Source organism: Arsenicicoccus piscis, assembly GCF_022568835.1.
Classification (GTDB): Bacteria; Actinomycetota; Actinomycetes; order Actinomycetales; family Dermatophilaceae; genus Arsenicicoccus; species Arsenicicoccus piscis.
In genome coordinates, this window is sequence record NZ_JAKZHV010000011.1 from 1 (window position 1) to 114544 (window position 114544).

A 114544-nucleotide genomic window follows, 5' to 3' on the forward strand; every position below is an offset into this window, starting at 1 on the left:
CACGCCGGTCGCCAAGACCGCCCCTCAGGTTGCGATCAACGACATCGGAACGAAGACTTCCTCGCCGCCATCGACGAGACCATCAAGTACTTCAACGACGGAGACATCGTCTCGGGTGTCATCGTCAAGGTCGACCGGGACAAGGTCCTGCTCGACATCGGCTACAAGACCGAGGGTGTCATCCCCTCGAAGCTGTCCATCAAGCACGACGTCGACCCGTCCGAGGTCGTTTCCGTGGGCGATGAGGTCGAGGCCCTGGTCCTACCAGAAGGAGGACAAGGAGGGTCGGCTGATCCTGTCCAAGAAGCGCGCCGAGTACGAGCGCGCCTGGGGCGCCGTCGAGCGCATCAAGGAGGAGGACGGCGTCGTCACCGGCACCGTCATCGAGGTCGTCAAGGGTGGCCTCATCCTCGACATCGGGCTGCGCCGGCTTCCTGCCCGCCTCCCTGGTGGAGATGAGTCGCGTCCGTGACCTGCAGCCCTACGTGGGCAAGGAGATCTGGTGAGGACCAGCAGGTCCTCGTCCGCCCGCTCGGCGCCGGAGCTGACGAATGCCACGACGGCGCCCGGGTCGTAGCCCTCGACCCACGTCAGCGACCCGACGCCCAGGTCCAGCCGACGCCGCTCGTGCAGCAGCGTGCGGTAGAGCTCGAGCGTCGAATCCTCCACTCCCGCCTGCTGATCCACCGCGAGTCCGGCGTAGACCGGGGGCTGCGGGAGCCAGGTCTGCTCACCCGGGCCGAAGCCGAAGGTCGCACCCGCGGCCGTCCACGGCATCGGCACACGGCACCCGTCGCGGCCGATCGCCGGTGAGTCCGATCCCTTGGTCCGGTGGTGCGCCGGGTCCTGGCGGAAGTGGTCCGGCATGGTCGTGTGGTCGGGGAGGCCGAGCTCCTCGCCGTAGTAGACGTAGGCCGACCCGGGCAGCGCGAGCATGAGCGCCGTTGCGGCTCGGGCCCGCCGGAGCCCGAGCTCGGCGTCCGGCTGCGGGCTGTCGGCGTCGATGCCGTTCATCCGCTCGGTGCCGACGGGGAAGCCGAGCCGCGACGCGTGCCGCACCACGTCATGGTTGGACAGCACCCAGGTGGCGGGCGCGCCCACGGAGTCGACGGCGGTCAGGGTGTGGTCGACGACGCCGCGCAGCGAGCGGGCGTCCCAGTCGGCGTCGAGGAAGGCGAAGTTGAACGCCTGGTGCATCTCGTCGTCGCGGACGTAGCGGACGAGCCGCTTCACCGGCTCTACCCACGCCTCGGCGCACAGGATCTTGTCCTGGTCGGGGTCCGCGTCCGGGTTGTAGGAGTTGAGCACCTCGCGCCAGCCGCGGTAGATCTCGTGCACACCGTCCTGGTCCCAGAACGGTCCGTTCGGCTCGTCGGGACGCGCCGGGTGGCCGGAGGGCTCGCCCGAGTCCTCGTCGACGCCGCCGATCATGTCGGTCTCGGCGTCCCAGTCGGGGAAGTCCTGGTCCTTGACCAGGCCGTGCGCGACGTCGACCCGGAAGCCGTCGACGCCGCGGTCGAGCCAGAAGCGCAGGATGTCGTGGAACTCGGCGCGCACCTGCGGGTGCTCCCAGTTCAGGTCGGGCTGCTTGGAGTCGAACAGGTTGAGGTACCACTGCCCGGGCGTGCCGTCCGGCTCGGTGACGCGCGTCCACGCGGAGCCGCCGAAGACGGAGCGCCAGTTGGTGGGCGGCTCGTCGCCGTCCGCACCGAGGCCGTCCTTGAAGAGGTAGCGCTCGCGCTCGGCGCTGCCGGGGCCGGCGGCGAGCGCGGCCTGGAACCAGACGTGCTCGTCGGACGTGTGGTTGGGGACCAGGTCGATGATGACGCGTAGCCCGATCTCCTTGGCCGCCAAGATCATTCGCTCCGCGTCCGCCAGCGACCCGAAGATGGGGTCGATGTCGCGGTAGTCGGCGACGTCGTAGCCCGCGTCGGCCATGGGGGAGGTGTAGAACGGCGACAGCCACAGCGCGTCGACGCCGAGGTCGCGCAGGTAGGGGAGTCGGTCGATGACGCCGGGGAGGTCACCCACGCCGTCGCCGTCGCTGTCGGCCCACGACCGTGGATAGACCTGGTAGATCACCGCGTGCCGCCACCACGACGCGGCGTGCGTCTCGGCGCGGTGCGTGGGGTGGTCGGCGAGGCGCAGGGCAGGCAGGACGGAGCCAGGGGTGGGGGAGGTCACCGATCAAGTCTGCCGGGTCGGTGGTGCATTCACCAGGCTGTGCGCCGCGCGGACCAGATAATCCCGCAAGACGAGATCGTGCGCCTCGTCCAGCCCCAGCGCGTCGAGCGAGGCGAGCATGTGCCGCAGCCAGCGGTCGCGCATGTCGGGCGTGACGGCGAACTCCACGTGCCGCATCCGCAGCCGCGGGTGGCCGCGCTCCTCGGAGTAGGTCGTCGGGCCGCCCCAGTACTGCTCGAGGAACATCAGCAGCCGGCGCTCGGCGGGGCCGAGGTCCTCCTCCGGGTAGAGCGCCCGCAGCGGGGGGTCGTCGGCGACACCCTCGTAGAACCCGTGCACGAGACGCACGAACGTCTCGTGCCCCCCGATCTCGTCGTAGAACGTGCTCACCGTCCCGATCCTGCCATCAGTCGCCGCATCAGCTGCTCGTCACCTTGGGCAGGACCTGGGTCTGGGTCAGGCCGGTGAGGGGCAGCTGCGCCAGCCGGATGCCCTCCTTGGACAGCGCGGCCATGACGCGCTCGCGGATCTCGCGGGCGACGGGGACGCTCTCGTTGGGCGCGCACTTGGCCGTGATGCGGACGGTGGCGACGCCGGCGGTGATCGACTCGATGCCGCCCACCTCGGGCTCCTCGAGGAGCTGGTCGTGCCACTCGGGGTCGGCGTCCATGTTCTTGATCGCGCCGCTGATGATCGCGAGGACGCGGTGCATGTTCTCCGAGACGCTGACCGGGATGTCGACGATGGACATCGACCAGCCCTGCGAGCGGTTGGCGACGCGCAGGATCTCGCCGTTGCGTATGTACCACAGGACGCCGTTGAAGTCGCGAATCTTGGTGACCCGCAGGCTGACGTCCTCGACCGTGCCGATGACGTCGCCGGTGTCGATGACGTCACCCACGCCGTACTGGTCCTCGAATATCATGAACATCCCGGACAGGAAGTCCTTGACCAGGCTCTGGGCGCCGAACGCGAGCGCGACACCACCGACGGACGCGGACGCGAGGATCGGGGTGATGTTGATGCCCAGCTGGTCGCCGATCATCAGGATCGCGGTGAGCACGATGACCACGGTGGCGATGCTGCGCAGCACGGCACCGAGGGTGCGCACCCGTTGCTCCTGGCGCTCCAGCGACTGGCTCGGCGTGACCTCCTGCCAGGTCTGGGCCCAGCTGCGCCCGATGAGCCGGGCCTTGCGCCGCAGCACCGGCAGCTCGCTCGTCGGGGTGCGGTCGACCGTGTCGCTGGTCGGCCGTCGCTCCGCTCGCGCGGTGCGCGCAGTCCGCGCCACCAGCCCGGCCACCATGCCGTCGATGAAGCGGTGGACCAGGAAGCGCACGAGGGCCGCGCCGACCACGATCGCGGCGACCGTCAGCGGGCCGCCCTGGAACCACTCCCAGGCGGACTCCCAGGTGAGGGCGTGCGGGCTCGGGGGGGGTGAGGGGCGCGATCCACATGCACCCCATCTTGACGCACGTCCCCGAGTGGAACGTGACAGACTTCACGGCGTGACTGATGCACCCTCGAGCGCCCTGATCGAACTCGCCCGCCTGTGTGGGGTGGCCACCGAGTACTGGGACTGGCAGGGGCGGCACGTGGACGTCCCGAGCAGCACCATCCGCTCCGTCCTCACCGCCCTCGGCCAGCCCGCCAGCACCGAGCCGGAGGTGCAGTCGGCCCTCGCCCGCCTCCGCGACCGGGACTGGCGGCGCACCCTGCCGCCGGTCGTCGTCATGAAGGCCGGTGAGAGCCGCGAGCTGCGGGTGCACGTGCCGCACGGCGCGGGGGTGAGCGTCACGCTCTACCGGGAGGACGGCGTGCGCGAGCAGCTGAGCCAGGTAGAGCGGTGGGTCGAGCCGCGGATGATCGACGGCGCGCAGGTCGGTGAGGCGACCTTCACCCTGCCCAGCGGGCTGCCGCTCGGCTGGCACCGGATCGAGGCGCGCCTGGTCGACCACACCGTCGACACGACCCTCGTGGTCACGCCCGACCGGCTCACCGTCCCCGACAGCATCCGGCAGCGACCGGCGAGCGGCATCATGACCCAGCTCTACGCGGTCCGCTCCCGGCGCAGCTGGGGGATGGGCGACTTCGCCGACCTCGCGGACCTCGGCGCCTGGGCGGCCGCCGACCTCGGCGCCGACTTCGTGCTCGTCAACCCGGTGCACGCGGCCGAACCCGTTGCGCCCGTAGAGCCTTCGCCCTACCTGCCGACCACTCGCCGGTTCATCAGCCCGCTCTACATCCGCGTCGAGGACATCCCCGAGGTGGGCTACATGAGTGCGCAGGAGCGCCAGCTGCTGCAGTGGCACGCCGACGATGCGCGTCGCCTCAACGACGACGACGTCATCGACCGCGACGCCTCGTGGGAGCACAAGGACGCCGCGCTGCGCATCGTCTACCGCCAGCCGCGCCCGCCGCGGCGCGAGCGCGCGCTGGACGCGTTCATCGAGCGCGAGGGCCAGGGTCTGCTCGACTTCGCCACCTGGTGCGCCATCGCGGCCGACCGGCACAGCGCGGGCAGCGCAGAGGGAGAGGACGGTCCGGACGCCGACGTCGCGGACTGGCCGCAGGAGCTGCGCGACCCGGCCGGGCGGGCGGTCGCCGCCAAGCGCGAGGAGCTCGGCGACGAGATCCGCTACTGCTGGCTGCAGTGGATCGCCGACGACCAGCTCGCCGCCGCCCAGCGCGCCTGCCGCGAGGCGGGCATGCGGATCGGGGTCATGCACGACCTGGCCGTCGGCGTGCACCCGACGGGCGCCGACGCGTGGGCGCTGCGCGACGCTCTCGCCCGCGACGTGACGGTGGGGGCGCCGGCCGACCAGTACAACCAGCTCGGCCAGGACTGGTCCCAGCCGCCGTGGCGCCCCGACAGCCTCGCCGAGGCGGGCTACGCGCCCTACCGCGACATGCTGCGCACGGTGCTGCGCTCCGCCGGCGCGCTGCGCGTCGACCACATCATCGGCCTCTTCCGCCTGTGGTGGATTCCCGCTGGTGCCAAGCCTTTTGAGGGCACCTACGTCCGCTACGACCACGACGCGCTCATCGGCATCCTGGCGCTCGAGGCGCACCGCGCCGGCGCGCTGGTGATCGGCGAGGACCTCGGCACGCGGTCGAGCCGTGGGTGCGCGACTACCTCAAGGACCGCGGCATCCTCGGCACCTCGATCCTGTGGTTCGAGAAGGACGCCGACGGTCGTCCGCTGCGTCCCGAGGCCTACCGCACGCTGTGCCTCGCGACGGTGACCACGCACGACCTGCCGCCCACCGCGGGCTACCTCGAGCACGTGCACGTGGACCTGCGCCACGAGCTCGGGCTGCTCACCCGCGACCTGGACGAGGAGGTCGAGTTCGACCGCCAGGAGCAGGCCGAGATGCTCGAGGTGCTGCGTCAGCGCGGCCTGCTGCGCGCCGAGGGCGACGAGGAGGCGACCATCGAGGCGCTGCACAAGTACCTCGCCTGGACCCCGGCGCTGCTGCGCGGGATCTCGGTCTCCGACCTCGCCGGCGACACCCGGATCATCAACCAGCCGGGCACCGACGAGGAGTACCCGAACTGGCGGCTCCCGCTCGCCGGGCACGACGGCACCCCGCTGCTGCTGGACGACCTGGTCACCTCGCCGTGGGCGCGTCGACTGGCCCGCTGCGTCCGCTGACCCGAGCGGGCCAGGCGGCCCGAGCGGCCTGAGTCCGGTTGCGGCTCAGGCCGACTCGCGGTCCCGCGCCTGGGCGCGCAGGGCGCGGGCCACGGCGTCGCGGTGCTCGGCGATCACTCGACGCAGGCTCGCGGGCGCATCCGGGTGCTCGTCGAGCCAGCCCTGGGTGGCCTCCAGCAGCGCGTCGTCGGCGAGCGTCGCGGGGTAGAACGCGACGGCGATGTCCTCCGCCATGGCGAACGAGTGTCGGGCCCAGGTGTCGCTTCCGGCACCAGCGGGAATCGACCGGCGACGGACGGACCGAGAGGCCGATGATGTGGTCGTCGCGCAGCCGCCGGCGGAGCGCAGCACCGTGCGCAGCAGTCGCGGCGGGCGCAGCCGGCCTCGGCGAGGCTGTCGGGGCGGCACCGGCTGGGCCAGTCCTGGCGAGGCTGGTTGTACTGGCCGGCCGGCGCCACCACCGTCAGCGTCGCGAGCGACCTTGGCGTCGCGCAGCGTCCTCGCGTCGGCGCCCGTCGGGTCGCACGCATCGACGGCCAGGTCGTGCATGACCCCGTCCGCATCCCGCTCGCGGTCAGGCGCGCTGGGCGGCGGCGAGCTGGTCGTCGGCGATGCCCACTGCACCAGCGATGCGGGCGGAGGGTCTCGTCGACCCGAGCTCCTCGCGCTTGGCGGCGAGTCCACCCGGCTCCGGGTGGCCGGGTTGCGCAGCTCCTGCGGCCAGTCCGCGACGTCGGCGTCGCGGAGGTCGCCTCTCCAGCGGTCTGCGAGCCGCGCGTGGCGCGGACTCGCCTTCGTCTTCGCGTCTCGGCCGACGCTCGAGGCGACGACCAGTGATGCCAAGGTCGCCCCCTCGTCCGCCACGAGCTGTTGAGCGTCGACGCACTTGGCGTAGCCGATGCCGTGAAGTTGCCGGCGATGGCGTCCAGGTCGGGGATGTCCAACGGCGACGGGGACCTGGGCGCGAGAGCGAGTCGGCGCGGTAGGCCCACCGACTTCTCCGATCGGTCAGTCTTCTTGAGGTCGAGCGCGCATCTGCGCGTCGACCCGAGGTCAGATGCCGTCGAAGTTCGGCGATGGCGCAGGTGCCGCTCGGCCGAGGTTGCCTCGACGCCCTGTAGAGCGAGCTCGCATGCCGGACCGGTCAGGCCGCGGTAGGGCTCCACGACGACGTGAAGTAGGTCGCAGGCGTACTTCTCGTTGAACGTCGCGCGCGCACGCGCGTTCTCATCGCGCCCAGGTCGGAAGATCCGTCAGAGCCTCGAAGGGAAGCTCGACCAGTCGAACTCCTGCTCGCGTAAGCGAATCCGCGCTTCGCTGGTGGTCGAGGAGCGCCGCGTCGGCGTCGAGGTAGGGCTCGAGCCCTCAGGCCCGGCAGGCGGGTCGCGGTGAGCCGGCAGCTCGCGTCTTCCGCCGAACGCGGTCGATCCGCTCGACGCCTGTGTGGTATTCAGGCGCGCCTGACGGCGATCAGGTCGACGTAGGTCGAAGGGGGCACGCGGGCGAACGCTCGTCGTGGTGGCCATGCCGTCGCCCCTCCGCGGCCGGCACCGGCTCGGTGCGTCGGCGAGCTCAGATACGGAAAGTCCTGCGGTGCGGTGACGTCAGCTCGAACACCGCCTTGTGTCCGGCTGGTCGGAGCACGCCGTCGACGCGGCGCGCGTCGGCGACCTGGAACTGCGAGTGACGTACGACCGCACCCGTCGGCGGCGGGTCGACGGCACCGCAACGAGATCGCATGCGTGTTGGTGAGGCGCCGGTCGCCTCGACGACGACCTCGTTGTGCTCCTGCGTGGTCGGCAGCACGATCCGCGAGCCGTGAAGCACTCGCCGAGACCGTCGCGCTGCCGTTCAGCGTCACGGCGCGCAGACGCGGCGCGCGCGATCAGGAACTCGAGCGTGGTGGGCGCACCCGGCTCGCGGCGCGAACGTCTGGTCGAAGCCGGGCGCCACGTGTTGGTGAGGTCGCCGTCGTCGATAGCTCGACGTCGTCGGGTTGTGCGGCGCGGCCGTCGCGCGCCCTCCCGCGGGTCGGTCGAAGCACTCACAGAGGGGCCCGGGCACGTGCGGTGAGGTTCGGCGGGACCACCCATGCATGCTAGGCCCGACTTGCTCGCCCGCCGCACGCGGCATGATGACGACTGGTACGGCGACAACGCTGCGCATGCGCGCGAGTGGAGCGACGGCCGGCTGCCCCTGGGCCGCCGCCCGCTGGCTGATGGAGGTCGAGGGGTCCGGTCGCGACCGGACCTGGTCGGTGATGAGCCTCGCGGTGCTCAACGCAGGAAGCCGCGACCTCACCCGAGGACTACCGCGACCTGATGGACCGCGGATGACGACCGGTCACCTGCAGCGCGAGCGCCACCGCAGCACGGCGCCGAGGTGCGGTCGAAGCTCTACGACGCCTGGGCCTCCACCCCGGTGGACTCCCGCTGGTCATGAGGTGGGTCCGGCGCGCAGCTGGCGCGCCGACCCGGTCGAGGTCGACGACGCGCTGCGGGCCAGTACCGAGAGGGCCATCGACCTGGTCGGCGACGACAGGGAGCGTACCGCGTCCTGTCTGGACGCGCCGGTTCACCCGCGCCTCGGGCGGGTGCGCGCGTCGCCACTGCGGCGCGGGCTGGTCGATCGACGGTCTACGAGCTGCGGGCGCACGCGCACGTCCTCCCGATCATCGTCCTGGTCCGTTCGACGTGGCGCACGCCCCGTCGGCGAGGGCAGCTCCTTCGAGGAGCCGAGGCACTGGGCGGGCGAGTCGAAGGGCGAGGCCGACGGCGGTCTACGTCCGCGGGCGGCCAAGTGGTGCGCGACGGCGTCCCCGGTCGTCCTCTACGAGATCCGCGCACCGCGATGGCGGCGGTCAAGGGCGTGCTGAGCGCGGGCAGCTGCCGACGAGACCGGCCTACCCGGCGAGCACCAACGTCGCCGTATGCGGATTCTGTCCATCTGCGGAGCCCTCGCGCGGCGCGATGGCCGACCTGTTCGTCGCGTCGAGCACCTCTCGAGGCCGCGCGTCACGTGCGCCGCTCGGCGATCGCTACCGACATCGCCGAGCGACCCCTGAGGACTGGCGATCTACCATGGTGGACTCGGCCGCTCGAGCCGGGGCGTGTTCGAGCAGTACTGGGGCGGCCCGGCTCGCGGCGGCGCATCGTCCGCGGCGGATCCGGACGTGGAGTTCGGCGAGCCGTCATGCGGCGGCCTGCAAGGGCACATGCTCGCCTCGCGCGGTGGCGCAAGGTGGGCTGCGACGCGGCGCTTCACGAGACCGCCCGCCTCGCCCGCGTCGCACTCGACGCCGAGATCCTGTGCATCGGCGCCCGGATGAACTCCGATCGAGGAGGCGAAGGCGATGGCCGACCTGTTCGTCGCGCCCCGCTCGCAGGCCGAGCGTCACGCGCGCCGCCTCGCCATGCTCGATCGCTAGTGGCCCCGGCGAGCTGCCGCCACCTGCCGACGCTGCTCGCTGATCCGCCATGGTGTCTCTGACCGCTCCCTCGACACTGCGCGCCCGGCGCTCGACGCGGGTCGAGTCGCCGTCGCGGGGAGTGATGCGCGCTCGCTGCTCGAGCTTCAACGACTCGCGCTGGATCGGGTCGCCCGGCCTACTGGCAGGTGATGCGCGTGCCGATCCTGGTACGCGTCGTCCTCGCCGCACCAACGCGCCGCGCGCCATCCGCGCCCGGCCGTCTCGGGCAGCGCCGCCCGAGAGCGTGCAGCGTGCTGCTTGCTGCTCGTCGCCGCCCTGTTCCTGCCCCGCAGGACTACCCTGGTCGCCGGCGTCATGGTCAGCGGTCGGTCATCGTCGTCTCGATCGCGGCCCCGAGCTCGACCGGCTGGTGCTGACCGCCTCGAGCGGCCATGCAGAACTGCCGGATCCGTCCCCCTCATGTCCCGGCTGCTGCGCCATGCGCCACCGCCTCGGCGTCGCCGGGGCGCGAGGGCTTCCATGCTGGCCGACGTGCGCGGCGACGGATCGACCAGGACTTCCCTGCCGGCCGACGCGAGACCGGTCGCACGATCGGCCAGGTCAGGACGGCGAACGTCGGCTTCGCCGGCGACTTCCTGGTCGCCCGCACCACGCCGACACCGCGCGAGGTGGCGCTGGTCGACTTCCCGGCGAGGCTCATCCGGGCCGGACAACGCCGGGCGCTGCAAGCTCTGCGCCGAGCGCCTCGGCGGGCTGCTCGGGTCGTGCCCCGCGACGAGAGATGCTCGCCAGAGCGGCCAACCGCTACCTGAACCAGCAGGATCTGGCGCCGACGCCTTCGCCTCCTCGCTGCGCGGCGTCGATCGACCTGCAGTCCGGGACCGACTCGGTGGGCGGGCCCACCCACCTGGGAGGCCGATGATGTGGTGCGCGGCGGCTCGGGCAGCACCTGCGCGCATGCTGACGCGTAGCCCGCGGCCCGCCCGCTCGGCGTGGCGAGAGCGCGACGTTGTACCGCCGCACCAGCGGTGACGTCGTCGCGGCGACGCGTCTCCCGCTCTACACCATGGCGTGGTCACCCGCCAGGACCCGGCCGAGACCCCGATCCGCCGACGGGGCGGAAGGCGCGCTGGGGGTCGCCGAGCGGTCGTCGGTGATCCACTGCAGCCAGCAGGTGCGCCAGCGCGCCGCGCGTCATCGAGTCCTCCCTTGGCCGGCGACCGACCCGCCCGGCCGTCGTCCTGATCTGGCGCGGGTCAACTCGCTGTGCCGGTCGCTGAGGGCGCCCAGATGTGGCTGCCCGCGCTCGGTGCCGGTCGGCCGCCTGCGAAGCGCAGACCCGTCAGCCCTCGGCGAGCGGGAACCTACGCTGAGGCTCACCACCTCCAGCGGCACGTGGGGCCCGACGGCGCCCGGTCAGCACATGGTTCAGCAGGTGCTCGAGGTGACTCCCACGAGGCGTCGCCGTCGATGACCCGTTGAGGCGGTTCGCCTTCTCCGCGCTGCACCGCTCACTGCGCTCGTCGCCGCCGCGCGATGTCCTCGTCGGGCCATCGTCCTGCTCGAGGAACCGGCGGGCGCTCGGCTCCACGCCGCTCTCGTGCTGAAGCGCCTACCGGCTTCTGGATGCTCGTCGAGCACCGCTACGCGGCGCCGCTCGGCGGCGCCGGTCTGCAGCGTCACCGTGCTCGCGAGTGGGCTATCCTGGCGACGTCACCCTGTGGCGCAGCTTGGTGAGCGCGGCACCGGGGCACGATGTCGCCGCTGCCTGTCAGCCCGACCGATCTGTCGCTCCTGGCCGTGCTCCGGCCACTGCGAGCGGACCAGAGCCTGGACGGTGTTCACCGGCACGCGCGGCAGGCGATCCCATGCCAGCCCTCAGCCCGCTGGGCAGGGTGAAGGTCCAAACTAGCTACGCGAGTTCGATTCTCGCTGGAACCCGCTCCACGCGGGTCAGCGTTGACAGCAGCCGTCCGGCCAGCCCGGCGCACGTCATGGCCGCGCACGGTGCTCGCCCGGCACCCGCACGCGTCGCGGCTCAGCACCTGGGTGCTGCCCTTCCTGACGGCCGGCGGTCAGCGTCCGGCGTGCCCGTCGGATGGCTGTCGCGACGCGAGGCCAGGACCTCGACCTGCCGGGCCCAGCCTGCTCGGACCCACGGTGCGCCGTGATCGAAGCGGCGCGCACCGGCTCGCCGTGCCCCCTGCCAGTCGCGCAGGTCGGCCTCGAACGAGTCGACCTGGCGACCGAACGCGTTACGGCGCACCAGCACGTCCAGCCCGCCCAGCGTCTGCTGGGCGCATGTGGAGCGTCCACCGAGCCGGTCCGCGAGCAGGATCAGCCCCGCGCAGGAGCCGTAGACCGGCATCCCGGCCGCGATCCGCTCCCGCAGCGGCTGCTGCAGGTCGAACGCGCGCACCAGCTTGTCCATCGTCGTCGGACTCGCCCGGCAGGACGAGCGCATCGACCTCGGCCAGCTCGCTCGGCCGACGCACCGTCGACACCTCCGCCCCGCAGGCCTGCAGGGCGGGCACGTGCTCGCGCACGTCCCCCTGGACGGCGAGCACGCCGATGCGGGGAAGGGCCTCGGTGACGGGATCGATCGGCTGGGGCACGAGGCGTCAGCATAGTCGCTGCGCCGCCGACGCTAGACTGGTCCGGATCCCGCGGCGGGCGCACCGACCACCGGCGGCGCCCGGACGGGTGCCCGGAGCGTCGGCGCCCGAGCCCCGTGAGCGTCCCACCGAGCGTCAACGAGCAGGAGCACACGCATGAGCGGCCACTCCAAATGGGCCACCACCAAGCACAAGAAGGCAGCCGTCGACGCCAAGCGCGGCAAGCTCTTCGCCAAGCTGATCAAGAACATCGAGGTCGCGTGCCGCAACGGCGGGGCCGACCCTGCCGGCAACCCCACGCTTTACGACGCGGTCCAGAAGGCCAAGAAGAACTCCGTCCCCAACGACAACATCGACCGCGCGCTCAAGCGTGGCTCGGGCGCCGAGGCGGGCGGGGCTGACTGGCAGACGATCATGTACGAGGGCTACGCGCCCAACGGTGTGGCCGTGCTCATCGAGTGCCTCACCGACAACCGCAACCGCGCCGCGACCGAGGTGCGCGTGGCGCTGTCGCGCAACGGCGGCAACCTCGCCGACCCCGGCTCGGTCGCCTACAACTTCTCCCGCAAGGGCGTCGTCGTGGTGCCGAAGACCCAGAAGGACGGCGAGACCACCGAGGACGCGCTGCTCGAGATCGTGCTCGACGCCGGCGCCGAGGAGGTCAACGACCTCGAGGACTCCTTCGAGATCGTCTCTGAGGCAACGGACTTCGTCGCCGTGCGCACCGCGATCCAGGACGCCGGCCTCGACTACGACTCGGCCGAGGCGCAGTTCGTGCCCAACCTCAAGGTCGAGCTGGACGCCGACGGCGCCCGCAAGATGTTCCGCGTCATCGACGCCCTCGAGGACAGCGACGACGTGCAGAACGTCTGGACCAACGGCGACGTCAGCGACGAGATCCTCGCCGAGCTCGACGACGAGGACTGACCGGCGCGCCGCGCTCGGGACTGTCCGAGGGTCGGGCTACAGTGGCGAACAGGTGTTCGTAGGGTCAGGAGGTGGGCGGTGCGCGTCCTCGGCGTCGACCCCGGCCTCACCCGCTGCGGCCTCGGCGTGGTCGAGGGCACCCGCGGCGGCCGGCTGACCATGTTGGGTGTCGGCGTGGTGCGCACCCCCGTGGGTGACGCCACCCCCGAGCGCCTCTACGCGCTGCAGCAGGAGCTCGAGGTGTGGTTGGAGCGCTACCAGCCCGACGCGATCGCCGTCGAGCGGGTCTTCGCCCGCCGCGACGTCGGCACCATCATGGGCACCGCCCAGGCCAGCGCGGTGCCGATGCTGGCGGCCGCCCAGCGCGGGCTGCCGCTGGCGCTGCACACCCCCACCGAGGTCAAGGCCGCGGTGACCGGCAACGGCCGCGCCGACAAGGCGCAGGTCACCCACATGGTGGTGCGGGTGCTGCGGCTCGACCAGGCGCCCAAGCCCGCGGACGCCGCCGACGCCCTCGCCCTCGCCATCTGTCACGTGTGGCGCGGGGGAGCGGCCGACCGGCTCGCCGGTGCCGTCGCGGGCAACCGCCTGCAAGAGCTCGTCCGGGCCGAGGAGCGCGGCCATCGCGCGGCACGCTCGGGCCGGTCGGCGAGCGAGTCGACCGCAGGCGGGACGGCCGGGAACCGGTCGACCGGGCAGAACGCCTGGCAGCGCGCCATCGCCGAACACTCAAGGAGCACCCGTTGATCGCCTCCGTCTCCGGCTCGGTCCGTCACGTCGGTCTTGACAGCGTCGTCGTCGAGGTCGGTGGGGTCGGGCTGCTCGTCCACACCACGCCCGCCACGGCGGCCCAGCAGCACCTCGGTCACGGAGCCGAGCTCGAGACCAGCCTGGTCGTGCGCGAGGACTCGCTCACGCTCTACGGGTTCGCGGACGTGGGGGAGAAGGCGCTGTTCGAGACCGTGCAGAAGGTCTCCGGCGTCGGGCCCCGGCTGGCCCTCGCCATGCTGTCGGTCCACGCGCCCGACGTGCTGCGCGCGGCCATCGCCGCCGGGGACACGACCACCCTGTGCAAGGTCCCCGGCATCGGCAAAAAGGGCGCCGAGCGGATCGTGCTCGAGCTGCGCGACAAGGTCGGTGCGCTGCCTGGCGGGACCTCCGCCGCGACCCCTGCGCCGCAGGCCGGCGACGCCGGCCCGTCCTGGGCGCCCGCGGTCTCCGAGGCCCTGGTCGGTCTCGGCTGGTCCGCGAAGCAGGCCGACGACGCCGTCGCCAAGGTGGCCAAGGACGCCGAGCCCACGGCCGGCACCAGCGCCATGCTCCGCGCCGCCCTGCAGGTGCTCGGCCGATGACCGGTCGCTCTCCGGACGACCCGTTCCTCGGCGAGCGGGCCGAGGGCGTGCTCGACGACGGCTCCTACGAGGCGACGGCGCGCGTGGTCGACGCGGGCAGCGACGCCGACGAGCGCACGGTGGAGGCCGCGCTACGCCCGCGTCGGCTCGCGGAGTTCCCCGGTCAACCACGCGTGCGCGACCAGCTCTCCCTCGTGCTCGAGGCCGCGCGTCGGCGCGACGCGGTGCCCGACCACATCCTGCTGTCCGGCCCGCCCGGCCTCGGCAAGACGACCCTCGCGATGATCGTCGCGGCCGAGCTGGAGCGCCCGATCCGGGTGACGAGCGGACCGGCGATCCAGCACGCCGGCGACCTGGCCGCGATCTTGTCGAGCCTCGCGGAGGGCGAGGTGCTGTTCCTCGACGAGATCCACCGGATGGCACGCGCCGCGGAGGAGATGCTCTACCTCGCCATGGAGGACTTCCGGGTCGACGTCATCGTCGGCAAGGGTCCCGGTGCGACCGCGATCCCGCTGGAGCTGCCGCCGTTCACCGTGGTGGGCGCCACCACGCGATCCGGGCTGCTGCCTGCGCCGCTGCGCGATCGGTTCGGCTTCACCGGTCATCTCGACTACTACAACGCCGTAGACCTCGCGGCGATCCTCACCCGCTCCGCGCGCCTGCTCGCCGTGGAGGCCACGGACGACGGTCTCGCCGAGATCGCCGGCCGCTCGCGCGGCACGCCCCGCATCGCCAACCGGCTGCTGCGCCGGGTGCGCGACTACGCCCAGGTCCACGGCCAGGGTGTCGTAGACCGTGCGGCGGCGCAGGCGGCCCTCGAGCTGTTCGACGTCGACGGCCTCGGGCTCGACCGGCTGGACCGTGGGGTCCTCGAGGCCCTGTGCAAGCGCTTCGGGGGCGGACCGGTCGGTCTGTCCACCCTGGCGGTGGCCGTGGGGGAGGAGGCCGACACCGTCGAGACGGTGGCCGAGCCCTACCTGGTGCGCGAGGGCTTCCTCGTGCGCACCCCGCGCGGCCGGGCGGCCTCGGCGCTGGCCTGGGAGCACCTCGGTCTCACCCCGCCCTCGGGCACGTCCGCACCCACGCTGCCGCTGGACGACGGCGAGGGCCGGTTCGGCTGATCGAGCGGCGCCCCAGGTGCGCCCGCCCGCCAACCTGGGCGTGGTGATTGGGACCTGTCAGACCCCTCCCCTAAACTGCGGCGAAGGTCCGAGGTGCACTTCGGACCCCTCGACTGCAAGGGACCCCACCTGATGTTCGTTTCGGGCCTGCTGCCCATGGCCGACCAGGGCTCCGCCAGCTGGCTGAGCCTGGTCATGTTCGCGCTGCCGCTGCTCCTGGTCTTCTACTTCCTGATGGCCGGCCGCGCCCGGCAGAAGGCTGCGACGGCCCGGAGCCGGGCCGTCGCGGTCGGCGACAAGGTGGTGACCACCTCGGGCCTCTACGGCACGGTGGTCGCGCTCAGCGACTCGATCGCCAGCCTCGAGACCGCCCCGGGCGTCGTCATGGAGTTCGACCGCCGGGCCATCCTCGGCGCCATCGACGACAAGCCCGTGACGGAGCGGTGATGGCCAACCCCCGCACCCGTTCGGCCCGGCGCACCCTCACGACGTTCTTCGTGCTGCTGCTCGCCATGGCGGCGCTGCTCGCGGGCGCCACCCGCTGGAGCGACGCCGAGTGGACCCCCAAGCTCGGTCTCGACCTCGCCGGCGGCACCCAGGTGGTGCTCGAGCCGCAGCTCGCGGGCGGCCAGACGGTCAACGAGGGCCAGATGACCAAAGCCGTCGACATCATGCGCAAGCGCGTCGACGGGTCCGGCATCGCCGAGGCCGAGGTCAGCACCCAGGGCGGCAACAACATCGTCGTCTCGGTGCCGAGCGGCACCCCGCAGGCAGTGCTGGACTCGCTCGAGAAGTCCTCGATGATGCGCTTCCGGCCGGTCCTCGTCACCGCGCCGGGTGCGCCCACGGCCACCCCGAGCGCCGGCGGGGCAGCCTCCCCGACGGCCACCGGCTCGGCGGCCACGCCCGCCAGCACGCCGGCGGCCGCTACCCCGTCCGCCGCCGGGGCCAACTTCCCCGCGGCCGCGCTGCGCTCCCCGGCCGCGACGACCCCGGGGGCGACCGCGACGCCGACCCCCGCAGCCACGCCGGCAGCGACCTCGGCCGCTCCGACGGCACCCGCCGTCACCCCGGGTGCGGCCGTCACCAGCGCACCGGCCGCGACGGCCGCGACCGGCGCCGCCACCCCGTCCGCCAAGCCCACCGACCCGAGCGACCTCGCGTGGGTCACCGACGCGCTGGCCAAGCAGTTCACCGACCTGGACTGCTCCAAGCAGCCCGACTCGGTCGCCGTCGACGACGCCAGCAAGCCGCTGGTCGCCTGCGACGACACCGGGGCCGCCAAGTTCATCCTCGGGCCGACCGAGATCGAGGGCTCGCACATCACCGACGCCCAGGCCGGTCTCGCGACCACCCAGTCGGGCGCCACGACGGGGCAGTACGTCGTCAACATCACCTTCGACCGCGAAGGCGGCCAGCAGTTCTACGACGTCACCAAGCGGCTCAACAGCCTGCCGTCCCCGCGCAACCAGCTCGCGATGGTGCTCGACGGCAAGGTCATCAGCGCCCCCTCGGTCACCCAGGGTGCGATCGCCGGTGGCCGCGCCGAGATCAGCGGCACGTTCAACTCGGTCACGGCTGACGCGCTCGCCCAGCAGCTGAAGTTCGGTGCGCTGCCGCTGTCGTTCACCGTGCAGACCAAGGACACCATCAGCCCCCAGCTCGGCTCCGACCAGCTGCGCCTCGGCCTGCTGGCCGGCGCGATCGGTCTGGTGCTGGTCGTGCTCTACAGCCTCATCCAGTACCGCGTCCTCGGCCTGGTCACGGTCGCCTCGCTGATCATGGCGGCCGCGGTGATCTACCTGTCGATCACGCTGCTCGGCTGGAGCCAGAACTTCCGGCTGTCGATGGCCGGCGTCACCGGTCTGATCCTGTCGATCGGCACCACGGCCGACTCGTTCATCGTCTACTTCGAGAGAGTCCGCGACGAGATCCGCGACGGGCGCAGCACCGCCGCAGCCGTCGAGGCGGGCTGGAAGCGCGCGCGGGGCACCATCTTGATCTCCGACGCGGTCAACCTGCTGGCCGCCGTCGTGCTCTACCTGCTGGCCAGCAGCAACGTGCGCGGATTCGCCTTCACCCTCGGTCTCACGACGGTCATCGACGTCATCATCGTCATGCTGTTCACCCACCCGCTGCTGTCGATCCTCGCGCGCACCAAGTTCTTCGGCGAGGGCCGGCCGTGGTCGGGTCTCGAGCCCGAGCGCCTCGGTGTCGACCGCAACGCGATCCGCTACCGCGGCCGCGGCCGGTTCTCCGCCCCGACGGCGAGCAGCTCCACCTCGGCGCGCGGCACGCGCGGCACGCGGGGTGGGTCCCAGGTAGAGCCGGACGACGAGCCGGTCGGTAGCGCCACCTCGGACACCCCGGCCATCCCCGCCGACGCGGACGCGCCGGTCAACCCGGACGCACAAGCCACCCCCGACGCGCCGGCCGCCGCCGGCACCCGCCGCAGACGCCCCATCCACCCCTCGGCCTCCGGTCGGGACCCGCAGGAAGGGGCCGTGCTGTGAACGGTTTCGCCAAGTTCGGCAACGACCTCTACACCGGTCGGCGCAGCATCGACTTCATGGGCCGGCGCAAGGTGTGGTTCGCGCTGTCCGCGATCGTGCTGGCCATCGCCCTCGCCGGGTTGTTCGTGCGCGGACTCAACCTCGGCCTGGAGTTCACCGGCGGCTCGGAGTTCCGGGTCAGCGGCGTCACCAACCTCAGCGGGTTCGAGGGGCGCGCCAAGGACGTCGTCACCAGGACGTCCAAGACCCAGGAGAACGTCACCGTCACCCAGGTCGGCAGCCAGGGCCTGCGCATCCAGACCGAGAAGCTGGACGACAAGACCACCCAGGCGGTCGCCAACGCGGTCGCCAAGGAGTTCGGCGTCCCCGCGTCGGCCGTCTCCAGCACCTTCGTCGGCCCGTCCTGGGGCCAGTCGGTCACCCAGCAGGCGCTCAAGGCGCTGATCATCTTCTTCCTGCTCGTCGCACTCGTGCTGGCCGTCTACTTCCGCACCTGGAAGATGTCGCTCGCCGCGCTGCTCGCGATGGTGCACGACATGGTCATCACCATCGGGATCTACACCCTCGTCGGGTTCGAGATCACGCCGGCCACGATGATCGGCTTCCTCACCGTCCTCGGCTACTCGCTCTACGACACGGTCGTGGTGTTCGACAAGGTCAAGGAGAACACCCACCTCGCCGAGATCACCGGCCGCCAGAGCTACAGCCAGGCCGCCAACCTCGCGGTCAACCAGACCCTGGTCCGGTCGATCAACACCTCGATGGTCTCGATCATCCCGATCACCGTGGTGCTGCTCTTCGGCCTGTTCGTGATCGGCCCGGGCGTGCTGCTGGACCTCGCGCTGGTGCTGCTCGTCGGCATCCTCGTGGGCGCCTACTCCTCGATCTTCATCGCCTCGCCGATCCTCGCGTGGCTGCGCGAGAGCGAGCCGTCGAGCCAGGCGCTGGCCAAGCGTGCCCGCAAGTTCCAGGAGTCTCGCGGCGGTCGCGCCAACGCCTCCGGCCAGCTGGTCCTGCCGGACGGCGAGCTCGCCGTCGACGTGCCGGTGGTCGAGGGTGCCGCGCCGCGCTCGGTCGCGAGCAGCGGCAGCAGCCGTGGCGGCAGCACGGGCAGCATCGGCAGCACCGGCAGCACCGGTAGCTCGGCCGCCGGCACGGGCTCGCGGGATCGTCGTCCGCTGCACCCGAGCGTCCAGCAGGGTGGCCCGCGCAACCAGCCGCGCCGCACCCCGCGGTCCCAACGATGACCGAGCAGGGCGAGCAGATCTCCGAGCTCGTGGCGCGGCTGATGCGCGACGTGCCGGACTTCCCGCAGCCGGGGGTGCTCTTCAAGGACTTCACCCCGCTGCTGGGCGACGGTGCGGCCCTGCGCCAGGTGGTCGACGACGTCGCCCGCCGGCGTCAGGGCACCGTCGACGTCGTGGTCGGCATGGAGGCGCGCGGCTTCATCTTCGGGGCCGCCGTCGCCTATGCGCTGGGGGTCGGCTTCGTGCCGGTCCGCAAGGCCGGCAAGCTCCCCGCCGGCACGATTCGTGCCGACTACACCCTTGAGTACGCCACGGCCTCGCTCGAGGTGCACCGCGACGCCATCCTGCCGGGGCAGCGCGTCCTGGTCATGGACGACGTGCTCGCGACGGGCGGCACGGCCGAGGCGACCTGCCGGCTGGTCGAGAGCTGTGATGCCGAGGTCGTCGCGATCGAGATCGTCGTCGAGATCGACGCGCTGCGCGGTCGGGACCGGCTCGCCGGTCGAGACGTGCACACCCTCCTGCACGTGTGACGCTCGCGTGCTGCCCGTCGGCGCGTTCCTTTGCGGCGCGAGCACTACCATGTGGCGATGAGCAGCCTGCCTGAGGACTCCATCCGCGTCGACTCGTCGCAGTCGTCGCGGATGCGAGCGCGGCTCGCGCGCTTCGGCGGGCGCACGTCCACCAACCCGCAGATCGAGCCGATCCTGCGCGCCGTGCGGCTCACCCACCCCAAGGCCGACACGTCGGTGATCGAGCGGGCCTACCACGTGGCCGAGCGCTACCACGAGGGACAGCTGCGCAAGAGCGGTGACCCTTACATCACCCACCCGCTCGCGGTGACGACGATCCTCGCCGATCTCGGCACGCCGCCCGCTGTGCTCGTGGCGGCGCTGCTGCACGACACGGTCGAGGACACCGACTACACGCTGGGCGAGCTGCGGGCGGAGTTCGGCGACGAGGTCGCGCAGATGGTCGACGGCGTCACCAAGCTCGACAAGGTGCAGTACGGCGAGGCGGCGCAGGCCGAGACGGTGCGCAAGATGATCGTCGCCATGGCCCGTGACATCCGGGTGCTCGTGATCAAGCTGGCCGACCGGCTGCACAACGCCCGCACCTGGCGCTACACCTCGGCCGCGTCGGCCCAGCGCAAGGCCAAGGAGACCCTCGAGATCTACGCGCCGCTCGCGCACCGGCTCGGCATGAACACCATCAAGTGGGAGCTTGAGGACCTGTCGTTCGCCACGCTCTACCCCAAGGTCTACGAGGAGATCGAGCACCTCGTCGCCGAGCGTGCTCCCGCTCGGGAGGAGTACCTCGCCGGCGTGCGCGAGCTGGTCCTGCACGACCTCGAGGGCGCCCGCATCAAGGCGACCGTGACCGGGCGGCCCAAGCACTACTACAGCGTCTACCAGAAGATGATCGTGCGCGGGAAGGAGTTCGACGAGATCTACGACCTCGTCGGCGTCCGCGTGCTGGTCGAGTCGGTCCGCGACTGCTACGCCGTGCTCGGGGCGATGCACGCGCGCTGGACGCCCGTGCCGGGGCGGTTCAAGGACTACATCGCGACGCCGAAGTTCAACATGTACCAGTCGCTGCACACGACGGTCATCGGCCCTGGCGGCAACCCGGTCGAGATCCAGATCCGCACGCACACCATGCACCGGCGCGCGGAGTACGGCGTCGCGGCCCACTGGAAGTACAAGGAGGACGGGCGCGGCGGTCCCGGCCAGGGCCCGACCGGTGACACCGACCTCAGCTGGCTGCGCAGCCTGATGGACTGGCAGCGCGAGACCGCCGACCCCGGCGAGTTCCTGGACTCGCTGCGGTTCGAGATGGGCTCCGCCGAGGTCTACGTGTTCACCCCGAAGGGGGCCGTCATCGCGCTGCCGGCGGGCTCGACGCCGGTGGACTTCGCCTACGCGGTCCACACGGAGGTCGGTCACCACACCATCGGTGCGCGGGTCAACGGCCGTCTGGTAGCCCTCGAGTCGCGTCTCGAGAACGGCGACGTCGTCGAGGTGCTCACCTCCAAGGCGCCCGACGCCGGTCCCAGCCACGACTGGCTGTCGTTCGTGCAGAGCCCGCGGGCCCGCAACAAGATCCGCGGCTGGTTCTCCAAGGAACGGCGCGAGGAGTCGATCGAGCGCGGCAAGGACGACATCGCCAAGCAGCTGCGCAAGCAAGGCCTGCCCGCGACCCGGGTGGCGAGTCACGAGTCCCTGACCGCGCTGGCGCGCGACCTGCACTACCAGGACATCGACGGGCTCTACGCGGCGGTGGGGTCGCACACGGTGTCGGCCCAGCACGTCGTGCACAAGCTCGTGGCCCAGGTCGGCGGCGAGGAGGGCGTCACCGAGGACGCCGCCGAGCGGGTCACCCCGTCGAGGCGCACCCGCCGGGTCAGCACGACCGACCCTGGCGTGGTCGTCGTCGGCACCGACGACGTGTGGGTCAAGCTCGCCCGCTGCTGCACGCCGGTGCCTGGCGACGAGATCATCGGCTTCGTGACCCGCGGGCACGGGGTGTCCGTGCACGTGCGGCACTGTCCGAATGTCGAGGACCTGCTCACCGAGCCCGAGCGCGTCGTCCCCGTCCAGTGGAACCCGACCGCCAACAGCGTCTTCCTGGTGCAGATCCAGGTCGAGGGGCTCGACCGCAACCGGCTGCTGTCGGACATCACCAAGGTGCTCGCCGACCTGCACATCGGCATCCAGTCCTCGTCCACCGTCACCAACACCAACCGGGTCGCCGTCTTCAAGTTCACCTTCGAGATGGGCGACCCCGGCCACCTCGACCACGTCATGCGCGCCCTGCGCAAGATCGACGGCGTGTTCGAGGTCAGCCGCGTGGGTGGCGCGCGCACCCAGGACCACGAGTGAGCGGCCAGCAGGTCGGTGCGCCGCTGCCCGGCTGGTCGCCGCGGCCGCGGCCCTACCACGCCCAGCTCGCCGGCACGGACGTGCGGGTCGAGCCGCTCACCCCGCAGCACGTCCCCGGGCTGTGGGAGGCGCTCTGCGCCGACGGCGACGCCGAGCGGTGGACCTACATGCCGGCCGGACCGTTCCGCGACCAGAACGAGCTGGCGGGCTACGTGCAGGGGCTGATCGACAACCCGACCAGCGAGGCGCTGGCGATCCGCTCCGCCCAGGACGGCGCGGTCCTCGGCACCGCGTCCTACCTGCGCATCGACCAGGCCAACGGGGTCGTCGAGGTCGGCTCGATCACCTACGGTCCGCGCCTCGCGCGCACCCGCGGCGCCACCGAGGTCATGTGGCTGATGGCCCGCCACGTCTTCGACGACCTCGGCTACCGGCGCTACGAGTGGAAGTGCGACGCGCTCAACGCGCCGTCGCGGCGGGCGGCCGAGCGGCTCGGCTTCCGCTACGAAGGCACCTTCCGCCAGGCCGTGGTCTACAAGGGGCGCAACCGGGACACCGCCTGGTTCGCGATGACCGACGGCGACTGGGCGCAGCTGCGCCCGGGTTACGAGCGCTGGCTGGCCCCCGACAACGTCGACGAGCAGGGCCGGCAGCGCGCCCGGCTCGCCGAGCTGCGCCGCGCCGAGCCCTGACGCTCGAGCCGTGACACTGCCCCCGGACGCTCAGAGCAGGCCGCGCTCGTAGGCGACACGCACGGCGGCCGCGCGGTCGCCGACGCCGAGCTTGGCGTAGGCGTGCACCAGGTGGGTCTTGACGGTTGCCTCGCTGACGAGCAGGTGCTCCGCGGCGCTCCGGTTGGTCCCGCCGCGCGCGATGACCCGCAGGACCTCGGCCTCGCGAGCGGTGAGCTCGGCGTCGACCCGGCGCCCGGTGAGCACGTCGAGAGCCCCCGGCGCCAGGGCGGTGCGGCCGGCGCAGAGGTCGAGGACGGCCTGGACCAGCTCACCGCGGCGCGTGTCCTTGAGCAGATAGCCGTCCGCGCCGGCAGACATGGCCGCGACGATGTCGCGGTCGGTGTCGTAGGTCGTGAGCACGAGGATGCGCGGCCGAGCCCGGTCGCGGTCGCGCAGCTCGCGGATCGCGGTGATCCCGTCACCCCGCGGCATGCGTAGATCCATCAGCACGACGTCGGGACCCGTGCCCCTGGCGGTGAGTGCGGTGACCAGCGCGACGGCCTCGGGTCCGCCGGCGGCCTCGCCCACCACCTCGATCCGATCCTCCCGCGCGAACATGCCACGCAGCCCGTCCCGGACGACGGGGTGGTCGTCGACGATGACGACCCGCAGCGGTCGAGGTGCCTGGCGGTCGGCGTTCATCGAGGCACCGCGGCGCTCACGACGCACCCGCGCCCGGGGGCGCTCTCCAGGGTCAACGTGCCGTTGCACCGCTCGAGCCGGGCGCGCATGCCCGCGATCCCGTGGCCGACGGTCCGGCACCCAGCGGTGGACGCGCCGTCCGGTGGGCCCACCGCTGGTGCGTCCGCTCCCGAGATCAGGAAACCCTGTCCGTCGTCGCGTACGTCCAGTCGGACCTCGTCCGTGGTGAACGTCAACGTCAGCGTCGTCCGGCGGGCGGCGCTGTGCCGGGCGACGTTGGAGAGCGCCTCCTGCGCGATCCGGACGAGCTCGGCGTCGTGCGGGCTGCGGCTGGGCGCTCCTTCGACGACCAGGGTCGCGGCCACGCCCGAGCTCTCGCTCCACCGGCGCACGAGCCCGTGCAGCGCTGTGGGCAGGTCCGCGCCGTCGAGGTGAGGTGACGCCAGCGCCACGACCGCCCGTCGGGCCTCGGCGAGGCTCTCGCGCGCAGCCTGCCCGGCCCGGTCGATGCGCGCCCGGGCGGCGGGGTCGTCGATGTCCACGGCTTCCAGCTGCGTGATGACGCCGAGCAACCCTTGGGCGACGGTGTCGTGGATCTCGCGCGACAGGCGCGCCCGCTCCTCGAGGATGCCCGACTCCCGCGCCTGGGTGACGAGCTGTGTCTGCAACGCTGCGTTCTCGCGCAAGGCGACCTCCAGCTGGTGGACCGTCTCCTCCCGGCGGGTGACGGCCTCCTCGCGGCGGTGCTCGACCAGGGTCATCGTCCCGGACAGCCCGACGTTGATCACGATCAGCAACAGGTAGAGCCACGGGGCACCCCACGCACCACGCCAGCCACCGGCCTGGGACAGGCCGGTTGACATCGCGACCGCCACGACCCCCAGCCACAGCACCGGCCAGCGGAAGACGCGCACGGCGTCGAAGTACCCCACGAATGCGTAGAACCCGTAGAGCGGGTTCAGCGCGCACAGCACCAGGCACGCCAGCGAGTGCAGCGCGAAACCCGGCACCGCGGTGGTCCTCCCGTGCACGCCCCAGCGCTCCCACCACCCACGAAAAAGCATGAGCCCCAAGCCGATCCACACATAGGTCCAGACGGAGAGCTCGGGGTTGAACAGGTCACGCGTGCCGATGCAGAGGACCGTGGCGGCGATGACGAGCGCGACCGGCATCAGCTGCGGCAGGCGCCGGGCAGCCCCCGGTGCCCCGGCCGACCGGGGCAGCCGAGGCACGGGCGGGTGAGCTGCGACGACGCCGGCCATGCGTGCCATCATCCTCCTGGGCGCCGCCGTGTCGACCGTCCTGGTGATCACTCCCACCGGAACGCCCGGGCAGCCAGCACCGCCGGCACGATGATCCAGACCAGCAGCACGCAGACCTGCGCGAGGGCTGGCCAGCTGCCGTGCATCGCCTGCAGCATGGCTGCTGAGGCGGCACCGCTCGGTGTCAGGTCGGCGATGCGGCCCAACAGCTCGGGGAACAGCGTGCGCGGCACCCACATGCCGGCGAAGAACCACAGCACGAAGGTGAGCACCGTGCCGACCCCCGACGCCATCCGCGGGTTCGCCGTCAGCGCGGCGACGATCGACCCGACGCAGAGGAACGCGGCGAGGGCGAGCACCGTCACCAGCATCAGGGCGAAGACGTTTCCGGGGGCGGGTTCCCCAGGACGGTCGGCACCGCGACGAGCACGGCACCGACCACGAGGGCTACTGCACCGAGCGAGACCAGCACCGCACCCAGCAGCACCGCAGGGGAGACCGGCGTGGTCCGCAACCGCTTCAGCACCCCGTCGGCGCGGTACTGGGCGACGACGGTGGGCATGCCCTGGACGGCGAGCAGGCTGGCGGTGAAGAGCACGAGCACCGGCAGGTAGAGCTGGGAGAAGCTCCAGCCGCCGAGGTCCGGCGACGGCTCCCGGGTGGCCGGCACGAGCGCCAGCGCGACGTCGGCGACGAGCGGCACCAGCACGGCCCAGGCCACCAACGCGGGCTCGCGCAGCAGCAACCGCGCCTCGTTGCGGATCATCGCCAGGAGCGGGGACCGGGCTCGGGCGGGGGTGGCGGCGCGGGTCGAGGTGGTCACGAGGACTCCTTCGTGCGGGCCGGCGAGGCCGTGAGCGAGAGGTAGGCGTCGTCGAGGTTCGGGGCCTCGACCCGCAGTCCGCGGACCGCGATGCCGCGCGCGACGAGATGGGTGACGACGGCGCCGACTGCGTCCTCACCCCCAGTGACGGACACCCGATCGCCGTCGACCACGACCTCCGAGATGTCGGGCAGCTCGAGCAGCGCGACCGTCTCCTCGTCCCGCAGTGGCCGCGACGGGGAGAACCGGATCCGCTGCAGACCCCCGGCCGTGCTGGCGAGCGCGTCGGGGGAGCCGAACGCCGTGACCCGGCCGTCGTCGAGGATGGCTACCCGGTCGCACAGGTGCTGCGCCTCCTCCATGAAGTGAGTCACGAGCACGATCGTCAGCCCGTCGCGCCGCAGCTCGGCGAGGAAGTCCCAGATCTCCCGACGCGCGGCCGGGTCCAGCCCGGTCGTCAGCTCGTCGAGGATGGCGATGCGCGGGTTCCCGACGAGGGCGAGGGCGACCGACAGCCGTTGCTGCTGGCCACCGGACAGCACCTCGAAGCGCCGGTCCGCCTGCGCCGAGAGACCGAACCGGTCGAGCAGCTCGTCGGTGTCTCGTGGTGCGGCGTAGAACGACCGGTAGAGGTCGAGCACCTCCCGTGGGGTGGTCTTCCTGGGCAGGCTCGCCTCTTGCAGCTGCATCCCGAGGATCGCCCGTAGACCGGGTGGGTCCTGGTCCGGGTCGAACCCGTCGACGCGCACCTCGCCGGAGTCGCGGCGGCGCAGCCCGCCGAGGCACTCGACGAGGGTCGACTTCCCGGCACCGTTGGGGCCGAGGATGCCCACGATCTCACCGGCGTCGACGTCGAGGTCTACGTGGTCCACGACGGTGCGGCCGGCATAGGACTTGGTCAGGGACGAGACGTGAATGAGGGACATGCCCTCAGCCTCCGCGCCCAGCCCCCGGCCCGGCATCGACCGGGTAGCCACACCGGGCCTCCACCGATCGGTTGACCACTCGCGTCGTTCAGCGGAAGCGAGCGTCAGCCGGCGGCGTCAGCCCTGCGCCTTGTGCACCATCTCCAGGAGCGCCCGCCGCGAGGCGAGCGACTCCTCGGCCGCCTTGATCTTGGCGGTGTCACCGGAGGCCTTGGCCTTCTCGAGGGCCTTGTTCTCCTTCTCGAGAGCCCGCTCGATCTGCTCGGCGAACGCCGACGCGCGGTGGTTGACCTCGGGGTTGGACTTCTTCCAGCGGGCGTCCTCGGCGTCGCGCACGGCCTGCTCGACCTTGCGCAGCGCGCCCTCGACGCGCGCCAGGTCGGCACGCGGCACCTTGCCGGCGTCGTCCCACTTGGCCTGGATGTCACGCAGCGCGGCCTTGGTCTTGTCGAGGTCCTTGACCGGCAGCAGCGCCTGCGCCTGCTTGAGCAGCTCCTCCTTGACGACCAGGTTGGCCGCGAACGCCTCGTCCTCGGCCGCGGCGACCTGGTCCTTGGCGTTGAAGAAGGCGTCCTGAGCGGCCTTGAAGCGCACCCACAGCCGGTCGTCGTCGGGTCGCCCGGCGCGCCCGGCGGCCCGCCACTGGTCCATCAGCCGCTTGTAGGCGGAGGCGGTGGAGTTCCAGTCGGTGCTCGTCTGCAGCGCCTCGGCGTCGGCGACCAGCTGGGTCTTGGTGGCCTTGGCCGACCCCTGGGTCTGCTCCAGCTCGACGAAGTAGACCCGCCGCGCCTTGTCGAAGGAGTTACGGGCCGCGCTGAATCGCTGCCACATGGCGTTCTCGACGTCGCGGTCCAGCCGCGCCGAGGCACGCTGGTGCTTCTTCCACTCGTCCAGCAGCTCGCGGATGCGGGCGCCGCTGGCCTTCCACTGCACCTTCTTGGGGTCCTGCGCGGCGATCTGCTCGGCCTCGGCCACGATGGCCTCGCGCTCGACCCGGGCTGCCTCCTTGGCGACGGCACGGTCCTGCGCCTCGACCTGGCGACGCGCCTCGATCGCCGTGGCGATCGACTCGACCTTGGCGTCGAGCTCGGCGAGGTCGCCGACGACGTTGGCCTCACCGATGTGCTCGCGCAGCTTGGCGAGGTCCTCGGTGCCCTCCTTGGCCGACAGGTTGGTCTGCAGCACCCGCTGGTAGAGCAGCTCGGCCGCGGCCCACATCTCGTCGTACTTGCGCGCGAAGTAGGCCAGCGCCTCCTCCGACGTCGCTCCCGGGTAGGAGCCGACCGGCTTCTCGCCGTCCGGCGTCCGCACGTAGACCGTGCCGTCCTCGTCGACACGGCCGAACGACGCCGCGTTGCTGGGGCCCGTCGCCAGGTGCAGGCCGGGCTGCGCCGGCACCGCGGCGGGGGACCCGTCGGCGGGCTTCGCCGCCATGGGCGGGCGGTGCCCCGCCAGCGCTGCCGGGGACGGCGCGGTCGGGGTCGGGCGCGGCGTCGGAGCGGGAGCGGGAGCGGCAGAGTCTGCGGCCGGCGCCGCCTCGTCGACGGCGGGCGGTGCGGGCTCGACGCTGTCGGGGGTGGGCTGCTGCGGCTGGTTCACGGCTGTGCCTTCTTGTCGGTGACGGAGACCTTGAGGATGCTGATCGGGGTCTTCGGTGGGCCGTCGGCTCCCGCTGAGGAGCCGGCGGCGGCGATGCTGCCCACCATATCCAGTCCTCGGGTCACGGTGCCGAAGATCGAGTATCCACCGCCGCTGGTCGGGAGCGCCGTGTGGTCGTAGACGATGAAGAACTGCGACCCGTTGCTCTTGGGGTCGTTGGTGCGGGCCATGGCGACCGTGCCCTTGGGGTACTGACCGTTCGCCGGGACGTTCTCCAGCCCGAACCCGTAGCCCGGGGTGCCCGTGCCGACGCCCGTCGGGTCTCCGCACTGGAGCACGAAGATGGCCTGGGTGGTGAGCCGGTGGCAGGGGCTCGGGTCGAAGTAGCCCTGCTTGGCCAAGAAGGCGAACGACGCGACGGTCTGCGGGGCCTTGGTGCCGTCGAGCTCGATGACGATGTCACCGCAGTTGGTGGTGAGGGTCGCGACCAGCGTCTTGCCCTTCACGGTCGCCGGGTCGGGCGCGGCGGGGAACTGCTTGGGCTTGGTCTGCGCCGCCGGCGCCGGCGAGCAGTGCAGCCCGCTCGTCGGTGCGCCCGCGGCGTCGGGCACGTTGTCCTCGTCGGACGAGCCGGCAAGGCGGGGGAGGACCAGCACGGCAGCGAGGACGAGGGCGAGGGTCGCAAGGCTGACGAGCAGCACGGTGCGCTGCTGCTTGGCCCGCCGCTGCGCCTGCTCGGCGGCCTTGGCCTGGACTCGGTCGTGACGCCGTCTCGCGCGGGCCCGTTCCTGTTCTCTGGTCACCACGGGGAGTGTAGGCGGTGATACGCGGTGGGGTTCGTCACTGCCACTCGCTAGGCTTCGCGGCGTGCTCCTCATCGGATTCCCAGCCCTGGCGTTCGCGACGAACTGCTACGTCGTCGCGCCCGCTCCCGGCGAGCAGTGCCTCGTGGTCGACCCCGGCATCGGGGTGCTCGACCAGCTGCAGGCGACGCTGCGCGAGCATCGGCTCAAGCCGGCCGCGGTGCTGCTCACCCACGGGCACCTGGACCACGTCTTCTCGGTGACCCCGGTGTGCACCAGTGGCGACGACGGCGAGCTGCCCGCCTACATCCACGGTGACGACCGCTACCGCCTGCACGACCCGGTCGAGCTGCTGGAGCCGCAGCTGCGCGCGGCCCTGCAGGCCCAGTTCCCCGGCCCCTGGCGCGAGCCGTCCGACGTGCAGATGCTGCGCGACCACGAGCACCTCGACCTGGCGGGTCTCGGTGTCGACGTGCTGCATGCGCCTGGGCACACCGAGGGGTCGGCGATGTTCGGCCTGACTGGCGTCCCGGACGGCGTCGCCGTCGACGCGAGCCGCACCATGCTGTCAGGCGACGTGCTGTTCGCCGGGTCGATCGGGCGTACGGACCTGCCCGGTGGCGATCACCAGGCGATGCAGCGCAGCCTGCGCGACGTCGTGCTGCCGCTCGCCGACGACACCCTCGTCCTGCCGGGGCACGGCCCGGCCACGACCATGGCGCGCGAGCGCGCCACCAATCCCTACCTGCAAGGACTGTCCTGATGGCTCAGAAGATCGCCCCGCTCTCCGGCTTCCCGGAGCTGCTGCCCGCCGACCGGGTCGTCGAGCAGCACTTCCTCGACGTCATCCGCGAGACCTTCGAGCTGCACGGGTTCGCCGGCATCGAGACCCGGGCCGTGGAGCCGGTCGAGCGGCTGCTCGGCAAGGGCGGCGACGCCGACAAGGAGATCTACGGCGTGACGCGGCTGGCCGCCGGGGCCGACGAGACGCGCGACGCCGAGCTGGGCCTGCACTTCGACCTCACCGTCCCGTTCGCGCGCTACGTCCTGGAGAACGCCGGCAAGCTCTCCTTCCCGTTCCGCCGCTACCAGATCCAGAAGGTCTGGCGCGGCGAGCGGCCGCAGGAGGGGCGCTACCGCGAGTTCACCCAGGCCGACATCGACATCGTCGACACCGGTGAGCTGCCCGCGCACTACGAGGCCGAGCTGCCGCTGGTCATCGCCGAGGCGTTCAGCCGGCTGCCGGTCGGAGCGTTCCGGATCCAGGTCAACAACCGCAAGATCCCCGAGGGGTTCTACCTCGGGATCGGGCTGACCGACGTCGCCGGCACCCTGCGCATCGTCGACAAGCTCGACAAGATCGGTCCCGAGGCCGTCGCCACGCTGCTCGTCGAGGCCGGGGCGACGCAGCAGCAGGCCGCGCAGTGTCTCGCGCTCGCCGAGATCTCGGCCACCGACACCAGCTTCGCCGACCAGGTGCGCGCCCTCGGGGTCAGCCACCCGACCCTGGACGCCGGCCTGGAGGAGCTCAGCGCCGTCATGGCGACCGGGGTCGCCCACGCCCCGGGCCTGCTCGTCGCCGACCTGCGGGTCGCCCGCGGCCTCGACTACTACACCGGCACGGTCTACGAGACCCAGCTGGTGGGGCACGAGTCCTACGGCTCGATCTGCTCCGGCGGGCGCTACGACGCGCTGGCCTCCGACGGCCGCACGACCTACCCCGGCGTCGGCATCTCGATCGGCGTCTCCCGGCTCGTGCACAAGCTGCTGGCGCTCGGCCTCGTCGAGGGCTCGCGCAGCACCCCCACCTGCGTGCTCGTCGCCCTCACCGCCGACGAGGACCGTCCGGGCGCGATGGCCGTCGCGGCCCAGCTGCGCGCCCGGGGCATCGCGTGCGAGGTAGCCCCCTCGGCAGCGAAGTTCGGCAAGCAGATCCGCTTCGCGGACCGTCGCGGCATCCCGTTCGTCTGGTTCCCCGGCACCGACGGCGGCGCGGATCAGGTCAAGGACATCCGCTCCGGCGAGCAGGTCGACGCCGACGCGGCCACCTGGGCGCCACCCGCCGAGGACCTGCACCCCGGGGTGAAGCGGGCGTCGACCGAGGCGTAGCGCCGGCCCAGGGGTCTACGCGTCCTCCTCGTCCCAGATCCGCACCTTCTTGGGGCGCGGGGCGCGCACGATCCCCTGGCTCTCGCGCCACTCGCGCCGAGCGAAGAACAGCACCAGGCCGTAGCCCGCGACCGCGAACAGCCACCACTGGTAGCCGTACTGGAAGTTGATCCAGCCCTGATCGGTGTCCGGGGGCGCGATGGCGACCAGGCCGGCCTGCCCGGGTTGACTGCTGGTGGCGACCGGCTTGCCGTCCTCGGTGCCGAGCACCAGGACCGCGCGGTTGACCACGCCACCCATGGCGGCCTGTGCGTCGTCAAGGCTGAGCGAGGCGAGCTGACCGGACGGCAGGGTGCGGTCGCGCGACTGCTCACCAGTCTTCAGCCAGCCGACGACCGTGACCTCGCCGGCGGGCGCCTCCGGCACCGGCGGCAGCTGCGCCGCGTCCTGGCCTGCGGGGACGAAGCCGCGGTCGACGACGAGGGTCGTCCCGTCCTCGAGCCGCAGCGGCCAGAGCACCTCGTAGCCGACGACCGAGTCCTGCGTCCGGTTGCGGACGAACTGCCGCTTGGCCTCGTCGTAGCGTCCGGTGACCTGCACGTGCGACCACGCCTGCTGCGGGGTGAGGGTCGCACTCGTCGTCGGGAGCACGGAGCGCAGCGGCACCGGCTCGGCCCCGTAGTTGCGCTCGATCGCGTGCGAGAGCGTCGACTTGCCCTCGTAGCGGCCGTACTGCCAGTTCCCGAGCCACACGCACACGCAGGCGAAGACGGTGGCGAGCGCCAGCAGCCCGAGCCACTTCCTGGTCAGCAGGGTGCGGATCACGCGGGTGCTCCAGCACCCGGGTCGACCGTGGGGGAGGGCTTGGGTGAGAGCTCGAGGGAGGGCGGCGTGGGGGAGCTGGTTCGGGGGTGGAGCCGGCAGAACATAAGGTGGAGCCTATGACTTTCGTGCCCGAACCCCGAGTTCGGCCCGAGCTGAGCGACACCTTCGGTCGCGTGGCCCGGGACCTGCGGGTGTCGGTGACCGACCGGTGCAACCTGCGGTGCACCTACTGCATGCCGGCCGAGGGGCTTCCCTGGCTGCCGCGCCCGGAGATGCTCGACGACGACGAGCTGGTGCGCGTCGTGGGGCTCTTCGTGTCGATGGGCGTCACCCAGGTCCGGCTGACCGGCGGCGAGCCGCTGCTGCGCCGCTCGCTCGTCGACGTGGTGGGTCGCATCGCCGCCCTCGAGCCGCGCCCGCGGATCGCCATGACCACCAACGGCGTGGGCCTCGCCCGCGTCGCCGCGCCGCTCGCGGCTGCCGGGCTGGACCGGGTCAACATCTCGCTCGACACCGTCGACCGGGACACCTTCGCCCAGCTGACCCGCCGCGACCGCTTCGACGACGTCGTCGCAGGTCTGGAGGCCGCCGCTGCCGCGGGCCTGACCCCCGTCAAGGTCAACGCGGTCGCCATGCGCGGCATCAACGACGGTGTCGTCGCCGACCTGCTCGGCTGGTGCCTCGAGCGGGGTTATCACCTGCGCTTCATCGAGCAGATGCCGTTGGACGCCCAGCACGCGTGGGCCCGCGAGCAGATGATCACCGCGACCGAGCTCCACGCCCACCTGGCCGAGCGCTTCGAGCTGACCCCGCACGCCGGGTCCGCGCGCGGGAGTGCGCCCGCCGAGCTCTACGACGTCCTAGAGCCGGCGACCGGACGCACCGGCACGGTGGGGATCATCGCCAGCGTGACCGCGCCGTTCTGCGGCGCCTGCGACCGGGTCCGCCTCACCGCCGACGGCCAGGTGCGCAACTGCCTGTTCGCCCAGGGCGAGGTCGACCTGCGCGGCCCGCTGCGCGACGGCGCGAGCGACGACGACCTGCGCACGCTGATCAACCAGGAGATGTGGCGCAAGGCCGCCGGTCACGGCATCGGCAAGCCGAGCTTCCACCAGCCGGCGCGCCCCATGTCCGCCATCGGCGGCTGACCCTCGCGGGGAGCTAGGACCGATCCTGGTCGTCCGCGGCGTCTGGCTCGTCACCTGAGGCGTTGCCCGGCCGGTCAGCGGGTGAGTCAGCGTGCGGTGCGGCGGTCTCGTCGTCGGCGACCACGACCCACGACTCGATGGCGGGGGTGTCGCCAGGGCCGAGCATCGGCTGCTGCTCGTCGACCTGCTCGATCGTGCCGGTCGACTGGACGTTGACGGCGTTCGCGAGCACCACGGCGACGTAGGGGAGCAGCACGGCTCCGACCAGGAAGACCCACTTCCACCAGCCGGGCACGACGATCATCAGCAGGAAGCACAGGGTGCGGATCGACATCGAGATCAGGTAGCGCCGGGTGCGCGCATCGATGTCGTCGCCGAGCGAGGTGGGTGCGGTCGTCACCGTCGTCACCGGCGGCCGCTCGGGCCTGCCGCTGGTGTGGTGCCGGGCTGAGGACGCGCTCACCGCCTCACTGTAGACCTCGTGGCGACGGTCCTCGTCCTGCCTACCGGCCGGTAGTCGGCTACCGTCGGTGGGTGCATGCCCTGGCGTGCGCCGACCGCGCTACCCGCACCCCCTTGGAGGAGCCCTGATGTCCGACCCGCGCAACGTCCTGGTGACCGGGGGCAACCGGGGCATCGGCCTCGCGATCGCCCAGGCCTTCGCCGCGGCGGGGGACAACGTCGTGGTCACCAACCGCTCCGGCGAGGCGCCCGAGGGTCTGCAGGCGGTCCGCTGCGAGGTCACCGACACGGCGAGCGTGGACCAGGCGTTCACCGAGGCCGAGCAGCTGCTCGGCGGCCCGATCGAGGTGCTGGTCGCCAACGCCGGCATCACCCGCGACACGCTGCTGATGCGGATGAGCGACGAGGACTTCGACCAGGTCATCGACACCAACCTCGCCGGTGCCTTCCGCTGCGCCCGCCGCGCGTCCAAGGGCATGATCAAGCTGCGGCGCGGCCGGATGATCTTCATCTCGAGCGTCGTGGGGCTCTACGGCTCGCCGGGCCAGGCCAACTACGCCTCCAGCAAGTCCGGCCTCGTCGGGCTCGCCCGCTCGATCACCCGCGAGCTGGGCGGGCGCGGCATCACCGCCAACGTCGTCGCGCCCGGGTTCATCGAGACCGACATGACGGCCGCCCTGCCCGACGAGACGGTCGCGGGCTACAAGAAGGCCATCCCGGCCGGTCGGCTGGCCCAGCCGGCCGAGGTCGCGGCTGCGGTGACCTTCCTCGCGTCGCCGGACGCGGGCTACATCTCCGGCGCCGTGATCCCCGTCGACGGCGGCCTCGGCATGGGTCACTGACACCCGCGACCAGCGGCATCCCTCAGCAAGCACACGCTCCTCCCCAAATCCCCTGTCAGCGAAGGAAGTCCCATGGGTCTGCTCGACGGCAAGAAGCTCCTCATCACCGGCGTCCTGATGGACTCCTCGATCGCGTTCCACGTGGCCAAGCTGGCCCAGGAGCAGGGCGCCGAGGTGGTCCTCACGTCCTTCGGGCGCACCATGAAGATCACCCAGACGATCGCGAAGCGGCTGCCGCAGACCCCGCAGGTCCTCGAGCTCGACGTCACCAACGAGGAGCACCTCGAGACCCTCGCCGACCGGGTCAAGGAGGTCGTGCCCCACCTCGACGGCGTGCTGCACTCGATCGGCTTCGCGCCGCAGGGGGCGTTCACCTTCCTCGACGCCACCTGGGAGGACGCCGCCACGGCGCTGCACACCTCGGCCTACTCGCTCAAGGCGCTCGCCGTCGCCTGCGAGCCGATCATGCCCGAGGGCAGCGCGGTCGTCGGCCTCACCTTCGACGCGAAGTTCGCCTGGCCGGTCTACGACTGGATGGGGGTGGCGAAGGCCGCGTTCGAGTCGACCAACCGCTACTGCGCGCGCGACCTCGGCCCCAAGGGGATCCGCTGCAACCTGGTCGCCGCAGGCCCGATCCGCACCACCGCCGCGAAGTCCATCCCCGGCTTCGAGGCGTTCGAGAAGGTCTGGGACGACCGCGCCCCGCTCGGCTGGAACGTCTCCGACCCGGTGCCCGCCGCCAAGGCGTGCGTCGCGCTCATGTCCGACTGGTTCCCGGCCACGACCGGCGAGATCGTGCACGTCGACGGTGGCGTGCACGCCATGGGTCAGTAGTCCCTCGCTTGCCTGACGTGCCCGAGCGTGCGCCCCAGCCCCTGGGCATCGAGACCGTCGAGGTCCGCGTCCTCGACGGGCCGAACCTCTACTTCCCCGGGCCGGCCATCAAGGTCGTCCTGCGCGTCCCGGCGCTGCTCGCTCTGCGCCGGCGCGAGGCGCTCGCGGTGGCCCGCCGGCTCGGCCTGCGTCGCGCCGAGCCGGGTCGGCGCGGGACCACCGAGCGCCAGCAGTTCGCCGGCCGGGTCGTGCGCGGCGCCGTGCGCCGGGTCGGGCAGGCCGCGGGGCTGCGGCGGCTCGCGACCCGCGTACGTCCGGGATCGTCGCTGGACGAGGTGGTCATCGCCTTCCCGTGGCGCCACCGCGAGCGGGGTGTCGCCAGCGGTGAGGCCGTAGAACGAACCCTCCGCGCGCTGCTGTCCGACGACCCGCAGGTGGCCGAGCGGGCGGTCGAGGACTCGGCCGCCTGGGTCGCTGCGCGTGGCCTCGGGGAGGCACCGACGACGATCACGCCGACCATCCCGGTGGCGTCGATCACCGGGACCAACGGCAAGACCACGACCACGCGGCTGGTGGCCCACATCGCGATGACCGCCGGCCTGCGCACCGGCTGGTCGTCGACCTCGGGTGTGCTGGTGCAGGGGGAGGTCGTGCGCGAGGGCGACTACTCCGGGCCGGGTGGGGCGCGGGCGGTGCTGGAGTCGCCGGGCGTGCAGATCGGCATCCTCGAGACGGCACGCGGCGGGATGCTGCTGCGCGGGATGGGGGTTCGTCACAACGACGTCAGCGTGGTCACCAACGTCACCGCCGACCACCTGGGCCTGCAGGGCATCGACACCGTCGACCAGCTGGCCGAGGTCAAGGCGATCGTCACCAAGGTCACCCGACCGACCGGCTGGACCGTCCTCAACGGCGATGACCCGCGCGTCTGGGCCATGCGGGCGGGCACCCGCGGGCGCCTCTGCGCCTTCAGCCTCGACTCCTCCGCCCCGGCGCTGCGCGGTGCCCTCGACGCGGGCGGTCGCGCCGTCACCGTCCTCGACGACGCAGTCGCGGTGCTCGAGCCCGACGGCACGGTCGACCGGCTCGTCGCGCTGACCGACGTCCCGATGACGCTGGCCGGTCTGTCGCGGCACAACACCGCCAACGCGCTGGCCGGTGCCGCCGCCGCGCTCGGCCTTGGGCTCCCGCGTCAGGCGGTGGTCGACGGGCTGCGCACCTTTGCCCCCGACGGCGCCCACAACCCCGGCCGGATGAACGTCTACTCCGTGCCGCCGGCGGCGACCGACAGCGCCGCCGCGACCGTGATCCTCGACATGGCGCACAACGAGGACGGCCTGCGGGCGCTGCTCGACGTGGCCCGGGGGCTGACGGCGCCGGGCGGCCGGCTGCACCTCGGCCTCGGCACCGGCGGGGACCGCACCGACGACATCCTGGCCAACCTCGGGGCGATGGCCGGTGCGGAGGCCGACGTGATCCACCTGGTGCACAAGGACCACTACCTGCGCGATCGCACCCGCGAGGACCTCGAGTCCCACCTGCGACGCGGGCTCTCCCGGTCCGGCGTCGGCGAGGCCGAGGTCTACCCGGACGAGCCGACGGCGCTGGCCGCGGTGCTGCCGCAGCTGCACGACGGCGACGTGCTCGCGCTGATGACCCACGAGTCGTGGGCCGAGCTCGACGGCTGGCTGACCGGGCACGGGGGCTCGCCGGACAGCGCGGCGACCGTGCGGCGCAAGGTCAAGCGGGCCCGCGGGGAGCACGAGGACGAGGAGCTCCTGGCCGGCCTGCGCGCCGAGGCGGCGACCGACCCGGGCGGCGTCCGCGAGCGGCTCGCGACCCTGGTCGAGGCTGCCCCGGCAGACCCGCGACTGGTCTACGAGCTGGCGCTGGTGACCGAGCTCGCCGGCGACCCGTCGACCGCCGCCACGCTCTACGCCCGGGCGCGCGAGCTGGGGCTCGCCGAGCCGCTGCGCCGCGAGGCCGTGCTGCACCAGGGCGCGCTGGCTCTGCGCGCGGGCGACCCGCAGCAGGCGCTCGGGCTGGTCGACGAGATCGACGCGCGCTGGTCGGGCGAGGCGTCCGTGGTGGCCTACCGCGCGCTGGCCCGCCAGGGTGTCGGCGACGCGTCGGGCGCGGTGGCGGACCTCGTCGAGGCGCTGCTGCAGCGCGCGGCCGGCAGCCAGGACGACGCCTTCCGCGCCGACCTGCACGCCGCCGTCGCCGCGCTCAGGCGGTGAAGTCGGCGTCGGCGACCGGCCGGTCGTCCTGGTCGTTGTAGCCGCGCGGGGTCGCCGCCTGGGTGTAGCGCTCGAGCTCGTCCATCACCACCGCGTGCCGGTCCACGCACAGCACCACCAGGTCGCCGCGATCGGCGAGCTTGAGGCTGCGGCGCACCGCCTCGACCTCGTCGGTGACGATCTCGAGCGTCGTGGTCACCGCAGCACCCGCGGCGATGGCGTCCCGGCAGCCCTGCGCCACCAGCTCCGCGGACTCGCCGGCGGGCCGGCCGCGCAGGTTGCCGTCCTCGCGCACCACGATGGTGTCGAAGTACCGAGCCGCGGTCTCGCCGAGCTCGCGCAGGTCCTCGTCCCGCCGGTCGCCCGCGGTGGCGATCATGGCGATGCGCTGCACCCGGCGGTTCGTCTCGGCGCTCTTGCGGTCGCCGTAGCGCGCGGCGAAGTCGCCGAGCATGCGCATGCCCGCGGCGTTGTGGCAGTAGTCCACGACGACCTCGGCGCCCAGCACCGACATGAGGTTCATCCGGCCGGGGGACAGGTAGTAGTTGGTCGTGAACGTGCGTAGACCCTGGCGCACGTCCCGCAGCGGCGCGCCCAGCGCGATCGCGGCGCCGGCGGCGGCCATGGCGTTGGCGACGTTCATCCGGGCCGCACCGCCGAAGGTCGAGGGCAGCAGGTGGGTGAACGCGAGCTGCATGGTCCGCGACCCGTGCCGGACCACGATCATCTCGCCGCGCTCGGTCTCCTCCAGCAGCAGCGCGCGGCCACCGCGGCGGCAGTGGTCGAGCACCATCTGGTGCACCGAGCTGCCCGGCTCGGAGGTCGTGAACCAGATGATCGCGCCGGAGCAGTGCCGCCGCATGGCGCGCACGTGCTCGTCGTCCGCGTTGAGGACGGCGTGGCCGTCGCGCGGGACGGCCTCGACGACCACCCGCTTGACCGCGGCGAGGTCCGCCAGCGTCTCGATGCCGCGCATCCCGAGGTGGTCGGAGGCCACGTTGGTGACGACGGCGACGTCGTTGCGGTCGTAGCCCAGGCCCTCGCGCAGGACGCCGCCGCGAGCGACCTCCATGACCGCGAGCTCTACGCGGGGATTCTGCAGGACCATCCGGGCCGAGCGCGGGCCGGAGGCGTCCGCCTTCTTGACCAGCCGCTCGTCGATGATGATGCCGTCGGTCGAGGTCATGCCGACCTTGGTGCCCATGCCCTTGAAGATGTGCGAGATCATCCGGCTCGTCGTCGTCTTGCCGTTGGTGCCGGTGACGGCGACGATCGGCACCCGCGACGGGGCGCCGGGCGGGAAGAGCAGGTCGATGACCGGCTTGGCGATGAACTGCGGCTCGCCGATCGTCGGGTGCGTGTGCATCCGGAAGCCCGGTGCGGCGTTGACCTCGCAGATCGCGCCACCGGTGTCGCGCACCGGCTGGGTGATGTCGGGACAGATGAAGTCGATGCCGGCGACGTCGAGCCCGACCAGCTGCGCGGCCTCCTCGGCGATGTCGACGTTGTCCTCGTGCGCCTCGAAGGTGCGGTCGATGGAGATGCCTCCGGTCGACATGTTGGCGGTCAGCGCGAGCTTGACCGGCTCGCCCGCCGGCGGCACCGAGTCCATCGAGAAGCCTTGTGCGGCAACGAGTTCGACAGCCGCCTCGTCGACCTTGATGCGGGTGAGGACCTTCTCGTGGCCAACGCCGCGGCGCGGGTCGGCGTTGGTGAGGTCGACCAGCTCGGCGACCGTGCTGACGCCGTCCCCGACCACGTGCGCGGGCACCCGCTCGGCGATCGCCTGCATCTTGCCGCCGATGATGAGACAGCGGTAGTCCTTGCCGGTGATGAACGACTCGACCTGCACGTAGCCCCGCCGCGACTCGCCCCGGGCCACGGCGTAGGCCTCGCGGACGGCGTCGTCGTCGCGCAGGTCCAGGCACACGCCGCGACCGTGGTTGCCGTCCAGCGGCTTGAGGACCACCGGGTGGCCGATCCGCCGCGCCGCCTCCACGGCACCCTCCTCGGTGCGCACGAGCTCGCTCTCGGGGACGGGGAGGCCGGCCGAGCCGAGCAGGCTGTTCGTGAGGTCCTTGTCGCCCGCGATGTCGACGGCGAGCGCGCCGGTGAGGGAGGTCATCGTCGCGCGGAAGCGCTTGGCGTGCACGCCCTGCCCGAGCTGGATCAGCGAGCCGCGGTTGAGTCGCTGCCAGGGGATGCCGCGGCTCACCGCCTCCTCGAGGATGGCGTGGGTCGAGGGGCCGAACGCGGTGCGCTGAGCCGTCAGCAGGAACTCGTCGAGCTTCTGCTGCCAGTCGAATCCGTCTGTGGGAGAGACCAGCTCGTTGACCAGCCGCACGGCGAGCCGGCTCGCGGCGAGGCCGACCGTCTCGTCGAGGTAGCCGATGACGATGTTGTAGCGACCCCGCTCGCCCTTGACCGACCGGGTCTTGCCGCGGCGCAGGTCGTGGCCCGCCTCCTGCTGCAGCTGCAGCATGACGTGCTCGGCGACGTGGCCGAGCCAGGTGCCCTTGCGCATCCGCTGGACGAACCCACCGCGCTCGCCGACGGAGCAGGTGTGCTCGACGAGGCCGGGCAGCAGCTCGAGGAGCCGGTCGGTGAAGCCGGGCAGCCGGTCGGTGGGGAAGTCCTCGAGGGTGCCGAGGTCGACGACCAGGTGGATCGCCTGGTGGTAGGACCAGACGTTGGGTCCGCGATAGACCCGGGTCGATCGGATCGTCAGGTCCGGCTGCGGCTGCGCGGCGTGCTCCATGGGGCTCCTTCGTGAGGCAACCGCCCTACCGTAGCGCCGCCGCCCGTCAGCCGCCCGTCGCGCTGGCCACCGTCGAGCCGTCCGGGTGCTCGTGCTCGACCGCCATGACGTCCCGGTCGGGGTGCTGCTCGCTGAAGCCGATCAGGTCGGCCGCCCCGAGGTCGAAGATCGCACCCTGCGGCAGGGCGTGCACGACCGCGCCGCTGACGAGCAGTGGGGCGTCCTCGGCGGCCTCGTGCGCGTCGGTGACCGCCCGGCGACCGTCGATGACGAAGACCGACCCGGTGCCGAGTACCGTGACGAGCCGGCCGTCGGTGACCTCGGCGGCGGTGTCCTCGTCGATGCCGAGGCCCAGCAGGTTCGGTGAGCCGGCCACCAGGGACAGCAACCGTCCGTAGCGCGTGCGCTGGGCGAAGTGCTGATCGACGATCACCTCGGGCAGCAGCCCGAGGCCGCTGGTCAGCTGGCTGGAGCGCTGGCGCGGGGTGATGCCCTCCTCGCCGAGGGAGATCATGAAGGTGCTCATGATCGAGGCGCCCGCGGAGGTGCCGGCGACCACGGCGCCACGGTCGTGCGCCCGCGTGATGGCGCGACCGAGCGCGGTGCCGACGACGAGCTGGGCCAGCTTGAGCTGGTTGCCTCCGGTGAGGAACACGCCGCTCGCCCGGTCCACGACCGCAGCACCGCTCGACGGGTCCTCGCGGTCGGCCTCGATGCGGCTCGCCACGTCGACCGAGTCGACCGATGCTGCGCCCAGCCGGCGGAACACCGAGCCGTAGACCTCGACGGCCTCGTCGGCGAACGAGCTGGCGGTCGGGATGACGACGATCCGGGCGTCGGTGCCGCCGGCGAGCTCGATGAACCGGCGCAGCACGCTCGCCTCGCCCAGCTTGTCCTCGGCGCCGCCGATGATGAACAGGGAGCGACGGGTGGGTGCGGTGGACATGACCCCGAGGGTACGGAACCTGGCGCGGGAGCGTCCGCAGTGTCTACGGTGTGGCGGCTACCGTGTGGCGCCGTCGGCTTCCTCGATCTCCTCGCGGGTGACGCCGAGCAGGAACAGGACGGCGTCCAGGTAGGGGACGTTGAGCGCGGTGTCGGCCTGCGCGCGCACGGTCGGCTTGGCGTTGAAGGCGACGCCGAGGCCCGCGACGGCGAGCATGTCGAGGTCGTTGGCACCGTCGCCGATCGCGACCGTGCGGCTGAGCGGCAGCCCCTCGGCCTCGGCGAAACGACGCAGTGCGCGGGCCTTCTCGGCGCGGTCGACGACGTCGCCGAGGACGCGGCCGGTGAGCCGGCCGTCGACGACCTCGAGCCGGTTGGCGTGCGCGTGGTCGATGCCGAGCTCGGCGGCGAGCGGCGCCACGACTTCGATGAACCCCCCGGACACGACCGCCACGGTGAAGCCGAGCCGCTTGAGCGTGCGCACCAGGGTCCGCGCGCCGGGGGTGAGCCGGACGGCCGCGCGGACCTCGTCGATGACGGTCTCGGGCAGGCCGGCCAGGGTGGCCACCCGCTCGTGCAGGCTGGCGGTGAAGTCCAGCTCGCCACGCATGGCGCGCTCGGTCACGGCGGCCACCTCGGCCTCGCGACCCGCGTGGTGCGCCAGCAGCTCGATGACCTCGTCCTGGATCAGCGTGGAGTCGACGTCCATCACCACCAGGCGGCGCCCGTGCCGGGCCAGCCCGGCGGGGGAGACGGACACGTCGAAGCCCTCGCTCGCCGCGGCCGCGGCCAGCCTGCTGCGCAGCACCGCCGGGCTGACCCCGGACACCTGGTACTCGACGGTGGTGACCGGTCGACGCGACATCCGGCGCACCCGGTCGGCGTTCGCACCAAGGGTCGAGAAGAGGTCCGTCACGGTGGCCAGGTGCGTGGCGAGCAGCGGAGCGCCGAGCACGGTGACCACCGCCCGCTCGAGCGGCCGGGCCGCCTGGTCGCCCGTCCCGCGGCTCAGCGTGAGGTGGAGGTCGAGGTCTACGGCACGGGCGGTGAGCGCCGCCTCCACCCGGTCGGACGCCTCCGGCGAGAGGCCGCCGAGCAGCACCGCCAGCGTGATGTGGCCACGCACGACCACCTGCTCGACGTCCAGCACCTCGGCGCCCTCGGTGCCCAGCCCGCCGCCACCAACGACGTCACCGGCACCGACCGCCTCGCGCACCGCCGCGAACAGCGCGGCGGACAACCCGGGGCGGTCGGTGCCGGTGACGAGGACCAGCAGGGTGGGCTGCGCGGGGGTGGAGATCACGCGCTCACCGTAGCGAATGGGACTACTTGTCGACGACGACACCCTTGCCGACGACGGTGATGCCCGACTCGGTGACGAAGAAACCGCGCTCGAGATCGGCGTCCTTGTCCACACCGATCATGACCCCGTCACCCACCACGACGTTCTTGTCGAGGATCGCCTTGTGGACGGTCGCGTTGCGGCCGATCACGACGTTGTCGAAGAGGACGCTGCCCTCGGCGAGGGAGAACGAGTGCAGCCGGACCTCCGGACCGAGCACCGACTCGGTGACCTGCGCACCCGAGGCGACGACGCCGGCGCCGATGACCGAGTTGGCGACCTCGGCGGCTCGCCCGGCCATGCCGGTGACGAACTTCGCCGGCGGCAGGGACGGCATGTGCGTGAAGATCGGCCACTCGGAGTTGTAGAGGTTGAAGACGGGGTCGAGGGACACCAGCTCCATGTGCGCGTCGTAGTAGGAGTCGAGCGTGCCGACGTCGCGCCAGTAGCCGTGGTCGCGCTCAGTCTCGCCGGCGACGTGGTTGTTCTTGAAGTCGTAGACATGGGCGTCACCCGCGTCGACGAAGGCCGGCACGATGTCGCCGCCCATGTCGTGCTTGGTGTCCTCGCGCGACTCGTCGAGCTTGAGCGCCTCGATCAGCTTGTCCGTGTCGAAGACGTAGTTGCCCATCGAGGCCAGGATCTCGTCGGGGTTGTCCGGCAGCCCGTCGACCGTCTTCGGCTTCTCGAGAAAGGCGCGGATCGCGGTGTCGCTGCCCGGCTGGACGTCGATGACGCCGAACTGGTCGGCCATCGACTTGGGCTGGCGGATCGCCGCGACGGTGCAGCCGGCCCCGGTGTCGATGTGCTGGGCCACCATCTGGGAGAAGTCCATCCGGTAGATGTTGTCGGCGCCGGTCACGAGGACGATGTCGGGCTGCTCGTCCTGGATCAGGTTGAGGCTCTGGAAGATCGCGTCGGCCGACCCGCGGTACCACTCCTTGCCGATGCGCTGCTGGGCGGGCACGTTGGTGACGTAGTTGCCGAGGAGGGTGGACATCCGCCACGTCTGCGCGACGTGCCGGTCGAGGCTGTGCGACTTGTACTGGGTCAGGACGACGACCTTGAGGTAGCCGGAGTTGACCACGTTGCTCAGCGCGAAGTCGATGAGCCGGTAGTTGCCGGCGAACGGGACCGCCGGCTTGGCCCGGTCTGCGGTGAGGGGCATGAGTCGCTTGCCCTCGCCACCGGCGAGGACGATGGCGAGCACTCGCTTGGAAGCGCGTCGGTTGTACATGTCAGCAACACTATTCGGCGCCACCGCTCGCCACCACAGCAGTGGCGCGTTAGCGTCCTCGCGTGAGAGTAGACATCCTGAGCAAGGAGTACCCCCCGCAGATCTACGGTGGTGCGGGAGTTCACGTCAACGAGCTCGTCCGGGCGCTGCGCGCCCGCGGCGACATCGATGTCCGGGTGCGGTGCTTCGGCGGCCCGCGCGACGAGGCGGGCACCACGGGCTACCGCGATCTGCCCGAGCTGGCCGACGCCAACCCGGCCATCTCCACGATGGGCACCGACCTGCAGATGGCCGGTGACATCGCCGGTGCCGACCTGGTGCACTCGCACACGTGGTACGCCAACTTCGGCGGACACGTCGGCTCGTTGCTCAACGGGATCCCGCACGTCATCAGCGCGCACTCGCTGGAGCCGCTGCGGCCGTGGAAGGCCGAGCAGCTCGGCGGCGGCTACCGACTCTCCTCGTTCGTCGAGCGCTCCGCCTACGAGGGCGCTGCCGCGATCATCGCGGTGAGCGCCGGCATGCGGGCCGACGTCCTGCGCTCCTATCCCTCGGTCGACCCCGACCGGGTCAAGGTCGTGCACAACGGCATCGACTCGACCGACTGGGCCCGCAAGGAGGACCCGGCGGTGCTCGAGCGCCTCGGCGTCTCGTCCGAGCGCCCGTCCGTCGTGTTCGTCGGCCGGATCACCCGCCAGAAGGGCCTGCCCTACCTGCTGCGCGCGGCCGCCAAGCTGCCGCCGGAGGTCCAGCTCGTCCTCGCGGCGGGCGCGCCCGACACCCCCGAGATCAAGGCCGAGGTCGAGGCGCTCATCGACGAGCTGAAGAAGACGCGCGACGGCGTCGTGTGGATCGCCGACATGCTGCCGCGCAACGAGGTCGTCGCGCTGCTGAGCAACGCCACGGTGTTCGCGTGCCCCTCGATCTACGAGCCGCTCGGCATCGTGAATCTCGAGGCGATGGCCTGCGAGGCGGCGGTCGTCGCGACGGCGACCGGCGGCATCCCGGAGGTCGTGGTCGACGGCGAGACCGGCTGGCTGGTCCCGATCGAGCAGGTCGAGGACGGGTCGGGCACGCCCGTCGACCCCGACACGTTCGTCGACGACCTCGCCGCCGCCCTCACCGAGGCGTGCAGCGACCCCGCCCGCGCCCGTGCGTTCGGCCAGGCCGGTCGGCGCCGCGCGGTCGAGCACTTCTCCTGGGCGAGCATCGGCGACAAGACCCTGGAGGTCTACCGCAGCGTGCTCGACTCCTGACCCCAACGGGATCCCACGGGCCCCTGGCCCACCGCCCACCCATCCCCGACAGAAGGTAGATCCCCATGAGCGAGCACGGCGCAATCCCCGACGGACCGTCGATCTATGACGACGACGAGTCCGCACCGGTCCCCATCAAGGTGGCCGCCGTCGCCGCGCTCGGAGGTCTGCTCTTCGGCTACGACTCCGCCGTGATCAACGGCGCGGTGGCGGCCATCGAGCGGCAGTTCCACGTCGACTCAGCCAGCCTGGGCTTCGCGGTCGCCTCGGCCCTGCTCGGTGCCGCCGCCGGTGCCATGACGGCCGGCAACATCGCCGACCGGATGGGCCGGCTCGCGACCATGAAGGTCGCGGCCGTCCTGTTCCTCGTCAGCGCCCTCGTGACCGGGCTCGCCCCGTCCCTGTGGATCGTGGTCCTCGGCCGCATCATCGGTGGTCTCGGCGTCGGTCTGGCCTCGGTGATCGCCCCGGCCTACATCGCGGAGATCTCACCGGCGCACGTCCGTGGCCGGCTCGGGTCGCTGCAGCAGCTGGCCATCGTGCTCGGCATCTTCTTCTCGTTCCTGGTCAACTACGCGATGCAGCGCATGGCCGGGTCGGCGAGCAACACGCTGTGGCTCGGGCTGCCGGCGTGGCGCTGGATGTTCCTGGCCATGGCCGTCCCGGCGCTGGTCTACGGCATCTTGTCGCTGACGATCCCCGAGTCACCGCGCTACCTGATCGCGAAGGGCGAGGACAGCCAGGCGCGCAAGGTGCTGCACGGGCTGCTCGGCTCGCGCGGGCTGGACGAGAAGATCCGGCAGATCCGGATCACCCTCAACAAGGAGACCAAGCCGTCCTGGGCCGACCTACGTGGCCCCGCGATGGGGCTGCTGCCGATCGTCTGGGTCGGCATCTTCTTGTCGGTCTTCCAGCAGTTCGTCGGCATCAACGTGATCTTCTACTACTCCAACATCCTCTGGGAGGCCGTGGGATTCGACGAGTCCCACTCGTTCACGATCTCCCTGATCAGCTCGATCATCAACGTGCTCACCACGCTGATCGCGATCGCCACGGTCGACAAGGTCGGCCGCAAGCCGCTGCTGCTCGTCGGTTCCATCGGCATGACCGTCACGCTCGGCATCATGGCGTTCGTGTTCTCGACCGCCAAGGTCGTCAACGGGGCGCCGGTGCTCGAGGGCTGGCAGGGTCCGGTAGCCCTCGTGGCCGCGAACCTGTTCGTCGTCTCGTTCGGCATGTCCTGGGGCCCGATCGTCTGGGTGCTCCTCGGCGAGACCTTCCCCAACCGCATCCGCGCGGCGGCCCTGTCGCTCGCCGCGGCGGCGCAGTGGGCGGCCAACTGGCTCATCACCGTGTCCTTCCCCGGTCTGAAGGACATCTCGCTGGGGCTCGCCTACGGGTTCTACGCGTTCTGCGCGCTGGCGTCGTTCGTGTTCGTGCTCAAGTGGGTCCGTGAGACCAAGGGCATGGAGCTGGAGGAGATGCACTCCTGAGCGCCGGTCAGGCGCGCAGCTGCAGGGCCGCGACGTTAGTCGCGACCTCCAGGGCCTGGTCGGCCTCCGCCGCCAGCCGGGCCAGCGCGGCTGCGCGCCGCTCGCCGGTCGTGGCGACGAGCGACGGGTCCGGCTCCGTGGCCGCCAGCTCGGCGATGGTGGCCACCGTGCCGGCCAGCGTGAGCAGGTCCAGCGCCGGCGCCGGGATCCCGTCCGGCAGCGCCCAGCGCCCCGAGCGCAGCGCCGAGTCCGCGCGGGTGCGGGCGGACTGCGACCCCCACACCGCGCCGATGTCGTCGAGCACCTCGATCGAGGACAGCACGGTGGCGCGCAACGAGCGCTCGGCGTCGCGCACCGACAGCATCTCGAGCCGGTGCGCCGGCACCGGCTCGCAGTCGTAGACCTCCGCCCGCACCACCGTTCCCCCGTCGCCCGCGGCGACGCCGTGGCCGAACTGCTCGATCCGCGGCACCAGGGCCGCACCGATCGCCGGCACATAGACGCACTCGCCCACCTCGGTGGCGGCCGCGGTCAGCTCCGCCGAACCGCGCGGCAGGCCCGCCGTCCGCCCGGGGGCGGGCAGCGCGACGAGCAGCACCCGCTCGCCGAGGTCCCGCCAGAGGCGCAGCGGGGCGATCACCTCGGTGACGTCGTCGAGGTCGGGGGCGGCCCGCTCGACCGCCTCCTCGAGGGTGCGGGACCCGGGGCCGTGGGAGGCGCCGGCGAGCGCGGCCGTGCCCCACAGGGCCAGTCGCACGCTGTAGGGAAGCTCGGGCACGCCCTCAGGCTACGGCGCAGCGAGTCTCGTTGGGTCGAGGCGCATCCGGTGCCCTAGGGTCGGATCCATGAGCGATGTCCTCGAGTTCGCCGGAGTCACTGTCGTCCGGGGTCACAACACCCTGCTCGACGAGGTCGACTGGGAGATCGAGGAGGGCCAGCGCTGGGTGGTGCTCGGCCCCAACGGAGCGGGCAAGTCCACCCTGCTCAACATCGCCTCCGCCCGGATGCACCCCACTCGCGGTGTGGCGGGGATCCTCGGGGACGTGCTCGGCGCGGTCGACGTCTTCGAGCTGCGGCCGCGCATCGGCTTCGCCTCCGCAGCGATCGCCGAGCGCATCCCGGGGGACGAGCTGGTCCGCGACGTGGTGCTGACCGCGTCCTACGGTCGGATCGGCCGGTGGCGGGAGGACTACGACTCGTTCGACGCCGGTCGGGCCGACGAGCTGCTCGCCGCCCTCGGGGTCGACCACCTCGCGGACCGTCGCTTCGGCACCCTGTCCGAGGGCGAGCGCAAGCGGGTGCAGATCGCCCGCGCCCTGATGACCGACCCCGAGCTGCTGCTGCTCGACGAGCCGGCCGCCGGTCTCGACCTCGGCGGCCGCGAGGACCTCGTCGCGCGGCTGGCCGACCTCGCGGCCGACCTTGCCGCACCCGCGCTGGTCCTCGTCACCCACCACGTCGAGGAGATCCCGCCCGGCTTCACCGACGTGCTGCTGCTGCGCGACGGCAAGGTCGTCGCGGCCGGGCCGATCGAGCTCACCTTGACCGCCAAGAACCTCTCGGCCACGTTCGGCCTGCCACTCGAGCTGGAGCAGCACGGCGAGCGCTACTCCGCCCGGGCGGTCGCACCCGCCCAACCCTGACCCAGCGGCTGCGGGGATCAGCCGTCGGGAACCACCTGAGCGCCCCACTCGTCGCATCAGTAACACACGCGCCAAGCCCACAACGGTGGCACGGCCAACGGTGGCCTAGGAGGTCGGCATGGAATGGTTCGCTGAGAACGGATGGCTGGCCTGGGTCGGGCTGGCCCTGGTCCTCGGAGCCATCGAGGCTGCGAGCGTCGACTTCTTCTTCATCATGTTCGCCGGCGGGTCGCTGGCGGGTGCCGTCGCCGCAGCGCTCGGGGCCGGATTCGCGCTCCAGGTCGTCGTGGCCGTCGTCGTCTCGGTCGGCCTGCTGGCCGGCGTCCGGCCGCTCGTCAAGAAGCGGTTCGCCTCCGCCCACGAGCTGTCGATCGGGGCCGGCTCCTACGTCGGTCGAGATGCCGCGGTGGTCGAGACGGTGACGCCCTCGAGCGGGCGGGTCAAGCTTGCGGGGGAGATCTGGTCGGCGCGCTCGGCGCCCGGGTCGCCCCCCATCGGTCCGGGTCAGCAGGTCCGGGTCATCTCCATCGAAGGGGCCACCGCCGTCGTCGCCGACGCCGAGGGTCTCGAAAGGATCTGAGCCATGCCGACTCTCATCGTCCTGGGACTCTTGGTCGTCTTCGCGGTCGTCATCATCGCCCGGACCATCAAGATCGTCCCCCAGCAGACGGCGCTGATCATCGAGCGTCTCGGTGGCTACTCGCGCACCTTGACCGCAGGCATCCACCTGCTCGTGCCCTTCATCGACAAGGTCCGCGCCAACATCGACCTGCGTGAGCAGGTCGTGAGCTTCCCGCCGCAGCCGGTGATCACCTCCGACAACCTGGTCGTCTCGATCGACACGGTCATCTACTACTCGGTGATCGACGCCAAGTCCGCGGTCTACGAGATCGCCAACTTCATCCAGGGCATCGAGCAGCTCACCGTCACCACCTTGCGCAACGTCATCGGCTCCCTCGACCTCGAGCAGACGCTGACCTCGCGCGACCAGATCAACCAGCAGCTGCGCGGCGTCCTCGACGAGGCCACCGGCAAGTGGGGGATCCGCGTCAACCGGGTCGAGCTCAAGGCCATCGACCCGCCGCACTCGGTGCAGGACTCGATGGAGAAGCAGATGCGGGCCGAGCGTGACCGCCGCGCCGCGATCCTCACCGCCGAGGGTGTCAAGCAGTCGCAGATCCTCACGGCCGAGGGTGAGAAGCAGTCGCAGATCCTGCGCGCCGAGGGTTCGGCGCAAGCCCGCATCCTCGAGGCCCAGGGTCAGGCGCGCGCCATCACCCAGGTCTTCGAGGCCATCCACCGCGGCAAGCCCGACCAGAAGCTGCTGGCCTACCAGTACCTCCAGGTGCTGCCGCAGCTGGCCCGCGGCGACGCCAACAAGCTGTGGGTCATCCCGTCCGAGCTGACCGAGGCCCTCAAGGGCATCGGGTCCGCCCTCGGCGGCAACGACGGCAAGGGTGGCGGCTGGGACGACTCGGAGCCGTGGTCGCCGTCGGACACCCCGCCGGCCGAGGACGTCTTCGCCTCGACGACCCTCCAGGACCCGGCGGAGGCGCTGCGCGAGGCGCGTCAGCAGGCCGAGAGCTCCGAGCGCGAGGCCGAGGGCCACACCAACCCGGTGCGCTCTCGCGGTCACGCGCCGGCACCCGTAGAGCCGGTCGCGCCCGCCACGGCGGCGCAGCCCACGGTCGCGCCCGCGCAGCCCGTGCAGTCCGACGTGGAGTCGCTGCAGCCCGGCGTCGAGCAGACCGACGTCACCACCGAGCTGACCGACCGGCCCGACCAGAGCGAACCGCCCAGGTCCTGACCGCTCGACCGACACCCGGCCCCCTGCCTCTAGGGTGGCCGGGTGTCGTTGTTCGAAGCCCTGGTGATCGTGCTCGCCGGCCTGCTGGCCGGCACCATCAACACCGTCGTCGGCTCCGGCACCCTGATCACCTTCCCGACCCTGCTGTTCTTCGGCTACGCCCCGGTCGCCGCCAACGTTTCGAACACCTGGGGCCTGGTGGCCGCGGCGATCACGGGCGCGTGGGGCTACCGCCGCGAGATCCGCGAGACCCGCCACCAGATCGTCCAGCTGCTGCCGATGTCGATCATCGGCTCGATCATCGGCGCCCTGCTGCTGCTCGCGCTGCCCGCCGCGGCGTTCGACGCGATCGTGCCGGTGCTCATCGCCCTCGCGCTGTTGCTGGTCGTCTTCGGTGGCCGGCTGAACGCGTGGGCGCAGCGCCACCGCGTCGAGGCTGAGACCGGGACCAAGACCGGGGGAGCGGCCACGGGCGCGGTCGGTGGTCCGGCGCTCTCGCGCGGCCGCCGGCTCGCCCTGCTGGGCGGCGTGTTCTTCGGCGGGATCTACGGCGGCTACTTCGGGGCGGCCCAGGGCGTGCTCGTCATGGGGGTCATGAACGTCCTGCTGCCGCTGTCGCTGCAGCACCTCAACGCGATCAAGAACATCCTCACCCCGTGCGCCAACCTGGTCGCGGCGATCGTCTTCTTCTTCGTCGCACGCGACCAGATCAACTGGGCGGTGGCCGGACTCATCGCGCTCGGCGCCTTCGGCGGCGGCTGGGTCGGAGCGCGAGTAGGCCGGTCGCTGTCACCGCAGGCGCTGCGCGCCACCATCGTCGTGATCGGGCTGGTGGCGATCGCCAAGCTCGTCGTCTTTCCCTGACCAGTAGCCTGAGCCGGTGCCGATCGAGATCACCGACCTTCGCGACGAACGGCTCGCGGACTATACCTCCCTCACCGACGTGGCGCTGCGCCGCAAGCTGGAGCCCGAGCGAGGGCTCTACCTCGCCGAGAGCGAGAAGGTGATCCGCCGGGCGCTGGCCGCCGGGCACCGGCCCCGCTCGCTGCTGATGGCGCGGCGCTGGCTGACCGATCTCGCCGACGTCGTCGCGGACGCCGAGCGCGACGACGTGCCCGTCTTCGTCGGGGACGCCGCCGTGGTCGACGAGGTCGCCGGCTTCCACCTGCACCGCGGCGCGATCGCCGCCATGCACCGGCCCGAGCTGCCCTCGGTCGAGTCGGTGATCGCGTGTGCTCGTCGGGTCGTCGTGCTGGAAGACATCGTCGACCACACCAACGTCGGAGCGATCTTCCGGTCCGCCGCGGCCCTCGGCGTCGACGCCGTCCTGGTGACGCCGCGGTGCGCCGACCCGCTCTACCGGCGCGCGATCCGGGTGTCGATGGGCACGGTGTTCCAGGTCCCGTGGACGCGGCTGGGACAGTGGCCTTCGGGGCTGGACACCTTGCGGGACAACGGGTTTCACGTCGCGGCGATGGCGCTGTCCGAACGGTCCATCACCCTAGACGAGCTCGCCGCCGCAGCCGCACGACCGGCTCGCGCTGGTCATGGGCACCGAGGGCGACGGGCTGTCCAGACGGGCCCTCGCCGGCGCGGACACGGTCGTGCGGATCCCGATGGCCGGGGGCGTCGACTCGCTCAACGTCGCCGCGGCCAGCGCCGTCGCGATGTGGGCGCTGCGCTCGGCCTAGCGCAGCCCGAGGTGGTCGCCGAGCAGCGCGAGCGCGTCCGGCATCCACTCGTCCGGCTGGTCCGCGACCCGTCGGCGGAGCTCGGCGAGATCGACCCAGGCGCCCCAGTCGACCTCGCTCGGCTGGTGGCGGATCGGGCCGTCCCAGGTCGTCGTGAACAGGTGAGCCACGTAGCGCGTGGCCTGGTCCTCGAAGAACCCGGTGGCGAGCGGCTCCAGCGGTGCGCCGGTGATGCCCAGCTCCTCGGCGAGCTCGCGCTGGGCGGACGCCAGCGGTTCCTCGCCCGCCTGCAGCACGCCGCCGGCGCACAGGTCGTAGCGCCCCGGGTAGACGTCCTTGGTGGCCGTGCGCCGATGGATGTAGACCCGCCCCGCGGGGTCGCGGACCACGATGCCGGTCGCCGCGTGCAGCAGGTTGCGCCGCCGCACCTGCGAGCGCGGCGCGACGCCGATGACGGTGCCGTCGGGGGCGCAGAGGTCGACGACCTCCTCCGCCGGTCCGGGCACCCACTCGAAGGTCAGCTCGTCGCGGATCGGCACACCGTGCGCGTCGGCTGCGGGGATGTCCTTCCCGTGGGCGACGCGGGAGCGGTCGACGGCGTCGAGGTCGATCCGCGCCAGCCGCATGCCGCGCCGGGTGTAGAACCCGATGGCGCGCACGTTGTTGGCGGTCGTGACCAGGTAGGCGCGGGCACCCCGCTCGACGGCCAGCTCGAAGAACGCGTAGAGCAGGGCGGTCCCGGCGCCCGGTGCGAGGGAGTCGAGCGTGTCGGCTTCGAGCTCGGGCGCCTCGGGGGTGCCGGCGTCGCGCCAGGTCAGCAGCCCGACCGGGGCGCCGTCACGCTCGGCGACGAAGGCCGGCAGCGTGGTCGCGTCGAAGAGGTCGTCGTGCACGGCGATCTGCGACGACCCCCACGCCAGGGTGAGGGTCATCCGGATCCAGCGCCGGTCGCGGTCCGTCGCCGGTCGGACCGTGACCGCCGACGCGACGACCGACTCGACTGACGACTCGCCCGACGAGTCCACCGGCGCCGCCACGAGGGCTACCAGCTCTGGTGCAGCGGGCGGCCCTCGGCGTAGCCGGAGGCGCTCTGGATGCCGACGACCGCGCGCTCCGCGAACTCGGGGATCGTGCGCGCCCCCGCATAGGTGAAGGCGGAGCGCACGCCGGAGATGATCTGGTCGATCAGATCCTCGACGCTCGGGCGCGCCGGGTCGATGAACATGCGCGCGGAGGAGATGCCCTCCTCGAAGAGCGCCTTGCGGGCCTTGTCGAAGCCGGAGTCGGCCGCGGTGCGGTTGCGCACGGCGCGCTTGGAGGCCATCCCGGACGACTCCTTGTAGAGCCGCCCGCTGGGGTCGCGCTGCACGTCACCGGGCGACTCGAAGGTGCCGGCGAACCACGAGCCGATCATCACGTTGCTCGCGCCGGCCGCGAGGGCGAGCGCCACGTCCCGGGGGTGCCGGACCCCGCCGTCGGCCCAGACGTGAGCGCCGAGCTCGCGCGCCGCCGTGGCGCACTCGAGCACGGCCGAGAACTGCGGGCGGCCTACGCCGGTCTGCATGCGGGTGGTGCACATCGCGCCCGGGCCGACGCCGACCTTGACGATGTCGGCACCGGCGGCCACCAGGTCGCGGACGCCGTCGGCGGAGACGACGTTGCCGGCGCACACCGGCACCGTCGCCCCGGTCGAGCGCACCGCCTGCAGGGCGTCGATCATCTTGGCCTGGTGGCCGTGGGCGGTGTCGACGACCAGCAGGTCCACCCCGGCCTCGACCAGGGCGGACGCCTTGGCGGCGACGTCGCCGTTGACCCCGACGGCGGCGGCGACCCGCAGCCGGTCGGCGTCGTCGATCGCCGGCTCGTAGACCGTGGAGCGCAGCGCCCCCTGCCGGGTCTGCAGCCCGACCAGCCGGCCGCCGCGGTCGATCACCGGGGCGAGCCGGTGGTGGCTCGCCTGCAGCCGGTCGAACGCCTCCTGCGGCGTGATCCCCATCGGCAGCGTCATCACCTCGGTCGTCATCACCTCACGGACCTGGGTGAAGCGGTCTACGCCGACCAGGTCCGCCTCGGTGACCAGCCCGACGGGCCGGTCGTCCTCGACGACGATGGCCGCGCCGTGGGAGCGCTTGGTGAGCAGGCCGAGGGCGTAGCCACAGGTGTGGTGCGGCTTGATCGTGATCGGCGTCTCGTAGACCAGGTCACGCGCCTTCACCTCGGCGACGACGTCGGCCACGATCTCGGTAGGGATGTCCTGGGGGAGCACGGCGAGGCCGCCACGGCGGGCGACCGTCTCGGCCATCCGCTTGCCAGAGACGGCCGTCATGTTGGCGACGACCAGCGGGATCGTCGTCCCGCTGCCGTCGTCGGTGCGCAGGTCGACGTCCAGCCGCGAGGCGACGTCGGAGCGGCTCGGCACCATGAACACGTCGTCGTAAGTGAGGTCGTGGGTTGGCGCCAGGCCGTTGAGGAAGTGCACCGCCACACGATAACTGAGTGCACGAGACGAGCCCCCGCCGGACCAGGTCCGGCGGGGGCTCGCTGACGTGCTGTCTCAGTGAGACAGACGACTCAGGCGACTCAGACGTCGACCTCGGAGAGCAGGGCCGGCACGTTGTCGGCGGAGGTGGCCGCCTCGAGCCGCGCGACCTTGGCCTCGTCGAGGAAGATGCCGGCGAGCTGCTGCAGCAGCGCGAGGTGGTCGTCGCCCATGCCGGCGATGCCGACGGCGAACTTCACCTCGTTGCCGTTCCAGTCGATGCCCTGCGGGTAGCGGACGAACGACAGCGTCGTCTTCTTGATCGCCGACTTGGCCTCGTTGGTGCCGTGCGGGATGGCGAGCAGGTTGCCGACGTAGGTCGACACCGAGCGCTCGCGCTCGTGCATGGCGTCCACGTAGGACGGGTCGACCGAGCCGCTCGCCACGAGCAGGCGACCGGCCTCGGTGATGGCCTCGTCCCGGCTGCGGGCCGAGCCCTCGAGCACGATCGACTCGCGGCTGAGCAGGTCCGAGGTGGCCGGACCGGCGGCAGCACCGGCACCAGCGGCAGCACCCGCAGCACCCGCAGCAGGGGCCGCCGCAGCGGCGTGCTGGTCGGTGCCACCGTCACGGTTGGTCGACTCCAGCAGCTCGACGACCTGGTCGTACTTCGGGGAGTTTATGAAGTTGTCGACCGTGACGAGGACGGCAGAGGGCACCCGGGGACCGGCGCGGTCGGCGAGGTCCTGGTGGGTGATGATCAGGTCGAACTCGTCCTGCAGGTTCGAGATCGCCTTGTTGACGACGGTGACGTCGCCGAAGCCGGCGGCCTGGATCTTGCGGCGGAGCACCGAGGCGCCCATGGCCGAGGAGCCCATGCCGGCGTCGCAGGCGAAGACGATCTTGTGGATCGGGCCCTGGTGGTCGCCCGCGGCGACGGCACCCGCACTCGCAGCCGCACCTCCGGCAGCGGCGCCGCCGGTCAGCATGCTGGAGACGGACGACTTCTTGCCCTTCATCGACTCCATCTGCGCGGTGGCGGCCGAGAGGTCACCCGCGTCGTCGGACTTGTCGGTCTTGAGCAGCAGCGAGGCACGAGGTGGCCGGTGAGGTCGTCGAGGTCGGCGCCGAGGCCCTCGGTGGCTTCGCGGTGGGCGACCGCGTCCAGTCCATCGCCGCGGTGCCGTGCGGGGACTGCTACGAGTGCAAGAAGGGCTGGATGGAGGTCTGCCAGAACCAGACGTCCGTGGGCTACCAGTACGACGGCGGCTTCGCCGAGTACATGATCGTCCCCGAGCAGGTGCTCAAGGTCGACGGCCTGAACCGCATCCCGGACAACGTGGGCTTCGACGAGGGGTCCGCCGCCGAGCCCTTCGCCTGCGCCATCAACGCCCAGGAGCAGCTCGGCATCGAGGAGGGTGACTTCGTCGTCGTCTTCGGCGCCGGCCCGATCGGCTGCATGCACATCCGCATCGCCCGCGGCGTCCACAAGGCCGGCACCATCGTCCTCGTCGACGTCAACGCCGAGCGGCTGAAGATGTCGGCCGACGCCGTGCAGCCCGACGCCACGATCGACGCCTCGAAGGTCGACGTGGTCGCCGAGGTGATGAAGATGACCGACGGCCGCGGCGCCGACGTCATCATCACCGCCACCCCCGCCAACGTCACCCAGGAGCAGGCCATCTCGATGGCGGCCCGCAACGGCCGGATCTCGTTCTTCGTCGGCCTGCCCAAGAACGACCCCTACATCCAGTGCGACTCCAACCTCGTGCACTACCGCCAGCTGCACATCCACGGGGCCAACGGCTCGTCGCCGGCACACAACAAGCGGGCCCTCGAGTACATCTCGACCGGTCAGGTGCCGGTGAAGGACCTGATCACCAAGCACATCCCGCTCGAGGACGTGCTGCAGGCGTTCGACATCGTCGCTAAGGGCGAGGCCATCAAGGTCACCGTCGAGCCGTAGCAGTCGAGCCACAGCACTCGAACCACACGAAGCGAGCCCGGTCACCGGGCTCGCTTCGTCGTTGGTAGCGCTGCTAGAAGGAGTAGAGCCCGGTGATCGTGCCGCGGGCCAGCAGGTGCGACCCGATGGTGAACGCCGTGGCAGCACCGCTCGCGGTGTCGTCCAGCCCGAGGTCGTCGGTGTCCAGCGCGTGCACGGCGAAGATGTAGCGGTGCGGCCGGTCACCCTGCGGCGGGGCCGCGCCACCGAACGCCTTGATGCCGTAGTCGCTCGCCATCATGAACGCGCCCCGCGGCAGGTGCTTGCCGAACTCCGCGCCCGCGTCCTCGGGCAGGCTGGTCGTGTCGGCGGGCAGGCCGACCAGCAGCCAGTGCCAGAAGCCGCTCGGCGTGGGCGCGTCGGCGTCGAAGCAGGTGACGGCGTAGCCCTTGGTGCCCTCGGGGGCGCCGGACCAGGACAGATGGGGAGAGACGTTGCCGCCCTCCATCCCCCACGAGTCGAAGACCTGGGCCTCGCCGAGCGTGTCGCCGTCGGCGAAGGTCTCGCTGGTGACGGTCAGCGACGGGACCTGGGGGAGCAACGAGTAGGGATCGGGGGCGATCGGTCGGTCGAGATCCATGGACCCGACCCTAACCAGCGAGCAGCGCCCGTGCCAGTGCGTCGTCGACGACCAGGGACGACACCAGACCTCCGGTGACCGCCGCCCGCACCGCAGGGGCCCGGTCTACCCCGGTCGCGACGGCGATGACCTGGGGGATGGCCGCGAGCACGTCGCCCGGCACGGTGATCAGGCGCTTGTCGAGCGGGGTCCGCACGACGTGCCCCCGCGCGTCGTAGCAGACCGCGGCCATCTCGCCGACGACCCCTGCGGCCCGCAGCTGCTCCCGGTCGGCCTCGGTGCTGGCGTCGTAGATCGTGGACTGGCCCGGTGCCCAGTGGCCGATGCCGACGACGGCCTTGGTGACCCGGCGCGCCTCGTTCAGGGCGTCCATCACCTGCGGCTCGCGGCGCAGCCCGTCGGCCGTCGCGACGTCGTCCACCAGCATGGGGGCGTAGAACACGTGGCCGCGGGTGCCGGCGAGGCGGGCCGCCTGCACGACCACCTCGATGGCGCTGGCGTCCTCACCCTCGAGCGTCTGGGCGCCGCTCAGCTGCACCACCTCGATGGGCGGCAGGCTGCGCAGCGCCTGGACCATGGCGTAGACGCTGCGGGACCACGGCAGGCCGAGGACATCGGTCGGCTCGAGGACCTCGCCGAGCAGCGTGGCGGCGGCGGCACTGACCTGGCGTCGGACGGCGGCCGGCGCGGGGTCGGCGACCGTCACCACGACGACGTGGTCGAGCCCGAGGGCGTCCTGCAGCCGGGTCGAGGCGTCGATGTCGATCTCGCCGAGGGGGTTGATCTCGATGCGCACCAGCCCGGTGGCGAGGGCCTCGTCGAGCAGTCGGGCGACCTTGAACCGGCTGATCCCCACCTCCTGGGCGATCTCCACCTTGGACCGTCCCTCGAGGTAGTAGCGGCGGGCGACCTTGCCCATCAGGATCGCCGCCGTGGCGCTGGGCACCGGTCCGGCGGCGAGGCTCCCTGCGGGCAGCGGGACCGGCCGGTTGCGCTCCGTGTGCGACGACATGGCGACCCCTCTCGGCTGGGACGGCGGTCCCACACCAGCTGCTATCCCGATGCGGTCACCCCATTGACAAACCGCATGAGCGCCACTTTACTCATATGGGCACTCAGTTGCGCAACTGTTCGCTCATATGAGCACCAGTTGGGTCAGCCGGGTCGCCGTGCGCCAACCGTGGCCGACACCCCGCATCGTGGACCGTCCCTGCCAGCACCGACAGGGACGGGGCGGGACTCAACGAGGAGGATTTGTGCCGAGAACACTCGTCAAGGCCGTGGCGGTTGCCGCGACGGCCGTCACCGCAGCAGCCCTCGGTGGCTGCGCCGGCTGGGGTGGCGGAGGCGGGACGGGCGGCGGAGCCAACACCGTCAACGTCCTCATGGTCAACAACCCACAGATGGTCGACCTCCAGCAGCTGACCGACAAGTACTTCACCGCCAAGACCGGGGTGAAGGTCAACTACACCGTCCTGCCGGAGAACGACGTCCGCGACAAGATCAGCCAGGAGTTCTCCTCCCAGGCCGGTCAGTACGACGTCGCGTCGCTGTCGAACTACGAGATCCCGATCTACGCGAAGTCCAAGTGGATCGCGCCGATGGACGACTACATCGCCAAGGACCCGGGCTTCGACCAGGGCGACATCCTCAAGCCGATGACGACGTCGCTGTCCTCGGACGGCAAGATCTACGGTCAGCCGTTCTACGGTGAGTCCTCGTTCCTGATGTACCGCAAGGACGTCCTGGCCGAGAAGGGCCTGACGATGCCCGCGAACCCGACCTGGGCACAGGTGGCCGACATCGCCGCCAAGGTCGACGGGGCCCGGCCCAACATGAAGGGCATCTGTCTGCGCGGCCAGCCCGGCTGGGGCCAGATCTTCGCCCCGCTCAGCACCGTGATCAACACCTTCGGCGGCACCTGGTTCACCAAGGACTGGGAGGCCCAGGTCAACGCGGCGCCGTTCAAGGAGGCCGTCAACTTCTACGTCGACCTGGTCCGGGCGCACGGTGAGAAGGGCGCGCCGCAGGCGGGCTTCACCGAGTGCCTGAACAACCTCATGCAGGGCAACGTGGCCATGTGGTACGACGCCACCAGCGCCGCCGGCTCCCTCGAGGCCGACGACTCGCCGACCAAGGGCAAGTTCGGCTACGCGGCCGCGCCGGTCAAGGAGACCAAGTCCTCCGGTTGGCTCTACACCTGGGCGTGGGCGATCCAGCAGGCGAGCCCGCGCAAGGACGCCGCCTGGAAGTTCATCTCGTGGGCCTCCAGCAAGGAGTACGAAGAGACCGTCGGCAAGGAGCTCGGCTGGACCCGGGTGCCCGCCGGCAAGCGTGCCTCGACCTACGAGAACCCCGACTACCTCAAGGTGTCCGCGGCGTTCGCCGAGCCGACCAAGGCGGCGATCGAGGCCGCCGACCCGCTGAACCCCGGCGTGCAGCCGCGGCCGGCGATGGGCATCCAGTTCGTCGACATCCCCGAGTTCCCCGATCTCGGCACCCAGGTCTCGCAGGACGTCAGCGCGGCGATCGCCGGCAAGATGACGGTCGACGAGGCTCTCGACAAGGGTCAACAGCTCGCCGACGACGTCGCCGAGACCTACCGTCAGCGAGGCAAGTGATGAGCACCGCCACCAACACCCCGGCGAGCAACGTCCCCCACGGCAGCTCGTCCCACTCCAACACGCCGCACACCAACACCGAGGTGGCCTCGGCCATCTCGCGGGCGGGCGCGTGGTCCCGGCGGATGCCGCTGCTGCCGGCGCTGATCTTCACGATCGTGCTGACCCAGCTGCCGTTCCTCGCGACGATCGTCATCTCGTTCATGAAGTGGAACGCCTACTACCCCGACGAGATCGGGTTCGCGGGCCTGAACAACTTCGCCAAGGTGCTGACCGACGTCAACGCCCGTCAGGCGATCTGGGTCACCGTCCTGCTGACGGCCGCCTCGGTCATCATCAGCCTGGTGCTCGGCCTGATCATCGCGCTGCTGCTGGACCGCACCTTCCCCGGTCGCGGCATCGTGCGCACGCTCATGATCACGCCCTTCCTCGTGGTGCCGGTCGCGGCCGCCCTGCTGTGGAAGCACGCGCTCTACAACCCTGAGTACGGCCTGTTCAACGGCCTGCTGCGCGCGGTCTTCGGGGCGAACGCCCCTCAGCCGGACTGGATCTCGCAGAACCCGCTGTGGGCGATCATCATCGCGATCGTGTGGCAGTGGACGCCGTTCATGATGCTGATCCTGCTGGCCGGTCTGCAGAGCCGTCCGATGGACGTCGTCGAGGCCGCCCGCATCGACGGTGCGAGCAACTGGCAGATCTTTACCCACATGACGCTGCCGCACCTGCGCCAGTTCATCGAGCTCGCGGCCCTGCTCGGGACGATCTACATCGTCCAGAACTTCGACCACGTCTTCACGATCACGTCCGGTGGCCTCGGCACGGCGAACCTGCCGTACTTCATCTACCAGACCTTCTACACCGCGCACGACTACGGGCGGGCCTCCGCGGCCGGCGTCATCGTCGTCATCATCACCTTGATCGTGGCGACGGCTGCCCTGCGCACGGTCTTCAGCATCTTCCAGGAGGAGTCCCGATGAGCAAGCAGCTCACGACGTCGTCCGGCCAGGTCATCAACCAGCCCAAGAAGTCTCCCGTCGACACCCTGCTCGGCATCGTCGCCTGGCTGGTCGGGCTCGGCTTCTTCCTGCCCTTCGCGTGGATGGTGCTGACCTCCTTCCACCGCGAGTCCGACGCGGCCACCAACCCGCCGTCGCCGTTCGCGCCGCTCGTGCTCGACGGGTACCGCTCGTTCTTCAACTCGGGCCCGTGGCCGTCGCTGCTCAACTCGCTGACCGCGAGCGTGCTGTCCACGATCCTGGTGCTGATCCTCGCGTTCCCGGCCGCCTACGCGCTCTCCATCCGGCCGGTGCAGAAGTGGACCGACGTGCTGTTCTTCTTCCTCTCGACGAAGTTCCTGCCCGTCGTCGCGGGCCTGCTGCCGATCTACCTGTTCGCGCAGAAGGTCCACCTGCTCGACAACATCTGGCTGCTGATCATCCTCTACACCTCGATGAACCTGCCGATCGCGGTGTGGATGCTGCGCTCGTTCCTCGCCGAGGTGCCGGTCGAGATGCTCGAGGCCGCGCAGGTCGACGGCGCGGGCCTGGTCCGCACGCTGCGCGAGGTCGTCGCCCCGGTCGTCATGCCGGGTCTGGCGTCGGCCGCGCTGATCTGCTTCATCTTCAGCTGGAACGAGCTGCTCTTCGCCCGCGTGCTCACCGGTACGGTGGCGCAGACGGCCCCCGTGTTCCTCACCGGGTTCGTCACCAGCCAGGGCTTGTTCCTCGCGAAGGTGTGCGCCGCGTCGCTCGTGGTCTCGCTGCCGGTGCTCGTCGCCGGGTTCGCCGCGCAGGACAAGCTGGTCCAGGGTCTGTCGATGGGAGCTGTGCGCTGATGTCCGACACGAACGACACCGCCAAGAAGCCGGTAGAGCTGAGCGAGGCGAACCTCGACGCGATCGAGTCCCCGGTGGTCGTCCCCGGCTACGACCGGGCCACGGTCACCGACCGGATCGTCCACTTCGGGGTCGGCGGGTTCTTCCGCTCCCACCAGGCGATGTACCTCGACGCCCTCAAGGCGCAGGGGCTGGCCGACGGGTGGGCCATCACCGGGGTGGCCACGCTGCCGCACGACCGCCGGATCTACGACACGATGACGGCCCAGGACGGGCTCTACACCCTCGTGGTCAAGCACCCGGACGGTCACCGCGACGCCCAGGTGATCGGCTCGATGACCGGCGTGCTCTTCGCGCCGGACGACCCCCAGGCCGTCATCGACGCCCTGGTCGACGACGCCACCAAGATCGTCGGCCTCACCATCACCGAGGGCGGCTACTGCTTCCACCCGGTGACGGGGGAGTTCAACCCCGAGGACGCGTCCATCAAGGCCGACCTCGAGCCGGGCGCGACCCCGACGAGCGCCTTCGGGTTCATCGTCGCCGCGCTCGCCGCCCGGCGGGCCGCCGGCAAGGACCCGTTCACGGTGCAGTCCTCGGACAACATCCCCGGGAACGGTGACGTCGCGAAGAAGATGGTGTCGGCGTTCGCGGAGGTCAACAACCCCGAGCTCGCCGAGTGGATCCGCGCCGAGGTCGCCTTCCCGAACTCCATGGTCGACCGGATCACGCCGGTCACCACCGACGAGGACCGCGCGTCCCTCACCGAGGAGTTCGGCGTCGTCGACGGCTGGCCGGTCGTGTGCGAGCCGTTCACCCAGTGGGTGATCGAGGACCACTTCCCGCAGGGCCGTCCGGCCTGGGAGAAGGTCGGCGCCCAGATGGTCGAGGACGTCATCCCCTACGAGCTGATGAAGCTGCGGCTGCTCAACGCCTCCCACCAGGCGCTGGCCTACCTCGGCTACCTGTCGGGCTACCGCTACGCCCACGAGGTGTGCTCGGACCCGCTGTTCGTGACGTTCCTGCTCGGCTACATGGAGCAGGAGGGCTCGCCCACGCTGCCCGAGGTCCCCGGCATGGACCTCGACCAGTACCGCCACCAGCTGATCGAGCGGTTCGCGAACCCCTCGGTCCGTGACCACCTCGCCCGGCTCTGCCTGGAGAGCTCGGACCGCATCCCGAAGTGGCTGGTGCCCGTCATCAACGAGAACCTCGCGTCCGGCGGGGAGATCGACCGCTCCGCTCTCGTCGTCGCCTCCTGGGCGCGATACGCCGAGGGTGTCGACGAGCAGGGTGAGCCCATCGAGGTGCAGGATCGGCTCAAGGAGCAGGTCATGGCCGCCGCCGCCAAGCAGGGCGACGACCCGCTGGCCTTCCTGCAGCAGCGCGACCTCTTCGGCGACCTCGTCGACGACGAGCGCTTCACGACGGTCTACCTGAAGGCGCTGAGCTCGCTGCACGACCAGGGCTCGCGCGCCACCTTGGAGGAGTGGGGGAAGTAATGCGCGTCGCCGTGCTCAACGGACCGGGTGACCTCGAGGTCGCCGCCGTCGGGGTGTGCGGGTCGGACACCCACTACTACGAGCACGGCCGGATCGGTCGCTTCGTGGTCGAGAGCCCGCTGGTTCTCGGCCACGAGGCCTCCGGCCGCATCGTCGAGGTGGGCGCGGGCGTCGACCCCGCCCGCGTCGGCCGGCGCGTCTCGATCGAGCCGGGGGTGCCCTGCTTCACCTGCGAGCAGTGCCTCGCCGGGCGCTACAACCTCTGCTACGACATGCGCTTCTACGCGACCCCGCCGATCGACGGCGCGTTCGCCCAGCTGGTCACGGTGCACTCGGCGTTCGCCCACGACATCCCGGACTCGGTGTCCGACGACGCCGCGGCGCTGCTCGAGCCGCTGTCGGTCGGCGTGTGGGCGGCCCGGAAGGCGCGCGTCGGCGCGGGCACCCGGGTGCTCGTCATCGGCGCCGGCCCGATCGGCATGGTCGCCGTCCAGGTGGCCAAGGCGTGCGGCGCGACCTCCATCGCCGTCGCCGACATCAACGAGCACCGCCTCGAGGTCGCCCGCGAGCTCGGCGCCACCCAGACCATCGACAGCCGCACCCAGAGCCTGGACGAGCTGACCGAGCGCCCCGAGGTGCTGCTCGAGTGCTCCGGCAACGGTCCGGCGACCATCGCCGCCATCAAGGCGCTCGCGCCCGCCGGACGCGTCGTCCTGGTCGGCATGGGCGGTGACGAGCTGGCCCTGCCGCTGTCGGTCGTCCAGGAGCGTGAGCTCGAGGTCACCGGCACGTTCCGCTACGCCAACACCTGGCCGACGGCGATCCGGCTCGCGGCCTCAGGAGTCGTAGACCTCGACCGGCTCGTCACGGGCCACGTCGGGCTCGCCGAGGCCGCCGACGCCCTGCTCGCGGGACGCACCGACCCCGCGGCGATCAAGACCATCGTCTGCCCCCAGCGGTAGGAGCCTGTGTTGCCCCACCCGACCCAGCAGTCTGCTCAGCCGCTGCCCGCGCGCATGGCCGGTGTCCGGCTACCCGGAGACAGCACCGTCGAGCACGTGACCGTCGACGTGCCCACGCCGGGACCCGGCCAGGTGCTGCTCGCCATGAAGGCCTCGTCCATCTGCGGCAGCGACATCCGGGCGATCTACCGCGAGCACCTCGGCCACGGCGCCGAGGCCTACCAGGGCGTCGTCGCAGGGCACGAGCCGTGCGGCCAGGTCGTCGCGGTCGGTCCGGGCGCGCGCCGGCTCGAGGTCGGTGATCGCGTCGTCGTCTACCACATCGCCGGCTGCGGCATGTGTGCCGAGTGCCGCCGGGGCTACCAGGTCGCCTGTCACGCGCCGTTCCGCGCAGCGCACGGCTGGCAGCGCGACGGCGGGCACGCCGAGTACCTCCTCGCCGAGGAGGCGACCTGCATCCCGCTGCCCGACAACCTCAGCTACGAGGACGGCGCGCTGGTCTCGTGCGGCTTCGGCACGGCGTGGGAGGCGATCGAGAAGGTCTCGCTGTCGGCGCGCGACCGGCTGCTCGTCACCGGGCTCGGCCCGGTCGGTCTCGCCACCGCGATGCTGGCGCGCTCGCTCGGGGTCACCTCGATCGTCGGCACCGACGTCAGCGCCGACCGTCGCGCCCAGGCGCTCGAGCTCGGGCTCGTCGACGAGGCGGTCGCCCCCGACGCGGTCGACAAGACCGTCGACCGGGTCACCGGGGGAGCGGGCTGCGAGGTCACCATCGACTGCTCGGGCAACGCCACGGCCCGCGAGAGCGCGCTGCGCAACACCCGCGCGTGGGGCCGGTGCGCGTTCGTCGGTGAGGGCGGCACGGTGACCTTCGCGGTGTCGGACCTGATGATCCACAAGCAGATCACGCTCTACGGCTCGTGGGTGGCCTCGACGCTGCACATGGAGCAGCTGCTCGAGCACCTGTCGCGCCACGACATTTATCCCGACCGGATCGTCACCGACCGGCTGCCGCTCGAGGAGGCCGGCCGGGCCTACGAGCTCGCGGACGCCGCCCAGGGTGGCAAGGTGTGCATCGTCTTCCCTTGAGCCCGCCCACTAGATCCCTGCACCAAGATCCCCGCACCCAAGCCCCGCACCCAAGCCCCGCACCCAAGCCCCGCACCCCAGGAGACCGCAGTCCTCATGAGTGAGCCGCGCACCCTCGTCGCCGGAGTCGACTCCTCGACCCAGTCGACCAAGATTGTCGTCTGCGACGCCGAGACCGGACAGGTGCTGCGGCAAGGTCGGGCCTCGCACCCCGACGGCACCTCCGTCCACCCCGACCGGTGGTGGGAGGCGTTCGGCGAGGCCAGCGCCGACGGGCTGCTGGACGGCGTCGCGGCCATCGCGGTCGGGGGTCAGCAGCACGGCATGGTCACCCTCGACGAGCAGGGTCAGGTCGTGCGAGAAGCGTTGTTGTGGAACGATTCTCGGTCGGCCAAGGCCGCCGAGGACCTGATCGCCGAGCTCGGCGGACCCGACGCGTGGGCCGAGGCGATCGGCAACGTGCCGGTGGCCGCGCTGACGGTGACCAAGCTGCGCTGGCTCGCCGAGAACGAGCCCGACCTCGCGGCCCGGGTCACCCGCGTGGTGCTCCCGCACGACTGGGTGAGCGCCAAGGTGCTCTACGGCGACGCCCCGGTCGAGCGCTGGTTCACCGACCGCGGCGACGCGTCGGGCACGGGCTACTGGTCGCCGACCACCGACGACTACCGCACCGACCTGCTGGAGCGCGCGTTCGGTCGCTCGCTGGAGCTGCCCGAGGTCCTCGCCCCGTCCGCGACGGCCGGCCGCACCGCTGACGGCATGCTCGTCGCGCCCGGCACCGGCGACAACATGGGTGCCGCGCTCGGCCTCGGCCTGGTCCCCGGTGACGTGGTGGTGTCGCTCGGCACGTCCGGCACCGTCTTCGCCGTCGTCGACCAGCCCACCGGCGACGTCAACGGCATCCAGGGCTTCGCCGACGCGACCGGGCGCTACCTGCCCCTGCTCTGCACGCTCAACGCGGCCCGCGTGCTGACCGCGGCCACCCGGCTGCTGAGCACCGACTTCGCCGGCCTGGACGAGCTGGCCCTGGCGGCCGAGCCGGGCGCGGGCGGTCTCACCCTGCTGCCCTACCTGGACGGCGAGCGCACGCCCAACCTCCCCGAGGCGACCGGCACCCTGGGAGGCATGACGCGCGAGAACATGACGCCCGAGAACCTCGCGCGTGCCTGCGTCGAGGGGATGCTGTGCAACCTCGCCGCCGGCATCGAGGGGTTGCGCGCGCACGGCAATGAGGTGCGCCGGGTCTTCCTGATCGGTGGCGCCGCCGCCTCACGGGCCGTCCAGGAGATCGCGCCGATCGTCTTCGGCACCCCGGTCACGATCCCCGAGCCGGGGGAGTACGTCGCGATCGGTGCCGCGCGCCAGGCCGCCTGGGCCCTCGCCGCGACGTCCGGTGACGCCCCCGAGCCGCCCGCCTGGGCCGTCCCCACGGCGGTCGAGCTGCCGGTGCACGACGTCGAGGTGGGCGCCCGCATCCGCGAGCGCTACGCGGCACTCGCCCAGCAGGTCTACGGGGTCTGAGCGGGAGGGCTACCGGCTCTCGAGCGACTCCTTCGCCTTGGCGATCGCGAAGCCCCACCCCTGGGCGATGCTCACCTGCGGCGGCACCGAGATCTCCTGCGGGTTCGTCACCACGTCCAGCAGGGTCGGCTCGGGCTGGGCGATCGCCCAGGCGACCGCCTCGTCGAGCTCCTCGGGGTCGGTCACCCGGCGCGTCGCCAGCCCGAGGGCGGCCCCGACCGCAGCCAGGTCGGGGTTGTCGAGCTCGGTGCCGAACTCCGGCAGGCCGCCCTGCTCCTGCTCGAGCTTGACCATCCCGAGCCGGCCGTTGTCGAACACCACGAAGGTCACCGGCAGCCGGTAGGTCACGGCGGTGCGCAGGTCGCCGAGCAGCATCATGAGGCCGCCGTCGCCGCAGAACGCCACCACCGCCCGCTCGCGGTCCAGGGCCTGGGCGCCGACCGCCTGGGGGAGGGCGTTGGCCATCGACCCCAGGTTGTAGGAGCCGATCAGCCGCCGCGTGCCGGTCATCGTCACGAACCGGGAGAACCACACCGTCGACATGCCGGTGTCGGTGGTGAACAGCGTGTCCTGCGGCGCGTGCCGGTCCACGGCGGCGGCCACGGCCTCGGGCCGGATCAGGTCGTCGGGGTTGTCGACCTTGCCGCGTAGCCTGCCGATCAGGCTGCGCTTCTCGTAGTCCGGCTGGGCCAGCTTGGCCTGGCGTTCCCGCCACTTCTCGTAGACCTCGCGCGCATCGTCCAGGTGACCGCTGTCGGAGCGTGCGGCCAGCCGTGGCAGCAGCAGGCGCAGCGTCTCGCCGGCGTCGCCGATCATGGCGTGCGTGCAGCGGGTGCGCCGCCCGATGTGCGCCTGGCGCAGGTCCAGCTGGACGACGACCTTGCCCTCCGGATAGAAGTTCCGATACGGGAAGTCGGTGCCGACCATCAGCAGCAGGTCGCAGTCGTGCAGCGCCTTCGCCGCGGCCTCGTTGCCGATCAGTCCCGACTGGCCGACCTCGTAGGGGTTGTCCTGCTCGAGCCCCTCCTTGGCCTTGAGGGTGAGCACCATCGGGGCCTTGAGCCGCTCGGCCAGGGCCAGCACCTCGGTCCGGGCCTCGCGGGCACCCTGCCCGACCAGCAAGGTGACCTTCGGGGCGTCGTCGATCGCGGCGACGGCCATGTCGATCTGGGTGAGCGGGGCGGCGGCCGGCCCCGCCGGCGGCGCGAAGGTGGGGACGTGCGCCCCGTCGGGCAGCTCGGCGTCCCCGAGGTCTCCGGGCAGGGTCAGCACGGCCACGCCCTCCTCGGCGTACGCAGCGTTGACGGCCTGCTCGAGCAGCAGCGGCATCTGCGCGGCCGACGTGACCGTGCGGCACCACACCGCGACGTCGCGAAAGAGCGCGTCGTTGTCGACCTCCTGGAAGAAGTCGCTGCCCATCTCCTCGCTCGGCACCTGGCCGATGATCGCCAGCACCGGCGCGTGCGACTTCTTGGCGTCGTAGAGCCCGTTGAGCAGGTGGATGGCGCCGGGGCCGACGGTGCCCATGCAGACGGCGAGCCGCCCGGTGAGCTGGGCCTGCGCGCTCATCGCGAACGCCGCGGCCTCCTCGTGCCGCACGCCGATCCACTCGACCCGGTCCTCGGTGCGGATGGCGTCGGTGACCGGGTTCAGCGCGTCGCCGACGACGCCCCAGACCTGGGTCACGCCGTGGTCGGCGAGCGCGGTGACGATCGAGCCGGCGACGGTCTTGGGGGTGGTCATCGGTGGGTCTCCTGACGTCGGGAGTGGAAGGTGTCGGCACTCGCGATGGCCCAGTCATCGGCCCAGCTCTGCGGCGGCTCGGACAGCAGCTGCCGCGGTGCGAGCCACTCGTAGACCTCGGCGTACGACTGGTTGGCCGTGGACGAGACGTTGCGGCGCAGCATGGTGGGGTCGAGCTGGCTGGGGTGGGTGACACCCATGGCGGCCATGATCTGCACGGCCTCGGCGACGGTGGCCTCCTGGAACCGCTGGACCCGCTGGCTCTTGTCACCCACGTCGAGGGCGCGTGCCCGCCGGTGGTTCTGGGTGGCGACCCCGACGGGGCACTTGTCGGTGTGGCACATCTGGGCCTGGATGCAGCCCACCGCCATCATCATCGCGCGGGCGGCGTTGGTGTAGTCGGCGCCCTGGATCAACCGCTTCACGATGTCGTTGCCGGCCGAGATCTTGCCGGACGCCCCGATCTTGATGCGGTCGCGCAGCCCGGTGCCGACCAGGGCGTTGTGCACGGTCATCAGGCCCTGGGTGAGGGGCATGCCCACGTGGTCCTCGAACTCCAGCGGGGCCGCACCGGTGCCGCCCTCGGCGCCGTCGACAATGATGAAGTCCGGCGCCGTGCCCACCTCGAGGATGGCCTTGCAGATGGCGAGCACGTCGGTGCGCGACCCGACGCAGAGCTTGAACCCCGCGGGCTTGCCGCCGGAGAGCTCACGCATCCGCGCCACGAACTCGATCAGCTCCGTCGGGGTCGAAAAGACGCGGTGCGTCGGCGGACTGACGCACTTCTGCCCCTTCGGGACCTCGCGGATCTTCGCGATCTCCTTGGTGACCTTCGCCGCCGGCAGCACGCCGCCGATGCCCGGCTTGGCGCCCTGGCTCAGCTTGAGCGACACGCACTTGACCTGGTCCCGGCTCGACTTGTCGGCGAACTCCTCGGGGTCGAAGTCGCCGTCCTTGGTGCGCACGCTGAAGTACCCCGTGCCGATCTCCCAGACCAGGTCGCCGCCGAACTCCTCGTGGTAGGGCGACAGCCCGCCCTCGCCGGTGTCGTGGGCGAAGCCGCCCATCGCCGCGCCCTTGTTGAGAGCGCGCAGCGCGTTGGCCGACAGCGCGCCGAAGCTCATCGCCGACACGTTGAGCAGGGACATCGAGTAGGGCTTGGTGCAGTCCGGCCCGCCGATGAGCACCCGCGGCGGGTCGTCCGGCGCCGTGGCCGGCACGGTCGAGTGGACGAGGTACTCGTAGTCGATCGCCTCCACGTCGCGCTCGGTCCCGAACGCCTGCTCGCCGTGGATCCCCTTGGCCCGCTCGTAGATGATCGAGCGGGTGTCGCGGTCGTAGGGCCGCCCGTCCCAGTTGCGCTCGATGAAGTACTGCTGCAGCTCGGGGCGGATGTCCTCGAGCAGGTAGCGCAGATGCCCCACGACCGGGTAGTTGCGCAGCACCGAGTGCTTGCGCTGCACCAGGTCTCGGGCAGCCAGCGCTGCCGTGGCGCTGGCCAGCCCGACGGCGGCGGTGCGGAGGGCGTCGTGCGCACCGCTGTGGTGCGGCGGTAGCCCGGGGAGATCGCGATCAAGACCCATGGCCTGACCTTGCCCTATCTGCCGGTGCCGATACGGCACTCCCGCCGAGAACGGCCTTGATCCTCAGCGCCGGCTCAGCCGTTGTAGTCCCGACGACTGGTTGCGGTTCGGCGGGCCTGGCCCTCCTGACCCTCCTCGATCCGTCGACACGGCACCTGGCCACCGAGACGGCGGTTGTGCACGCCAACCCCGCCGACACGGCACTTGGCGACCGAGATGGCGGGTGTACCAGCCATCTCGGTGGCTAACAGCCGTGTCGGCGGGATGGGGGTGACTAAACGCCGTCTCGGTGATCCATCACCATGTCGACCGCAGCGGCCCCACGCGCACCACCACGGAGGCGTCGAGTCTCGCCCGAGCGTGCGCTTCGGACTGATTCACGAGCGCCTGAACGATCAAAACTGTTCCGTAGACCCGTCAATCAGTCCGAAGCGCACGCCATGCCCACCCACGCGAACCGCGGGCAGGTGATCTACCGGGCCTGGGAGGCGCCAACCGCCGTCTCGGCGGCCAACAGCCGTGTCAGCAACGCCGGCAACCCCAGCAATTCCAGCAACGCCCACGCTCAGCCGACGAGGCGCCCGAGCAGGAGGGCCAGCTCGGCCCGGGGGTCGGTGGCCTGGCCGCCGTGCACTGGCCCGGGCTGCAGGACGGTGCTGCGCGGGGCGGCGAGCCAGCCGAAGCGGCGCCCGTCGCGGGCGTCGCGCGGCAGGCCGGCGACCGCCTCGCCCTCGCACACGTTCGACACCGTCGCGAGGGCAGCCCGCAGCCCGTCGAGATCGAGCCCAGGATGCAGCGCCAGGAGTCGGTCCGCGTCGATGGCCGTCGCCGCCGCGAGATACCCGGCGTCCTGGCTGTAGAGCACGACGCCGACGTTCACGAACTCCTCACGGTCGACGCGGGGCACGGCCCGCAGCACGACGTACTGATAGGCGTACCAACACGGCGCGCTCATCGCAGTCGACCCCGATCGCCGTCGGCGCCGCCTGCGCTGCCGGACCCGCCGGCCCCACCGGCGAGAAGAGGCGTCAACCAGGCGTCCGGCGAGGCGAGCCGTGCGGTGAGGTTGTCGACGTAGGCACCCCGCACCCGGTCTACGGTCTCGTGCTCGGGGAAGGTCTCGAGCCACTGCTCGGGCACCGCGTCCACAACCTCGCGCAGCAGCGTGGGAGTGATCACGGCGCGGGCTCGCTCGTCGGCGCCGACGAGGTCCGTCGCCACCTCCCGCAACACGTGCGTGGACGGGTCGAAGCGTTGCGCCGCGAACCGTTCGGGGTGACTGCCGCGGCTCGGCCAGGAGTGATGGAAGTAGAGCGCGGCACCGTGATCGATGGCCCACGTCTGGCCGTGCCACACCAGCAGGTTGGGGTTGCTCCAGGTGCGATCCACGTTGGCGGTGAACGCGTCCAGCCACACGATGCGGGCGGCCAGCTCCGCCGACGGCGGCCGGGACCCGTCGTAGCCGAACGAACCGGGCAGGAAGTCGACCCCGAGGTTGACGCCCGGGCTCGCGGTGAGCAGGTCTTGGACCTCTTCGTCGGCCTCGTACCGCGCCATCGCGGTGGGCATGTCGATGGCGACCAGGTCGGGGGTGGGGATCTGCAGCGCCTGGGCGAGGCGCGAGACGATGACCTCCGCCACCAGCACCTTCAGGCCCTGCCCTGCGCCGCGGAACTTCACGACGTAGGTGCCGTCGTCGTCGGCCTCGACCAGCCCCGGCATGGAGCCGCCCTCGCGCAACGGCGTGACGTAGCGCGTGCCGGTCACCTCGGGCAGGCCAGGGGGTTGCTCGCTCACCCGGCGAAGCCTACTGGGCGGCGCCCACCCGACCGCGGACGCGACTCCGCGCGGACGCGAGTCAGCGGGCCAGCCTGAACCGGCGCCCCGACACCTCGTCGAGGGTGACCTCGACGAAGATCTCCTTGACCGTGTCGACCCACGGGTGCAGGTGCAGCGAAGCGCTCAGCTCGTCCTGCTCGCTCATCGAGTCGACGATGCGCGCCTCGCCCTGGCCGATGACGCTCCACGCGTCGCGGCCGCGCACCTGGTCGATCTCGAAGGCGACGGACGACGCCACCACGAGGCTGACCAGCTTGCTGCCCTCGGCGGAGCGGAAGTAGATCTTCTGGTCGCGCACGCAGTAGTTGACCGGCGTGATGGCCACCGAACCGGCGGCGCTCGTGGCCAGCCGACCGAACTCCTCGCCCGCCAGGAGATCCCAGCACTCCTGCTCCGACAGGGTCGTGACTGCTGCGTCGCTCATGGGTCCATCCTTGATCTACGCCCGGCGGTTGTCGACCCGAGACCGACCCGGACACGCTGCTACGGCACCGCCGTCCTCAGCGTCCTCAGCGTCCTCAGGCGCGTCAGCGGTTTCGTTGCCGAGCCGATGCCGTCAGCAGGGGTGGGGCGACCCAGCCCACCACCGAGCCCGCCACCCGCACCACCAACGACACCGCCGATCAGGCCATCATCCGAGCGACCACCCAGGCATCCGACAGTGCCAGCACAACCAGGGAGAAGACCATCGACGGGTGATCCCCGCCGACCTGCACCACCGTCCGCACCCATCGACGCGACCCCAGACCCCGGCCACGTCCTCGTCACAGCGAGGAGCTTCCATGCGCCAGCTGTCCGAGTCGACCGACACCGTACTGACCGACACCCTGCTTACCGACACGCTGCCCACGGACACCCTGTCCACCGACGTCCTGTCCACCGACAGCGTGGCCACCGACGAGCTGCCCGCCCTGAGTCACCGCGAGCTGCTGGCCGAGCTGGCCTCTCGCGAGGAGCGGACCAGGCTGCGTCGCCAGGAGCTGCCGGAGGGTGTGGAAGGCGTCTCCGACGGCGTCCTCGCCCGCTGCTACGAGGCCGAGGAGGACGTCGTCGAGGAGCTGGCGCGACGCCGCCGCCCGCCCCCTGAGGATTGGGTCGGGGGTCCCCTCCCGTGCTAATGTTCCGTGTCGTTGGCCTGCGCCTCGCGCGGCTCGACACACCCGTCCGGGTGGCGGAATGGCAGACGCGCTAGCTTGAGGTGCTAGTGCCCTTTATCGGGCGTGGGGGTTCAAGTCCCCCTCCGGACACACAACGGCATGGTCCGTGATCAGGGTAAAACCCCTGGTCACGGGCCATTCGTCGTTTCTGGGGGTAGTTGCACAGATACCCACAGATGCTCAGAGATGGTCTGCCATACGACACGTAACCGACACGAAACGACACAGGAGACACCTCATGGCACGAGCACGAGGCCGCCGCGGATTCGGCCAGATCACCCAGTTGCCCTCCAAGCGGTACCGCGCTGCTACACCGGACCGGACACGGCCCTGCACAATGCCCCGACGACGTACCTGCGGAAGGAGGACGCCGAAGCCTGGCTGGTGGATGAGCGCCGGTTGATCTCCGAGGGGCGGTGGACGCCGCCGGCCCAGCGCAAGGCGGCGATGATCGCGGCGGCTACCGCCGCAGCCCAGCCGGTGCTGACCGTCGGGCAGTACGTCGAACGGATCATCCAGCGCCGCTCCACACGGGCCCGGAAGCCGATCGTGCCCACGACCAGTGACACCTACCGGAAGGACTGGCGGCTGCGTGGTGGGCACCTCGACAGCCTGCCCCTGACCGAGCTGACCCCCACCGCAGTCGCGGCCTGGTGGGAGGACGGCTTGTCTGAGGACTGCTTGACGTCCCACGGACGCTGCTACGACCTGCTGAAGAGCGTCATGACCGAAGCAGTGGAGGAAGAACTGATCGACCGGAATCCGTGTCGTGTTCGGGGCGCTGGTAAGCCCGCCTCGCGGCGCACCGGGCAGGCGCTGACGGCGCAGGAGGTGCTGGCCTATCTCGATGCCGTTCCAGCGCGGTACCGGGTAGCCCTCGCTGTCGCGGCCTGGTGTGGCCTGAGATCGGGCGAGGTTCGGGGCCTGCGTCGTTGCGACATCGACCTCCAGGAGCAGGTCATCTGGGTGCGCCAGGGTGTGACGCGTGTTCGCAAGGATGACCACTCGTTCGAGTGGCGCATCGCTAGGCCCAAGACGGAGGCGGGGTACCGCAGGGTGGCCATGCCGAGTCTTCTCGTTGAGCCTTTGCGCACGTGGTTGGCCACGGCTCCGATGACCGGCGCATCCGGGTTCCTGTTCCCGGCCACCGACGGCGGAGTTCCCCGCCCTTCGCGCGCACGCTGAGCAACAGCTCGGTTCCCTGCTGCTGATGGCGGACGAACATGGTGCCCACCGGATGCTCATGTGGCTCGGCCTGCGCGGGGTGCTGTCGGTCGCGGACTGGTGGGGGACCCCGGCCTGGCCCTTCATCGTGGACGAGTTCTTTCGACGGCTCGACGACCCTGACTACGAGCACTGGCGCACCGGCGGCCATCCGGGGCCACCGCCCGAGGGGCTCGCCCGCGACGAGTTCCGCGAGTTGCTCCTGTCAGCGCCCGACGAACTGCCGACCGAGTTCGTTGACTTCTGCATCCACAGAGGTGCCATCGGTTTCGTCCGACCCGACCGGTCGGGAGACTCATACGACATCGGGGGATGACAGCCACTGCCGGAGCCAGGAGTTCCGGCGCCTGTGCCCCCAACGGGGCCCGGCAGGGACCACACGAGGGCCGATGGTGGCCACGGCGAGCCCATCTGGGCTCCGTGCCCTCGGCCGCCTCCCGCGTGGTCTCTTGTGGGTCTCAGGGTGGTCCTGCTGTGGCCCGATGTGAGCCATTTCAAGGCCGCTTCTGACCAACTGCATGCGGCTCCCTGCGTGATGCAACGTTTGCCGACGCGGCTTGCCCGGAATGTCGGTGTCAACCCCTACGGTGCCGACATGGACTCGATCGAGCTGACCGATCACGAACTGGGCCGGGGGATGGAGTTGCGCCTCGAGCACCGTCGCGCACTGAGTGACGAGACCGACGCCCTCGTCGAGAACTGGTGGGTGACAGGAGTTCTGGTCGGCCCGGACGAGGACCCGGGTCCCGACGAGGCACAGCTCGAGGTGGTGCAGGCGCGCCTGGTCCGGTGCCCCTTGGGCCGGCCCGACCTGCTCATGACCCTGGACGGAATGGAAGCAGACCTGGGCGCGGTCGGGTACGCCGTTCTGGACGACACTGGCGACATCCGTGAGGACCTGTCGTCGGTGAGCGGCATTGGCAGCTACCTGCTCATCGTGGACTCGGTCACGGTCGACAAGCGTTTTGCGGGACGTGAGGTCGGTAGGTGGATCGTGGCCGAGGCAGTCAGCGCGCTGAACGCTGGAGTCGCCTTGGCCGCGGCGATCGCTGCCCCGCTGGATGGCTCCCAGGGTGCTGCTCGGGAGCACGCCTGCGAGAAGCTGCGGGCCGTGTGGTCGTCAATCGGGTTCGTGGACGTCGACACCACCGGCAGTGACAGCGTCTTGGTGCTCAACCCTGAGCTCAAGACCACATACGCGCGACTGCAGAGGCTGCGGAACCGCTTTGGTGTGGCGGCGCGCAGCTGACCTCAGGCGATCTCACAGCGCGTCGCGCCGCCGGGCCACCTCGGTTTCAAGGGCTCGGAGCCGAGTATCCAGCTCAGCGATCGATGGCACAGTTGCTGAACCGTCTGCGGTGCCTGGGGCGCGCACAGCTGTAGCAGCGGCGAGCCGGACCACCCACTCCTCGCTCTCGCGGCCGGCTGCACGGTCGAGTGCTAGCAATAGCTTCGCGTTATCCACCTGATCGCTGGTCACCTGGACCGCCATGGAAGCCTCCTCTACCCACTGTGATCCTTAGTATCCTCTGCCGTCCACCCGGCGGTGCCTCCGGCGGAGTGTCAGGGGCGGCGACTAGCATCAAACAGATCATCCAGCCAGCACCGCGAGCAGAGTGGGAGTGGACATGGCCACCAACAGCTCGATCGAGTGGACCGAGGTCACATGGAATCCTGTTACGGGTTGCGACCGCGTGGCTGCTGGGTGCGACAACTGCTACGCCCTGACGCTGTCGAAGCGCCTGAAAGCCATGGGTGCCGCGAAGTACCAGAACGACGGTGACCCGCGAACGTCAGGCCCTGGTTTCGGCGTGACAGTTCACCCTCGTTCGCTCGAGCAGCCGTACCGCTGGCGCACGCCCAAGATCGTCTTCGTGAACTCGATGAGCGACCTTTTCCACGCCAAGGTACCGCTCGACTTCATCCGCGACATCTTTGACGTCATCCGCGACACGCCTCAGCACACGTACCAAGTGCTCACCAAGCGTGCCCTGCGCATGGAGCGGCTGGCCGACAAACTCGATTGGCCGGACAACCTCTGGATGGGCGTCTCAGTTGAGTCCGCGGACGTGGTTGACCGGATCGAGCATCTTCGCAACGTTCCAGCCGCTACACGGTTCCTATCGTGTGAGCCGCTCCTAACGGCGCTTCCCGGACTTGACCTCACAGCCATCGATTGGGTCATCGCAGGCGGTGAGTCAGGATCGCGCGCGAGGCCCATGGACCCTGACTGGGTAGAAGATATCCGCGACCAGTGTGACAACTCGGGTGTCGCATTCTTCTTCAAGCAATGGGGTGGCCGTACGCCGAAAGCTAACGGTCGACAGCTCGATGGTCGCACTTGGGACGAAATGCCAGCGCTGGCCACTGCCCTCTAGGGCTTCCATACTTCACTCAGACAGCTTGGGGAACTCGATGAGCGTGCCGTCTGGGAACCTACCCTTGGTTTTCTGATTCGGTGACGTGAGGCGACCAGCATCTTGCATCGGCTTGAGGGTGAGCATTTTCAGCTGGCCGCTATAGAAGGGCGTCTTGGTGATCACGTACTGCTTGACGTCCTCAACCTTGATCGTTTTCCCTGCGAAGTGCTGCGCCAGTTCTACTTGGAGCGGTGCAGTGTCAGCCTCGTTCTCGAAGAGGACTTGCCGGCCAGCTAGACGGTCATCAAACCTGTAGTCACCGCTCGGAGAAAGTTTCCACATCGCCGCCTTCATCCGATCGTAGGCGAGGAGATGGTTCGTGCAAAAGAAGAGATAGTTGCCGGTGTGTCCACGCTGATTGATCATTCCGAAACTGCGTACGTACTCGAATCCGCACATTGATCTGAGTTGCGATTCGTAAAGGTCGTGAAGGAAAGTTTGGCGCTCCATCCCTCCCGATGGGGCCAGTCTATAGTCCTCGCATCCGAATAATGTATCGAAGTGTGAGTCGACGTTGCCTGCTGTGGCGAAACGATTCACGCTGTTAAAGTCGAAGTAGATGAAGAGTTCGAAGGCGGGCTGCTTGGAAAGCTCTTGCAGCAGGCTCATTGGGACATCTCTATACCCGAAAGGGTCAACGAAAGCAAATGTGGGAGCTAGGACGTGCTTCGGTTTGAGCGATCCCAGCAGATTTCGCACTAGATCCTGGAAGTTCTCGTTAACCTCCTCCGTGACCACATTGCTTGGCCATGGAGAGTATGAAGACTTTAGTGCAGCCACTTCCCTCTTGAGGGACGCATGCCTCTGAGGGTCTTGCTCATTGAAGCCGAAGTGGAAGGCTGTGGATCGAAACTTGTTGAAGGATGTGTGCTCAAGGAGCGTCTTCAACGCCAATATCGGCGACCCTGGCTCGCCCTTGCTGTACCGCCCTGGGCCAGCGAACCCATCCAATACGTTGACTGCAGAATGGTGCTGCGTGTTCCCGAAGATCCCGAACCACGCGCCGAGATACCGGGTAAGAATGTCGTGCTTGGCCTTGGTGTGAGGAGATAGCTCCCACACGGTCGGCAGCCTGTCGCCCTTCGACATGTCACCCCACCTGTTGGTCTAGTTGAGCTCGGGCTGGCTACCCGTTGCCCTTGGAGCGGTTGTGGTGGATGCACAGCATCTGGCAGTTCGCCAGGTCCGAGCTGCCGCCCTTGCTCCAGGCCTCGACGTGGTCGGCGTCCATCTCTGCGAACTCGTAGATGACAGTCGCCTTGGACTGGTGACCGCCGGCGCACATCGGGCAGTTCGAGACTCCGGCGGCCTTGGCCTTCTTCGTCTGCTGCTCGTAGGCTGCCACCTTCGTCTTCTCGCTGAAGATGCGGACGGTGAGCAGCTTGGTGTCCTGCTCGCCGGCGAGCAGGAACTCGTAGATGCCCGACTTGTTCTCCACGGTCACATCGCCCATGAGCGCCGAGACCCGCTCCTCGAACTTGACCGGGTCGTAGTCCGTGTCGTGGAACTTGGCGTAGAGCGGTCCCCACTTCACCGACTTCATCTTCGCGCGCTTCTGGGTGAAGGTCTTCTCGATCCAGGCAATGACACCCTGGAAGTGGGTCCACAGCTCGACGGCGTTCTGGTCGTGCTGGTGATCGCGCATGTACTCGTCGACCTTGCCGCCGTTGATCCACTTGATCGCCGTCTCGAGCAGCTCCTGGCGGATGGGCGAGCCGGTGACGTAGTCCGAGGAGATCGCGTAGGCCGGGCAACCGGTCTTGGAGAAGAAGTTCTTCTTCGCCGAGGCCACCCAGGGACCGTGGTAGACCGCGTTGCGCAGCTCCTGGTCGGTCAGCTTCTCGCCGGCGATGTTGATGGTCTTGAACCAGTCGAGCTTCTCCGAGTCGGTGCCCTCGCACAGGTAGACCATCAGCTCGTAGTCCAGGATCTGCTGCTGCTGGTCGTCCTGGAGGTTGTGGAAGGCCATCTGGTGACCGTCGATCTCGATGGAGAAATCGCCCTCGACGTACTGGCAGATCGAGATGGTGCGCTGCTGGCCGTCGATGATCTCGAACTCGACCCCGTCGGCGTCGGCGTCATCGAGCACCGCCCAGTACATGACGTTGAGCGGGAAGTCCCGGCGCAGCGTGGCGATGACCGCATCGCGCTGCTTGTCCTTGTAGACGAACTCGCGCTGGTAGGGCGGCCGCACGTCGAGCCGACCGTCGTAGGCGCGCACACCCAGCTCGTCGTTGTCTTCGTAGCTCTCGACCAGGTCACGGACGCGGATGCGCTTGAGCTCGATCTTCACGAGGATGCCTTCTTGCGGCGGATCAGCATGCGTGGGTAGGTCTGGATGAAGCAGTCTTCACCAACCTTGTAGTAGGTCTTTCCCTTCGGCGGAGGATCGACCTTGAGCGCAGCACCGTCGTTCAGCTTCGACACTTCGCTGGTACGTCCATCGGCACTGACCTGAATCTGGGTGGGGTACTTCTTCGAGGCGATACCGAACCACGTCTTGGTGATGCCGACGATCTCAAACTGGTCGGGGTTGTGCTTACCCAGGAAGCTGACGGGTACACCGACCACCCCGTCGTAGTCCATGGGGATGTCCACGACCTTGGAGACCTCGATCGCGTCAAAGTTGTCGTATGACGGGTAGATCTGGGGGTCATAAGGCCTGTAGAGGATGAGGTCCTCGTGACGTTTGGCGTGGTCGAGGTTGGTGAACCATGCTGAGCTGCCGATGGTCTGCCATCGCTGACCGTTCTCGTCGGTGCGCTGGCCGGACTTCACTGGGAAGTCTTCCTTGACCCGGAACCACATCTGTCCGGTGCCCGCGCGGGTGACGCCGAGCCAGAACCGCCCCGCTTGGACATGGGGCCAGATGTCGCGGGTGGTGATGGCGTTCATGTTCCCGATGATGAGGAACTTCTTCTCGTGCTCGATGAGCTGCTCGACGTACTCGCGGAAGAGGCTGAAGGGCGGGTTGGTGACGACGATGTCGGCCTGCTTCAGCAGCGCGATGCTCTCGGCTGATCGGAAGTCGCCGTCTCCGGCGAAGGTCTGCACCTCGATCTCGTCACGGCCGGGAACGCGGTCGCCGTCCTTGTCGCCGGTGTACTCGAGGTAGACGGCCTGCTCGCTGTCCTCGGTGGAGAACAGGTCCATGTTCTGGCTCTTGTAGCAGGCGGCGATGAGCTTCTTCAGGCCGAGCTTCTCGAAGTTGTAGCTGAAGTAGTGGAAGAACTCGGACTCCCGCGGGTCGTCGCAGTTGAGGTAGACGACCTTGCCCTTGAAGTGCTTCTTGTAGTGCCGAAGCTCCTTCTCGATGTCGGACAGCTGGGTGTAGAACTCGTCGTCCTTGGCCGCCTTCGCCTCGCCGAGGCTGCGCTGCTTGGACCCGTTCCCCGCGGTCTTGCTCGCCATGTCGCGCTCCACTATCCCCATCCATGCTGTCGCTCTTGTTGCGGCTCACCCTAGCCACGACGGGGGACAGGCTGGCGGAGGCGCTGCGGGAGTGAGGCCACCCCGACGAGGTGGCCGAGCCCGTCGACCCAGCTCGAAATCGGCCTGCCCCCGCAACCTCCGCGCGCAAGCGGCCTTCGGATCGGCCGCGATCCGACACATATCCGACACGCAGACCTGAGCCGTGAGGTGCCTGCGGCCCGCTTCGGCTGGTATACAAGCCAAGACGTAGGCCATGTCGTGGGGGTTCAAGTCCCCCTCCGGACACCATCACGACGAAGGCCCCTGACCAGCAGGTCAGGGGCCTTCGTCGTGCCTGGGTGCGGATCGCCGACTAGCGTTCCATCTCACGACAGCTCGAGCACAGCACGGAGGTCCGCATGGCAACGCGTCCCGAGTTCCACCCCGACCTGCAGATCGGTCGGTTCCTCCCCGGTCTGTCGCTCGGGCGGCGAAGCACCGCGCTGATGCAGCGCCTCCCCGCGCGTGCCCCCGTGGCGCCCGACGACCTCCTGGTCGACGACGTCGAGCTGCCGAGACCGGACGCGGCCGCGGTCGGGCTCCGGGTCTACCGGCCCCGCACCGTGGTGGGCCCGGCTCCTGTCCTCCTCTGGATCCACGGTGGCGGCATGATCGTCGGGAATCACCTGCAGGACGAGGCGAAGAGCATCGCGTTCGCGCGGACGCTGGGCATCACCGTGGCGTCGGTGCGCTACCGCCTCGCACCGCAGCACCCCGCGCCCGCGGCGCTCGAGGACTGCTACGCCGCACTGACCTGGCTGGTCGATCACGCGCAGGAGCGCGGCATCGACCCCGCTCGGGTCGCGATCGGCGGCGCCAGCGCGGGCGGCGGCCTTGCCGCGGGCCTCACGCTGATGGCCCACGATCGCGGCCAGGTCCGGCCGGCGTTCCAGCTGCTCGTCTACCCGATGCTGGACGACCGGACCGTGACGCGCGCCGACCTGGACACGAGCGGCGTCCGCGTCTGGACCCCCGGCAGCAACCGGTATGCCTGGACGGCCTACCTTGGCGGGCCTCCGGGCGGCGAGGGGGTCTCGGACTACGCCGCGCCCGCCCGCCGCGAGGACCTCACGGGGCTGCCCCCGACCTGGATCGGCGTCGGATCCCTCGACCTGTTCTACGACGAGGACGTCCGCTATGCCGAGCGGCTCACCGAGAGCGGGGTCCCGTGCGAGCTGCTGACGGTGCCGGGCGCCTTCCATGGCTTCGACGCTCTCGCGGCGAAGAAGCCGGTCTCGAAGGAGTTCTGGCGCGCCCAGGCGCGAGCGCTGCGCGCTGCCCTGGAGCTGCCCTCGGGCTAACCTACGACCTCATCCCGGCCGGCCGGGCGGTCCGGCCGGCCGGGCGGACCGGGCGGACCGGGCCGAGGATGTGACGGTCACTGCCAGGTGGCCGTCTCCGGGTCGATGCCCTGGGCCCGAGCGGTCGCGGCGACCGCGTCGGCGAGCCACGCCGTCAGCCCCGGTGCGAGCTGCTCGTAGTGCTCGGTGAACCGCGCGTCCTCGAGGTACATCCGGGTCAGGCACACCTGCATCGACGTCGAGCAGTCGTAGAACCGGTCGATCGAGAGACGGTGCCGCTCCACCAGCTCGGCCGCCTCGCTCGACGCCGGGTCGACGCCCGAGCACCTCGCGGCGGCCAGGTCGGCCTCCAGCGCGTCGGTGTCGGCCTTCACCTGCTCCCACTGCTCACGCGTCATCGACGCGGCGCGCGCCTGAGACTGCTCCCACTGGGGCGTGTCACCCCAGCGCTGCTCGGCTTCCTCGGCGTACTCCGGCTTCCAGTCCGTGCCGAAGATCTCGGCCTGCTCCTGTGGGCTGAGCTGTTGTCCCATGTCGTGTCCTTCCACCATCTGGTCGACTGCGGAGACCATCTCCTGCAGGCGGGCGATGCGGGTGGTGAGTAGGGTGCGCTGCCGCAGCAGCTGCTCCCGCTCGTCGACCTCGGGGTCGTCGAGCACCCGGCCGATCTCGGCCAGGCTCATCCCGAGCTCGCGATAGACGAGCACCCGGTTGATCCGAGCCACGTCCGCTGCGTCGTAGACCCGGTAGTCACCATGCGTTCGGCCGCTCGGGCGGACCAGCGCCACCTCGTCCCAGTGGTGCAGCGTCCGCACGCTGATGCCCACCAGGGAGGCGACCTGACCGACCGTGAGCTCGTTCGTCACCGTCCCAGCATCTCTCACAGGGACCACGCTGGTGCCTCACGCCGCGTGAGGGTCAACCCCATCGTTGCGTCGAGGTGCGCCGCGCACCCGACCTCAGAGGGGCACGCCGCCGAAGGTCACCGCGCTGAGGATGAAGATGACGAACATGCCGATCGCCCACTTGCCCGCGGAGCGCTGCCACGCGCCCATGTCGACGCCGGTCAGGGCGAGCAGCAGGTAGATGAACCCGACGAGCGGGGAGAGCAGGTGGAACGCCTGGCCCGTGGTCGACATGACGGCGATGTCCATGGGGGAGAAGCCGTACTGCGCACCGGTCTGGGCCAGCACCGGCAGCACCCCGAGGTAGAACGCGTCGTTCGACAGCAGGAACGTGCCGGGGGCGGAGGCGAGCGCCGTGACCAGGCCCCAGTGGCTACCGACCGAGCTCGGGACCACGCTGGAGAGGGACTCACCGATGGCCTGGGACATGCCCGACTCGTTGAGGACGCCCATGAAGACGCCGGCGGCGAGAACCATCATGATGACCTGCACGGCGTTGGAGCCGTGGATCTCGACGATGTCCCGCTGGTCCTTCAGCCAGCGGTAGTTGACCAGCAAGGCGATGGCGAAGGCGATCTCGAACAGGATCGCGGCGTTGATCTTCGGGACGAACCCGATGCCGCCGAAGATGAGGAAGATCATCAGCAGCACGGTCAGGCCGAGGTTGAACCAGATCAGCCTCGGACGCTTGAGGTGGCCGAACTCGTCGTCGTGGGCGGGGGTCATCGACGCGATCTGCTCGTCGGACAGCCGGACGACGCCGAGCCGCTTGCGCTCCTGCAGGCCCCGCCAGTAGGCCACCCCGATCACCCAGAGGATCGCGAGGATCATGCCGGGGAGGATCTTGCGCAGCAGCTCGCCCTCGTCGACCTTGAGCGCCGCGATGATGCGGGCCGTCGGGCCGCCCCAGGGGAGCAGGTTCATGACCTCGTTGGCCAAGATGACGATCACGGCGAGATCCATCATGCGCATCTTCAGCTGCTGGTAGACCGGGATCATCGCGGTGCACACGATCATCGTCGTGGTCGTGCCGTCACCGTCGACGGACACGGCTGCGGCGAGGATGGCGGTGCCGACCAGCACCTTGAGCGGGTCGCCCTTGACCACGCGCACGATGAAGTGGACGAGGGGGTCGAACAGTCCGGCGCTGATCATCAGGCCGAAGTACATGATCGCGAAGAGCAGCATCACCGCGGTCGGTGCCACACCCTTCACCCCGGTGAGGCTGAAGTCGCCGAGCTGGCCGGCGAAGCCCGCGATGGCTCCGATCAGCAGCGGCGACAGCACGAGCGCCGTGTAGGGCGTCGTCCACTTCAGCATGATCAGGGTCATGAACGCGATGACGATCGCGAGTCCCCAGATGGCCAGCACGGGCTCTCCTCCACTCCGGTCGGCGTCGCGCGCTCCTCGCGCGGCGTCCGGTCGGGGACCAGGGTGCGACCGCAGCCGGGTTCGCGCTCACCGAATTACCGGGCGGAGACCATTTCGAGACCTGTTTGGGGGGGGTCGACCCGTCGCCCTAGGGTGGGTTCATGAGCGACGCGCAGCCCCAGCTCCAGCCGGTCGACGAGGTCGAGCGGATCTGCCGCGACCTCATCCGGATCGACTCCTCCAACTACGGCGACGGCAGCGGTCCGGGGGAGCGGGCCGCCGCCGAGTACGTCATGGGCCAGCTCACCGAGGTGGGGCTGGACCCGTTCTACGCAGAGTCGGCGGACCGAAGAGCGAGCGTGGTCGTGCGCGTCGCGGGCGCGGACCCAGCGCGGCCGGCTCTCGTGGTCCACGGCCACACCGACGTCGTGCCCGCGCAGGCCGACGACTGGAGCGTCGACCCGTTCGCCGCCGAGGTCAAGGACGGGTGCATCTGGGGTCGGGGCGCCGTCGACATGAAGGACATGGACGCCATGATCCTGGCCAACCTGCGCCACCTTGCCCGCACCGGCACCAAGCCGCCGCGGGATCTCGTCTTCGCCTTCTTCGCCGACGAGGAGGCCGGCGGCCGAGCGGGCAGCCACTGGATGGTCGACCATCACGCGGACCTGTTCGAGGGGGCGACCGAGGCGATCAGCGAGGTCGGCGGCTTCTCGATCACGTTGCCCGGCAAGGACGGCGGCGACCGTCGGGCCTACCTGCTGCAGACCGCCGAGAAGGGCATCGGCTGGCTGCGCCTGCGCGCCCAGGGTCGCGCCGGACACGGCTCGGTGCCGAACGACGACAACGCCATCGTCAAGCTCGCCGGCGCGATCGAGCGGATCAACGCGCACAAGTGGCCGCGCACCTACATCGCGTCGGTGCGCGAGCTGCTCGACGGCATCTCGACCGAGACGGGCACGCTCTACAACGACGAGGACGTCGAGGGCATCCTCGAGCTGCTCGGCGGCGCAAGGGGATTCGTCGAGGGCACCCTGTCCGACACCAGCAACTTCACCCAGCTCGACGCGGGCTACAAGCACAACGTCATCCCGCAGACCGCCACGGCGGCGCTCGACTGCCGCTTCCTGCCCGGCCACGAGGAGGAACTCATGGCCACGGTCAGCGAGCTGGCCGGGTCGGACGTGGAGGTGCTGGTCGACCACCGCGACACCGCGCTGGAGGCGCCCTTCCGCGGCGACCTGGTCGACGCGATGGGGCGGGCGCTGCAGGCCGAGGACCCCGGCTCGCTGCTGCTGCCCTACTGCCTGTCCGGCGGCACCGACAACAAGGCGCTGTCTCGGCTCGGCATCACGGGCTACGGCTTCGCGCCGCTGCGCCTGCCCAAAGAGCTGGACTTCGTGAGGATGTTCCACGGCATCGACGAGCGGATCCCGGTCGACTCGCTGCACTTCGGCACGCGGGTCCTCGGCCGGCTGCTCGCTGACTGCTGAGTCAGGCGGTGCGCTGCACCCGGATCACCCGGCGGCGCACCTCGGCGCGACGCACCCCACCCCAGTAGACCGTCATGCGGGTGAGCTCCCAGTCGCCGTACTCGGCGTCGTCGGTGAGGACCCGCCGGATCTCGGCCCGGCTGACCCGCGGCAAGAAGGTCACCTGCTTGTACTCGTAGTCCACCGCCATCGGCACATCGTGCCACCGAGACCGGTGCAGACCAAGGACGTCTCACCGTGGTCAGCCGCCCCGCCAACGGGTAGGTTTGCGCCATGAGCACCGAGCCTCGCGCCGCCCTCGCCGCCCTCACTGCCGCTTTCGAGCGTCACTTCGAGGCCGCCGCCTCCCGCCGGGGCGAGGACGACCCGGCCGTCGCCGCCGCCTACCAGAACCTCGCCGACGCCTTCGAGACCTACGAGGAGGCCATCGACGAGGCGTTCGGCGAGCTCACGCCGCTCGGGATCTACACCGAGGACGACGACGAAGACGACGAGGACGACGACGACTTCGACGACGAGGACGACGAGGACGAGGACGAGGACGACGACGAGGAGGACCTCGACGACGAGGACGACGAGGACGGGGTCTACGTCGGGCTCGACGACGAGGAGTACGACGAGGACGGTGAGGACGACGACGACGACAGCGACGACGCCGGCCGCCGGGACCGGCCGAGGGCCCGCCGCTAGTGGACCTCGCGCTCAACCTCGGCTACTGGGGGCCGGGCAACGGCTCTGACACGGTCGAGCTGGCGGTCGTGGCCGACCAGCTCGGCTACCGCTGCGTGTGGGCCGCGGAGGCCTACGGCTCGGACGCGGTGACGGTGCTCTCCTTCATCGCGGCCCGCACGACCCAGATCGACGTGGGCAGCGCGATCCTGCAGATCCCGGCGCGCAGCCCCGCTATGACGGCGATGACCGCCGCGACCCTCGACCAGCTGAGCGGTGGCCGCGTGCGGCTCGGGCTCGGCGTGTCCGGGCCGCAGGTGAGCGAGGGCTGGCACGGGGTGCGCTTCGCCCAGCCGCTCGGCCGGACCCGCGAGTACGTCCAGATCGTCAACCAGGTCCTCGCGCGCGAGACGCTGCGCTTCGAGGGCAAGCACTTCACCCTGCCGCTGCCGGGCGGCCCCGGCAAGGCGCTCAAGCTCGCCATGCGCCCGGTGCGCTCCCACATCCCGATCTACCTCGCGGCGGTCGGCCCCAAGAACCTCGAGCTGGCCGGCGAGATCGCCGACGGCTGGCACGGCATCTTCATCGACCCCGAGCGCAGCGAGGACTTCCTCACCCCGCTGCGCACCGGTGCCCGCAAGGCCGGCAAGGGCACCGAGACCGACCCGCTCGCGGGCTTCGACATCTGCCCGTCGGTGATGGTGTCGGTCGCCGACGACCTCGAGCAGGCGGCGGCCCCGCTGCGGGCGCAGTGGGCGCTCTACATCGGCGGGATGGGCTCGCGCGAGCAGAACTTCTACAACCGCGCGACGGTCGCGATGGGCTACGGCGCGGCCGCCGACCAGATCCAGGAGCTCTATCTCGAGGGGCGGCACCGCGAGGCCGCGGCCGCCGTGCCGCTGGAGCTGATCGACCGCACCGCGCTGCTTGGCAGCCCGGCGCGGATCGCGGACCGGATGCAGCGCTACCGCGACGCCGGCACGGTCACCTTGTCGGTGACGCCGGTCGGGCGCTCGATCCCAGAACGTGCGGCCGTTCTCAGGTCGCTGACAGCGGCCGTCTGACACACTGGCCTGACGGCCTGTCACCGGACAGCGCAGTCGACGTCACCCGGGTGGGTGACGCGGGCCGCCACGACCCCTGTTCATCGACCGAAAGTTAGCCTGGTGTCAGACCTGACCTACCTCGACAGCGTCATCCTTGGGATCGTCGAGGGCCTCACCGAGTATCTCCCCGTCTCCTCGACCGGTCACCTGACCATCGCCGAGAAGGTGCTGGGCCTGCCCATCGACGACCCCGCGATCACCAGCTACACCGCGATCATCCAGATCGGCGCCATCGTGGCCACGCTGCTCTACTTCTGGAAGAAGATCGTGACGATGGTCAAGGACTTCTTCGGCGGCCTGCGCCGTCCCGAGCTGCGCTCCGAGCCTCCGTTCAAGCTCGCGGTCGCGGTCGTCGTCGGCTCCATCCCCGTGGTCATCGCGGCGCTGCTCTTCAAGGACCTCATCAAGGGTCCGCTGCGGTCCCTGTGGGTGGTCGCGTTCGCCCTCATCATCTGGTCCGGCGTCATGTGGTTCGCCGAGCGCCGGCACGCCCAGCTGGTCGCGCGGCACGAGGACAAGGTCGGCGACGGCACGGTGTCGCCCGCCGACGGTGTCTTCATCGGTCTGATGCAGTGCTTCTCGCTGGTGCCCGGCGTCTCGCGCTCCGGTGCCACGATCTCGGCCGGTCTGCTGCGCGGTCTCGACCGCGTCACCGCGACCGAGCTGTCCTTCTTCATGGCCATCCCCGCGCTCGTCGGCGCCGGCCTCTACGAGATGAAGGACGTCAACTTCTCGGTCGTCGGCGCTGGCCAACTCGTGGTCGGCACCGTCGTGTCGTTCGTGGTGGCCTACGCCTCGATCGCCTGGCTGCTGCGCTTCGTCAAGAACAACTCCCTGATGGTCTTCATCGGCTACCGGGTCGTCCTCGGCCTCGTGCTCATCGGCGTCCTGGCCGCGGGGGTCATGCAGGCGACCTGATCGGGCTACAGCCAGCCGCTGCGCTTGAACAGCCGGTAGAGCAGGAAGCAGCTGCTCGCCATCACCGCGATGATGACGAAGTAGCCGTAGTAGATCTCCCGGCCGCCGATGTCCTCGCTCAGTGACAGCTCGGGGATGAACTGGAAGTTCATGCCGTAGATCCCGGCGATCATCGTCGGGAGGGCGGCGATGGCCACCCACGCCGAGATCCGGCGCATGTCCTCGTTCTGCTGCACGCCCAGCTGGGCCAGGTGCGCGTTGAGCACGTCGGTGAGCAGCCGGTCGTAGGACTCGACGTGGTCGTTGACCTTGAGCAGGTGGTCGTAGATGTCGGCGAAGAACGGTCGCGCCGCCTTGCCGATGACCGGCACCGTCCGGTCCTTGGCGAGGCGGCGCACCGGGTCGGCGAGCGGGAAGGACGCCCGCTTGAACTCCTGCACCTCGCGCTTGAGCTGGTAGATCTCGGTCGCCAGGTCTGCGCTGTCGCCGCCGAAGACCCGCCGCTCGATGAGGTCGAGGTCGGCCTCGACCTCGGCGTCGATCAGCATGTAGTTGTCCACGATCGAGTCGAGCACGGAGTAGACCACCGCGGCCGGTCCGTGGACCAGCTGTTCGGGCGAGAGCTCGAGGCGGGCGCGCACCCCGGCGAGCGGGTTCGCGTCGCCGTTGCGGACGGTGAGCACGAACCGGTCGCCGGCGAAGAGCATCACCTCGCCGGTCTCGACGTCGCTGGTGCTCTCGACGTAGCGCAGCGTCTTGATCGCCATGAACAGCGTGTCGTTGTAGAGATCGAGCTTGGCTCGCTGCCCGCCGGTCAGGGCGTCCTCGACGGCCAGCGGGTGCAGCCCGAGCGCGTCGTTGACACCGGCGAACTCCTCGTCGGTCGGGTCCTTGAGCCCGATCCAGAGGAAGCCGTCCTCGAGGTCGCGCAGGGACTCCAGCTCGGTGCCGAGATCGCCGCACGGCATCCGGCGACCGCCGCGGTAGATGGCCTGGTCCACGATCACCGGCTCAGCCTAGTGCGGTGCTCTGGCGATGGAGTGCCCGGCGCCCCGCGGATAGAGTGCTCCCGTGCCACACGTGCTCCTCGTTCGCCACGGTCGAACCTCCGCCAACGCCTCGGGCACCCTCGCCGGCTGGACCGACGGGGTGGGGCTCGACGACACCGGCCGCGCCCAGGTCCACGCTCTCGCCGAGCGGCTGCGCGACGTGCCCGTGGTCGTGCTCGCGAGCAGCCCCCTGCAACGCTGCCAGGAGACGAGCGACCTGCTCGTCGAGGGTGCCCCGTGGGCGCAGGCGGCGCGCCGGGTCGCGGACGACGACCTGGGGGAGTGCCACTACGGCAGCTGGACCGGTCGGTCGCTGCGGGAGCTGGCCACGGAGGACCTGTGGCGGACCGTCCAGGACCAGCCGAGCCGGGCGCGGTTCCCCGACAGCGCGGACTACCGCGCCGAGTCCATCGCCGCCATGTCGGCCCGGGCGGTCGCCGCGGCGCGGCGCATCGACGCCGAGGTCGAGGCCGAGCACGGCCCGCACGCGGTGTGGCTGCTGGTCTCCCATGGCGACATCATCAAGGCACTGCTCGCCGACGCCGCGGGCACCCACCTCGACCACTTCCAGCGCTTCCAGGCCGGGCCGGCGTCGCTGTCGGTCGTGCACTACAGCGACCGGCGTCCCTTCCTCGTGCGGGCCAACGACACCGGGAGCGACCTGTCCACTCTGCTGCCGCGGCCTCCGGCCGAGGGGGCTGGTGGGGGTGCTGGTGCTGGGGCTGGTGGGGATGCTGGTGGAGGCGATGCCCCGAGCGGCGATGCCGTGGTCGGCGGCGGAGCGGCATAGGCTGACGCCATGGTGGTGCAGTCCTTCGAGTCCCCCGAGAGATTCGTCGCAGGCACGGTAGGCCCCCCGGGCCAGCGGGTCTTCTTCCTCCAGGCCCGGTCCGGGCGGCGCCTCGTCAGCGTGTCGCTGGAGAAGCAGCAGGTCGCGGCGCTCGCCGACCAGGTCAACGACACCATCGACGCGTTTGCCCCAACCACCGGCAGCGAGTCGGCCGCCGAGCGGTTCGCCGACAACGGCCCGCTCGACACCCCGATCGAGGACGAGTTCCGCGCCTCGGCGCTGCGCCTCTACTGGGACCCCGAGCAGCAGGTGCTGGTCATCGAGGCGGCCGACGAGGACTTCCCCGAGGACCCGGACGTCGTGCTCGAGGACGCCGAGGACGCGCCCGGTCAGGTGATCCGGGTGACCCTCAGCGCGGCCCAGGCCCGGGCGTTCGCCCGGCGGTCCCAGCACGTCGTCGCCGGTGGCCGGGCGCCGTGCCCGTTCTGCGGGCTGCCGCTCGACCCGGTCGGCCATATCTGCCCGCGCGCGAACGGCTACCGACGCTGACTACCGTCCCGGCCACGCCGAACCCGATCGTCGACCCGCACGACCGGGAGCAGGTGGCTGCTGTGCTGACGCTGCTGCGCACCGGGCGGCTGCACGTCCTCGGCCAGATCGCCGAGGCCTCGAACGGGTGCCTGCTCGTCGACGTCACGCCCGAGGACGCGGCGGAGGACGGCGACGGGGACGGGGACGGCGGCGCCGACCGCGCGGCGGTGCGGGCGATCTACAAGCCGCAGCGGGGTGAGCGACCGCTCTGGGACTTCCCGACCGCGACGCTCGCCCAGCGCGAGGTGGCGACGTTCGTCATCTCGGACGCGGGTGGCTGGGGTGTCGTGCCGCCGACCGTGCTGCGCGACGGTCCCTGGGGGATCGGCTCGGTGCAGCTGTGGGTCGACCACGACGAGGCGGCCCGACAGATCGTCGAGCTGCTGCCGCCCGGCGACCTCGGCAAGGACCAGGTGGCGGTGATGGCGGCCGAGCTGTCCCACGGCGAGCAGGTGCTCGTCGTGCACCGGGACGACGAGTGGACGCGCGGGCTCGGCGTGTTCGACGCCGTTGTCAACAACGCCGACCGCAAGGGCTCGCACCTGCTCGTCGACCCCAGCGGGCGGCATTTCGGCATCGACCACGGCATCTGCCTGCACTCCGAGCCCAAGCTGCGCACCGTGCTCTGGGGCTGGGCCGGAGATCCGTTGCCCGAGAACGAGATCGCTCGTCTGAACGCCCTGGCCGACGACCTGGACGACCTCGACAGCGAGCTGAACCAGCGGCTCACCCCGCTGCTGACGCTGCGCGAGCTCCAGGCGCTGCGGCACCGGGTCGCCGAGATGCTCGAGACCGGCGACTTCCCGATGCCGCCGGACACGGGCTACCCGGCCATCCCCTGGCCACCGCTGTAGCCGGTCGCCCGCGGCGGTTAGAGTCCCCTCGTGAAGTCCTGGCCTGCACCCTCGGTGCCCACCGTCCCTGGACCTGCTCGGCCGTTGCGCGTGCACGACACCGGACGCGACGCGATGCACGAGCTCACCCCCGGGCCGACCGCCCGCATGTACGTCTGCGGCATCACGCCCTACGACGCCACCCACATGGGGCACGCGTCGACCTACGTGACCTTCGACCTGGTCAACCGGGTGCTGCGCCAGGCTGGGCACGAGGTGCTCTACGCGCAGAACATCACCGACGTCGACGACCCGCTGCTGGAGCGGGCGCACCGCGACGGCGTCGACTGGACCGCCTTGGCCACCAAGGAGATCCAGCTGTTCCGTGACGACATGACCGCGCTGCGGGTGCTGCCGCCGGACCACTACGTCGGGGTCGTCGAGAGCGTCGGCGCGATCGCCGACCAGGTGTGCGAGCTCGCCGCGGCCGGTCTCGCCTACCCCGTGCCCGTGGGCCCCGAGGAGGCCGAGCTGGTGGCCGAGGGCGCGCAGGACTACTACCTCGACCTGTCCCAGCTGCCGACCTTCGGGCAGGTCAGCCACTACGACGACGCCACCATGGCCGCGCTCTTCGCGGAGCGCGGGGGCGACCCCGAGCGTCCGGGCAAGCGCGACCCGCTCGACCCGCTGCTGTGGCGCGCCGAGCGCACCGGCGAGCCCGCCTGGAACGGCTGCGGCCTCGGCAGCGGACGCCCCGGCTGGCACATCGAGTGCACGACCATCGCGCTCGAGCACCTCGGCGTGGGCTTCGACGTGCAGGGCGGCGGCACCGACCTGATCTTCCCCCACCACGAGATGAGCGCGGTGCAGTCCGACGGGCTCACCGGGCACCCGCCGTTCGCCCAGGTCTACCTGCATCAGGCGATGGTCGGGCTCGACGGCGAGAAGATGAGCAAGTCCCGAGGCAACCTGGTCCTGGTCTCCCGGCTGCGCCTCTCGGGCACCGACCCGATGGCGATCCGCCTGGTGCTGCTCGATCAGCACTACCGCACCGACTGGGAGTGGACCGACGGGCTGCTCGAGGCCGCGCAGCAGCGTCTCGCCCGGTGGCGCGGCGTGCTGTGCGGGCCTGTTGCTGGTGTTGCTGCTGGTGGTGCTGGTGCTGGCGGGGAGGGCGCGAGTGGGCAGCCCGGCCCGGCGGCCCTCGACACGGTGGAGGCCATGCGCGCCGCCCTGACCGACGACCTGCGCTCCCAGGCCGCCCTCGCCGCCATCGACGCCTACCTCGACGACGTCGACGCCGGCCGCACCACCATGTCGGCCGCCGACCGTGCGCACCTCGTCGCCGCCATCGACGCCTGGCTCGGCATCGCCCTGTAGCCCGGCGGGCCGCCCACCCGACTGGGTTGGTCGAAACGGCACTTCGGTACTTAGACGGCACTTGGCGACGCCCCGGGTGTCGAGACGGCACTTCGGCACTGAGATGGCGCGTATACCAACCATCTCGGTGGCCAACTGCCGTGTCGGCGGGGTTGTAGTGACTAACTGCCGTGTCGGTGGGCAGCTGCCGTCTCGGCGGGATCAGCCCTTGGCGTCGTCGTCGCCGCGGGTGCGCAGGTAGCGCTCGAACTCCTTGGCGATGGCGTCGCCGGAGGCCTCGGGGAGCTCTACGGTGTCCTGGGCGGTCTCGAGGGACCGGACGTACTCGGTGATCTCCTCGTCGTCGCTGGCGAGCTCCTCGACGCCGCGCTGCCAGGCGCGGGACTCGGCCTCCAGGGAGCCGCGGGGCAGGTTGAGGTCGAGCAGGTGCTCCAGGCGGGAGACCAGGGCCAGCGTGGCCTTGGGCGAGGGCGGACCGCCGGCGTAGTGCGGCACCTCGGCCCACAGCGAGAACGCCGGGATCCCGAGCTGGCTGGCCCCGTGGTTGAGGATGCCGACGATGCCCGTGGGGCCGTCGTACTCGCTGCGTGCGATGTCGAAGCGGTGGACGATGTCCTCGCTGTCCGAGCTCACGGTCGTCGGGACGGGGCGGGTGTGCGGGGTGGGACCGAGCCAGGCGCCCAGGGTGACGAACAGGTCGACGTCGGCCGACTCGGCGAGGTCCAGGATCTCCTCGGTGAACGCGCGCCAGCGGAAGGACGGCTCGATCCCACGGACGAGCAGCACGTCCCGGTCCAGGCCGGGGGGCGACGCGAGCAGGATCTGGGTGGTGGGCCAGACGACGTGCCGGTGCCCCTCGTCGACCGACATGCGCGGCCGGGCCACCTGGAAGTCGTAGTAGTCCTCCGGGTCGATGGCGGCCACCGGTTGGGCGTCCCACTGCTCGGCGAGGTGTGCCACCGCGGCGGAGGCGGCGTCGCCCCCGTCGTTCCACCCCTCGAAGGCCGCGAGGAGCAGCGGCCGCCGCAGCTGCGGGAGGTCGTCGAACTGGATCACGTCGTGCCTTCCTGTTGCCGGTCGTGCTGCCCACCGTGCGAACCCCCAACTTACCCATCCCCACGGGGGACCTATCCTTCTCGGGCAGTCCCGTCCCGAGAGTAAGGTCCCATGGTGAGCACTCGCTCCGACGCATTCCGTGAAGCCCTGACCACCCGTGTCCTCGTCGCCGACGGCGCCATGGGCACGATGCTGCAGGCCGCGGACCCGTCGATGGAGGACTTCCAGGGCCACGAGGGGTGCAACGAGATCCTCAACGTCACCCGCCCGGACGTCGTGCGGTCGGTGCACGACGCCTACTTCGAGGCCGGGTCGGACTGCGTCGAGACGAACACCTTCGGCGCCAACCTGGCGAACCTCGGTGAGTACGGCATCAGCGACCGGATCTACGAGCTGGCCCGCGCCGGCGCCGAGATCGCCCGCGAGTCGGCCGACCGGTGGAGCGAGGACGGGCGGCAGCGCTTCGTCATCGGCTCGATCGGGCCGGGCACCAAGCTGCCGTCGCTCGGGCACGTGGCGTTCGCCACGCTGCGCGACGCCTACCAGGAGTGCGCCCGCGGACTGATCGACGGCGGCGCCGACGCCCTCTTGATCGAGACGGTCCAGGACGTGCTGCAGGCCAAGGCCGCGGTGGTCGGCTGCAAGCGCGCCCTCGCTGCCGCCGGCGAGACCCTGCCGGTCATCGTGCAGGTCACCGTCGAGACGACCGGCACGATGCTGATGGGCACCGAGATCGCCGCCGCCCTCACAGCGCTCGAGCCGCTCGGCATCGACGCGATCGGCCTCAACTGCGCGACCGGCCCGACCGAGATGAGCGAGCACCTGCGCGTGCTCTCCCAGCAGGCGCGGGTCCCCGTCACCTGCATGCCCAACGCCGGCCTGCCGCAGCTGAGCAAGGAGGGGGCGGTCTACCCGCTCACGCCGCAGGAGCTCGCGGCGGCGCACCGCACGTTCGTCAAGGACTACGGCCTGGCGCTGGTGGGTGGGTGCTGCGGCACCACGCCGGAGCATCTCAAGGCCGTCGCCGAGGCCGTGGGCGGTCAGCCGATCACCCCGCGCGAGCCGCGCCCCGAGCCGGGGGTCAGCTCGCTCTACACCGCCGTGCCGTTCCGTCAGGACGCGTCCTTCCTGTCGATCGGCGAGCGGACGAATGCCAACGGCTCCAAGGCTTTTCGCGAGGCGATGCTCGCCCAGGACTGGCAGCAGTGCCTCGAGATCGCCAAGGACCAGACCCGTGAGGGGGCGCACCTGCTCGACGTGTGCGTCGACTACGTGGGCCGGGACGGCGCCGCCGACATGGACCACCTGGTCAACCTGCTCAACACCTCCAGCACCCTGCCGCTCGTCCTCGACTCCACCGAGCCGGCCGTGATCCAGGCCGGGCTGGAGCGGCTCGGCGGACGCGCGGTGATCAACTCGGTCAACTTCGAGGACGGCGAGGGCGAGCAGTCCCGCTTCGCCCGCATGATGGCGCTGGTCGCCGAGCACGGCTCCGCGGTCGTAGCCCTCACGATCGACGAGCAGGGCCAGGCCCGGACCCGGGAGCACAAGGAGGCCGTGGGGCGCCGTCTGGTCGACACGCTGACCGGCCAGTTCGGGATGCGCGTCGAGGACATCGTCCTGGACTGCCTCACCTTCCCGATCGCCACCGGTCAGGAGGAGACCCGCCGCGACGCCATCGAGACGATCGAGGCGATCCGGGCCCTCACCACGGCCTACCCGGGGCTGAACACGACTCTTGGCGTCTCGAACGTGTCCTTCGGACTCAAGCCGGCCGCGCGGGTCGTGCTCAACTCCGTCTTCCTGGACGAGTGCGTCAAGGCCGGCCTGTCGTCGGCGATCGTCAACGCGGCCAAGATCCTGCCGATCAGCCGGATCCCGAGCGAGCAGCTCGAGGTCGCACTCGACCTGATCTACGACCGGCGCCGCTGGGCCGGCGAGCCGGGGGAGTCCGAGTGCACCTACGACCCGCTGCAGCGGATGCTCGAGCTGTTCGAGGGCGTCGACACCAAGACGCTCAAGGCCGGTCGGGCCGAGGCGCTGCTCGCGCTCCCGCTCGACGAGCGGCTGGCTCAGCGCATCATCGACGGCGAGCGCACCGGCCTGGACGCCGACCTGCAGGAGGCGCTGGACGAGGGGCAGGACCCGCTCGCCATCATCAACGAGCACCTGCTGGCCGGCATGAAGACCGTGGGCGAGCTGTTCGGCTCCGGCAAGATGCAGCTGCCGTTCGTGCTGCAGTCGGCCGAGACGATGAAGGCCGCGGTGGCCTACCTCGAGCCGTTCATCGAGGAGGCGTCCGGCGGCACCAAGCGCCAGGCCAAGGCCAAGGTGCTGCTGGCCACGGTCAAGGGCGACGTCCACGACATCGGCAAGAACCTCGTCGACATCATCTTGTCCAACAACGGCTACGAGACGGTCAACATCGGCATCAAGGTGCCGATCAACGAGATCGTCTCTGCCGCAACGGAGCACGAGGTCGACGCCATCGGCATGAGTGGCCTGCTGGTGAAGTCCACGGTGGTCATGAAGGACAACCTCGAGGAGCTGAACTCCCGGGGGCTGTCGGCCCGGTGGCCGATCCTGCTGGGCGGCGCGGCACTGACGCGCGCCTACGTCGAGCAGGACCTCGCCGAGATCTACGAGGGGCACGTGCGCTATGCCCGCGACGCGTTCGAGGGGCTGCGCCTGATGGACGCGGTCGCGGCGGCCAAGGCCGACCCGAGCCAGGACATCGGCGACCTGCTGCCGGCCCGTCGCGAGCGGCGGGTGCGCGCCACGACGCCCGACCTCGACGAGGACGCCCCGGTGGACACCACGCGGTCGGACGTCGCCGCCGACAACGACATCCCGACGCCGCCGTTCTGGGGCACCCGGGTCGTCAAGGGCATCGCGCTCAGCGACTTCACGCCCTACCTCGACGAGCGTGCGACCTTCCTCGGCCAGTGGGGGCTGAAGCCGACCCGCGGGGAGGACGGGGCCAGCTACGAGGAGCTCGTCGAGACCGAGGGGCGGCCGCGGCTGCGGATGTGGCTGGACCGCATCAAGACCGAGGACCTGCTGCGCCCTGCGGTGGTCTACGGCTACTTCCCCTGCTACAGCGAGGGCAACGACCTGGTCGTGCTCGAGCACACCGTCGCCGACGACGGCACGGTGTCCTTCGGGGCGGAGCGGGCGCGCTTCACCTTCCCGCGCCAGCGCCGCGACCGGCGGCTGTGCCTCGCCGACTTCTTCCGCGCCAAGGAGCGCTACGAGGCCGACGGAGTGCCGGACGTCATCTCGTTCCAGCTGGTCACCATGGGCGACAAGGTGGCCGAGGCGACGGCGGCGCTGTTCGCCGACAACGCCTACCGGGACTACCTCGAGCTGCACGGTCTGTCGGTGCAGCTGACCGAGGCGCTGGCCGAGCGCTGGCACGCCCGGGTGCGCGACGAGCTGGGCTACGCGGCGGAGGACGCGGGCGACCTCGAGGGGCTGCTGAAGCTGCACCACCGCGGCGCGCGCTACTCCTTCGGCTACCCGGCCTGCCCCGACCTCGAGGACCGGGCGACGCTGGTGGCGCTGCTTGAGCCGGAGCGGATCGGCGTGACTTTGTCCGAGGAGCTGCAGCTGCACCCCGAGCAGTCCACCGACGCGCTCGTCGTGCACCACCCGGAGGCGAAGTACTTCAAGGCATGAACGACGTGTCCCGGCTGAGAGAATGGACCTCATGACGACCGCGTCCGCGCCGCCCCAGCCGCTGCCCTCGGCCCTGCTCCTCGACATGGACGGCACGCTCGTCGACTCCGAGCCCTATTGGATGGCAGAGGAGTTCGCGCTCGTAGAGTCCTACGGCGGGGTCTGGTCCCACGAGGACGCGCAGTCGATCGTCGGTCGTCCGCTGACCTACTCGGCGTCGGTGATCCGCGAGCACACGGGGATGCCGCTGACGATCGACGAGATCGTGCAGCGGCTCCTCGGTGGGGTGGTCGAGCGCTTCCGCCAGCACGCCCCGTGGCGCCCGGGCGCCAAGGAGCTGCTGGACCAGGCGCAGGAGCTCGGCGTGCCCTGCGCGCTCGTCACGATGTCCTACACGGTGTTCGCGAACGAGCTCGAGAAGATCGTGCCCGCAGGCACGTTCAGCGCGGTCGTCACGGGCGACACGGTCACCCACGGCAAGCCGCACCCCGAGCCCTATCTCACCGCCTGCGCGCGCCTCGGGGTCGAGCCCCGGACCGCTCTCGCGATCGAGGACTCGCCCTCCGGCATGCGCTCCGCCGTCGCCGCCCACGTGCCGACGATCGCGGTCCCGCACGTGGTGCCGGTGCCGCACGAGCACGGCGCCGCGCAGGTGCCGACCCTCGCCGGGCGGTCCCTCGCGGACCTGTGGGCGACGGCGACGGCCTAACCGGCCTGACTGGCCTGGCCGCCCCCGTCGGCACCGCCCAGCAGGGCGATGTCCGACGGGTGCGTCGCGAGGGGCTGCACCTTGACCGTCATGTACTTGAACAGCGGTAGCCCCCAGAGGATCTCGTGCAGTCGCTCGTTGGACTCGACATCGAAGATGCTGAGGTTGGAGTACTGCCCGGCGATCCGCCAGATGTGGCGCCACTCGCCGCTGCGCTGCAGCTCCTGCGAGTAGGCCTTCTCGGTCGCGATGGTCGAGGCCGCGACCTCGGGGTCGAGGTCGTGGGGGATCGCGACGTCCATGGTCACGGCGTAGAGCATGGGGTCAGCCGGCGACCGGGTCGAGGACGAAGTCGTAGTCGACGACCTTGCCGGCGCCGTCGGACGCGTCCTTCGGGTCGAGCACCAGCTCGGGCTTGACGGCCGACGCGATGTCGTCGTCGTTGTGCGGGTCGCCCGGGAAGTACAGCTGGGCCGTGAGCAGCTCGTGGTCGGGGGCCGACACCTTGACGTGCAGGTGGGCCGGACGCCAGGCGTGCCAGTCGGCCGCGGCGATCAGCTTGCCGCAGGCGCCGTCGGTCGGGATCTGGTAGGGCGCCGGCAGCACGGTGCCGATCTGGTAGCGGCCCTCGTCGTCGACCTCGAAGGTGCCGCGCAGGTTCCACTCGGGCAGCCCGGGGGCGTACTGCGAGTAGTAGCCGTCGGCGTCGGCGTGCCACAGCTCGACCTTGGCGTCCTTGAGCACGGAGCCGTCGACCGAGCGGACCTGGCCCTGGAACTGCAGCGGCTCGCCCTTCTCGTCGTCGCGCTGGTCGATCTTCGCCGGGCTCTGCTGCACCGGGGAGTCCGGCACGTAGTAGGGGCCCTCGATGGTGCCCTTGTTGCCCTTGCGGTGCGCGGTGTTGACGTCCTCGACGACGTGCTCGACCCACACGTCGAGGAAGAGCGGCCACTCGCCGTCCTCACCGACCTGGATGAGCCACTTCTTGAGCGCGTCGTACTCGGCGTAGGTGACGTGGTGCTTGCGGATCACCTCGTGGATGGCTTCGAGCACCTCGGTGGCCAGCTGGCTCACGCGCTCCGGGGGGACCTCCAGCGCCTGGCCCTGCTTCTTGCGGAACGCGGCGGTGGCGTTGGCGCCGGAGTCGGCCGCGCGGGCCTCCAGGGTCGCCTGCTGCTCCTTGGCCTGCTCGGTGGCTTCGGCCTTCTCGTCGATGGTCATGTCATGCACTCCTTTGTGTGTGGGTATCGGGTGGTGCTGCTGGTGCGGTGCAGGTCGTGGGTCGGGTGGGCCGACGGGCTCAGCGGTCCGTGCGGTAGCGCTCGAGCTTGTCGTCGTCGATCTGCAGCCCGAGCCCGGCACCGGGGCGGACCGCCAGGGTGCCACCGCTGATCTGCAGCGGCTCGGTGAGCAGGTCGTCGCTCATGTCGAGGAAGTTGCTCAGCTCGCCCGCGCGCCGGCTCGTCGTGGCGTACGCCGCCCCGAAGGCCACGGTGCAGGCGGTGCCGATCTGGCCGTCGATCTGGTTGCCCATGATGACGTCGACGCCCAGGCCCTCGCACTGGAACAGGACCCGCTGGGAGTCGGTGAAGCCGGTGCGCGCGGTCTTGATGCTGATGGCGTCCGCGGAGCCCCCCAGCAGCTCGCGGGTCACCTCGCCCGGGGTGGTCGCCGACTCGTCCGCGACCAGCGGGATGGTCGACTGCCCGGCCAGCCACCGGCGGCCGAGGACGTCGTCGGCGGGGCACAGCTCCTCGGCGTAGAGCAGGTCCAGGTCGGCCATCTCGCGCAGCGCGCGTGCGGAGTCCGACGCGCTCCAGCCGCGGTTGCCGTCGACGTAGAGCTCGACCTCCTCGCCGAACGCCTCGCGCAGCGCGCGGCACACGGCGACGTCGAGACGGTAGGGGTCGCGACCCACCTTGACCTTGAACGTCGAGATCCCGTAGACCTCCCGCATCCGCGCCGCCTCGTCCACCATGGCGGCCGGGTCGGCGAAGCCGAGCATGTGACTGACCCGCATCCGGTCGCCGAACCCGCCGAGCAGCTCGGTGACCGGGACGTCGAAGGCCTGACCGACGATGTCCCACAGCGCCATGTCGAGCGCGGCCTTGGCCGTGGGGTTGCCCACCGTGCGCCGCAGCCGGGCGTGGATGGCCTCGCGGTGCAGCGCCGAGGTGCCGACGGCCGCCGGGGCGAACAGCGAGTCGACGACCGCCATGATCGAGGCCTGCGTCTCGCCGTAGGTGAACGGCCGGGGCGGGGCCTCGGCGATGCCCACCAGGCCATCGGTCGTCGTGACGCGCACCAGCACGTGCTCGGCGACCGACACCGAGCCGCTGGCGAAGGCCAGGGGCTTGACGTAGGGGATCGCGAACGGGATCGCCTCGACCGAGGCCACGGTCAGGTCGGTGCTCATCGGGTCTGCTCCTCGCTGTCGACGGCTGCACCGGCAGCTGCACCCGCAGCGGCGTCGACGAAGTAGTGGTGGCGCTCCAGCACGCCGACGAGCCGGGACACCAGCGGGGAGGCGTCGTCGGTGCGCCAGGCCAGGGCCAGGTCGACGGTGGGGGCGTCGGGCAGCTCGGCGAACGTGACGCCCTCGGGGCTGGCGGCGCGCGCCGAGGCGGGCACGAGGGCTACCCCGAGGCCGGCGGCGACGAGCGCGAGCAGGGTCGAGGTGTCCCGGACCTCGTGCTCCCGCTGTGGCACGAATCCCGCTGCGCGACAGGCACGGTCGATGGTGTGGCTGACGACGGACCCGCTGGAGGCGGCGTAGGTGACGAACGCCTCGTGCCGCAGGTCGTCCAGGCGGACGTCCGGATCGCCGACCAGCCGGTGATGGCGGGGGAGGGCGAGCACGAGCGGCTCGTGGGCGACCAGGCGGGTGGTGAGGTCGGCGGACGGCGCCGGCGGGCGGAGCAGCCCGAGGTCGAGGCGGCCGGACTCCAGCGCCTCGGTCTGGGCGGGCGTCAGCATCTCGACGTGCACCTCGAGGGCGACCGCCGGCATCTCGTCCTTGAGCAGCCGCGCCAGCTCGGGCAGGTGGGAGGACGTGACCGAGCCGACCAGGCCGAGGCGCAGCAGACCGGTGCGGCCCTCGGCCACCCGGCGGGCCCGCTCGACGCTCTCGTCGATCTCGGCGAGGGTCCGCACGCAGTCGGTGTAGAACGCGGCACCGGCAGGCGTGAGGGCGACGGTGCGCGTGGTGCGAGTCAACAGCTCGACGCTCATCTCTTCCTCCAGCTGGCGGATCGCGTGGGACAGGGGTGGTTGTGCCATGTGCAACGACTGGGCCGCGCGACCGAAGTGCAGCTGTTCGGCGACGGCGACGAAGTAGCGCAGGTGACGCAGCTCCATGGGTGCGAGCCCTCTCGACAGTAGGCAGCAGAGTTCGATATACGGAAATACCTGTTTCGATCCTATTGATACCGCCGACATCTGAATACCCCCCTACGTCAGACCTAGCACTGTGCCCGAGGCGCGGACCCGGGCCCGGGGCCAAGAGTGGGGAGGAACGCACCGCACGTGGTCGGCAGCAGCCGGCCGGTGACAACGACGCCACCGCAGGAGGACCGATGGCCTACCCGACGGCTACCCCGCACTTCGACCTCGACCAGGCGGTCGTGGAGAACCCCGACGAGGGCATCTACCGCGCGAACCGCTCAATCTTCACCGACGAGGAGCTCTTCGAGCTCGAGATGAAGCACCTGTTCGAGGGCGACTGGATCTACCTCGCGCACGAGTCGCAGGTCGCCAACCCCGGTGACTACTTCACGACCTACATCGGTCGGCAGCCGATCGTCATCATCCGCTCGCGCGACGGCAAGCTGAACGCGCTGATCAACGCGTGCGCGCACCGCGGCGCCATGCTGTGCCGGCGCAAGACCGACAACCGCACCACCCTCACCTGCCCGTTCCACGGCTGGACCTTCAAGAACAGCGGCGAGCTGGTCAAGGTCAAGGACCCCGACGGTGCCGGCTACCCCGAGGGGTTCAACACCGACGGCTCGCACGACCTGACCAAGGTCGCCCGGTTCGACAGCTACCGCGGCTTCCTCTTCGGGTCGCTCAACCCCGACGTGTCCTCGCTGGAGGAGTGGCTCGGCGACGCGACCACGATCATCGACATGCTCGTCGACCAGTCGCCCGAGGGCCTGGAGGTGCTGCGTGGCTCGTCCACCTGGCCCGGCTGCACGTCGAGGCGGGGGAGTGGGACGCGGCGCTGCAGACGGTCTCGCTCGGACGAACCGCGTTGGACCGCAGCGGTCTTCGCCTCGTCGAGCCGCTGATCGAGTGGACCGGGGCCCAGGTGTGCGCGCAGCGCGGGGAGCTGGCCGCTGCCCGGGCGCACGCCGACCCGGCCGGTGTCGCGGATCCCGCGCTCACCCTGATGCACCTGCCCGGCGTCCTCGCGCGCATGCACGTGGCCGCCGCCGAGGACGACCTGGAGGGCGTGATCACCCTGGGCCGCCCGCTGCTGACCCGGCTCGACGAGCCCACGCCGGACCTCGGGCTGCTGCCCTGGCCCGACCCCTACACCGACGCCCTCATCACCCTCGGCCGGCTCGACGAGGCCACGGACGTCCTGGACCGGTGGAAGCCGCAGCTGCTCGGCTTCGGCAGCCGCAGCGCCGCGGCGCGGGTCCTGGCGCTGCGGGCCCGGGTGCTCGCCGGCACCGGCGCGGTCGACCAGGCGGACGCAGCCTTCACCGAGGCGACCGACCTGGCCCAGGCCCTCGGCCGACCGCTGCTCGTCGCCGGGACCAGCGAGGCGCACGGGCGCGCGTTGCGTCGGGCCGGTCGCCGTCGCGAGGCCGAGCCGCGGCTGCGGCGGGCCCAGGAGGTCTACCAGGCGCTCGGGGCGGTCCCGGCTCTCGCCCGGGTCGAGCGCGAGCTGCGCGCCGGCCGGCTCCAGTCGGTCCCGGTGGGCCAGGCGGCCGGGGCACCGATCGCGACGGAGCTCACCGCCCAGGAGCAGGCGGTCGCCGAGCTGGTCGTGTCGGGGCTCATCAACAAGGAGGTGGCGACGCAGCTGTTTGTGTCGCCCAAGACCGTGCAGTACCACCTCACCCGGGTCTATCAGAAGCTGCAGGTCCGCGGCCGCGCCGAGCTGGCGAGCCGGCTGCGGTAGACCGCGCGGCCGGGGCCTACTGCTCGAGCGGGTCGTCGCGGTCGGCGTCGTCGGGCGCGTGCCTGCTGACCGGGTGCAGGGCCCGGTCGGCGGCGTCGGTCGGGAGCGGGGGCGGCGTGCCGCCCCACTCGGGGCAGAGCGCCTGGTGGGAGCACCAGCTGCACAGGCGGGATCGGCGCGGCCGCCAGTCACCGGTCTCGGCGGCCCGGGCGATGGCCTCCCACAGCGCCTTGAGCTTGCGCTCGGTGGCGAGCAGGTCGCTCTCCTCGGGGACGTAACGCAGCAGCTCGCTGTTGCCGAGGTAGACCAGCTGCAGCATCGCCGGCACCACCCCGCGGATCCGCCAGATGGCCAGGGCGTAGAACTTCATCTGGAACAGCGCCTTGCCCTCGAACAGCTCCGACGGGGCTCGCCCGGTCTTGTAGTCGACGACCCGGATCATGCCGTTGGGGGCCACGTCGAGCCGGTCGATGTAGCCGCGCAGGAGCAGCCCGCCGAGGTCGTGCTCGACGTAGAGCTCGCGCTCGGCCGGCTCGAGGCGGGTCGGGTCCTCGAGGGCGAACCAGCGCTCGACCAGCCGCCCGGCGTCCTCGATCCAGTCCTCCAGCTCGGCCGGCAGCACGCTCGCGAGCTCGGGCTCGGCGCCGACCAGGGCCTCCCACTGCCCGCCGACCAGGCTGCGGGCGTGCTCCAGCGTGCGCTGCGGGGCGGGGACGTCGAACAGGCGCTCCAGGACCGCGTGGACCAGGGTGCCGCGCGCCGCGGCGGGGCTGGGCGGCTCGGGCAGCCGGTCCACCACCCGGAAGCGGTAGAGCAGCGGGCACTGCATGAAGTCTGCGGCCCGGCTGGGGGAGAGTGCGGCAACCATGGTGGAACTGTAGAACCGACCACTGACAGGCCCCCGACGGCCACGGTCCGACATAGGGTCACTCCATGGCCCACACCAGCGAGCCCGCACCACCCCCCGCCTCTCCCGCCGCGGCGGAGGCTGCCGACGGGCGCTCCCGGGGCTGGCGGATCGGCCGCCTCGCCGGGGTGCCGATCTACCTCGGTCGCAGCTGGCCCATCATCGCCGTGGTGATCGTCGCCACGTTCGGACCGCAGCTGGCCTACCGCCGCCCGGACCTCGGGTCCACGGTCTACGCGATCGCCCTGGGCTACGCACTGCTCCTGCTCGTGTCGGTCCTCGCCCACGAGGCCGCCCACGCCCTGATGGCGCTGCGCTTCGGGCACCGGGTCGACCGGGTCGTGGCCGACCTCTGGGGCGGGCACACGGCCTACCAGGCCGATGACAACACGCCCGGCCGCAGTGCCGCCGTCGCCGTCGTCGGGCCACTCGCCAACGCCGCTCTCGCGGCGATCGCCTACCTGGTCTGGCCGCTCACCGAGCCCGGCGGCATCGCCTCGCTGCTCGTCGGCGCGATGCTCTACGCCAACGGCTTCGTCGCGCTGTTCAACCTGCTGCCCGGTCTGCCGCTCGACGGCGGCTGGCTGGTGGACTCCCTGGTGTGGCGGATCACCGGCAACCGCACCACGGGTCTGCTCGTCGCCGGGTGGAGCGGGCGCGTGCTGACCGTCCTCGTCGTGCTGTGGTGGCTCGTGCTGCCGCTCGCCCGGGGCGCGCGACCGAGCCTGTTCACGCTGCTCTGGGCGGTGCTCATCGGTGGCTTCCTTTGGCAGGGCGCGTCGGCGAGCATCCGCACCGCGAAGGTCCGCCGGCTCGTCGACACCGTGCGGGTGCGAGACGTCGTGCGACCCGCAGTGATCGTGCCCGAGCGCACCACCGTGGCGCAGGCGCTCGAGACGCCGGCGCCGGGCGCCTTCCTGCTCGTCGCCGGCCCGGACGGTCGCCCGCACTCGCTGATCACCGGGGCGGTCGCCGACGTCCCCGAGCACGCGCGGGCGACGACTCCCGTCTCGGCCGCCGCGATGGTGCTGCCCGACCCGGCCGTCGCCCCCGGCCCCGACGGCGGCTGGCTGGACGGCCCGGTCACCGAGCTGCTCAGCCGGATGCAGTCCGCCGGCGCCGGGGCGATCGCGGTCGAGGTGGTGCCCGGCCAGTGGGGCGTCGTGCTGGAGGAGGACGTCGTCCAGGCGATATCCGTGCGCTGATCGTGCAACCGGGTCACTAGACTGGCTGATCATGAGCACCCCTCCCCACCGTCCCGAACCCACGGGCGCGACCCGTCGCCGCGGCCCGATCGGCGAGGGGGAGCGGGTCCAGCTGACCGACGCGCGTGGTCGCATGCACACCGTCACCCTCGAGCGTGGCAAGGAGTTCCACACCCACCGCGGCTTCCTGCGCCACGACGATGTGATCGGGCTCGAGGACGGCTCGACGATCCGCAACAACATCGACGACGAGTTCCTCGTGCTGCGGCCGCTGCTCGCGGACTACGTCATGTCGATGCCGCGCGGTGCGGCCGTGGTCTACCCCAAGGACGCCGGCCCGATCATCACCTACGGCGACATCTTCCCCGGGGCGGTGGTCGTCGAGGCCGGCGTCGGCTCGGGGGCGCTGTCCATGTCGCTGCTGCGCGCCGTCGGCGACGCGGGGCGGCTCTACAGCTTCGAGCGGCGCGAGGACTTCGCAGAGGTCGCCCGCGGCAACGCCCGCGCCTACTTCGGCGTAGACCACCCGGCCTGGGAGGTCGTCGTGGGTGACCTCGCCGAGAGCCTGGGCTCGGTGTGCCCGCCGGCCTCCGTGGACCGGGTCGTGCTGGACATGCTGGCGCCCTGGGAGTGCCTGGACGCCGTGGCCGAGGCGCTGGCACCCGGTGGCGTGCTGCTGTGCTACGTCGCGACGGCGACCCAGCTCTCCCGGTTCGCCGAGGGCGCCAAGGCGCACGGCGGGTTCACCGAGCCGCACGGCTGGGAGGTCATCGAGCGCGACTGGCACCTCGAAGGACTCGCGGTGCGGCCCGTGCACCGGATGCACGGGCACACCGGCTTCCTCGTCACCACCCGCCGGCTCGCGCCGGGCGTCGTCCCGCCGGTGCGCAAGCGGCGACCCGCGAAGGCCGCCACCGAGACCGAGGTGCAGCCGTTCGGCGTCGAGTGGGACGCCGAGTGGTCGCCCGAGGACGTGGGTGAGCGCGGCATCTCGGACAAGAAGCTGCGCCGCGTCCGCCGGCACGCCAACAACGAGCCGCCGCCCAGCCCGGCCACCCGCCGTCCCCGGATCGAGGGCGGCCACCTGGACGCAGCACGGGCAGACGCAGCGCGCGAGGCGGCCGACGCAGACGCAGCGCGCGAGGACGAGGGAACGACGCAGGAGGGAACGACCGATGAGCTATGACCCGACGCGCGAGAGCGAGCGCGCCCGCCAGCGTGAGCTGGAGCGGCGCCTGACCCAGCTGCAGACGTCGAACGCCGGTCTGGCCCGCACCAACGAGCAGCTGGTCGGCACCCTGAAGACGGCCAAGACCGAGATCGAGAAGCTCCGCGAGGAGATCGACCGGATCGCCGCGCCGCCGTCGACCTTCGGCGTCGTGATCACGCGCCACGACGAGGACGGCACCGCCGACATCTTCACCGGCGGTCGCAAGATGCGGGTCGCCATCTCCACCGACATCCCGCGCGACCAGGTCCGCCTCGGCCGCGAGGTGCGCCTCAACGAGGCGCTGGTCATCGTCGGGCTGGGCGAGTTCGAGCGCACCGGCGAGGTCGTGATGATCAAGGACCGGATCGGCACCGACCGGCTCGTCGTCCTGATGAGCAACGACGAGGAGAAGGTCGTCCGGGTCGCCGAGTCCCTGGCCGACGAGCGGCTGCGGATCGGCGACGCGGTGCTGCTCGACACCCGCACGATGTTCGCGATCGAGCGGATGCCGCACGCCGAGGTGACCGAGGTCGTGCTCGAGGAGGTGCCGGACATCTCCTACGCCGACATCGGTGGCCTCAGGGGTCAGATCGAGCAGATCCGCGACGCCGTCGAGATGCCCTTCCTGCACCCCGGTCTCTACCGCGAGCACCACCTCAAGCCGCCGAAGGGTGTCCTGCTCTACGGCCCTCCCGGGTGCGGAAAGACGTTGATCGCCAAGGCTGTTGCCGCGTCGCTGGCCCGCCAGGTCGCCGAGCGCGACGGTCTCGAGCCGGACGCGCAGCGCTCCTACTTCCTCAACATCAAGGGCCCCGAGCTGCTGAACAAGTACGTCGGCGAGACCGAGCGGCACATCCGCCTGGTCTTCGAGCGGGCCCGTGAGAAGGCCGACGAGGGCACCCCTGTCGTGGTGTTCTTCGACGAGATGGACTCGCTGTTCCGCACCCGCGGGTCCGGCGTCTCGTCGGACGTCGAGACGACCATCGTGCCCCAGCTGCTCGCCGAGATCGACGGTGTAGAGACCCTCGAGAACGTCATTGTCATCGGCGCCTCCAACCGCGAGGACATGATCGACCCGGCGATCCTGCGACCGGGTCGGCTCGACGTCAAGATCAAGATCGAGCGTCCCGACCAGGTCGGCGCCCGCGAGATCTTCGGCAAGTACCTCACGCCGGCGATCCCGATCCACGCCGATGTCGTTGCGGCACACGGGGGCTCGACCGAGGCGGCAGCCACCGCCCTGATCGACCAGGTCATGGACGACATGTACGCCACGACGGACGCCAACCGGTTCCTCGAGGTGACCTACGCGAGCGGCACGACCGAGGTGCTCTACTTCCGTGACTTCGCGTCCGGCGCCATGATCCAGAACATCGTGGACCGGGCCAAGACGTCGGCCATCAAGGCGTTCCTCACGACCGGCGAGCGCGGCATCACCTTCGGGCAGCTGCGGCAGGCCTACCTCGACGAGTTCCGCCAGAACGAGGACCTGCCCAACACCACCAACCCCGACGACTGGGCCCGCGTGTCCGGCCGCCGGGGCGAGCGGATCGTCCACCTGCGCACGTTCGGCCGCGACGACTGAGGTCGTCGCGGCCTCCGCCCGCCCGGCGGGCTACGCCGACGGCGCCTGGCGCCCCTTGCGGACCTGGGCCACGACCAGGCGCGGCACCATCAGGAGCACACCGAGCGTGATGGTGGCGACCAGCAGGAACGACCAGGCCGTGCCCCCGCCGCTCAGTGCGCGCACGGCCATGCCGACCCACGCCGCGCCGAGCCACACCGGGACCCCGCCGACGACGGACTCGGGGGCTCGGCGCAGCGCCAGGGTGGCGACCCAGCCGACGAGCAGGCCGACGAGGAACGGCCAGGCCGTGACGAGCACGCCGACCAGGGCTCCGGACTCGTCGTGCGAGCGCCTCCCGATGGCGGCGAAGACGAGCACCAGCACGACGTCGAGCAGCAGGGCTCTGGCGCGGGTCACCGCGCGCCCTCACCGAGGAGGGTGAGCAGGCGGATCTGGGCCACGACGATGTCGCGGATCTCGCTCGGGTCGACGGACTCGTCGGGGCCGTGGATGCGCGCCTTCTCGGAGTCCTCCGGACCCCACACGATCGCCTCGGCGCCGGGGGAGGCCTGGATCAGCTCGGAGACCAGGGGGATCGACCCGCCGGAACCGAGGAACGCCGGTGCTGCGCCGAAGGCCTCACCCATCGCCGTCGCGGCGGCGGCCACCGCCGGACCCGAGGTGTCGGCGAGGAACGGCGCACCCATCTTCTCGTCGGTGAACTGGGGGACCAGCCCGTAGGGCGTGTGGGTGCGCAGGTGCTCCTTGAGGGTCTCCAGCTCGTGCTCCATGTCGGAGCCGGGGGCGATGCGTAGGGACAGGCGTGCGCTGCAGGTCGGGACCAGCGCGTTGCTCGACCCGGCCACGGTCGGCACGTCCATGCCGAGGACGGTGACGGACGGTCGCGACCACAGCCGGGAGGCGAGCGGACCGCTGCCGACGAGCTCGGCGTCGCCCACCACCCCTGCGACAGAACGGAACTCGTCCTCGTCGACGCTGCCGCCCTCCCACTCGAAGGAGTGCAAGCCCTCGACCACGGTGTTGCCCTCGGCGTCGTGCAGCGTGGCCAGCAGCTGGATCATGGCGACCAGCGCGTCCGGTGCGCCGCCACCGAAGGCGCCGGAGTGCAGGGCGCTGTCGAGCGACCGCAGGGTCACGGTGAGCGCCACGTCGCCGCGCAGGCCGGTGCCGATGGCCGGCTCGCCGACCTTCTCGTTGCCGCCGTCGCAGATCACGAACACGTCGGAGGCGAAGAGCTCGGGGCGGGCCTGGACCAGCTCCTCGATGTGGCTGCTGGTCTCCTCCTCGCCCTCGATCACCAGGCGCACGGTGCACGGGGGAGTGCCCTCGAAGGCACCCATCGTCGCGGCGATCGCCACGACACCCGCCTTGCAGTCGGCCGCACCCCGCCCGTAGAGCCGTCCGTCCGCCTTGGTGGTCGCCGTCCACGGGTCGGTGGTCCAGCCCTGCGACATCGGCGCCGGCTGCACGTCGTAGTGCGCGTAGAGCGTGACCGTCGGCGATCCCTGCGGGCCGGGCACGAGGGCGTAGATCGCGGGGTAGCCACCCGGGACGTCGAGGGTCTCGACCTGCTCGACACCGTTGCGGCGGAACAGGTCCAGCAGCTCGGGCACGATCGCGTCCATCGGCTCGCGCGGGTAGCCGGGGAAGGCGATCGAGGGGTGCGCGACCAACGTGGTGAGGTCGTCGATGACCGCGGGCATGGCCTGGTCGGCGTAGGCCCGGGCAGAGGCGAGGTCCATGGTGAGGCCTTTCGTCTGGGTGGTCCGCCCAGCCTAGCGAGACGTCCAGCCTGGTGTTCCTGCCTGGTGATCCAGTCTCGCGAGCCCACCGTCCGGCGCTCGGGCAGGAAACACGCCGGACATCCTGACGGCCCTAGGCTCGTGAGCCCGAGCACGCCCGACCAGGAGGACTTCGTGACCGTTGATACCCCGAGCGACCAGCTCTCGGAGTGGACCGTGACCGACGACACCCGTCTGCGCAAGGACATTCGCCGCCTCGGCGAGCTCCTCGGGGAGACGCTGACCCGCCAGGAGTCCGCCGAGCTGCTCGCCGACGTCGAGCAGATCCGGGCGAGCGCCAAGGCCGCCCTCGGTGGTGACAAGGACGCCCAACGCGCTCTGGAGCGCACGCTCGAGTCGGCCGACCTGCCCACGGCGACGAACCTGGTCCGGGCCTTCGCGACCTACTTCCACCTCGCCAACATCGCCGAGCAGGCCGACCGCATCCGCGGCATCGAGGCCCGCCCGGAGGGGGAGGGCTGGCTGGCCCGCGCCGTCGCCGCGGTGGCCGACGAGCGGGGCGCGGCGGCGCTCACGACGGTGCTGGGCCAGCTCGAGGTGCGGCCGGTCTTCACGGCCCACCCGACCGAGGCGAGCCGGCGGTCCATCCTCGGCAAGCTGCGCAGCATCGGTGACGCCCTGCTCGACGAGCGGGCCACCTCCTCGCCGGCGCGCACCCGCACGCGGGACCGGCAGCTGGCCACCGTGATCGAGGCGCTCTGGCAGACCGACGAGCTGCGGGTCGACCAGCCGACGGTGCCCGACGAGGCCCGCAACGTGCTGTTCTACGCGGACACGCTCATGGGGTCTACGGTGCCCGAGCTGCTCGACGACCTGGCCGAGCTGGCCGCCGAGCGGGGCGCGACCCTCGCCCCGACGGCCCGACCGCTCATCCTCGGCAACTGGATCGGGGGTGACCGCGACGGCAACCCCAACGTCTCGCCACAGGCCACGCTCGACATCCTCTCGATGCAGCACGCGGTAGGCATCCGCAACCTGGTGTCCCAGGTGGACCGGGTGATCAGCGAGGTCTCGACGTCCGACCGGATGAAGTCCGTCACCCCCGCCCTCCTGCAGAGCCTGGAGGCAGACCTCGCGGCCCTCCCCGAGCTCGACGAGAGGGTCCGCCGCATCCACAAGGAGGAGCCCTACCGGCTCAAGCTGCACTGCGTGCGGCAGAAGCTCCTCAACACCCACCGCCGGATCGCCGACGAGGGCCTGCCGCGCGAGGGACACGACTACGTCGGTCGCGAGGGGCTGCTGGCCGACCTGCTCGTCGTGCGAGAGTCGCTGCGCGCCAACCAGGGTGAGCTGCTCGCCGACGGTGCGCTGCTGACGCTGATCCGGTCGGTCAGTGCCTTCGGTCTGCAGGTGGCGACGATGGACGTCCGCGAGCACGCCGACGCCCACCACCACGTGCTGGCCCAGCTCGTCGACCGGCTGGGCGAGAGCGACGCCTCGTACTCCAGCCTCGCGAGACCCGAGCGCCTGCAGGTGCTCTCGCGCGAGCTGGCGTCGCGTCGGCCGCTCGGGCCGACCCCGCCGGCGCTGGACGACGCGGGTCGCCGCACCTACGACACGTTCACCGCGATCCGTCGGGCGCAGGACCGCTTCGGAGCCGACGTCATCGAGAGCTACATCGTGTCGATGACCCAGGGCGCCGACGACCTCCTCGCCGCCGCCGTGATCGCGCGCGAGGCGCGCCTCGTCGACGTCTCCGGCGAGGTGGCGCGCATCGGGTTCGTGCCGCTGCTCGAGACCGTCGCCGAGCTGCGGGCGGCCGGGCAGATCCTGGACACGCTGCTGTCGGATCCGACCTACCGCGAGATCGTGCGGCTGCGCGGCGGCCAGCAGGAGGTCATGCTCGGCTACTCCGACTCCAACAAGGACGCGGGGATCACCACGTCGCAGTGGGAGATCCACCGAGCGCAGCGCGAGCTGCGTGACGTCGCGGCGCGACACGGCGTGCGGCTGCGCCTCTTCCACGGCCGCGGCGGCACCGTGGGGCGCGGCGGCGGCCCCGCGCACGAGGCGATCCTCGCGCAGCCGTTCGGCACGCTCGACGGCGCCATCAAGGTGACCGAGCAGGGGGAGGTGATCTCGGACAAGTACACCCTGCCCCAGCTCGCCCGCGAGAACCTCGAGCTCACCCTCGCCGCCGTGCTGGAGGCCAGCGCCCTGCACCTGGACGCGCGTCAGCCCGCCGAGACCCTCTCGGAGTGGGACGCCTGCATGGATGTCATGTCCGACAACGCTTTTGCGGCCTACCGCCGGCTCGTCGAGGACCCGGACCTGCCGCCGTACTTCTGGGCGTCGACCCCGGTCGACCAGCTCGGCCCGCTGAAGCTGGGGTCGCGGCCGTCCAAGCGACCCGACTCCGGCACCGGCCTCGAGGGGCTGCGCGCGATCCCCTGGGTCTTCGGCTGGATGCAGTCGCGCCAGATCGTCCCGGGGTGGTTCGGCGTCGGGACCGGCCTCGAGGCGGCCGTCGCCGCCGGGCACGGCGACCGGCTGCGCGAGATGTATGCGCAGTGGCACTTCTTCCGGACGTTCATCTCCAACGTCGAGATGATGCTCGTGAAGACGCGCATGGATGTCGCTGAGCACTATGTGAACTCGCTGGTCGACCCGCGGCTGCGGCACGTCTTCGACACGATCAAGGACGAGCACGACCGCACCGTCGCCGCCGTCCTGGCCGTCACCGGTGAGGAGAGCCTGCTCGACGCGCAGCCGGTCCTGCAGCGCACCCTCGCGGTGCGCGACGCCTACCTCGACCCGATCAGCTATCTGCAGGTCTCGATGCTCGCGCGGCTGCGTGCGGGCGACGACGACCCGCGGCTGCAGCGGGTGCTGCTGCTGGCGGTGAACGGCGTGGCCGCCGGTCTGCGGAACACGGGCTGAGAGAGGGCTGAGGGCGCGGCGGGTCGGTGGAGGGTCAGGCGTACCCTGGTGAACGCTCGTTCACCCTCTCGGGAAGGCCCCCGTTGACCACCGCTGCCCAGACCACCCCGTCGCCGACGCGCGAGGCGATGCACCGCAGACGCCCCAACGTCGCCGTCCTCACCACCGTGCTGGCGCTCACCGGCACCATCGTGGCGCTGCAGCAGACCCTGGTCGTGCCGGTCCTGCCCGAGCTGCCGATGCTGCTGCACGCGTCGCCGGACGACGTGTCGTGGGCGGTCACCGCGACCCTGCTCACCAGCGCCGTGGCCACCCCCATCGTCAGCCGGGCGGCGGACATGTTCGGCAAGCGGCGGATGATGCTGCTGTGCCTGACGGTCCAGCTGATCGGCTCGGTCGTCGGCGCCCTGACCACGTCGCTGGCCGGCGTCATCGCGGGCCGCTCGCTGCAGGGCTTCGCGGCCGCGCTCATCCCCGTCGGCATCTCGATCATGCGCGACGAGCTGCCGCGCGAGCGCGTCGGGGGCGCCGTCGCGCTGATGAGCGCGACCCTCGGCATCGGGTCCGCGGTGGGGCTCCCGCTCTCCGGGTTGATCTACGCGCACATGGACTGGCACGCGCTCTTCTGGGTGTCCGCCGCGATGGCGACGCTCATGCTCGTGGTGATCCCGCTGGTCGTGCCCGAGTCGCGGGTCCGCAACCCCGGCCGCTTCGACCTGGTCGGCGCAGCCCTGCTGTCCGGCGCCCTGGTCACCCTGCTGCTCGCCATCACCAAGGGCGGCACGTGGGGCTGGCTGTCCGAGACCGTGCTCCTGCTGCTGCTCAGCAGCGCCGTGCTGCTCGCGGTCTTCGTGCCCTGGGAGCTGCGCGCGTCGACGCCCATGGTGGACCTGCGCACCGCCGCCCGGCGGCCGGTGCTGCTGACCAACCTCGCCAGCATCTCGATCGGCTTCGCGATGTACGGCAACATGCTCTCGACCACCGAGCTGCTCCAGATGCCGGTCGCCACGGGCTACGGGTTGGGTCTGTCGGTGCTCGCCGCGGGGATCTGCATGCTGCCGTCCGGCCTCGCCATGGTCCTGCTCGCACCGGTGTCGGCGAACATCACTCGGCGCTTCGGTGGGCGGTCCACCCTCATCGTCGGTGCGCTCGTCCTCGCCGCGGGCTACGTCCTGCGCGTCTTCCTGACGGACTCGCTGTGGCAGATCGTGCTCGGCGCCACCGTCGTGTCGGCGGGCACGGCGATCGCCTACGCCGCCATGCCCACGCTCATCATGAGCGCGGTCCCGATCACCGAGACGGCATCCGCGAACGGGCTCAACTCGCTGCTGCGCGCCGTCGGCACGTCCACGGCCAGCGCCATGGTCGCGTCCGTGCTCACCAGCATGGTGATGCACCTCGGCGGCCACAGCCTGCCGACCCTGGACGCGTTCAAGGCGATCTTCTGGATCTGCACCGCCGGGGCACTCCTCGGCGCGCTCCTCGCGGCGTTCATCCCGGCTCGCCGTGAGGCCGCGTCGGCCGCGGGCGCGGCTGCCCCGGCGGGTGTCGCGCGCGACGAGGTGCCCGACGAGCTGGTCCTCTCCGGGCGGGTCCACACGGACACCAAGCGCGCCGTGCGCAACGCCGTCGTCACCGTGCTCACCCTGGACGGCGACCCGGTCGACTGGTCGCGGGTGGAGCCGGACGGCAGCTATGCGATCGTGCTGCCGGGCCCGGGGCGCTATGTCCGGATCACCGCCGCTGACGGGTGGGCACCCGTCAGCGAGGTCGTCGAGATCGACTCGGCCGCAAGCCAACCCGTCGATCTCGGTGGCCGGCTGAGCCTGCGCGGCCAGGTCACCCAGGACCGGGACGGTGACACCGTGCCGGCCGTGGGGGTGCTCGTCGTGCTGACCCGCGCCACCGGCGAGCGGGTGGCCACCTCCCGGACCGACGCGGACGGCGCGTTCGAGCTGCCGCTCGGCGAGCACGGTCGCCACGTCGTCTCCGCCGTAGACCCTGCCACGGCTGCCAGCGCCGCGCAGAACGTCACGCTGGTCGGGGTCGAGCGCGAGGTCGACCTCCATCTGGTGGCCGACCCACAGCTGGTGCGCGCATGACGACGACGACGCGAGACCTGATCCTGCGCAAGGCTTCTCGCCTCTTCGCCGAGCGCGGTTATGCCGGGGTGTCGATCCGGGACGTGGCCGCGGCGGCGGAGGTGTCGCCCGCCCTGGTGATGAAGCACGTCGGCAGCAAGGCCGCGCTGTTCGACGCGGCGGCGACGTTCGAGCCGCTGCCGCCGCTCGGCCCGGTCCCCGACGACGAGCTGGGTGCCTTCCTCGTGGGCGACCTGGTCGACCGGATCCGCGCAGGCGGGTCGGTGCCGCTGCTGCGCGGGGCGGTGCTGGTGCTGCCTGCCCCCGAGCCGGACCAGGTGCGCGAGCGCTTCCACACGGTCTACGCGGACCCGCTGGTGGAGCGGCTCGGCGGGGGAGAGCAGGCGCGGGCGCGCGCCGACGCGGCCCTGTCGGCGCTGCTGGGGCTCGCGGTGGGGGCGCGGATCCTCGGGCTGTGCGGCCCCGGCCTGGTGGAGCGTGACGACCTGGTGCG

At 71.0% G+C, this 114544-nt stretch carries 101 protein-coding genes, 1 tRNA gene and 3 pseudogenes (1 of these 105 cut by a window edge); 59 read left to right on the plus strand and 46 right to left on the minus strand.

The features are described from left to right. Positions 1-147: 147 nt before the first annotated feature. Positions 148-204 (plus strand): annotated as a pseudogene (locus tag MM440_RS15835) (hypothetical protein); the annotation flags it as partial. Positions 205-261: 57 nt separating this feature from the next. On the opposite strand, the gene MM440_RS15840 reads toward MM440_RS15835, so the two are convergent. The 3 genes from MM440_RS15840 to MM440_RS15850 are packed head-to-tail and all read right to left on the minus strand — an operon-like array spanning position 262 to position 3541. Then, a complete protein-coding gene (locus MM440_RS15840; protein WP_420914182.1) occupies positions 262-2184 on the minus strand; it encodes a glycoside hydrolase family 13 protein in 1923 nt (640 codons plus the stop codon). Positions 2185-2187: 3 nt separating this feature from the next. After that, complete coding sequence (locus MM440_RS15845; protein WP_241445897.1) at positions 2188-2574, minus strand: globin; 387 nt, start codon at positions 2572-2574, stop codon at positions 2188-2190. Positions 2575-2602: 28 nt separating this feature from the next. Further along, positions 2603-3541, minus strand: a complete 939-nt coding sequence (locus MM440_RS15850) for a mechanosensitive ion channel family protein (protein WP_241445899.1) — start codon at positions 3539-3541, stop codon at positions 2603-2605. Positions 3542-3692: 151 nt separating this feature from the next. Between MM440_RS15850 and malQ the strand changes: the two genes are divergently transcribed. Continuing rightward, positions 3693-5429 carry a 4-alpha-glucanotransferase gene (gene malQ / locus MM440_RS15855; protein WP_338155668.1) on the plus strand — a complete coding sequence of 579 codons (1737 nt, stop codon included), beginning with the start codon at positions 3693-3695 and terminating at the stop codon, positions 5427-5429. Continuing rightward, complete coding sequence (locus MM440_RS17470; RefSeq protein ID WP_338155672.1) at positions 5354-5839, plus strand: 4-alpha-glucanotransferase; 486 nt, start codon at positions 5354-5356, stop codon at positions 5837-5839. Before malQ ends, MM440_RS17470 begins: the two co-directional genes overlap by 76 nt. A gap of 45 nt (positions 5840-5884) precedes the next feature. On the opposite strand, the gene MM440_RS15860 is transcribed toward MM440_RS17470, so the two are convergent. The 3 genes and pseudogenes from MM440_RS15860 to MM440_RS17665 form a co-directional block, all read right to left on the minus strand. After that, on the minus strand, positions 5885-6073 hold the full coding sequence (locus tag MM440_RS15860) for a hypothetical protein (RefSeq protein ID WP_241445901.1): 189 nt from the start codon (positions 6071-6073) through the stop codon (positions 5885-5887). Positions 6074-11307: 5234 nt separating this feature from the next. Then, positions 11308-11700, minus strand: coding sequence for a hypothetical protein (locus tag MM440_RS17660; RefSeq protein ID WP_420914183.1), 393 nt, complete (start codon positions 11698-11700; stop codon positions 11308-11310). A 70-nt stretch (positions 11701-11770) separates the two neighbouring features. After that, positions 11771-11884, minus strand: a pseudogene (locus tag MM440_RS17665) (hypothetical protein); the annotation flags it as partial. A 156-nt stretch (positions 11885-12040) separates the two neighbouring features. On the opposite strand from MM440_RS17665, the gene MM440_RS15870 reads away from it, so the two are divergent. From MM440_RS15870 to MM440_RS15915, 10 genes are all read left to right on the plus strand, one after another. Further along, on the plus strand, positions 12041-12811 hold the full coding sequence (locus tag MM440_RS15870; protein WP_241444669.1) for a YebC/PmpR family DNA-binding transcriptional regulator: 771 nt from the start codon (positions 12041-12043) through the stop codon (positions 12809-12811). Between the two features lie 78 nt (positions 12812-12889). Then, positions 12890-13558, plus strand: coding sequence for a crossover junction endodeoxyribonuclease RuvC (ruvC, locus tag MM440_RS15875; protein ID WP_241444671.1), 669 nt, complete (start codon positions 12890-12892; stop codon positions 13556-13558). Continuing rightward, a complete protein-coding gene (gene ruvA, locus MM440_RS15880; RefSeq protein WP_241444672.1) occupies positions 13555-14163 on the plus strand; it encodes a Holliday junction branch migration protein RuvA in 609 nt (202 codons plus the stop codon). The genes ruvC and ruvA overlap by 4 nt, the downstream gene beginning before the upstream one ends. Continuing rightward, complete coding sequence (gene ruvB / locus MM440_RS15885) at positions 14160-15284, plus strand: Holliday junction branch migration DNA helicase RuvB (RefSeq protein ID WP_241444673.1); 1125 nt, start codon at positions 14160-14162, stop codon at positions 15282-15284. The genes ruvA and ruvB overlap by 4 nt, the downstream gene beginning before the upstream one ends. Positions 15285-15416: 132 nt before the next feature. Beyond that, positions 15417-15731, plus strand: a complete 315-nt coding sequence (gene yajC, locus MM440_RS15890; RefSeq protein WP_241444674.1) for a preprotein translocase subunit YajC — start codon at positions 15417-15419, stop codon at positions 15729-15731. Then, on the plus strand, positions 15731-17797 hold the full coding sequence (secD, locus tag MM440_RS15895) for a protein translocase subunit SecD (protein ID WP_241444675.1): 2067 nt from the start codon (positions 15731-15733) through the stop codon (positions 17795-17797). The genes yajC and secD overlap by 1 nt, the downstream gene beginning before the upstream one ends. Then, positions 17794-19044 carry a protein translocase subunit SecF gene (secF, locus tag MM440_RS15900; RefSeq protein ID WP_241445903.1) on the plus strand — a complete coding sequence of 417 codons (1251 nt, stop codon included), beginning with the start codon at positions 17794-17796 and terminating at the stop codon, positions 19042-19044. The genes secD and secF overlap by 4 nt, the downstream gene beginning before the upstream one ends. Continuing rightward, a complete protein-coding gene (locus MM440_RS15905) occupies positions 19041-19577 on the plus strand; it encodes an adenine phosphoribosyltransferase (protein WP_241445905.1) in 537 nt (178 codons plus the stop codon). The genes secF and MM440_RS15905 overlap by 4 nt, the downstream gene beginning before the upstream one ends. 57 nt (positions 19578-19634) lie before the next feature. Beyond that, positions 19635-21926 carry a RelA/SpoT family protein gene (locus MM440_RS15910; protein WP_241445907.1) on the plus strand — a complete coding sequence of 764 codons (2292 nt, stop codon included), beginning with the start codon at positions 19635-19637 and terminating at the stop codon, positions 21924-21926. After that, the gene (locus MM440_RS15915) at positions 21923-22618 is read left to right on the plus strand and encodes a GNAT family N-acetyltransferase (protein ID WP_241445915.1); all 696 of its coding nucleotides are present in this window, start codon (positions 21923-21925) and stop codon (positions 22616-22618) included. Before MM440_RS15910 ends, MM440_RS15915 begins: the two co-directional genes overlap by 4 nt. A 30-nt stretch (positions 22619-22648) precedes the next feature. Here the strand turns inward: MM440_RS15915 and MM440_RS15920 are convergent, their stop codons facing one another. The 7 genes from MM440_RS15920 to MM440_RS15950 all read right to left on the minus strand — a co-directional run bounded on the left by MM440_RS15920 (position 22649) and on the right by MM440_RS15950 (position 28715). Next, entirely contained in the window at positions 22649-23302 is a 654-nt protein-coding gene (locus MM440_RS15920; RefSeq protein WP_241445924.1) for a response regulator, read from the minus strand. Next, the gene (locus MM440_RS15925) at positions 23299-24564 is read right to left on the minus strand and encodes a sensor histidine kinase (RefSeq protein ID WP_241445932.1); all 1266 of its coding nucleotides are present in this window, start codon (positions 24562-24564) and stop codon (positions 23299-23301) included. Before MM440_RS15925 ends, MM440_RS15920 begins: the two co-directional genes overlap by 4 nt. 47 nt (positions 24565-24611) lie before the next feature. Next, on the minus strand, positions 24612-24929 hold the full coding sequence (locus MM440_RS15930) for a hypothetical protein (RefSeq protein ID WP_241445934.1): 318 nt from the start codon (positions 24927-24929) through the stop codon (positions 24612-24614). A 5-nt stretch (positions 24930-24934) separates the two neighbouring features. Beyond that, complete coding sequence (locus MM440_RS15935) at positions 24935-25387, minus strand: ABC transporter permease (RefSeq protein WP_241445942.1); 453 nt, start codon at positions 25385-25387, stop codon at positions 24935-24937. Further along, positions 25384-26313 carry an ABC transporter ATP-binding protein gene (locus MM440_RS15940; protein WP_241445945.1) on the minus strand — a complete coding sequence of 310 codons (930 nt, stop codon included), beginning with the start codon at positions 26311-26313 and terminating at the stop codon, positions 25384-25386. Before MM440_RS15940 ends, MM440_RS15935 begins: the two co-directional genes overlap by 4 nt. Positions 26314-26430: 117 nt before the next feature. Beyond that, positions 26431-27912 carry a DUF349 domain-containing protein gene (locus MM440_RS15945; RefSeq protein ID WP_241445947.1) on the minus strand — a complete coding sequence of 494 codons (1482 nt, stop codon included), beginning with the start codon at positions 27910-27912 and terminating at the stop codon, positions 26431-26433. After that, on the minus strand, positions 27909-28715 hold the full coding sequence (locus MM440_RS15950; protein WP_241445949.1) for a peptidylprolyl isomerase: 807 nt from the start codon (positions 28713-28715) through the stop codon (positions 27909-27911). The genes MM440_RS15945 and MM440_RS15950 overlap by 4 nt, the downstream gene beginning before the upstream one ends. A gap of 64 nt (positions 28716-28779) precedes the next feature. Here MM440_RS15950 and MM440_RS15955 point away from each other — a divergent pair, with 64 nt between their 5' ends. Further along, positions 28780-29478 carry an MBL fold metallo-hydrolase gene (locus tag MM440_RS15955; RefSeq protein WP_241445951.1) on the plus strand — a complete coding sequence of 233 codons (699 nt, stop codon included), beginning with the start codon at positions 28780-28782 and terminating at the stop codon, positions 29476-29478. Next, positions 29478-30824 carry a histidine--tRNA ligase gene (hisS, locus tag MM440_RS15960; protein ID WP_241445953.1) on the plus strand — a complete coding sequence of 449 codons (1347 nt, stop codon included), beginning with the start codon at positions 29478-29480 and terminating at the stop codon, positions 30822-30824. The genes MM440_RS15955 and hisS overlap by 1 nt, the downstream gene beginning before the upstream one ends. 15 nt (positions 30825-30839) lie before the next feature. On the opposite strand, the gene MM440_RS15965 is transcribed toward hisS, so the two are convergent. Continuing rightward, positions 30840-31649, minus strand: a complete 810-nt coding sequence (locus MM440_RS15965) for an SURF1 family cytochrome oxidase biogenesis protein (protein ID WP_241445955.1) — start codon at positions 31647-31649, stop codon at positions 30840-30842. A 116-nt stretch (positions 31650-31765) separates the two neighbouring features. On the opposite strand from MM440_RS15965, the gene moaA reads away from it, so the two are divergent. Next, on the plus strand, positions 31766-32797 hold the full coding sequence (gene moaA, locus MM440_RS15970) for a GTP 3',8-cyclase MoaA (RefSeq protein ID WP_241445957.1): 1032 nt from the start codon (positions 31766-31768) through the stop codon (positions 32795-32797). 13 nt (positions 32798-32810) lie between these two features. On the opposite strand, the gene MM440_RS15975 is transcribed toward moaA, so the two are convergent. Next, a complete protein-coding gene (locus MM440_RS15975) occupies positions 32811-33260 on the minus strand; it encodes a DUF3099 domain-containing protein (protein WP_241445959.1) in 450 nt (149 codons plus the stop codon). A gap of 127 nt (positions 33261-33387) precedes the next feature. Here MM440_RS15975 and fabG point away from each other — a divergent pair, with 127 nt between their 5' ends. From fabG to MM440_RS15990, 3 genes are all read left to right on the plus strand, one after another. Then, positions 33388-34101, plus strand: coding sequence for a 3-oxoacyl-ACP reductase FabG (gene fabG, locus MM440_RS15980; RefSeq protein WP_241445961.1), 714 nt, complete (start codon positions 33388-33390; stop codon positions 34099-34101). 72 nt (positions 34102-34173) lie between these two features. Continuing rightward, on the plus strand, positions 34174-34935 hold the full coding sequence (fabI, locus tag MM440_RS15985) for an enoyl-ACP reductase FabI (protein WP_241445963.1): 762 nt from the start codon (positions 34174-34176) through the stop codon (positions 34933-34935). Positions 34936-34952: 17 nt separating this feature from the next. Continuing rightward, on the plus strand, positions 34953-37175 hold the full coding sequence (locus MM440_RS15990; RefSeq protein ID WP_241445965.1) for a Mur ligase family protein: 2223 nt from the start codon (positions 34953-34955) through the stop codon (positions 37173-37175). Here the strand turns inward: MM440_RS15990 and cphA are convergent. From cphA to glgC, 4 genes are read right to left on the minus strand one after another with little or no spacing between them, the layout of a single operon-like run. Next, positions 37165-39933, minus strand: a complete 2769-nt coding sequence (cphA, locus tag MM440_RS15995) for a cyanophycin synthetase (RefSeq protein WP_241445967.1) — start codon at positions 39931-39933, stop codon at positions 37165-37167. The two genes, MM440_RS15990 and cphA, sit on opposite strands and share 11 nt — an antisense overlap. A 46-nt stretch (positions 39934-39979) precedes the next feature. Then, positions 39980-40879: a cyanophycinase gene (locus MM440_RS16000; protein ID WP_241445971.1), complete on the minus strand. Its 900-nt coding sequence runs from the start codon at positions 40877-40879 to the stop codon at positions 39980-39982. Between the two features lie 57 nt (positions 40880-40936). Continuing rightward, a complete protein-coding gene (serB, locus tag MM440_RS16005) occupies positions 40937-42181 on the minus strand; it encodes a phosphoserine phosphatase SerB (RefSeq protein WP_241445972.1) in 1245 nt (414 codons plus the stop codon). Between the two features lie 22 nt (positions 42182-42203). Then, on the minus strand, positions 42204-43457 hold the full coding sequence (gene glgC, locus MM440_RS16010; protein WP_241445976.1) for a glucose-1-phosphate adenylyltransferase: 1254 nt from the start codon (positions 43455-43457) through the stop codon (positions 42204-42206). A 62-nt stretch (positions 43458-43519) separates the two neighbouring features. On the opposite strand from glgC, the gene glgA reads away from it, so the two are divergent. Continuing rightward, entirely contained in the window at positions 43520-44713 is a 1194-nt protein-coding gene (gene glgA, locus MM440_RS16015; protein ID WP_241445978.1) for a glycogen synthase, read from the plus strand. A gap of 65 nt (positions 44714-44778) precedes the next feature. Next, positions 44779-46206, plus strand: a complete 1428-nt coding sequence (locus MM440_RS16020; RefSeq protein ID WP_241445980.1) for a sugar porter family MFS transporter — start codon at positions 44779-44781, stop codon at positions 46204-46206. A gap of 7 nt (positions 46207-46213) precedes the next feature. Here the strand turns inward: MM440_RS16020 and MM440_RS16025 are convergent, their stop codons facing one another. Then, the gene (locus tag MM440_RS16025; RefSeq protein WP_241445982.1) at positions 46214-46984 is read right to left on the minus strand and encodes a hypothetical protein; all 771 of its coding nucleotides are present in this window, start codon (positions 46982-46984) and stop codon (positions 46214-46216) included. Between the two features lie 67 nt (positions 46985-47051). On the opposite strand from MM440_RS16025, the gene MM440_RS16030 reads away from it, so the two are divergent. The 5 genes and pseudogenes from MM440_RS16030 to MM440_RS16050 all read left to right on the plus strand — a co-directional run bounded on the left by MM440_RS16030 (position 47052) and on the right by MM440_RS16050 (position 51347). After that, on the plus strand, positions 47052-47849 hold the full coding sequence (locus tag MM440_RS16030; protein ID WP_241445983.1) for an ABC transporter ATP-binding protein: 798 nt from the start codon (positions 47052-47054) through the stop codon (positions 47847-47849). A 118-nt stretch (positions 47850-47967) separates the two neighbouring features. After that, positions 47968-48429, plus strand: a complete 462-nt coding sequence (locus MM440_RS16035) for an NfeD family protein (protein ID WP_241445985.1) — start codon at positions 47968-47970, stop codon at positions 48427-48429. A gap of 3 nt (positions 48430-48432) precedes the next feature. Next, complete coding sequence (locus tag MM440_RS16040; protein ID WP_241445987.1) at positions 48433-49656, plus strand: SPFH domain-containing protein; 1224 nt, start codon at positions 48433-48435, stop codon at positions 49654-49656. 42 nt (positions 49657-49698) lie between these two features. Beyond that, complete coding sequence (locus MM440_RS16045) at positions 49699-50520, plus strand: sulfite exporter TauE/SafE family protein (protein WP_241445996.1); 822 nt, start codon at positions 49699-49701, stop codon at positions 50518-50520. 16 nt (positions 50521-50536) lie between these two features. Continuing rightward, positions 50537-51347, plus strand: a pseudogene (locus tag MM440_RS16050) (TrmH family RNA methyltransferase). Here the strand turns inward: MM440_RS16050 and MM440_RS16055 are convergent. The 3 genes from MM440_RS16055 to MM440_RS16065 all read right to left on the minus strand — a co-directional run bounded on the left by MM440_RS16055 (position 51344) and on the right by MM440_RS16065 (position 54845). Beyond that, positions 51344-52279 carry a bifunctional GNAT family N-acetyltransferase/NUDIX hydrolase gene (locus MM440_RS16055; RefSeq protein WP_241445998.1) on the minus strand — a complete coding sequence of 312 codons (936 nt, stop codon included), beginning with the start codon at positions 52277-52279 and terminating at the stop codon, positions 51344-51346. The pseudogene MM440_RS16050 and the gene MM440_RS16055 sit on opposite strands and share 4 nt — an antisense overlap. A gap of 110 nt (positions 52280-52389) precedes the next feature. Further along, a complete protein-coding gene (locus tag MM440_RS16060; RefSeq protein ID WP_241446006.1) occupies positions 52390-53826 on the minus strand; it encodes a GuaB1 family IMP dehydrogenase-related protein in 1437 nt (478 codons plus the stop codon). Between the two features lie 101 nt (positions 53827-53927). Continuing rightward, entirely contained in the window at positions 53928-54845 is a 918-nt protein-coding gene (locus tag MM440_RS16065) for a PTS sugar transporter subunit IIA (protein WP_241446008.1), read from the minus strand. An 80-nt stretch (positions 54846-54925) separates the two neighbouring features. On the opposite strand from MM440_RS16065, the gene MM440_RS17475 reads away from it, so the two are divergent. Continuing rightward, positions 54926-55792: a zinc-binding dehydrogenase gene (locus tag MM440_RS17475; protein ID WP_241446021.1), complete on the plus strand. Its 867-nt coding sequence runs from the start codon at positions 54926-54928 to the stop codon at positions 55790-55792. Positions 55793-55865: 73 nt separating this feature from the next. On the opposite strand, the gene MM440_RS16075 is transcribed toward MM440_RS17475, so the two are convergent. Both MM440_RS16075 and MM440_RS16080 read right to left on the minus strand, forming a co-directional pair. Then, positions 55866-56411: a YbhB/YbcL family Raf kinase inhibitor-like protein gene (locus MM440_RS16075; protein ID WP_241446024.1), complete on the minus strand. Its 546-nt coding sequence runs from the start codon at positions 56409-56411 to the stop codon at positions 55866-55868. Between the two features lie 10 nt (positions 56412-56421). Next, positions 56422-57423, minus strand: coding sequence for a sugar-binding transcriptional regulator (locus MM440_RS16080; RefSeq protein ID WP_241446026.1), 1002 nt, complete (start codon positions 57421-57423; stop codon positions 56422-56424). Positions 57424-57667: 244 nt separating this feature from the next. Here MM440_RS16080 and MM440_RS16085 point away from each other — a divergent pair, with 244 nt between their 5' ends. The 7 genes from MM440_RS16085 (at position 57668) to MM440_RS16115 (ending at position 65940) form a co-directional block, all read left to right on the plus strand. Beyond that, complete coding sequence (locus MM440_RS16085; protein ID WP_420914184.1) at positions 57668-59032, plus strand: ABC transporter substrate-binding protein; 1365 nt, start codon at positions 57668-57670, stop codon at positions 59030-59032. Then, positions 59032-60009 (plus strand): carbohydrate ABC transporter permease, encoded by a 978-nt coding sequence (locus MM440_RS16090; protein ID WP_420914185.1) that lies wholly within the window; start codon positions 59032-59034, stop codon positions 60007-60009. Before MM440_RS16085 ends, MM440_RS16090 begins: the two co-directional genes overlap by 1 nt. Then, positions 60006-60866: a carbohydrate ABC transporter permease gene (locus MM440_RS16095; RefSeq protein WP_241446032.1), complete on the plus strand. Its 861-nt coding sequence runs from the start codon at positions 60006-60008 to the stop codon at positions 60864-60866. The genes MM440_RS16090 and MM440_RS16095 overlap by 4 nt, the downstream gene beginning before the upstream one ends. Continuing rightward, complete coding sequence (locus tag MM440_RS16100) at positions 60866-62368, plus strand: mannitol dehydrogenase family protein (RefSeq protein ID WP_241446034.1); 1503 nt, start codon at positions 60866-60868, stop codon at positions 62366-62368. Before MM440_RS16095 ends, MM440_RS16100 begins: the two co-directional genes overlap by 1 nt. Further along, on the plus strand, positions 62368-63330 hold the full coding sequence (locus tag MM440_RS16105) for an NAD(P)-dependent alcohol dehydrogenase (RefSeq protein ID WP_241446036.1): 963 nt from the start codon (positions 62368-62370) through the stop codon (positions 63328-63330). The genes MM440_RS16100 and MM440_RS16105 overlap by 1 nt, the downstream gene beginning before the upstream one ends. A gap of 9 nt (positions 63331-63339) precedes the next feature. Next, entirely contained in the window at positions 63340-64419 is a 1080-nt protein-coding gene (locus MM440_RS16110; protein ID WP_241446038.1) for a zinc-dependent alcohol dehydrogenase family protein, read from the plus strand. A 96-nt stretch (positions 64420-64515) separates the two neighbouring features. Next, positions 64516-65940: a xylulokinase gene (locus MM440_RS16115; protein ID WP_241446047.1), complete on the plus strand. Its 1425-nt coding sequence runs from the start codon at positions 64516-64518 to the stop codon at positions 65938-65940. 9 nt (positions 65941-65949) lie between these two features. On the opposite strand, the gene MM440_RS16120 is transcribed toward MM440_RS16115, so the two are convergent. From MM440_RS16120 to MM440_RS16140, 5 genes are all read right to left on the minus strand, one after another. Beyond that, positions 65950-67683 (minus strand): thiamine pyrophosphate-dependent enzyme, encoded by a 1734-nt coding sequence (locus MM440_RS16120; protein ID WP_241446056.1) that lies wholly within the window; start codon positions 67681-67683, stop codon positions 65950-65952. Beyond that, complete coding sequence (locus MM440_RS16125; protein WP_241446058.1) at positions 67680-69266, minus strand: FMN-binding glutamate synthase family protein; 1587 nt, start codon at positions 69264-69266, stop codon at positions 67680-67682. The genes MM440_RS16120 and MM440_RS16125 overlap by 4 nt, the downstream gene beginning before the upstream one ends. A gap of 565 nt (positions 69267-69831) precedes the next feature. After that, complete coding sequence (locus MM440_RS16130; RefSeq protein WP_241446060.1) at positions 69832-70221, minus strand: DUF3037 domain-containing protein; 390 nt, start codon at positions 70219-70221, stop codon at positions 69832-69834. Then, the gene (locus MM440_RS16135; protein ID WP_241446257.1) at positions 70218-70988 is read right to left on the minus strand and encodes a HipA family kinase; all 771 of its coding nucleotides are present in this window, start codon (positions 70986-70988) and stop codon (positions 70218-70220) included. Before MM440_RS16135 ends, MM440_RS16130 begins: the two co-directional genes overlap by 4 nt. Positions 70989-71124: 136 nt before the next feature. Continuing rightward, positions 71125-71529: a pyridoxamine 5'-phosphate oxidase family protein gene (locus MM440_RS16140; protein WP_241446062.1), complete on the minus strand. Its 405-nt coding sequence runs from the start codon at positions 71527-71529 to the stop codon at positions 71125-71127. Positions 71530-71887: 358 nt separating this feature from the next. On the opposite strand from MM440_RS16140, the gene MM440_RS16145 reads away from it, so the two are divergent. The 5 genes from MM440_RS16145 to MM440_RS16165 all read left to right on the plus strand — a co-directional run bounded on the left by MM440_RS16145 (position 71888) and on the right by MM440_RS16165 (position 74735). Beyond that, a complete protein-coding gene (locus MM440_RS16145) occupies positions 71888-72223 on the plus strand; it encodes a hypothetical protein (protein WP_241446064.1) in 336 nt (111 codons plus the stop codon). Between the two features lie 44 nt (positions 72224-72267). Then, a tRNA-Leu gene (locus MM440_RS16150) sits at positions 72268-72352 on the plus strand. Positions 72353-72448: 96 nt separating this feature from the next. Further along, complete coding sequence (locus tag MM440_RS17480; protein WP_479370980.1) at positions 72449-73447, plus strand: site-specific integrase; 999 nt, start codon at positions 72449-72451, stop codon at positions 73445-73447. Between the two features lie 25 nt (positions 73448-73472). Beyond that, the gene (locus MM440_RS16160; RefSeq protein ID WP_241446068.1) at positions 73473-73802 is read left to right on the plus strand and encodes a hypothetical protein; all 330 of its coding nucleotides are present in this window, start codon (positions 73473-73475) and stop codon (positions 73800-73802) included. A gap of 147 nt (positions 73803-73949) precedes the next feature. Beyond that, entirely contained in the window at positions 73950-74735 is a 786-nt protein-coding gene (locus tag MM440_RS16165) for a hypothetical protein (protein ID WP_241446077.1), read from the plus strand. Positions 74736-74747: 12 nt separating this feature from the next. Here MM440_RS16165 and MM440_RS16170 read toward each other — a convergent pair whose 3' ends face one another. Next, positions 74748-74978, minus strand: coding sequence for a hypothetical protein (locus MM440_RS16170; RefSeq protein ID WP_241446079.1), 231 nt, complete (start codon positions 74976-74978; stop codon positions 74748-74750). 136 nt (positions 74979-75114) lie between these two features. On the opposite strand from MM440_RS16170, the gene MM440_RS16175 reads away from it, so the two are divergent. Further along, positions 75115-75864, plus strand: a complete 750-nt coding sequence (locus MM440_RS16175) for a DUF5131 family protein (RefSeq protein WP_241446081.1) — start codon at positions 75115-75117, stop codon at positions 75862-75864. Positions 75865-75876: 12 nt separating this feature from the next. On the opposite strand, the gene tcmP is transcribed toward MM440_RS16175, so the two are convergent. The 3 genes from tcmP to MM440_RS16190 are packed head-to-tail and all read right to left on the minus strand — an operon-like array spanning position 75877 to position 79317. Continuing rightward, the gene (tcmP, locus tag MM440_RS16180) at positions 75877-76995 is read right to left on the minus strand and encodes a three-Cys-motif partner protein TcmP (protein WP_241446083.1); all 1119 of its coding nucleotides are present in this window, start codon (positions 76993-76995) and stop codon (positions 75877-75879) included. Between the two features lie 37 nt (positions 76996-77032). Beyond that, positions 77033-78199, minus strand: coding sequence for an HNH endonuclease family protein (locus MM440_RS16185; protein ID WP_241446084.1), 1167 nt, complete (start codon positions 78197-78199; stop codon positions 77033-77035). Next, a complete protein-coding gene (locus tag MM440_RS16190; RefSeq protein ID WP_241446086.1) occupies positions 78196-79317 on the minus strand; it encodes an adenine-specific methyltransferase EcoRI family protein in 1122 nt (373 codons plus the stop codon). The genes MM440_RS16185 and MM440_RS16190 overlap by 4 nt, the downstream gene beginning before the upstream one ends. A 419-nt stretch (positions 79318-79736) precedes the next feature. Here MM440_RS16190 and MM440_RS16195 point away from each other — a divergent pair, with 419 nt between their 5' ends. After that, positions 79737-80678: an alpha/beta hydrolase gene (locus MM440_RS16195; RefSeq protein ID WP_241446088.1), complete on the plus strand. Its 942-nt coding sequence runs from the start codon at positions 79737-79739 to the stop codon at positions 80676-80678. A gap of 77 nt (positions 80679-80755) precedes the next feature. On the opposite strand, the gene MM440_RS17485 is transcribed toward MM440_RS16195, so the two are convergent. Both MM440_RS17485 and MM440_RS16205 read right to left on the minus strand, forming a co-directional pair. Further along, positions 80756-81544 carry a MerR family transcriptional regulator gene (locus MM440_RS17485; protein WP_241446090.1) on the minus strand — a complete coding sequence of 263 codons (789 nt, stop codon included), beginning with the start codon at positions 81542-81544 and terminating at the stop codon, positions 80756-80758. A gap of 93 nt (positions 81545-81637) precedes the next feature. Then, entirely contained in the window at positions 81638-82954 is a 1317-nt protein-coding gene (locus tag MM440_RS16205) for a CitMHS family transporter (RefSeq protein WP_241446092.1), read from the minus strand. A 161-nt stretch (positions 82955-83115) separates the two neighbouring features. On the opposite strand from MM440_RS16205, the gene MM440_RS16210 reads away from it, so the two are divergent. After that, positions 83116-84447 (plus strand): M20/M25/M40 family metallo-hydrolase, encoded by a 1332-nt coding sequence (locus MM440_RS16210; RefSeq protein WP_241446100.1) that lies wholly within the window; start codon positions 83116-83118, stop codon positions 84445-84447. A gap of 1 nt (position 84448) precedes the next feature. Here the strand turns inward: MM440_RS16210 and MM440_RS16215 are convergent, their stop codons facing one another. Then, positions 84449-84637 (minus strand): DUF5703 family protein, encoded by a 189-nt coding sequence (locus MM440_RS16215; protein WP_241446103.1) that lies wholly within the window; start codon positions 84635-84637, stop codon positions 84449-84451. A gap of 83 nt (positions 84638-84720) precedes the next feature. Here MM440_RS16215 and MM440_RS16220 point away from each other — a divergent pair, with 83 nt between their 5' ends. The 3 genes from MM440_RS16220 (at position 84721) to MM440_RS16230 (ending at position 87140) form a co-directional block, all read left to right on the plus strand. Next, positions 84721-85137, plus strand: a complete 417-nt coding sequence (locus MM440_RS16220; protein ID WP_241446118.1) for a hypothetical protein — start codon at positions 84721-84723, stop codon at positions 85135-85137. Continuing rightward, complete coding sequence (locus MM440_RS16225) at positions 85137-86180, plus strand: LLM class F420-dependent oxidoreductase (RefSeq protein ID WP_241446120.1); 1044 nt, start codon at positions 85137-85139, stop codon at positions 86178-86180. Before MM440_RS16220 ends, MM440_RS16225 begins: the two co-directional genes overlap by 1 nt. A 102-nt stretch (positions 86181-86282) precedes the next feature. Next, a complete protein-coding gene (locus MM440_RS16230; protein WP_241446122.1) occupies positions 86283-87140 on the plus strand; it encodes an undecaprenyl-diphosphate phosphatase in 858 nt (285 codons plus the stop codon). Between the two features lie 5 nt (positions 87141-87145). Here the strand turns inward: MM440_RS16230 and corA are convergent, their stop codons facing one another. Continuing rightward, on the minus strand, positions 87146-88147 hold the full coding sequence (gene corA / locus MM440_RS16235) for a magnesium/cobalt transporter CorA (RefSeq protein WP_241446124.1): 1002 nt from the start codon (positions 88145-88147) through the stop codon (positions 87146-87148). A 64-nt stretch (positions 88148-88211) separates the two neighbouring features. Here corA and MM440_RS16240 point away from each other — a divergent pair, with 64 nt between their 5' ends. The 4 genes from MM440_RS16240 to mshC are packed head-to-tail and all read left to right on the plus strand — an operon-like array spanning position 88212 to position 91783. Continuing rightward, the gene (locus tag MM440_RS16240) at positions 88212-88979 is read left to right on the plus strand and encodes an MSMEG_4193 family putative phosphomutase (RefSeq protein WP_241446127.1); all 768 of its coding nucleotides are present in this window, start codon (positions 88212-88214) and stop codon (positions 88977-88979) included. A 9-nt stretch (positions 88980-88988) separates the two neighbouring features. After that, positions 88989-89528, plus strand: a complete 540-nt coding sequence (locus tag MM440_RS16245) for a DUF3090 family protein (protein ID WP_241446129.1) — start codon at positions 88989-88991, stop codon at positions 89526-89528. Positions 89529-89581: 53 nt separating this feature from the next. After that, complete coding sequence (locus MM440_RS16250; protein ID WP_241446131.1) at positions 89582-90424, plus strand: SCO1664 family protein; 843 nt, start codon at positions 89582-89584, stop codon at positions 90422-90424. Positions 90425-90454: 30 nt separating this feature from the next. Continuing rightward, positions 90455-91783, plus strand: a complete 1329-nt coding sequence (gene mshC, locus MM440_RS16255; RefSeq protein WP_241446133.1) for a cysteine--1-D-myo-inosityl 2-amino-2-deoxy-alpha-D-glucopyranoside ligase — start codon at positions 90455-90457, stop codon at positions 91781-91783. A gap of 201 nt (positions 91784-91984) precedes the next feature. Here mshC and MM440_RS16260 read toward each other — a convergent pair whose 3' ends face one another. Then, a complete protein-coding gene (locus tag MM440_RS16260; protein WP_241446135.1) occupies positions 91985-92839 on the minus strand; it encodes a PAC2 family protein in 855 nt (284 codons plus the stop codon). Positions 92840-92950: 111 nt separating this feature from the next. On the opposite strand from MM440_RS16260, the gene metH reads away from it, so the two are divergent. Together metH and MM440_RS16270 are read left to right on the plus strand one after the other, a co-directional pair. Further along, positions 92951-96517, plus strand: a complete 3567-nt coding sequence (gene metH / locus MM440_RS16265) for a methionine synthase (protein ID WP_241446143.1) — start codon at positions 92951-92953, stop codon at positions 96515-96517. Positions 96518-96548: 31 nt separating this feature from the next. Next, complete coding sequence (locus tag MM440_RS16270) at positions 96549-97226, plus strand: HAD family hydrolase (protein ID WP_241446145.1); 678 nt, start codon at positions 96549-96551, stop codon at positions 97224-97226. Here the strand turns inward: MM440_RS16270 and catC are convergent. From catC to MM440_RS16290, 4 genes are all read right to left on the minus strand, one after another. After that, on the minus strand, positions 97223-97546 hold the full coding sequence (gene catC / locus MM440_RS16275) for a muconolactone Delta-isomerase (RefSeq protein ID WP_241446161.1): 324 nt from the start codon (positions 97544-97546) through the stop codon (positions 97223-97225). The two genes, MM440_RS16270 and catC, sit on opposite strands and share 4 nt — an antisense overlap. Positions 97547-97550: 4 nt before the next feature. Beyond that, the gene (catA, locus tag MM440_RS16280; protein ID WP_241446169.1) at positions 97551-98447 is read right to left on the minus strand and encodes a catechol 1,2-dioxygenase; all 897 of its coding nucleotides are present in this window, start codon (positions 98445-98447) and stop codon (positions 97551-97553) included. A gap of 79 nt (positions 98448-98526) precedes the next feature. Further along, entirely contained in the window at positions 98527-99642 is a 1116-nt protein-coding gene (locus MM440_RS16285; protein WP_338155670.1) for a mandelate racemase/muconate lactonizing enzyme family protein, read from the minus strand. Further along, the gene (locus MM440_RS16290) at positions 99639-100583 is read right to left on the minus strand and encodes a LysR substrate-binding domain-containing protein (RefSeq protein ID WP_241446171.1); all 945 of its coding nucleotides are present in this window, start codon (positions 100581-100583) and stop codon (positions 99639-99641) included. Before MM440_RS16290 ends, MM440_RS16285 begins: the two co-directional genes overlap by 4 nt. 218 nt (positions 100584-100801) lie before the next feature. Here MM440_RS16290 and MM440_RS16295 point away from each other — a divergent pair, with 218 nt between their 5' ends. Together MM440_RS16295 and MM440_RS16300 are read left to right on the plus strand one after the other, a co-directional pair. After that, a complete protein-coding gene (locus MM440_RS16295) occupies positions 100802-101515 on the plus strand; it encodes a Rieske 2Fe-2S domain-containing protein (protein ID WP_277626819.1) in 714 nt (237 codons plus the stop codon). After that, the gene (locus MM440_RS16300) at positions 101479-102357 is read left to right on the plus strand and encodes a helix-turn-helix transcriptional regulator (RefSeq protein WP_241446173.1); all 879 of its coding nucleotides are present in this window, start codon (positions 101479-101481) and stop codon (positions 102355-102357) included. The genes MM440_RS16295 and MM440_RS16300 overlap by 37 nt, the downstream gene beginning before the upstream one ends. Before the next feature lie 16 nt (positions 102358-102373). Here MM440_RS16300 and MM440_RS16305 read toward each other — a convergent pair whose 3' ends face one another. Beyond that, entirely contained in the window at positions 102374-103225 is an 852-nt protein-coding gene (locus MM440_RS16305) for a RecB family exonuclease (RefSeq protein WP_241446181.1), read from the minus strand. Positions 103226-103290: 65 nt separating this feature from the next. On the opposite strand from MM440_RS16305, the gene MM440_RS16310 reads away from it, so the two are divergent. The 3 genes from MM440_RS16310 to arc are packed head-to-tail and all read left to right on the plus strand — an operon-like array spanning position 103291 to position 107264. Further along, positions 103291-104469 carry a site-2 protease family protein gene (locus tag MM440_RS16310; protein WP_241446183.1) on the plus strand — a complete coding sequence of 393 codons (1179 nt, stop codon included), beginning with the start codon at positions 103291-103293 and terminating at the stop codon, positions 104467-104469. A gap of 31 nt (positions 104470-104500) precedes the next feature. After that, positions 104501-105655 carry a tRNA (adenine-N1)-methyltransferase gene (locus tag MM440_RS16315; RefSeq protein WP_241446185.1) on the plus strand — a complete coding sequence of 385 codons (1155 nt, stop codon included), beginning with the start codon at positions 104501-104503 and terminating at the stop codon, positions 105653-105655. Then, entirely contained in the window at positions 105645-107264 is a 1620-nt protein-coding gene (arc, locus tag MM440_RS16320; protein ID WP_241446187.1) for a proteasome ATPase, read from the plus strand. Before MM440_RS16315 ends, arc begins: the two co-directional genes overlap by 11 nt. Positions 107265-107294: 30 nt before the next feature. Here arc and MM440_RS16325 read toward each other — a convergent pair whose 3' ends face one another. Together MM440_RS16325 and MM440_RS16330 are read right to left on the minus strand one after the other, a co-directional pair. Beyond that, positions 107295-107663, minus strand: coding sequence for a DUF3054 domain-containing protein (locus tag MM440_RS16325; protein WP_241446190.1), 369 nt, complete (start codon positions 107661-107663; stop codon positions 107295-107297). After that, complete coding sequence (locus MM440_RS16330) at positions 107660-109009, minus strand: M20/M25/M40 family metallo-hydrolase (protein WP_241446198.1); 1350 nt, start codon at positions 109007-109009, stop codon at positions 107660-107662. The genes MM440_RS16325 and MM440_RS16330 overlap by 4 nt, the downstream gene beginning before the upstream one ends. 216 nt (positions 109010-109225) lie before the next feature. Between MM440_RS16330 and ppc the strand changes: the two genes are divergently transcribed. From ppc to MM440_RS16345, 3 genes are all read left to right on the plus strand, one after another. Next, positions 109226-111949, plus strand: a complete 2724-nt coding sequence (gene ppc / locus MM440_RS16335; protein WP_241446273.1) for a phosphoenolpyruvate carboxylase — start codon at positions 109226-109228, stop codon at positions 111947-111949. 83 nt (positions 111950-112032) lie between these two features. Continuing rightward, positions 112033-114051 (plus strand): MFS transporter, encoded by a 2019-nt coding sequence (locus MM440_RS16340; RefSeq protein ID WP_241446200.1) that lies wholly within the window; start codon positions 112033-112035, stop codon positions 114049-114051. Further along, a protein-coding gene (locus tag MM440_RS16345) for a TetR/AcrR family transcriptional regulator (RefSeq protein WP_241446203.1) crosses the window boundary here: on the plus strand, positions 114048-114544 show its 5' portion. The gene runs 40 nt beyond the window's last position; the window shows 497 of its 537 coding nt (coding positions 1-497); its start codon is at positions 114048-114050; its stop codon lies beyond the right edge, outside the window. The genes MM440_RS16340 and MM440_RS16345 overlap by 4 nt, the downstream gene beginning before the upstream one ends.

What these genes read in the sequence shown, in the direction of transcription:
- glgC (WP_241445976.1), bottom strand. Translation starts at nt 43,457, where the DNA reads ATGTACAACCGACGCGCTTCCAAGCGAGTGCTCGCCATCGTCCTCGCC.
- MM440_RS16130 (WP_241446060.1), bottom strand. Translation starts at nt 70,221, where the DNA reads ATGAGCGCGCCGTGTTGGTACGCCTATCAGTACGTCGTGCTGCGGGCC.
- MM440_RS16290 (WP_241446171.1), bottom strand. Translation starts at nt 100,583, where the DNA reads ATGGAGCTGCGTCACCTGCGCTACTTCGTCGCCGTCGCCGAACAGCTG.
- hisS (WP_241445953.1), top strand. Translation starts at nt 29,478, where the DNA reads ATGGCTCAGAAGATCGCCCCGCTCTCCGGCTTCCCGGAGCTGCTGCCC.
- MM440_RS15870 (WP_241444669.1), top strand. Translation starts at nt 12,041, where the DNA reads ATGAGCGGCCACTCCAAATGGGCCACCACCAAGCACAAGAAGGCAGCC.
- fabI (WP_241445963.1), top strand. Translation starts at nt 34,174, where the DNA reads ATGGGTCTGCTCGACGGCAAGAAGCTCCTCATCACCGGCGTCCTGATG.
- MM440_RS16090 (WP_420914185.1), top strand. Translation starts at nt 59,032, where the DNA reads ATGAGCACCGCCACCAACACCCCGGCGAGCAACGTCCCCCACGGCAGC.
- MM440_RS16145 (WP_241446064.1), top strand. Translation starts at nt 71,888, where the DNA reads ATGCGCCAGCTGTCCGAGTCGACCGACACCGTACTGACCGACACCCTG.
- MM440_RS16000 (WP_241445971.1), bottom strand. Translation starts at nt 40,879, where the DNA reads ATGTCCACCGCACCCACCCGTCGCTCCCTGTTCATCATCGGCGGCGCC.
- MM440_RS15940 (WP_241445945.1), bottom strand. Translation starts at nt 26,313, where the DNA reads ATGTCCCTCATTCACGTCTCGTCCCTGACCAAGTCCTATGCCGGCCGC.
- MM440_RS16140 (WP_241446062.1), bottom strand. Translation starts at nt 71,529, where the DNA reads ATGAGCGACGCAGCAGTCACGACCCTGTCGGAGCAGGAGTGCTGGGAT.
- cphA (WP_241445967.1), bottom strand. Translation starts at nt 39,933, where the DNA reads ATGGAGCACGCCGCGCAGCCGCAGCCGGACCTGACGATCCGATCGACC.
- MM440_RS16215 (WP_241446103.1), bottom strand. Translation starts at nt 84,637, where the DNA reads ATGGCGGTGGACTACGAGTACAAGCAGGTGACCTTCTTGCCGCGGGTC.
- yajC (WP_241444674.1), top strand. Translation starts at nt 15,417, where the DNA reads ATGTTCGTTTCGGGCCTGCTGCCCATGGCCGACCAGGGCTCCGCCAGC.
- MM440_RS15920 (WP_241445924.1), bottom strand. Translation starts at nt 23,302, where the DNA reads ATGAACGCCGACCGCCAGGCACCTCGACCGCTGCGGGTCGTCATCGTC.
- MM440_RS16190 (WP_241446086.1), bottom strand. Translation starts at nt 79,317, where the DNA reads ATGGCGAGCAAGACCGCGGGGAACGGGTCCAAGCAGCGCAGCCTCGGC.
- ruvB (WP_241444673.1), top strand. Translation starts at nt 14,160, where the DNA reads ATGACCGGTCGCTCTCCGGACGACCCGTTCCTCGGCGAGCGGGCCGAG.
- MM440_RS16120 (WP_241446056.1), bottom strand. Translation starts at nt 67,683, where the DNA reads ATGACCACCCCCAAGACCGTCGCCGGCTCGATCGTCACCGCGCTCGCC.
- MM440_RS16245 (WP_241446129.1), top strand. Translation starts at nt 88,989, where the DNA reads ATGGTGGTGCAGTCCTTCGAGTCCCCCGAGAGATTCGTCGCAGGCACG.
- MM440_RS16285 (WP_338155670.1), bottom strand. Translation starts at nt 99,642, where the DNA reads ATGAGCACCGACCTGACCGTGGCCTCGGTCGAGGCGATCCCGTTCGCG.
- moaA (WP_241445957.1), top strand. Translation starts at nt 31,766, where the DNA reads ATGACTTTCGTGCCCGAACCCCGAGTTCGGCCCGAGCTGAGCGACACC.
- MM440_RS15860 (WP_241445901.1), bottom strand. Translation starts at nt 6,073, where the DNA reads ATGGCGGAGGACATCGCCGTCGCGTTCTACCCCGCGACGCTCGCCGAC.
- catA (WP_241446169.1), bottom strand. Translation starts at nt 98,447, where the DNA reads ATGACCATCGACGAGAAGGCCGAAGCCACCGAGCAGGCCAAGGAGCAG.
- MM440_RS16310 (WP_241446183.1), top strand. Translation starts at nt 103,291, where the DNA reads ATGGCCCACACCAGCGAGCCCGCACCACCCCCCGCCTCTCCCGCCGCG.
- MM440_RS16315 (WP_241446185.1), top strand. Translation starts at nt 104,501, where the DNA reads ATGAGCACCCCTCCCCACCGTCCCGAACCCACGGGCGCGACCCGTCGC.
- MM440_RS15925 (WP_241445932.1), bottom strand. Translation starts at nt 24,564, where the DNA reads ATGGCCGGCGTCGTCGCAGCTCACCCGCCCGTGCCTCGGCTGCCCCGG.
- MM440_RS16035 (WP_241445985.1), top strand. Translation starts at nt 47,968, where the DNA reads ATGGAATGGTTCGCTGAGAACGGATGGCTGGCCTGGGTCGGGCTGGCC.
- MM440_RS16170 (WP_241446079.1), bottom strand. Translation starts at nt 74,978, where the DNA reads ATGGCGGTCCAGGTGACCAGCGATCAGGTGGATAACGCGAAGCTATTG.
- MM440_RS16105 (WP_241446036.1), top strand. Translation starts at nt 62,368, where the DNA reads ATGCGCGTCGCCGTGCTCAACGGACCGGGTGACCTCGAGGTCGCCGCC.
- MM440_RS15910 (WP_241445907.1), top strand. Translation starts at nt 19,635, where the DNA reads ATGAGCAGCCTGCCTGAGGACTCCATCCGCGTCGACTCGTCGCAGTCG.
- MM440_RS16125 (WP_241446058.1), bottom strand. Translation starts at nt 69,266, where the DNA reads ATGGGTCTTGATCGCGATCTCCCCGGGCTACCGCCGCACCACAGCGGT.
- MM440_RS16030 (WP_241445983.1), top strand. Translation starts at nt 47,052, where the DNA reads ATGAGCGATGTCCTCGAGTTCGCCGGAGTCACTGTCGTCCGGGGTCAC.
- MM440_RS16095 (WP_241446032.1), top strand. Translation starts at nt 60,006, where the DNA reads ATGAGCAAGCAGCTCACGACGTCGTCCGGCCAGGTCATCAACCAGCCC.
- MM440_RS17660 (WP_420914183.1), bottom strand. Translation starts at nt 11,700, where the DNA reads ATGGACAAGCTGGTGCGCGCGTTCGACCTGCAGCAGCCGCTGCGGGAG.
- MM440_RS16135 (WP_241446257.1), bottom strand. Translation starts at nt 70,988, where the DNA reads ATGCCGGGGCTGGTCGAGGCCGACGACGACGGCACCTACGTCGTGAAG.
- MM440_RS16210 (WP_241446100.1), top strand. Translation starts at nt 83,116, where the DNA reads ATGAGCGACGCGCAGCCCCAGCTCCAGCCGGTCGACGAGGTCGAGCGG.
- fabG (WP_241445961.1), top strand. Translation starts at nt 33,388, where the DNA reads ATGTCCGACCCGCGCAACGTCCTGGTGACCGGGGGCAACCGGGGCATC.
- MM440_RS16080 (WP_241446026.1), bottom strand. Translation starts at nt 57,423, where the DNA reads ATGTCGTCGCACACGGAGCGCAACCGGCCGGTCCCGCTGCCCGCAGGG.
- MM440_RS16295 (WP_277626819.1), top strand. Translation starts at nt 100,802, where the DNA reads ATGGCCTACCCGACGGCTACCCCGCACTTCGACCTCGACCAGGCGGTC.
- MM440_RS16195 (WP_241446088.1), top strand. Translation starts at nt 79,737, where the DNA reads ATGGCAACGCGTCCCGAGTTCCACCCCGACCTGCAGATCGGTCGGTTC.
- MM440_RS16055 (WP_241445998.1), bottom strand. Translation starts at nt 52,279, where the DNA reads ATGACCCTCACCCTGGCGTGGGGGTCGTCGCAGATCGCCGTGCACGAC.
- MM440_RS16100 (WP_241446034.1), top strand. Translation starts at nt 60,866, where the DNA reads ATGTCCGACACGAACGACACCGCCAAGAAGCCGGTAGAGCTGAGCGAG.
- MM440_RS16020 (WP_241445980.1), top strand. Translation starts at nt 44,779, where the DNA reads ATGAGCGAGCACGGCGCAATCCCCGACGGACCGTCGATCTATGACGAC.
- MM440_RS16040 (WP_241445987.1), top strand. Translation starts at nt 48,433, where the DNA reads ATGCCGACTCTCATCGTCCTGGGACTCTTGGTCGTCTTCGCGGTCGTC.
- MM440_RS16175 (WP_241446081.1), top strand. Translation starts at nt 75,115, where the DNA reads ATGGCCACCAACAGCTCGATCGAGTGGACCGAGGTCACATGGAATCCT.
- MM440_RS16160 (WP_241446068.1), top strand. Translation starts at nt 73,473, where the DNA reads ATGGCGGACGAACATGGTGCCCACCGGATGCTCATGTGGCTCGGCCTG.
- catC (WP_241446161.1), bottom strand. Translation starts at nt 97,546, where the DNA reads ATGCTCTACGCCGTGACCATGGACGTCGCGATCCCCCACGACCTCGAC.
- MM440_RS16220 (WP_241446118.1), top strand. Translation starts at nt 84,721, where the DNA reads ATGAGCACCGAGCCTCGCGCCGCCCTCGCCGCCCTCACTGCCGCTTTC.
- MM440_RS15905 (WP_241445905.1), top strand. Translation starts at nt 19,041, where the DNA reads ATGACCGAGCAGGGCGAGCAGATCTCCGAGCTCGTGGCGCGGCTGATG.
- MM440_RS16075 (WP_241446024.1), bottom strand. Translation starts at nt 56,411, where the DNA reads ATGGATCTCGACCGACCGATCGCCCCCGATCCCTACTCGTTGCTCCCC.
- arc (WP_241446187.1), top strand. Translation starts at nt 105,645, where the DNA reads ATGAGCTATGACCCGACGCGCGAGAGCGAGCGCGCCCGCCAGCGTGAG.
- tcmP (WP_241446083.1), bottom strand. Translation starts at nt 76,995, where the DNA reads ATGTCGAAGGGCGACAGGCTGCCGACCGTGTGGGAGCTATCTCCTCAC.
- secD (WP_241444675.1), top strand. Translation starts at nt 15,731, where the DNA reads ATGGCCAACCCCCGCACCCGTTCGGCCCGGCGCACCCTCACGACGTTC.
- metH (WP_241446143.1), top strand. Translation starts at nt 92,951, where the DNA reads ATGGTGAGCACTCGCTCCGACGCATTCCGTGAAGCCCTGACCACCCGT.
- MM440_RS16305 (WP_241446181.1), bottom strand. Translation starts at nt 103,225, where the DNA reads ATGGTTGCCGCACTCTCCCCCAGCCGGGCCGCAGACTTCATGCAGTGC.
- MM440_RS16330 (WP_241446198.1), bottom strand. Translation starts at nt 109,009, where the DNA reads ATGGACCTCGCCTCTGCCCGGGCCTACGCCGACCAGGCCATGCCCGCG.
- MM440_RS16115 (WP_241446047.1), top strand. Translation starts at nt 64,516, where the DNA reads ATGAGTGAGCCGCGCACCCTCGTCGCCGGAGTCGACTCCTCGACCCAG.
- MM440_RS16270 (WP_241446145.1), top strand. Translation starts at nt 96,549, where the DNA reads ATGACGACCGCGTCCGCGCCGCCCCAGCCGCTGCCCTCGGCCCTGCTC.
- MM440_RS16065 (WP_241446008.1), bottom strand. Translation starts at nt 54,845, where the DNA reads ATGAAGGGCAAGAAGTCGTCCGTCTCCAGCATGCTGACCGGCGGCGCC.
- MM440_RS17480 (WP_479370980.1), top strand. Translation starts at nt 72,449, where the DNA reads ATGGTCTGCCATACGACACGTAACCGACACGAAACGACACAGGAGACA.